The organism is Rhizobium sp. SL86 (assembly GCF_026672545.1).
In the GTDB taxonomy this organism is placed as follows: domain Bacteria; phylum Pseudomonadota; class Alphaproteobacteria; order Rhizobiales; family Rhizobiaceae; genus Neorhizobium.
The window spans coordinates 1,075,304-1,190,646 of sequence record NZ_JAPPRJ010000002.1; the positions used below are offsets into that span (position 1 = coordinate 1,075,304).

The window sequence follows — 115,343 nt, forward strand, 5'->3', positions numbered from 1 at the left end:
TCGATGACAAAGCCACGTAACGCACGCCGGGCAGTTGCAGGCAGCGAAGGGACTGCGGCACGATTGCCACGCCGATGCCAAGGGCCACCATGCTGACGATCGTGGTGAAGTCACGACCGACCGCACTGATCAGCGGCTGGAAACCGGCTTCCTCGCAGGCGCTGATCGTATTGTTGTGGAAACCGACCTCGGGCGGTTGCCGCGGCGTGATGAAGGTCATGTCCGAGAGATCGGCGAGGTGGATCCGCGGATGATGGGCCTGCGGATGGTTGGCGGAGAGCGCGATCACCAACGGCTCTCGCAGGATAGGGCGCAAGGCGATGCCGCCCGGCAACGGCGCCGGCGGGCGGATATAGCCCACATCAAGGCGCCCTTCCTCCAGCGCCAGCAACTGCTGACGCATCTCCATTTCCAACAATTGCAGTTCCACCTCGGGATAACCGTCGCGAAACGACGAAAGCGTCTGGATCAGAGCCCCCGCATAGGCGGCCGACGCCACGTAGCCGATCGAGATGCGTCCGCTTTCGCCCCGCCCAACCCGGGTGAGAGCCGATACGGTCGAATCCATCTGCGCGAGGATCTTGCAGGCTTCCTCGTAGAGCAGTTGTCCAGGCACCGTGAGTTTGACCGCCCGGCGGCTTCGGTCGAGCAGGCTGACGCCAAGGATCGACTCCAGGTTCATGATCTGCTGGCTGAGGCCGGGCTGGGCGATGCCGAGCCTTGCCGCAGCGCGTGCGAAGTTCCGCTCTTCGACCAGAACGGTGAAATAACGCAAGTGCCGGATCTCCAGGCTGCCCGCTCGCATTGGACGCCTCCCCCATAACTGCAATCGATGACCAACATCATATTTCATAACTGAAACTTCTGAAAAATGCGCCTGCAACCTATTGGATTTCCAAAATGCATCCCACTATTGATGAGTTAATTAGTCTAGTATAAGCGGTCGGGAACGGTCGCTCTGAACCGGAGACGTCTACCGTGTCACTTCTTCGCTTCCACACCATGATGCTTGCAGCCGGGGTCGCGCCCCTTATGATCATGACCCCAACAGCAAAAGCTCAGGAGCCGGCAACGGTTTTGCCAAGGATTACGATCCAGGGCCAGGGCACCGCTGATGCGAAGGGACCGACGAAAGGGTTCGTTGCCGAGACCAGCGCCTCGGCCACCAAAACCGGCCGCGCCATTCTCGAGACGCCGCAATCCATATCCGTCATTACCAACGACCAGATTCGCCAGCGCGACGCCCAGACACTGGGCGAGGCCCTCAACTATACGCCCGGTGTGGTGGGACAGCCTTTCGGCCCGGATCCGCGCTTCGATTCACCGAACATCCGCGGCTTCGACGGACGCCAGGCGCAGTTCCTGAACGGCTTGCGCATGATGCGCACGGCCGGTGCACCTGCAGTCGACGTCTACGGCCTGGAAAGGGTTGATGTCATCCTGGGGCCGAGTTCGGTCATGTACGGCCAGGGAAATCCGGGCGGCATCATCAACATGATCAGCAAACGCCCGCGCTTCGAGACCTTCGGCGAGGTGGGTATCGCGGCCGGCAGCTACGACAATTACCAGACATTCTTCGATTTCGGCGGCTCCGTTGCTGAGGGAAGCGATGTCGCCTACCGCCTCACCGGATTGGCGCGCAATGCACACACGCAGACCGATGGTCTGGACGACGACCGTTACCTCATCGCACCCTCGCTCACCTGGCAGCCGGACGAAGACACGAAGCTGACGATCCTGACCAGCGTTCAGCACGACAATCCAAGTTCGCCCTCTGGGCTTCCTTATCAGCTGACCCTGAATGCGGGCGCCTACACCCTGCCACGCCATTTCACCGTGGGCGACAACAGCATTGACCGTTCAGACCGGACGCTCACCAATATCGGTTATGAGTTCGAGCATCACCTGAACGACGACTGGGTGCTGCGCCAGAACCTGCGCTACACCAAGTTCGACTGGGATTACACCGCGCTTGGCATGAGTTCGCTCGGCCTCGCCAGTGACGGACGCACCATCCGCCGGATCGTCACGATCCAGAACGAGCATCTGCAAACCTTCAACATCGACAACAACCTGCAGGGCGAGGTCTCTGCCGGCGGCATCGATCATACCCTGCTGTTTGGCCTCGATTACCGGCATTTTGCCAACGATGTGACGACGCAGTTCTGGAACGCGACATCGCTCGATGCCTATGCTCCGCGTTACGGCGGGCCGATCGCGCTGACCTCGCGGTCCGTCTATACAAAGGTGGATTCGACGCTCAACCAGCTTGGGCTTTACGCGCAGGACGAGATGGCCTTCGACAACTGGCGCGCCACGCTGGGCCTGAGGCAGGATTGGGCGAGCACCACCGGGACCTCCGGCAACCCCGCGACGGGCGCGTCCCGATCACTGAACAAGGATGACCAGAAGCTGACCGGTCGCGCCGGCCTCAGTTACCTCTTCGATGCAGGCATTGCACCCTATATCAGCTACGCAACCTCCTTCGAACCAGTGCCCGTTCCGGCGAGCGGCAACCTGCTGGAACCGACCACCGGGGAACAGGTCGAGATTGGCATCAAATATCGCCCGGAGGGCTGGAACGCGCTCTTTACGGTCGCCGCCTACGACCTCAGGCAGAAGAACGTCCTGACGACCACCGTCGTCAACGGCGTGTCGCAGACCAGCCAGATCGGCGAGGTGCGCGTCAAGGGGCTGGAGCTTCAGGCACTTGCAAGTCTTGCAGACGGTCTCGATCTTTCCGCGGCCTATACCCACGCGGAGGCGGAAATCGTGGGCGGGACCGACAACGGCAAGCGTCCCGACAACCTTCCCGAGGATGCCGCAAGCCTGTGGCTGAACTATACGTTCCAGGAGGGCAGCATGCTCCAGGGACTGGGCATCGGCGGTGGTGTCCGCTACATCGGCCAGCGGTATGGCAATACGGCAAACACCTTCGACCTGGCGCAGGTGACGCTGTTCGATGCCGGCCTTTCCTATGAGAAAAACGGATATCGGGCTTCGCTCAACGTGCAGAACATCGGCGATGAAAAGTACCTCGCAAGTTGCGGCACCTTTGGTTGCTATTACGGCGACGGACGCACTGTCATGGGGAGACTGACCTATTCCTGGTAAGATCGGCATATTGCAAACGAGGCGGCAGATACTGTCAGCGGCTGCCGGCCTTCTGGTGACGGCACGTTGGGCACCAGCCCTGGCGGCGAAGGGCGCCGGTTTGCGCATCGCCGCCATCGACTGGGCGATGCTGGAAACCGCAGTCGCGCTCGGCATCATGCCGGTTGCCGCAACCGAACTCATCCAGTTTCGCAAGAATGCCGTCGAGCCGGCAATCCCGGACGGTGTGATGGATCTAGGCCTGCGTGGCTCGCCGAATTTCGAACTGCTGAGGCTGGCCAAACCCGACCTTATTCTGAGTTCGCCCTTCTACACCCGTTATGATCCCGTACTGGAGCGGATCGCACCGGTCTTTTCGCTCCCCTTCTATACCCGTGGCGAACCTCCCTTCGACAAGGCGCGGGCGGCGGTTCTTGCGCTCGGCGACCGGCTTGGCGTTTCGGAGCGGGCAAAGGCGCGTCTGGCGGCAACAGATGCCGAGCTCGATCAGTTTAAGGACCGGCTCACTGCCCTCGCTCGACGTCCAACCTACCTGATCAACATCGGCGACGACCGCCACTTCCGAGCGTTCGGGGCCGACAGCATGTTCGGCAACGTGCTCGACCGGCTGGGACTTGCCAATGCCTGGCAGCAGAACTCACGCTTCAGTTTTGCCGCACCCGTGCCGCTGGAACAGCTTGCCGCCGTGCCTGAGGCCCGCATCGTCATCATCTCGGACGTGCCCGTGGAAGCACGCAACGGGCTCTCTTCCAGCATGATCTGGAACCGGCTGGAGCCCGTGCGGCAGAACCGGGTGCTTCAGCTCGCCAACGTCAACCCCTATGGCGGCATCATCGCCGCCATGCGCTTCGCCCGGCTTCTGGCGGAGGCACTCGAGAAGGCACCGTCCGATGTCTGAAGTTCATGTCGGTCCCGTCGGCCGTTCGCTCTGGAGTGTCTGTGCCCTTGCGGCGACCCTGCTGTTTCTTCTGTCGCTCAATGCCGCGCTTCCATGGGCCGCCTGGATGCAACTGAGCTTCGACCCGCAGCGGATGTCGATGGACGAGATCATCTTCGCTTACGCGCTGTTGCCGCGGGCAGCGGTTGCGCTGCTTGCCGGAGCATCCCTCGGCCTGTCCGGTTTCCTGTTGCAGCAGATCCTGCGCAACCCGATCGCCGATCCTTCGACACTTGGCATTTCGGCCGGCGCACAGCTTGCGATCGTCACGGCGACGCTGTTTTTCCCTGCCTTTCTGGATGGTCACAGGGCAATCGTGGCGCTGGCCGGCGCGGCCCTTGCGGCCGCAATCGTGTTCCTGCTCGGCTGGCGGCAGCGTTTCGAGCCCGTCACCATGGTGATTGCCGGCATGCTGGTTGGTATCGTTGCCGCCTCTCTGTCCGCCGCTTTCACCCTCTCGCAGGGTGAGTACCTCATGTCTCTCGTTACCTGGAATGGCGGGTCGCTTGCCCAGGCGGACTGGTCACCCGCGCGCAATCTCTTTGTGCAACTGATCCTGTTCGGCGCGATTGCCCTCCTTTTCCTGCGTCCGCTGACCGCGATGAGCCTTGGTGATGGCGCGGCCACCTCGCTTGGCGTTCCCCTGGGGCTGATCCGTTTTGTCGTCATCCTGATTGCGGTTGCCCTGTCCGCAGCGGTGGCGGCAGCCGTCGGACTGGTCGGTTTCATCGGCCTTGCCGCACCGGCGCTTGCGCGCGCAACCGGGGTGCGCCGTCCGCTTGCCCTTTTCTTCGCTTCGCCGCTGATCGGTGCGCTTCTGCTCTGGCTCTGTGACGGGGCAATCCAGGCGCTCGCCCGCGAGACGGCGGAGACCTTTCCGACGGGCTCGGTGACGGCACTGATCGGCGGACCAATGATGTTGTGGCTGCTGCCGCGGTTGCGCTCTGGCGCCATGCCATCCGCCGCCTCCCCTTCCTTTGCGGAAGCGCGGCGCGGCCTGGGGGCTGCGCTTTTGCCGCTTCTGTTCGTCCTGTCGATCTCCGCTCTTTCGCTGCTCGTGGTCGCCCTGCCAAATGGCTGGCGGCTTCTGTCTCCATCCGAAGTGCTCGAACTTCTGCCTCTGCGCTGGCCGCGGCTGATGGGTAGCGCGGCAGCAGGCGGGCTCCTGGCCTTGGCCGGCGCCATCCTGCAGCGCCTGACCGGCAACCCGCTGGCGAGCGCAGAAGTGCTGGGGGTGAGCGGCGGCGCCGGCATCGGATTGGCAGCATCCCTGACGTTTTTCCCGGCTGCAACCGCCCTTAGCCTGCTGGGCGGCGCGACCGTCGGCTCTCTCGTCGTGTTGCTGCTCGTCCTTCTGTTTTCGCTGCCCCAACGTCTGGCGCGCGAACATCTGCTGCTCGCCGGCATTGCCATCGGCTCCTTCAGTTCGGCTCTGCTCGCGGCCCTGATGGCGCTCGGGGATCAGCGAGCCTGGCAGATCCTCGCCTGGCTTGGCGGCACCGCATCGGCCGTAACCCCGCTGAGCGCCATTATCCTGAGCGCGCTGCTGGCGTTTTGCCTGATGCTCGCCTTGCTCGGCGCCCGCTGGCTGACGCTTCTGCCGCTCGGCGACGCTGTCTCCCGCTCGCTCGGTGTTCCCGTCCGTGTGAGCCAACTGGTGCTGATCACCACGGCCGCAGTGGCCACAGGTGCTGCCTCCATCCTGGTCGGTCCGCTGAGTTTTGTCGGCCTTGTGGCACCGCATCTCGCGATGCGGGCGGGTTTTCTGACGACGCGCCATCATCTTTTTGCCTCGGCGCTGATTGGCGGCGGGTTGATGATGCTGGCGGATTTCGGCGCCCGCTCGGCAACTGCGCCCTACGAACTGCCGCTCGGCCTTTTCGCCGCCCTGATCGGCGGCCCTTATCTGATCTGGCACCTCAGCCGCAAAACGTGAGGCCCAGGGTTTTAACTTGACAAAATATATCATAAATTGAGATGCACGGGGCATGGACAAGATCACCGCGGACACACCGGCATCGCTGCAGACACGGGGCCATATCGCGACAGAAGGCCAGCGTGCAATCGACGCGCTCAAGCAGCGCGCGGCCGAATGGGATGTGCCATGCGACATCAGCGAGAATGTCGCAATCTTCTGTGTCTGGAACTGCGAGGCGCGCCTGACACGCCAGGACGAGACGGTCGATATCGCGCTGACCGCTCCTGACCGCCGGCTGCTTCTGACATTGCAGGGTTCGCTTGCGGACCTGTTCGAGGAACAGAAGCTCACGGTGTCATGGGACGACGTGGCGGAAGGCGCACTTGCCCCCGGCCTGTCGCTCATGCGGGTGCGCTCCGTTTGCCGGCGCTCGCCGGGTTTCCTGCGAGTGAGTGTCGAGGCGGATGACGCGGCGCGCTTTTCCAGGGGCGGGCTTCATTTTCGCCTTCTGCTTCCGCCGAAAAACCGCAAGCCGGTCTGGCCCCGCATCAACGCGTCCGGCCGAACCATCTGGCCAGACGGGGACGACACCCTGCACAAACCCGTCTACACCACGGTGAAACAGGCCGGCACCGTGCTGGATTTCGACATTTTCCGCCACGCGGGCAGCCCGACCTCGGACTGGGCCGAAAGTGAGCCCATAGGCCAGACCGTCGGCATCATGGGACCGGGCGGCGGCTCTTGCCCGCCCGGTCAGCCGCTTTATCTCTTCGGAGACGAAACGGCACTTCCTGCCATCAGCCGCATGCTGTCGCTCGCCGAAGGGCCTGTTCACGCCTTCGTTCGATCCGCGCCGGAGGATCTTTGCGAGCTTCTGGATGATCCGCGCGTGTCCCGTGTCGATGACCTGCTGGCGGCGCTGGAGGCGACCCCGAGCGACCATGGCGGCTTCACCTGGTTTGCCGCTCACGCAGAGGCCGCCCGCAAGGCGCGTCTCCTGCTGTCTGGCCGCGGACTGACGAAACGCGATTTTACGGCGGCGGCCTATTGGAGCTGACGCCAATTGTTCGCGTCGAAGGGAGGAAAATCCATCTCCCTCATGTCATGAATGCGGAACATCCGTTTCTTTCGTAGCCCTTGTCTTGCTGCTAGCAACTTCGCATAAAGATGCTGGAGGAGACATCTATGACATTGCCTTGTGAAGTGGCGTGGTTTTCCGCGCTGTGCGACGACGACTACGAATTCCTCGGCGTGCCCGATCCAAAGCTGCTGTCGAGCTTCGATCATTGCCGGGATATCGTGCTGCAGGCGGAAAGCGGCGGCTTCGACAATATCCTGCTTCCCTCCGGATACGCACTTGGCATCGACACAACGGCCTTTGCTTCGGCCATTGCGGCGATGACGAAGCGGATCCGGCTGCTGATGGCGGTGCGGATGGGCGAGGCATGGCCGCCGCAGTTGGCGCGGCAGATCGCCACCATCGACCAGATCGCCGGCGGACGTCTTGCCGTCAACATCATCTCCAGCGACCTGCCGGGAGAAACCCTGGAGAGCAAACCGCGCTATCAGCGTACCATAGAGGCGATGGCAACCCTGCGCGCGCTTCTGAACGGCGAGAGTGTCGATCACGACGGCGACTTCTGGAGGTTCAAAGTGGATTCGCCACGGATCCGCACCGTCAGCGGCCGCTGTCCGCCGTTTTACTTCGGCGGCCTTTCCGAGGATGCACGGGAAGCGGCCGCCGAGGGCGCGGACGTCTATCTGATGTGGCCGGATACGCTGCCCGCAGTGCGCGAGATCATCGCGGACCTGAAGGCGCGCGCAGCAAAACGCGGCCGGTCGCTGCGCTTTGGCTATCGCGTACATGTCGTCGTGCGGGAAACGGAGCAGGAGGCGCGCGATGCTGCCGGCCGGCTGCTCTCCAAGCTCGACGATGCGATGGGGGCGGCAATCCGCGCCAAATCGCTCGACAGCCAATCGGTCGGCGTTCGTCGGCAGGCGGAACTGCGCGAGGCGTCGGGCCATGAAGGCTACATCGAGGACAATCTCTGGACCGGGATCGGCCGTGCCCGCTCCGGCTGCGGGGCGGCAATCGTCGGCGATCCGGACCAGGTTCTCGCCAAACTGAATGCCTATCGGGCGGAAGGCATCGAGGCGTTTATCCTGTCCGGATACCCGCATCAGCGCGAGGCCGACCTCTTTTCGCGCTACGTGTTGCCCCGCCTCGACCACGGGCTGCTCGGCGGGTTTTAACCGGACCCGCCATCTGATTTTCGGGCATAGATCCTTGCCCCTCGCCGCATCGCGAGGACAAGATGTGCCTTGCACGACACCACAAGGAGGTCATGAACCTGGCCAAGCAGGAAATCGTTTCCGCCAAACGCGAAGCCACGCGCATCCGCAACCGCGACGCCATCAAGAAGGCAGCCTGGGAGGTCTTCTGCAGCCGCGGGCTCGACGGTGCAACGGTGCGCGACATCGTGGGCGCCAGCGGCGTCTCCATCGGGACCTTCTACAATTATTACGGCACCCGGGAAGCCGTGTTCCAGGAGCTTCTCGCCGATTTGGCCGACCAGGCTCGCACGATCAGCGCGAAGGCTCGCGCCGGTCAGGACAATCTCCACCCGATGCTGGCGGAAAGTTACCGCCATTTCCTGTCCTTCATCCTCGGCGTCGACGGCGCGCTGGATTTCTGCGCCCGCAACCAGCATCACATCCGCTCCTATCTCTTCACGCTCGACGCCACGAGCGGGCTTCTGTCGGATATCCGCGCCGACATCGTGCGGGTGATGCCGCAGGCAACATTCACGCAGAGCGAACTTCGGCAGGTGGCGATGCTGATCGTTGCCAACGCGCTCGAGATCCTGCTGCAAGCGCGCGAGGAACAGCAGGCTCTGGATGTGGACACCGCGAGCGCCTTCATCACGCGGCTGATCGTCAGCGGCATTGGCGGCTGGGAACGCCGGCAAGATCCGGCGACGCCGGCGGCCTCTTGAAGGAAGCCTCTGTAGTCAAGGAATCCAGTCACGACTGTACCTAACCCTCAAGGAATGTGAATAAATTTGACGGATGCGTCAAATTTGGTAGCTTGCCCTTGCGTGGGAGGACGCAAGGGCAATGGAAGAGGCAGATTATATCATCGCGGGGGCAGGCCCCGCGGGCTGCGCGCTGGCAGCCCGATTGATTGCAGCACCAGACAAACCAAAGGTGATCCTGGTCGAGGCCGGCAGGCCGAAACCATCGCTCTTGTCCGTCGTGCCGATCGGCATGGCAGCGCGCGTTCCCTGGAAAAGCGCCGAGAACTATGCGCTGCAAACCATCCCTCAAACGGCGCTAAATGGCCGGCGCGGTTATGTGCCGCGTGGACGCGGATTGGGCGGGTCGAGCCTCATCAATGCGATGATCTATGTGCGCGGCCAGCCTCAGGACTATGACGGCTGGGCAGACCAGGGCTGCACCGGTTGGGGGTGGGATGAGGTTCTGCCGTTCTTCAAGCGGTCCGTGGCCAACCAACGCGGCGAGGACCTGTGGCACGGCGCAAACGGTCCCCTGTGTGTGAGCGATCTTGCCACGCAAAGCCCGCTCTCTCGCGCCTTCCTGGAGGCCGCACAAAGCTGCGGGGTGCCGTACAACTCCGATTTCAACGGCGCCTCGCAGGAAGGCGTCGGCTTCTACCAGGTCTTCCAGCGGGATGGTCGCAGGCTCGATGCCGCACGGGCTTATCTTGGAGAGGCACCTTATCCGGAAAACCTTGTCGTTCTGAGCCGTACACAAGCCCTCTCCGTCGCCTTCGAGGGCCGAAAAGCCATCGGCCTTCACGTGCGTGGAGCAGGCGGCAAGCGGCTGATCCGGGCAAGACGCGAGGTCATCCTGTCTGCCGGCGCCATCGCCTCGCCCAAGCTGCTGATGCTGTCGGGCGTTGGTCCTGCCAAACATCTTACCTCGCTGGGCATCCCGGTGATCCTTGACCTGCCGGGCGTCGGCCGGAACCTGCAGGATCATCTGGACTACACCGTCAACGTGAAGATCCGGTCCCGTGGCCTGTTGGGTTATACGCCATCGGCCATCGCCGAGGTCCTGACGAGCCTGCCGGCATTCCGCAGGGGCCAGGGCATCATGACGAGCAATGTCGCCGAGACCGGCGGTTTCGTGCGCAGCAGTCCTGACATCGACCGGCCGGACCTTCAGCTGCACTGCTGTATCGGGCTGGTGGACGATCACGCCCGCCACTTCCACGTCTCGACGGGCATTGCGCTGCATGTCTGCGTGCTGAGACCAGAAAGCCGTGGTCGGATTACGCTCACATCCGGCAACCCGGACGACCCTGCGCTGATCGACCCCAACTTCCTCTCAGAACCGCAGGATCTGGCGCTACTGATGCGAGGAGCGCGGCTTGCCCACGCCATCCTGCGGGCACCGGCGCTCGCCCGTTACAGTGGCCGTCCGCTTTACCCCGTCGATGACACGGATCAGACGGCCCTCGAAGCGGCGATCCGCGAGCGAGCCGATTCGATCTACCATCCCGTCGGAACCTGCCGCATGGGAATTGACGATGGTGCCGTGGTCGATCCCACTCTCAAGGTCCGCGGCATTGACCGGCTGAGGATCGTTGACGCTTCGATCATGCCGACGCTGATCAGCGGCAACACACAGGCGCCAACCGCCATGATCGGCGAGAAGGCGGCGGACCTGATTTGCAGGAGAGACGCGAGCGGCTGAGCCGTCTGGCCTGCGGCTCCTCGGTGGCATCCGCTGAGGCCGCGGCAGGACAAGCGCGACTTGAACCCGGCGCATGCCGCTGCATATTGCTCTACAGCCAGGACAGGAGATGATCGCCCCGATGACAAATGACATGACAACCGCTGCAGAAGCTTTGCCACGCCGCATCGTCCTGATGGGCGTAGCGGGTTCCGGCAAATCGACGGTTGGTGAAGCGTTCGCCCGGCAGACCGGCACGGCCTACAAGGATGGCGACGATCTGCATCCTGCTGCCAATATCGCCAAGATGAGCCGCGGCGAACCTTTGACCGATGAGGACCGCTGGCCGTGGCTGACGCTGGTCGGTGAAGCACTGGCACAAGCGGAAACAACGCTTACAATCGGTTGCTCGGCGTTGAAGCGCCGCTACCGGGAACACATTCGCTCAAAGGCCGGAGGGCCGGTTCTTTTCGTGCATCTTGCAGGGTCGCGTGCGGTGATCGAAAGCCGTATGGGCGCCCGTACCGGCCATTTCATGCCGACCTCGCTGCTTGACAGCCAGTTCGCCGCCCTGGAACCGCCTGAGGCGGATGAGCATGCGGTGACGGTCGATATTGATCAGCCGCTCGACACCCTGGTCGCGGAGATCATCGAGAAGCTCGCCGCCCCTGCCCTAAGAGACGCCATCACTGCGACGCGTTAAGGATCTGGTGGATGAGGTCGGCGGCACCTCTGGTTTTCAGGACACCGTCCCAGACCGGACGTACCGCCTTCTGGAAGGCGGTCGTATCGACATCGCGGTTGATAATCATGCCCTTCTGTGCCAGCAGCGAGAGGATTTCCTCCTCCTGGGCACGGCTTAGCCGGCGCTGCTGGTCGATCGCCGCCTTGACCACATCCAGCAGCATCTGCTGAGCCTCGGGCTTGAAGCCGTCAAAACTCTTTCGGCTCATCATGATGGCGAGCGGCGAATAGGCGTGCTGGGTCAGTGACAGGTATTTCTGCACCTCATGAAAACGGTAGGACAGCACAATACCGAGCGGATGATCCTGCGCATCGACAAGCCCCGCCTCCAGCGCCGCATAAAGCTCGGTCACCGGGATCTGCTGCGTTTTGGCGCCGAACAGCGTGAACATCTGGTTCAGCGGCGCCGCATTGTTGACCCGCATCTGCAAACCCGTCAGATCCTCGGGCTTGCGGATCGGGTCGCGATTGTTGGTGATGTTACGGTAGCCATTCTCTGGATAACCGAGCAGCTTCAGACCATGCGGAGTGAACTTCTCCGCTACGCTGGAACCGATCGGCCCATCCAGTACCTTGTAGGCTGCCTGCCTGTCCGGGAAGATGAAGGGCAGCTCGAAGACAGCGGCCTCCGGCACGAGCCCGGTGAAGTTGTTGAGGCCGGAGATCACGATATCGATGACGCCGGCCTGCGCGCCTTCGATCATCTGCGCGTCATTGCCCAGTTGGCCCTGGGGGAAGACGTAGACCGCCATTTCCCCTTGTGACCTGGCGCTCACCTCCTGCTGGATGAAAAGCGCAAGGATCTGCTGCAGATCACTCTCCGGCGCCGCATGCGCCAACTTCAGCTGGACCTGTGCCTCCGCCGGCACGAGGCCGACCGCCAGCGACAGCGCCAGAAGCGCAACCACCTTCCACAGCCTTATCACGGACACCCCCTCCCGGTCGGACAGACACGAGAGGAAGACTACCACAAAAGAGGAAACAATCCTGCTTCACAGTCGAGACAAGTTTTCGTATTGCCGCACCCTCAGGCCGCTTGCGGAAAGAAGATCGCCCGCGACGGATCGACACCGTACTGGCACACATGCGCGGGCGCATCCATGGCGAGCTGGCTGACGCTTTCCAGGATAAACGCCACTTTCTCCGGAGACAGAAGAACGGACAGGTTGAGGCGGGTGAAACCGGGCTTTTCCATCTCCTCGCCCGCCAGGATCGCAGCGCGCAGCCGGGCGGATTCCTCGTCTGAAATGTTCAGGAGCCGATGCACATAAGGTCCTGCGCAGGCGCAGCCGCCGCGGGCCTGGATGCCGAAGCGATCCGACAGCATACGGGTGACGAGCTGCTGGTGGATATAACCGCCTTGACCATCCCGCACGCGGAAGGAAAAGATCGGCAGGCGCGCTGCGGTGAGCGAGCCCAGCAGTTCGAGGCGCGGATGGTGGCGCCAGGCCTCGAGCGCCTGCTGTGTCAGTTGCCGGTTACGGGCCGCCATGATGTCGTCGCCGATCACCTCCTTCACCAAAAAAGCAAGGGCTGCGCGTATATCGCCGACGACATTCGGCGTGCCGGCCTCTTCGCGCGCCTCCAGCTTTTCGGCATAATCATGTCCCTGCGAGGAAACGAAGCGCACCGTGCCGCCGCCGCTCCAGGTGGGGGTCTGCCGCGACACCGCATCGCGCCGCAGGATCAGCACGCCGGAGGCGCCCGGGCCGCCGATGAACTTGTGCGGCGAGACCACGATCGCATCGATTTCGGCATGCTCCTCCGGCACCATGACGATCGGCAGGTAGGGCCCGCCGCCGGCATAGTCCCAGATCATTGTGGCGCCCGCCTGTTTGACGATCCGGGTCAGGGCTGTGACGTCGGAGACGATCCCCGTGACATTGGAGGCGGCGGAGAAGGTGCAGATGACGCGCTGAAAACCCTTTGATTGAGCCAGAACCTCGGCCAGATGCGCCTGGTCCGGACCACCCTCGGCATCTTCGCGCAGTTCGACGATATCCGCGCCGCTCTCGCGCCAGGGCAGAATGTTGGAATGGTGCTCGTAGGGTCCGATGATGACGCGGGTTCCAGCTCGGTTGGCCTCGAACAGGCTGACCAATCGGTTGATGCCGGCGGTGGCGCCGGAGCCACAGAAGATCACCGCATGCCGCGCATCTGCGCCGCAGCAGCGAGCAATGGCGGCGCGGGCCTCGCGGCGCAGGCGGGTCACCATGCCACCGCAGAAGGAGGCTTCCGTATGGCTGTTGGCGTAGAAGGGCAGAACCTTCTGCAGGATGAAGCTTTCCACCGGCATCAGTGCACGGCCGGAAGCGACATAATCCGCATAGACCAGCGGCTTTTCGCCAAACGGACCGTCGATCAATGCGTCCTTGCCGATCAGCCCATCGGCAAGGCTCTCCAGCACGTTGGCATTTTTGAGGTTCGCGGCGAACTCCGCCAGAAGCTGTGTTGTGGAACCGGTTGCTGTGCTTGCCATGCTGCTCGACCCTTGTTTTTGGCGTTGCAGCAAGCATAGACATTGCCGTGCGGTGATTTCATCGCCTATCTTTGCGAAAAATGACCACAGGATGTGTCATATGAACGATGAACTGATCCAAATCGACGCGATTGATCGACGCATTCTGACCTTCCTCCAACAGGACGGTTCGCTGTCGCAGCGCGAACTGGCCGACAAGGTGGGGCTTTCCCAGAATGCCTGCTGGCGCAGACTTCAGCGGTTGCAGGAGACGGGTGTCCTTCGACATCTGCAGGCGAATGTCGATCTGGCGGCGCTAGGGCTGGATCTCACCGTCTTCGTGATGATCCGTACCCGACATCACTCCAAGGAATGGGCGGAAAGCTTTCGCGCCCACGTGGACAAGATCCCGGAAGTGGTGGATTTCTACCGGATCGGCGGTGACTGGGATTATCTTCTGAAGGTGGTGACGCGTGGCATGCGCGGCTACGATGCCTTCTACCAGAAACTCATCACCGGCTTTGATTTTTCCACCGTCACCGGCTTCTTTTCCATGGAAGCCATGCTCTCGAACCGGCCGACCGACCTGACCCGGTTATGAGCCGGCGCAATGCCGCCATGCAGGAATGTCGCTTGCCGGACGGCCGATCCGGCGACATTTCATTGTGCAACGCACAGTGAAAAGGAACCGTTGCCATGAGCGAACAACTGGACGAACCGCAGGGCGATCTGACCCTGCGCACGCTGGCCATGCCGGCCGATGCCAATCCGGCGGGCGATATCTTTGGCGGCTGGGTGATGGCGCAGATGGACATTGCCGCCGGCATCGCCTCGTCCGAGCGCGCCCGCGGGCGCACCGTGACCGCCGCGATGAAGGAAATGATCTTCCGTCAGCCGGTGAAGGTGGGCGATACGCTGTGCATCTATACGACGGTCACGCAGGTCGGACGCACCTCGATGACGCTTTCGGTCGAATGTTGGGTCCGCAGGCAGTTTTCCGAAACCCGGCAGAAGGTAACGCAAGCCATCTTCGTGATGGTGGCGCTCGATGCTGCCGGCAAGCCGCGTCCGGTGGACAGCTGAGGCTGGTGACGGCGCCAGCCTCAGCTTCGTTCATTTGCGCGAGGCAATATAGGCGCGCCAGCCGCCGAGTTCGGTGATCTCCTGTGCCCCTTGCAGCGCGTAAGGTTCGCAGAGAAAGCCGGAGACCTGGGTGCCATCGTCCAGCGTCACCTTGCCGATGCCGAGCGGCGCCGGGATGTTCTGGACGAAACGGCCGAAGGCGGCGGGCGTCACCTTCCACACCTCGACCTCCAGTCCTTTGCCGACAAAGCCAGGCTCTCGGATCAGGCCTGGCTTCGGCGGCGTGGTGTTGGGCAAAACGTAAAGCCGGTAGTCGCCCGCCGTACGGCAGGTCTTCACCAATTTCCCGCCGGGGCCGGTCAGTTCGTGGTTCAACGGCATGCCGGTCAGATGCGCGCCGACGACCATGATCGTCACGAGGCCGTCATCGGGCATCCCAACTTTGGAGGCGTCCGGCTGCGTAGCGGATCTGTCCTTGCCCATGCCGGACTTTGCGGCGCGATGCATTGCGTCCGCAAACGGCGCGAGTGCATCGTCTGAAAAGGAGGGGCCGAAGAAGGTTACGCCGTTCGGCAGGCCATCGGAACCGAAGCCGCCGGGCACCGCGATCGCCGCATAACCGAAGAGGTTGGCGAAGTTCGTGTAACGCCCGAAATGGCTGTTCTTGACGATCGGGTCCGAGAGCATCGCCTCGACGGTGTAGGTGGTCGGCGAGGTCGGCAGCATCAGCACGTCGAGCTTTTCCCACTCAGCGATTGCCTTCTGACGCAGATGACCGAGTTTGTATTGCCCCTCGAAGGCGGCCACCGCATCATAGGCCTTGGCGCCTTCGATGATGGTGCGCACGGTCGGATCGAAATCATCGGCATTGGTTGCGATGAAATCCCTGACCGCCGCCAGACGCTCGGCCACCCAGGGACCGTTATAGAGCAGTTCCGCCGCCTGCCGGAAAGGCGCGTAGTCGAAGGGGACGATGGTGGCCCCGAGCGATTTGGCCCGTTCGATGGCGGCGTCATAGAGCGCTTCCACCTCGGTATTGCCGAAAAATTCGCGCTCGGCTCCATCCAGCACACCGATGCGCAGGCCCGATCCGGGCAGGCTGGCTGGCACCGCTTTGCGGGAATAGGGATCGGCTGCGTCGTAGCCGTCCATGACCTTGCGGATCGCGACGCCATCACCGACGGTGGCTGCAAACACCGTCACCACATCAACGCTGCGGCAGGCGGGCACGACGCCGACATTCGGCACAAGTCCCGGCGTCGGCTTGATGCCAACAAGGTTGTTGAAGGCCGCCGGTACACGACCCGAACCGGCGGTATCGGTGCCCAGCGCGAAGCCTGCAAGGCCGGCACCCACCGCGACGGCAGAACCGGAGGAAGAACCGCCCGAGACATAGTCCCTGTTGAATACGGACCGTGGCGCGCCATAGGGCGAGCGCGTGCCGTTCAGACCGGTGGCGAACTGGTCGAGGTTCGTCTTGCCGATGACAATAGCGCCCGCCGCCTTCAGCCGCGCGACGACCGTTGCGTCCTTCTCCGGCTGATAGGCGAAGGCCGGGCAGGCAGCGGTGGTCGGCAGGCCTGTCACATCGATGTTGTCCTTGACGGCGAAGGGCACGCCCCAGAGCGGCAGACTGTTCGGCTCCGGCGCGCGTTGCATCAACGCCTTTGCGGCCGACCGCAGATCCTCGTCGGGTGTCTCTGTGATGAATATCGCCGGATCGTCGGAGGCCTTGCGGCGCGCAATCACCTCTTCCACCAGATCGAGCGGGGTGAGGCCGGAGGCATAGGCCGCCTTCAGCGCGGCAAGATCAAGCATGAGTGGCAGCATTCAAACATCCTCCAGAACGACCAGAACATCGCCGGCCTTGACATTGCGACCCGGCCCGGCCCGCACGTCCCGGACGCGGCCGGGCGCATGCGCCGTGACGGTGATTTCCATCTTCATCGATTCGATAATGGCCAGCGTTTCGCCAGCGTCCACGCGCTGACCGTGTTCCACCAGCAGTTTCCAGACATTGCCGGGCACCGCACTTTCCACGCCGAAACAACCTTCCGGAATATCCCCGCCGAGGCCGGGACCGGTGCCCTCATCCACCTGGAAACTGTCGAGACCCTGGTCTTTCCAGCGCTGTCTCTCGGCCTCGAAGGCGGCCTGCTGTCCTCGCTTGAAGGCGCCAATACTCTCTGCATTGCGGGCCATCTCCGCCTCGTAATCGGCATAGGAGAAGGTGCCTTCCTCGATGCGGATCGGATAACCGCCATGCGGGAAGGCAGCACGCGCCTCCTTCAGTTCCTCATGGGAGACCGGGAAGAAACGGATCTGGTCGAAGAAATCGAGCAGCCACGGCTTGTCCTTGGTAAACACGGACGTCTGGCGCCAGGTGTTCCAGACTTGGATCGTGCGGCCGAAGAGCTGATACCCGCCCGGACCTTCCATGCCGTAGATGCACATGTAAGCGCCGCCGATACCGACCGCGTTTTCCGGGGTCCAGGTGCGGGCAGGATTGTATTTCGTCGTCACCAGCCGGTGGCGCGGATCGAGCGGGGTGGCCACAGGCGCGCCGAGATAGACATCCCCCAATCCCATGACAAGATAGGAGGCATCGAAGATCGTGTCCTTCACCGCCTGCTCATCCGCCAATCCATTGATGCGGCGGATGAACTCGATGTTCGACGGGCACCAGGGGGCGTTCGGTCGTACCAGTTCCTGGTACTTGCGCATGGCAAGTTCGGCTTGCGGGTCATTCCACGACAGCGGGAGCCACACGGTGCGGCTCGGCACCTTGACGGCAGAGACCGGCGGCAGGCCCTTTTCGATCTCGCCCAGCAGCCCCAGCAGCGTGGTGCGTGACAGCATCGAGCTGTCATAATGGATCTGCAGCGAGCGGATGCCGGGCGTCAGGTCGATCAGTCCCGTAAGCTTCGCCGCCCGAACCGCCTGCATCAAAAGGTGCACCCGCATGCGAATGCCGATATCGAGCTGCATCGGTCCGTATTCGACGAGCAAATTGTCATCCCCCTGGCGACGGTAGACAACGGGGATGGGGCCGGTGTCGTTGGCGGCGAGGATAGGGGAACCGAAGGCGGAGTGCCGAGCTATACCCCCCTCTGCCCTGCCGGGCATCTCCCCCTCAAGGGGGGAGATTGGCAGAGAAGCACCCTCAGCAAGCCCACGAGAGGTCTGCGCGGATGCATCATGCTCAACAGACGATTGAGGCGAGACGGCCGCATCCCTGATCTCCCCCCTTGTGGGGGAGATGTCCGGCAGGACAGAGGGGGGTACGGAGCGTGCCACACGTTCACTTGAGGGTGCCAAGGGCACCAAGCCCACCGCCAGCACCTCATCCGCCTCCCGCGCCATGGCATGAAACCGGATCTTATCCCCCGGCTTGAACTGGCCCATCTTCCACTGCTCATCGCGTGCGATGACGGCAGGGCAGACGAAGCCGCCGAGGCTTGGGCCATCGGGTCCGAGGATGATCGGCATGTCGCCGGTGAAATCGATGGCACCGATCGCATAGGCATTGTCATGCAGGTTGGAAGGGTGCAGCCCCGCCTCGCCGCCATCGGTGCGCGCCCATTTAGGTGCAGGACCGATCAACCGCACGCCGGTGCGCGCCGAATTGAAATGCACCTCGTATTCGGTCGAAAACAGTATTTCGATATCCTTCGCCTGGAAGAAATCGGGCGCGCCATGCGGACCGTAGAGCACACCGACCGACCATTCGCGCGAAAGCTCTGCCGGCTCCGTTGCCGGGAGGACATCGGGCTGGTTCTTTCGAGCCAGCCGCAACACATGACCGGCCCGCAACGTGCCGGTGGCGTTGCCGCCGAACTGGCCCAGCCCGAAGGTGGCGCGAGAACCCATCACGACGGGGGCATCGAAGCCGCCGGAGACCGCGAGATAGGCCCGCTGGCCAGAACCGGTGATGCTGCCGATGGCCAGCGTCTGGCCGGCTGCCACGGAAATGGCTTCGCCATTGGGCACCGGAACGCCGTCTAGCTTCATAGGCATCTCGGCACCGGCAAGCGCCACGACCGCATCGGAGAAGAATTTCAGCACGGGGCCGGAGACGGTGAGTTCCAGGGCCGCCGTATGATCGTGGTTGCCGACAAGCCGGTTGGCGTGGCGGAAGGAGCGTTCGTCCATCGGTCCCGAGGGCGGTACGCCGACATGCCAGAGACCGAGCCGGCCCGGCAGTTCCTGCAGGCTGGATTGTGCGCCGGGGGCGATCACCTCGACCACGTCCGGAACGAACTCGAAATCCTTCAGCGCCGTGGTCGCCACGTCGCCACTCTGGAAAAGATCAGAGGCGGCGATGGCCTTCAGGTAGTCGAGATTGGTCTCGATTCCGGCAAGCGAGGTTTCTTCCAGCGCGGAGGAGAGCGCTGCAATGGCCGTTTCCCGATCCGCACCGGATACAATCACCTTGGCGAGCATCGGATCGTAAAAGGGTGTGACCTCCGTTCCCGTTTCCACCCAGCCATCGACGCGGACCTCCTCGGGAAACACCACTTCGGTGAGCAAACCGGCACTCGGGCGGAAGCCGGCATGCGGCATTTCGGCATAAACGCGCGCTTCGATCGCGGCACCCTTCGGGACCAGGTTTTCCTTGCCGGTCAGCACATCTTCGCCGGCGGCCTGACGGATCATCCATTCGACCAGATCCACACCGAAGACAGCTTCCGTGACCGGGTGCTCGACCTGCAGTCGGGTATTGACCTCGAGGAAATAGAACTCTTCGCGCTGGGGATCGTAGATGAATTCGACGGTTCCGGCGGAGGCGTAGGAGACCTGTTGCCCAAGCGACACGGCCGCCGCATGCAGGCGCTGGCGCACCGTATCGGACAGACCGGGCGCCGGCGTTTCCTCGATCACCTTCTGGTTCCGGCGCTGCAGCGAGCAGTCGCGCTCGCCAAGCGCGATGACCCGGCCCTTGCCATCGCCGAAGATCTGCACTTCCACATGGCGTGCCTTGGAAACGAAACGCTCCAGGTAGACGCGGGCATCGCCGAAGCTCGATTTTGCCGTGCGTTGCACGCTGTCGAAGGCGGCGGCAAGCGCGTCCGGTGTGTCGCAGAGTTGCATGCCGATGCCGCCGCCGCCGGCTGTCGACTTCAGCATCACGGGATAGCCGATTTCTTCGGCTGCAGTGAGCGCCTCCTCACGACTGTCGAGCAGGCCGGAGCCGGGCAGCAGCGGGACGCCGCTCGCCTTCGCCAGTTCGCGCGCGGTATGCTTCAGACCGAAGGCGGAGATGTTGTCGGGCGTCGGGCCGATGAAGGTGATGCCTTCTGCCTTCAGCCGTTCGGCAAAACCGATGTTTTCCGAGAGAAAACCGTAGCCCGGATGAACGGCTTGCGCACCGGTCTGACGGCAGGCGGCAATCACTGCGTCGACGTTGAGATAGCTTTCGCTGGCGGGTGCGGGGCCGAGACGCACCGCCTCGTCCGCCATCAGCACGGCCTTCGAAAACCGGTCGGCATCGGAATAGACCGCAACAGCCGCGATCCCCATCTTTCGCAGCGTCTTGATGACGCGCACGGCGATTTCGCCGCGATTTGCAATCAGGACTTTCTTGAACATCAGGCGGCCTCGCCATCCCAGACCATCACCCGGATGGGCGTCGGGTCGAAGCCGTTGCAGGGATTGTTGATCTGCGGGCAGTTGGAGATGACCAGCAGCACATCCATTTCCGCCGTCAGTTCCACATAATCGCCGGGCGCGGAAATACCGTCGACAATTGTCATTTCGCCGGAAGGTTCGATCGGCACGTTCATGAAGAAGTTGATGTTCGGCACCACGTCGCGCTTGCTCATGCCATGTTTGGAGACCTCGATGACAAAATTGTCGCGGCAAGCATGCAGATACTTCGTGTAATGGCCGAAACGCACCGTATTGCTCTCGCAGGAGCAGGCGCCGGCAGAGGTATCGTGCCGGCCGCAACTGTCGGCCGTCACCGTCAGCATGACCCGGCCTTCGTTAGAAATCACCTTGGTGCCGGTGGAGATGTAGGCCGCACCCTGCTCGCGCATCGTATCCTGGCTGGAATACCGTTCAGAGAAATCATGGGCGTTATAGAACAGCGTATCGACCGCCTGCTGACCATAGCTGTCCTCGATGCGCACCACCTGTCCCTTCTTGATGACGGTCGAGAAAGGCGCTTCGGCAGCGATGTAGTGGTCCTGCACGATATTGGAGAGCGAACGGGCGGGCGAGGTCTGGATGAAACCGGTCATGATCGTCTCCCCTCTCAAAGCGTTGCGAATGCGTTGTTTTCGAAGCCGCGGACGGCTTCGGCAGTCGCGGTTCGGCACAAATCATCGGCCACCGGTTCCGTTGCGACGATCCGAGTGATGGTCACGGGGTTCGGCGCATAAACGGGATTGGGGTCGAGCGGATGCGGGCAGTTGGAAAAGCCGACGATCATGTCCATCTCGGCACGCAGGTCGACATAATCGCCATCGGATACGAGATCCGGTTTCCACTCGAATTTGCCGTCGGCATCGACGCGGACGGGTGCAAACAGGGCGAGAGCCGCCGGAATGTCGCGCTTGTCGAGGCCGGCCTTGGTGGCGACCAGAACGAAATTCTCGCGCGTATTGCGCAAGGCGGCACCGTTGGCGCCGGCATATTTTTTCGCATTGGAGGAGGCCGTCGAGCCGCCCATCAGCACGTCATGCGCGCCGCAGCTGTCCTCGGTGATCGAGAACATGACCTTGCCCATGTCGGAGAAAATCACGCGGCCTTTGCCGAGACCCGTCGTCCACTGCACCTTCACCGTATCCGGCAGGTTCATGCGTTCGCTCGCATCCGCCCCGCTCCAGGCCACGACCGACACGGTGGAAAACCCCTCATCGAGAGCAATCCGCAGCACCTCGTTGGCCTTCACACGCGTCCACCAGTACCAACCGCCCGGCAGTTTTTCCTGATGCAGGATGGCGTCGGCAGCAATGGTTGGCGCAGGCTTGGCGCTTTTGCCCGGCAGCGCCTTCGGCGCAAATTCCAGCCCCTTCTTCTGATGTTCCTCGTAACGCGCACGGTTGGCGGCGATTTCTTCCGGTGAACGTCGAATATGCATGGTGATCTCCAGTGGTTCCGTATGCCGGGCCGTCCCGGCTATTGACCCTTTGAAGAGACCGGGCCGTCCCGGTCGGGGCGAAAGATGGAGGGCACGCCCGCCTGCCGCGGCGGCCAGATGGCGATGTCCCGGGTGATGGTCGCGCCGTAGCGCAGTTTCTCTTCGGGCCGGTCGCGCGGCCGCTCGAAGGCGACGACGCGGGTGCCAAGCGTGAAGGCCTCGCGCATGTCATGGGTGACCATCACCACGGTCATCGGCGCCTCGTGCCAGAGCTTTTTCATTAGCACATGGATTTCGGCGCGGATGCCGGGGTCGAGAGCCCCAAAGGGTTCGTCGAGCAGCAACACCTTCGGACGCATGATCAGCGCCTGGGCCAGAGCCAGCCGCTGTTGCATGCCGCCCGACAACTGGGCCGGATATTTGTTTTCCGAGCCCATCAGGCCGACGGCGGCGATCATCGCGCGGGCCTCTTCCTCGACCACACGACGGGCGGAGCCGAACAGGCGGGCGGCAAACCGCGAGGCCTGCAACTCCTTGCCGAACATCACATTGCCGAGCACCGTCAGATGCGGAAAGACGGAATAACGCTGGAAGACGACCCCGCGATCCGGCCCCGGTTCCTTCGGCAAAGGCTCACCATCCAGCAGGATCTCGCCCTTGGTCTGGATCTCCTGACCAAGAAGCATGCGCAGAAAGGTGGATTTGCCACAGCCGGACGGGCCGACGAGAGCGACGAAGGCGCGAGACTCGATTTCGATCGAGACGTTTTCCAGCACGATCTGGTCGCCATATTCCTTCCAGAGGTTCTTGATCGACAGCGCGCTCATTTGCCCTTCTCCAGTTCGGACCAGGGGAAGACGGCGATGCGCAGGCGATCGAGCAGGATGTCGGTTGCGACGGCCAGAAGCGTGATCCACAGCACGTAAGGAAAGATGACGTCCATCGACAGATAGCGGCGCACGAGAAAGATGCGGTAGCCGAGCCCGCTGTCGGAGGAGATCGCTTCGGCGGCGATCAGGAACAGCCAGGCCGGTCCGAGCTGCAGGCGCAGCGTGGTGATGAGACGCGGCAGAATCTGCGGCAGCACCACCCGCAGCGCAATCTGCCAGGAAGAGGCCGACAGGGTTTCGGCCTTGACGATCATTTCACGCGGCAGTTCCAGCGCCTTCAGCGCCAGATCGCGGATCATGATCGGCGCGACACCGATGACGATCAACGCGATCTTCGAGGCCTCGCCCAAACCCATGACGATGAACAGGATCGGCAACAGCGCCAGCGGCGGGACCATGGCAATCGCCGCCACGAAAGGCGACAGCAGCGCACGGGCAAACGGCAGGATGCCGATAACCAGCCCGAGCAGAAGTGCAATCGCCGTTGCGATACCGAGGCCGGCCGAAAGCCTCTGCAGACTGGCGATCGTATCCGACCACAGTAGATAATCGCCGGTGCGGACATCCGCGACGAAGGCCATGCGGCTGATGGCCTCGCCGAGCGCTGCGAACCCAGGCAGAAGCTTGTCGTTCGGATTATCCGCAAGCCGTTCGGCCGAGCCGATCATATAAGCGACGACCAGGAGAATGAACGGCAGCAGGGCCAGAGCCAGCCGCGAGCCGTTTCCCGGATGTAAGTTGATCCAGCGCATGGGCCTCTTCCTGATCCTGAGGGGTGAAGGGGGCGAGCAGTGCCCGCCCCGGACAGGTGATCAGAGAGCGCCGTCTGCGGCCGCCTTCATAAAGGTCGGCGAGAAACGCAGCTTGATGTTGCCCTTGTCACCCAGCACCGTGCCGTCCGGCATTTCGATGCCGATCACATCGGCGGAGGCTGCACCACTGCCGAGCAGACCCTTGGCGAAGAGGAAGTTGCGGACGCTGTCCATGGTCTTCGAAAGGTTTGGCGAGGTGGTGAAGGCCAGAGCATCCGCCGGCTTGTCGAACAGCTTGGTCGCCGCCATCTGCGCCTCGAAACCGGAAAGATCCGTGCCGGAGGCCGCGCCCATGGCGGTCCGGGCCGCCTTGCCTTCGGCGCTGTCAGCGGTCATCACCTTCATCGTGTCGTACCAGATGCCGGCAAGCGCCTTGCCGAAATCCGGATTGTCCTTCAGCACGTCGGTATTGGCGACCATCAGGTCGATTATCTCGCCGGGGATCTTCGAGCTGTCGAACACGTTCTTCGCCGTCTTGTCTTCCAGGATCGAGGAGACGAGCGGGTTCCAGGTCACGACGGCGGTCACATCCGGCGTCTTGTAGGCGGCGACCATGTCCGCGTCGGAGGTATTGACCACCTTCACGTCACGTTCGGAAGAGCCGATGCTTTCGAGCGCGCGGGCAAGCAGGTAATGTGAGACGGAGAATTCCACGAGGTTGACGTTCTGGCCCTTGATGTCGGCGAGCTTGTCCTTGTCCTTCAGGATCACCGCATCATTGCCGTTGGAGAAATCGCCGACGATGACGGCCGTGGTATCAACGCCACCGGCAGCGGGGATCGACAGTCCATCCATGTTGGTCAGCGTCACCGCATCAAAGGCGCCGGCCGTGTACTGGTTCATCGATTCCACATAATCGTTGAACTGGGTCACCTCGATCTTGAGGCCGTATTTGTCCGCCCACTTCTTCACGATGCCGGTATCGTTGGCATAACCCCACGGCATCCAGCCGACATAGATGGACCAGGCCACCTTGAACTCCTTCTTCGGCGCAGCGTGAGCGGCCATCGGAGCCGACAAGGTCAGCGCCGCGACGGAGAGGGTGGCGAACAATTTCGATATGGTCTGCATTGGAACTTCCCCTTCTTGAGCGTCTTCAGAAAGGGATCGGCATGGACCATCGTGCCGCCAATCCCTTGGCTTACGAGGTCTCCCGGGCTTTTATCCCGCCGTGCACCCGGCAGGATGTCTCCCTGCCGGTAGCCGCTCTCGGACCAGTCACGCGTCGCCGCGCCGGAACCCTAGCTGCTAACTCTGTAGAGAGTGATGCAAGGCCTGTGCCAAGCCTGAAACCGGGGAATCGCGGGATTTCAGCAAGTGACCAGCATCGAGTTGCACACAATAGGCGAAAATATGCCCATTAAATAGGCTTCGCACGCAAGGCTCATTTTTGCGCCCATTCATCCATGCGCGAATGTCTTAGCAAGCCTTCATCAGACATCACTAAAACGTGAAGCCCGCCCCATAACAAGCAATCGCTCTGCCCCTAAGCTGTGTTACAGTTTTCTGACGAAGACTGCTTGTGACGGGAATGCCATGCTTGCCACACTTGCAATGCTCGCAGGGTTCGCCACCGGATCGGTGATCGCAGCCTTGCCCGACAATCAGGTTGACGTCGAACTCGTCCTCGCCGTCGATACATCCCGCTCCATGGATTATGAGGAAGTGCGCATTCAGCGCGAAGGGTATGTGCAGGCACTGCAACATGCCGATTTCCTCAATGCTGTTCGTGGCGGGCTGATCGGGAAGATCGCCATCACCTATTTCGAATGGGCCGGAGAGGTGGATCCAACCTCCGTGCTCGACTGGCAGATCATCGAAACTGCAGAGGATGCCCGCGCCTTCGCCGAAAAGCTGGCAGCGCGGCCGATCATGACACAGCGGCGCACCTCGATTTCCGCCGCTATCGCCTACGGCACCGAAACCATCGTCGCCAACCGCTTTGATGGCATGCGGCGGGTGATCGACGTGTCCGGTGATGGGCCGAACAACATCGGGCAGCCGGTCGAACCGGTCCGCGATGCCGCGCTATCGGCGGGAATCATCATCAATGGGCTGGCCCTGATGCTGCGCCCGTCGGGCACCACAACAGGGCTCGACCGCTATTATGGCGATTGTGTCATCGGCGGCCCGGGCAGCTTTGTCCTGCCGGTTCACAATATTGAGGACTTTGCGACAGCGATCCGCCGCAAGCTGGTGCTGGAGGTGAGCGGGATCGAACCCGATGCCAAAGTGCGCCGCATCGCCAGCGGGCCGAAGGTGGATTGCATGATGGGCGAAATGCAGTGGCGAGAGTTTCTCGACCGCTGACGCCTACCGCAACAGACCCTGCCCACCGTCAATATAAACGGGCGTGCCCGTAATATGCCGGGCGCGATCCGACGCCAGAAACAGCACCAGATCCGCCACCTCCGCAGACTTGCCGGGTTTTCCGTCCCTGACCGGGATCTGCCCCTCCGGAAACTCGACGGGGATCTTCGTCTCCTCGACATTGCGGCGGTTGGTATTGTCGTCGATCTGCGTCTCGATCTGCCCTGGGCAGACCGCATTGACCCGCACATGGTACCGCCCCAGTTCCAGCGCCAGTTGCTGGGTGATCGCAACCTGCGCCGCCTTGGTGGCGGAATAGGCGGTGGCGCCCGGCGAAGTGAACGTGCGGTTGCCGTTGATGGACGAAACGATGACGATCGCGCCGCCCTGTTTCTTCAGGTGCGGTACGGTGAAATGAAGCGTCAGATAGGTGCCGCGCAGGTTGACGGCGATCGTTTTGTCGAACTCCTCCGGCTTCAGGTCGTCGATCGGCGCCCAGACGCCATTGATCCCGGCATTGGCGACGACGATGTCAAGTTGCCCGAACTGGTTGACAAGCTGCGTCACGGCCTGCCGCATCGCGGCCTGATCGGAGACATCCGCCGTCAGCGCGATCGCCTGGCCGCCGGCCGCACGGATTTCTTCGGCGGCATCCTCGATTTCGCCTGCCGTATGACTGAGCAGTGCGACAGATGCGCCGGCCCGTGCAAGCGCCACCGCAGAGGCGCGACCGATGCCGGACCCCGCTCCCGTGATCAATGCCACCTTGCCTTCAAGCTCCATGATCCTCACTCCCGTTTCAGCGGACTGCCTGCGACGAACGGCAGAGCGAGTTTAATGTTCCGAGCCTCCCGTCTCCTGCGCGTGAAGGATGCGCAGCCCCTGCTCGTATTTGCCGGTATCGCCGCCCATGCGCCGCACCTGGGCAATATTGTCGAGCAGATCGGCCCGTTTGACCGGGCGGGCGAGCGGATTGGCAACGGCACGACGGCAGAAGTCGAGATAATCCTCGCCGGCGCGTTTTGTCATCGCGTCGACGGCATCAATGACGTCATCGGAAAAGCCCGCCTGCCGCAGCCGGGCGAAGCTCCAGCCAGGCGCCTTTTCCACCACATCATGCAGCCAGGCCACGATCGCCTGATCGTCGCCCTCGACGCCGTCAGCCACCCGTTCCACATGGGCAATGAAGGGTTCGCCCGTCTTGTCCGCCTGCCCCTGATGGGCCTCCATGGCAATGGCACGCGCCTGCTGGATCTTTGCTTGCGGGGACATGCTGGACATCAGCAACACTCCTCTCCTGCTACGACGATCGATCCCGATCGACACAATGAAGGACATAGCGGCTCATCCAGGCTTTGGCAGGGCCGCGCTCGCGAGACGGCATCAGGTCCAGGAGGCGGCATTGCGTGGCAGGCGCCCTTCCGGATCGCTGACGGTGAGGCTGGGCCCCTCCTCCCCATTCCAGGCCCATAGCGCCACGCAGGAGCCGCCGTGTGACATGAAGGACGGATAGATCAGTCCGTGATATCCCGCAGCCTGCAGCGAGGCCTGAAGCCGATGGGTCTCCGGCACGCGACCGGCCTCCATCTCGGCGCGCCATGCGCAATCATGAAGGCCGGTATCGACACCGAGCGTTGCAAGGAAAGCGGCATCCGTCAGATCGGCAAGATGTGCATTGCTGAGATGCAATTGCGCAATCAGCGCAGGATGCTGAACGAAACCCTGGTTGTATTCCGCCCAGGCCGTCGAAAGCTCGCGCGCGGCATAGAGAGTGGGCAAACCGACGGGATTCCAACGCCCTCCGAAGCGGGCAGCCCCTTTTCCCGATAACGGCCGATGTGACCAGCGCGGGACATAGGCCCGCCAGAGTATCAGGTCAGGCATAGACGCCCGACCGGACAGCCTCGAGATAGGACAGAACCTGATCCGCCTTCCCTTCGCCCACCAGATCATAAGCCGTCTTGCCTGCCCAGCCGGGGATCGGCTGATGCTTGAACCAGAGCGCGGCGCGCTGCTCGTCTCCCGCCATGTCGGTGACCATGGCCAGGATGCGCACCACCGGCCCCAGCGCCTGGTCCACCTTGCGAAGGCTGGCCGGCGCATTCAACGTGTTACGCGCGACACCGATAAGCCGCGCAAGCTCCGTCTGCGTGAGGCCCAACAGGTCAGAAACCAGGCGCGGCGACAGATGCGCCGTCTGCGGCTCACGGAAGGCCATCACGCTCATATCCAGCCCGGTCGACACCATCGGACATCTCCTGCGCAGTATTTGACACGTTGCCGCTGAATATACGCGCAAAACCCGAAAAAACAAAGCGGACGCGGCGCTATTCTGAACGCCGCGTCCTGCACAGTGTCTCGTAGCACAAATCAATGCGCCGGGTGCGACCCGCCACCCTTGCGAGACGGGTCGTGATCATGGTGGCGGTCCTGCTCCCCACCTCCACCGGAGACCTGGGAACGGGTGCGGTTGTCGGGGCTCGCCTTGCCCTTGCGCAGATCGAGCGGTGCCTTGGCATTCTGCTCGGACGAACCCGGCCCGCCCTGCCGGATGCTGGCCGGCGTCTTCTGTGAAGTCGACATCAGTTTCTCCTCATCGGTCCTGCTGGTAGCCTTGGTTGGTCGTATTGACCTTGATGTTTCCCTGGCGACCTTGCTGATCGAAATTCTTCTGGGACGGGTCGATGCCGCGCCCCTCTTCCGGCGCGGCATGGGTCTTTTCGCCGGTGCCCTTGTGGCTCAGGTTTTCGTCGGGAACGGGTGGAAGTCGGCTGTTCATGACAAGCCTCCCTTGGTCTTGATTGAACACACCTTTCCAACCGCAGACAGGGAGTGATGTTCCCCACAGGCACCCTATGTCTTCACCAGACAATCCCGAAACCGAGGAGGATCGATGTCAACGCCCACCCATCTCAATCCCGCCGTTGCCACGAAACGCCAATGGTGGCATTCCTCCACCGTCTACCAGATTTATCCGCGCAGTTTTGCCGACAGCAATGGCGATGGCATCGGCGACATTCCCGGCATCATCTCCAAGCTCGATTATCTGGAAAACCTCGGCATCGACGTGATCTGGCTCTCGCCGATCTACGCCTCGCCGATGGACGACAATGGTTATGACATCTCCAACTATCAGGACATCGCACCCGAATTCGGCACGCTCGACGAATTCCGGGAACTGCTGGCCAAGGCGAAGGAGCGCGGGATCGGCATCGTGCTCGATCTCGTCGTCAACCATACCTCCGACGATCACGACTGGTTCAAGCAGGCAAAGTGCGGGCGCGATAACCCGTTCCGGGATTTCTACATCTGGCGCGATCCCGGGTCGGACGGCGGGCCGCCGAACGATCTGCAATCCTATTTCGGCGGCTCGGCCTGGGAATTCGATCCGCCGAGCGGGCAATATTACCTGCATCTCTTCTCCAGGCGCCAGCCGGACCTGAACTGGGAGAACCCGCGCGTCCGCCGCGCGATCTGCGACATGATGAACTGGTGGCTGGATCGCGGCATTGCCGGTTTCCGCATGGACGTGATCGACCTGATCGGCAAACAACCGGACAGGATGATTACCGCCGACGGGCCGCATCTGCACGATTACATCCAGGAGATGCACCGGGAGACACTTGCCCGACGCGACGTGCTGACAGTCGGCGAAACCTGGAGCGTCACGCCGGATTCCGCCCTTCTCTATTCGGGCCGCGAGCGCCAGGAACTGTCGATGGTCTTCCAGTTTGAACACGTGACGCAACGCTGGGACGAAGTTTTCGGCAAATGGCGCTCGAAACCCTTCGACCTTGTGGCACTGAAGTCCGTCTTTTCCAAATGGCAGCAGGCGCTTTCCGAGGACGGCTGGAACTCGCTCTTCTGGGGCAATCACGACCTGCCGCGCGCCGTCTCCCGCTATGGTAACGACGGAGAGTTTCGCGTGCCATCGGCCAAGACGCTGGCGACCGTGCTGCACATGATGCGGGGCACGCCGTATGTCTATCAGGGCGAAGAAATCGGCATGACCAACGCGCCCTTCACCGCGATCGACCAGTACAAGGACATCGAGACGCTGAACATGCACCGCCTGCACCTGGAGGCCGGCCTCTCGCCGGAGGACTTCATTACCGGCGCCAATATGAACAGCCGCGACAATGCCCGCACGCCGATGCAATGGACCGACGGTTCGCATGGCGGCTTTACCACCGGTACGCCATGGATCGAAGCGAACGGCAATGCTGGCCATATCAATGCCGCGGCAGCTGTCCGCGACGAAACCTCCGTCTTTCACCACTATCGAAAGCTCATCACGTTGCGAAAGACACATGACGTTATCGTTTACGGCCGGTTCCAGTCCTATCTCGATCAGCACCCGGAGATTTTTCTCTACACCCGCACGCTGGGCGGCGAGCGCGTGACCGTGATCGCGAGCTTTTCCGACACTCCCGTTGCCATCGACCTGCCGGCAGAAGTGCAGACAGAAGGAGAGGCTCTGGTGTGGACCCACGAGCCCGTTTCTCAGCTGGGAAAGGAGATCACGCTGCGCCCTTGGGAGTCGATTTCCCTTCTCACGCGGAACTGACAACCAGATGCGGCGGCTCGCGTATTGGCGACCTTCCGTTGTATGCAATCGGAATTCTAATGCACATAATTTGCACATCGTGATGCAAACGCACAATCCATAGGCGCTCATCTTGAACTCGAACGGCGCCTTCCCCCTAAATATGGGGGCTTAGCCTTCGTTTGGCCGTTGCATCAGCGTGGCACGCCCTTTGCATTCCCTTTTGGGAAAGACCCATGAGGGGTCGAGAAAGAGGGGAGTGCCAATGTCCAAATTCGATCTGTCCCGTCGCTCGCTGCTGAAAACCGGCCTTGCCGGTGTGGCCGCCAGCGCCCTGCCCTACCATATTGCCCGCGCGCAAGGCGCTGTCACCGTCGGCATCGTTTATGTTGGCCCGCGCGATGATTTCGGCTGGAACCAGGCTCACGCGGTTGCTGCCAAGGCGCTGAAGGAAGTGCCGGGCGTTACCGTAATCGAGGAAGAGAACGTGCCGGAAACGGATGCCGTCGCGAAATCGATGGAATCCATGATCAACCTTGATGGCGCAAACCTCATCCTCGCCACCTCGTTCGGTTACTACAATCCCTTCGTCGTTGATCTGGCCAAGAAATACAGCAAGGTCGAGTTCCGTCATGCGGCGCCGCTGTGGAGCAAGGACAAGGACCCGAAGAATGCCGGCTCCTACTTCCCGTATCTCAACCAGGCGCATTACGTGAACGGTGTCGCCGCCGGCCTGTCTTCCGCCTCGGGCAAGATTGGCTTCGTCGCGGCAAAACCCATTCCCTCGGTGCTCTCCAACATCAACTCCGTGCTGCTCGGCGCCCGTTCGGTGAAGCCGGATGCGACGGTTCGCGTCATCTTCACGGGCGAGTGGTCGCTTCCGGTTCGCGAAGCCGAAGCCACCAATGCGCTCGTTGACGCCGGCTGTGACGTCATCACCTGCCATGTCGACAGCCCGAAGGTGGTGATCGAAACGGCGGAAGCACGCGGCGTGAAAAGCCTCGGCCACAATGCCTCCCAGGCGCCGCTGGCACCGAAGGGCTTCATCACCGGCGCGGAATACAAGTGGGAGACGATCTACAAGTCGTTTGCCGCCGATATCGCTGGCTCCAAGACGCTGCCGAACTTCCTCGTCGGCGGTTTCGACAAGGACATGCTGCGCTCCACCCCTTACGGCGCCGGAGCAACGGATGCGGCCAAGAAGGCGGCGGATGCCGCGCGGGCAGCCCTCGTCAAGGGCGAGTCGATCTACAAGGGCACGCTGAAGGACAACCAGGGCAAGGTCGTGGTCGACAAGACCTATGACAATTACGACCCCTATCTCGACGGCATGAACTGGCTGCTGGAGGGCGTCCAGGGCTCGATCACCTGAGACGCTGCCTGCCAACAGGTGGAAGGATAATGCGTTAAAGACCCCCTCTGGCCTGCCGGCCATCTCCCCCACAAGGGGGAAAAGACAGGCGGCACCGCCCTCCCCGACCCGGGTTCCCAGAGATTTTGGGCACGACGGAGCGGCAGGTTAGCCCCTCCCCCCTTGTGGGGAGGGGTTGGGGAGGGGTCTTAAGACGATCCGCCACCTATGCCAGCGCAGATGGGACACCAGACGTCCCTCTGCCCCATAAGCAGCGAAAGCACGGTCACCAGCGGCTAGGGCCGGTTCCGGCAGGCCGGGTCATCAAGAGGCAGGTTCGCCCGTCGTCCGGGCAGATCTCCGGTGAGAGGAGAGCACACGTGGCAGACATGACGGTTCAATCTCTTTCGGCAACGTCGTTGAGGCGTAGACCCAGCATCGGCACGCTCAAATTCGCCGAATCCATCTTTATCCCGGTGGCCGCGCTGCTGGCCTCTGCGGCGTTGTTTTCCGTCTTCCTTCTGTTTCTCGGCAAGTCGCCGCTGATGTTCTTCCAACTGCTCTGGGTCGGCGGCTTCGGCTCCGGCTTTTCGCTGCAGAACACGCTGCAGCGTGCAGCCCCCCTGATCCTGACGGGACTTGCCTTTGCGGTTCCCGCCCGCATCGGGCTCACCATGATCGGTGGCGAGGGAGCGCTGGTACTGGGCGGACTGTCGGCCGCGGCGATGGCCATTCCCCTCGTCACGGCCGGTGTACCGGCGTTCCTCACACTTCCCATCATGGCGATGACCGCAATGCTCGCCGGCGGCATGTGGATCGGTTTTGCCGGATGGCTGCGTTATTATCGCGGCGTCAACGAGACGATCTCCTCGCTGCTTTTATCCTATATCGCAATCGCCACCATGAACTTCTTCGTGGAGGGGGCGCTGCGTGATCCGGCCTCGGCCAACAAGCCCTCCACCATGCCGATCGGCGATGCCTACCGGATCGGCTCCATTCCAGGCACGGAGGTGCATTGGGGATTGGCGGCTGGCCTTGTTCTGGCGATTGGCCTGCATATCCTGATGACCAGAACCACCTTCGGTTTTGCGGCCCGCGTCACCGGCGGCAATGCGCGTGCAGCGCTCGCCCAGGGCTTACCCGTCGGCAGGCTCATCGTCGCCTGCACCATGATTGCCGGCGCCTGTGCCGGTCTGGCCGGTTTCTACGAGGTTGCCGCCGTGCATGGTCAGGCGAACGCCTCGCTCGTGGCGGGTTACGGCTTCACCGGCATTCTGGTGGCGTTTCTCGCCCGCCAGGTGCCGCTTGCCATCATTCCGGTGGCCGTGCTCTTCGGCGCGCTCAGCGCTGCCGGCGGCATCATCCAGCGACGCATGGGCATGCCGGATGCCACCGTTCTGGTGCTGCAAGGTCTGATCTTTGTCGTGCTGTTGACCAGCGAAACCTTTTACGGCCGCATTGCCTTCCTGCAGCCGAAACGCGCGGAGGACCGCACATGAACGAGACCCTGCAGGATAGCGCGCTCATCACCGCTCTGATTGCTATGCTGGGCGGCGCGATCCGCGTCTCCACGCCCTTCATGTTCGTGGCGCTGGGCGAATGCCTGACCGAAAAATCCGGCCGCATCAATCTCGGCCTCGAAGGCAGTCTGGTGCTGGGCGCCATGGTGGCCTATGCCGGCTCCTTCCTGACCGGCAATCCGTGGGCCGGTGTCTTTTTTGCCGGTTGCGCCGGTCTCGTGCTCGGCGCGCTGCACGGTTTCATCTGCAAGCTGCCGAGGGTCAACGATATCGCGATCGGCATCGCCTTCATGAGCTTTGGCACCGGTCTCGCCTTCTTTTTCGGCAAACCCTATATCCAGCCGCAGGCACCGCGGCTTGAGGCGATCCATCTCGGCGACTGGACCGGTGATCCGCGTCTTGCCCAGGCGCTTGAGGTCAACCCGCTCTTCTTCGTCGGGGTGGCGCTTGCCGTCTTTATGTGGTGGGCCTTCCGCAACACGCGCTGGGGCCTGATCGTGCGTATGACCGGCGACAGCGCGCCGGCGGCCAAGGCCATGGGTGTCTCCGTCGATCTCGTGCGTTTCATCGCCACCGCCATCGGCGGCTTCATGGCCGGTATCGGTGGCGCTTTCCTCTCGCTCTATTATCCCGGCTCCTGGAACCAGGGGCTCTCCTCCGGCCAGGGCCTGATGGCGGTTGCGCTCGTGATTTTCGCCCGCTGGGGGCCGCTGCGCTGCATTCTCGCGGCCCTGCTCTTTGGTGCCGCCGGCGCGCTTGGTCCCTCGCTGCAATCGGTCGGTATTTCCCAGGGCTATTATTTCTTCAACGCCGCCCCCTACATCCTGACGCTGCTGATCATGATCGCCTCGGCGCGGTCCAAGGTCGCGGCGCGCGAGGCGCCGGGCGAGCTTTCCATCACCAAGTGAGGTCATGACATGAAGTCTCTCGACGAACGGATCGAACAGGCGCTCATTCCCGGCGGCACGACGCTTTCCGCCGACCCCTATCCCTGGCCCTTCGACGGCAATTGGGGACCGCACAACACGGCGCTCGTCGTCATCGACATGCAGACGGATTTCTGCGCGCCGGGCGGTTATGTCGACAGCATGGGTTATGACATCTCACTAACCCGCAAGCCGATCGAACCCATCCAGACCGTGCTCGCTGCCATGCGCGCCAAGGGTTATCCGATCATCCACACCCGCGAGGGCCACAAGCCGGATCTATCCGACCTTCCCGCCAACAAGCGCTGGCGCTCGCAACGCATCGGCGCCGGCATTGGCGACCAGGGGCCGTGTGGACGCATTCTCGTGCGGGGCGAACCGGGCTGGGAGATCATTCCGGAACTGCAGCCGGAACCGGGCGAGGCCATCATTGACAAACCCGGCAAGGGCACGTTTCTCGCCACCGATTTCGAACTCGTGCTGCAGATGAAGCACATCCGCAACATCGTCTTCACCGGTGTCACCACAGATGTCTGCGTGCACACCACCATGCGCGACGCCAATGACCGCGGCTACGAATGCCTGCTGCTGGAGGATTGCTGCGCGGCAACGAAGGTGGAGAACCACCTGGCCGCTGTCGACATGATCAAGATGCAGGGCGGCGTGTTCGGCGCCGTCTCCAACTCGGTCGATTTCATCAAGGCGCTGCCGGGAGGCCCATCATGAGCGCGCTGGCGGTTGAGACCGCCTCTCTGAAAAAGGCTCCCTCGCTGTCGGCCATCGGCATGACCAAGACCTTTGGCAGTTTCACGGCACTTGGCGATGTGTCGATCAATGTCGCCGCCGGCTCCTTCCACGCGCTGCTCGGCGAAAACGGTGCGGGCAAATCCACCCTCGTCAAATGCATCATGGGCTTCTATTCCGCCGACAAGGGCCAGGTGATGCTGGATGGCCGCGAGGTGATCATCCGGTCGCCGCGTGATGCGCGCGCCCATGGCATCGGCATGGTCTACCAGCATTTCACCCTGGTGCCCTGCCTGACGGCGGCGGAAAACCTGGTCATCTCGCGGGCCGACACCCCCTCGGTCATCAACTGGCCGAAGGAGCGCAGGCTGCTCGACAGCTTCATGGAAACCATGCCCTTCCGCGTGCCACTCGACACGCAGGTGGCGAGCCTTTCCGCCGGCGAAAAACAAAAGCTGGAAATCCTGAAGCTTCTCTACCTCGACCAGCGCTTCATGATCCTCGATGAGCCGACCTCGGTGCTGACGCCGGGCGAGGCGGACGAGATGCTCGGCCTGCTGCATGGCATGTGCGACCGGGGCGAGATCACCGTGCTGATGATTTCGCACAAGTTCCGCGAGGTGAAAACCTTCTGCGACCGCTTCTCCGTCCTGCGGCGTGGTCGGCTGACCGGCGAGGGTGACGCCAAATCCGCGCCTGTCGAGGACATGAGCCGGATGATGATCGGCGACACGGAAGTGCGTGAACGGGCGGCACGAACCGAACAGATCGACCGGAAGGATGTACTGGAACTGGCCGGCCTCTGCGCCGAGGACGATGCGGGGCTTCCCGCCATCCAGGGCGTCAACCTGAAAATCAAGGGCGGCGAGATCGTCGGCATTGCCGGCGTCTCCGGCAACGGGCAGAGCGCGCTCGTCGAGGTGCTGGCCGGTCAGCGCCCGCTGACGGATGGTGAGATCACCATTCATGGCGAGATCTTCACCCCCAAGCGCGGCAATTTCGATCGCTTCAAGGTCTATGGTCTGCCGGAGGAGCCGCTGAAGAATGCCACCGTGCCGCGCATGAGTGTGGCCGAAAACATTGCCTTCCGCACCTTCGACAAGCCTCCGATCACCAGTCTCGGCTGGTGGATGTCGAAAGGCCCGATGCGCAGCCAGGCGGAGGAACTGATCGCCCGCTACAGGGTGAAGACCACCTCTCCCGACGCACCGATCGAAACTCTGTCCGGCGGCAATGTGCAGCGCGCGGTTCTGGCGCGCGAACTCTCCGGCGACGTGGACGTGCTGATCGTCGCAAACCCATGCTTCGGGCTCGATTTCGCCTCGGTCGCGGATATCCGCAGCCAGATCATGGAGGCCCGCAACCGCGGTGCCGCCGTGCTGCTGGTCTCGGAAGACCTGGACGAAATCCTCGAACTGGCGGACCGCGTGGCGGTGATGTCCGGCGGCACGATTTCCTATGTCGCGCCGATCGAAGAGACCGACCGCAACACCATCGGCCAGCACATGGCCGGCCATTGAGGTGGATGAGCATCATGACCTTTCCCGTTCCCGCCCGCCCCTATCCCTTCCCGTTTGTGCCCGGCCGCACGGCACTCGTTGTCATCGACATGCAGCGCGATTTCATCGAGAAGGGCGGTTTCGGCGACAGTCTCGGCAATGACGTGACGCGGCTGGAGGCGATCATTCCGACGACGGCAAAACTCATCGATCTGTTCCGCCGCAAGAAATGGCCCGTCGTCCATACCCGCGAGGCGCATCTGCCGGATCTTTCCGACTGCCCGCCCTCGAAGATCAGCCGCGGCAACGCGCCGCTGAAGATCGGCGAGGAAGGTGCGATGGGAAGGCTTCTGGTGCGCGGCGAACCCGGTAACCAGATCGTTGATGCGTTGAAGCCGATCATGGGCGAGGTCGTCATCGACAAGCCCGGCAAGGGGATGTTCTGGAATACCGACATCCAGTCGATCCTCGACAACAAGGGCGTGACGCATCTGGTGTTTGCCGGGGTGACGACAGAGGTCTGCGTGCAGACCTCCATGCGCGAGGCCAATGACCGGGGTTACGAATGCCTGCTGGTGGAAGATGCCACTGAAAGCTATTTTGCCGAATTCAAGCGGATGGCGATCGAGATGATCGTCGCGCAAGGCGGCATCGTCGGCTGGGCGACGCCGTTTGCCGAACTGGAGGCCGCCGTGGCGCGGGATCTGGCCAATGCCTGAGTTCGAGGAGGGGCAGAGAGGCCGCTGGGCAGGCCGCAATGCAGGCAAGGATGTTGTGCGCAACCGGATCTGGGCCGCACTTGAGGAGACCGGCGTTGCCATAGGCCCCGCCTGGAGCATGATCCCGAACTTTGTCGGCGCCGATGTTGCCGCCTGGCGATTGGCTAGGACCGACGCCTGGAAAAAGGCACGCACGGTCAAGACGAACCCGGACGCACCGCAGATCCCGATCCGGCTGCGTGCGCTCTACGAGGGCAAGACGGTCTATGCGCCGGTTCCCTACCTGACAAAGGATTTTCCCTATCTCAGGCTTGATCCCAAGAAGCTGGTCGAGAAAGGCATTTCCTTCGAACTCGCCGCCGTCGCCCAGGGGTTTGTCGAACACGGCGAGCGCATCGGTTTCGAGGATGTCGAGCCGCTGGACTTCTGTGTCGTCGGTTCGGTCGCGGTCTCGCGCGCTGGCGGCCGTACCGGCAAAGGTGCCGGTTTTGCCGATCTGGAAACGGCGATCTTCCGCGAACTCGGCACCATCAACGACGAGACTCCCTTGGTCACGACGGTGCATTCCGTGCAGTTGGTCGATGACCACGAGGTGGTGATCGAGCCGCATGACAGCCCGCTCGACATGGTGGCGACCGAGAGCGAGTTGATCATCACTGGCAATCGCCAGCCAAGGCCCGCGGGTGTCGATTGGGACCGGGTTCGACCGGACCAGTTCGAGACCATACCTTTCCTCACCGAGCTGAAGACCCGCATGCTCAACCGCAGAAAGACCGGCTGATGGAGATCGATCATCCCGAAACCAGGGCCGAGGTCGAGGCGATCTTTGCCGCCTACGAGGCAGCGCTGCTCGCCAATGACAACGCCACATTGCTCTCCATGTTTCTCGACAACGCCGCCACCGTCCGTTACGGGGTAAGCGAAGTGCAACACGGCTATGGCGAGATCACCGCCTTTCGCAAAAGCCAGGCGCCATTCACGCGTCGGCTGGAGAAAACGGTGATCACCACCTATGGCCGCGATTTCGCCACTGCCTCGACGCTCTTTCTGCGGCCGGACCTGCCGGGCGAGATCGGCCGGCAGATGCAGACATGGGTCAGGACACCCGATGGCTGGAAGGTTGCGGCAGCCCATGTCAGCATGATGCCGGAATAGGGCCGCACACAAAGGAAGACAGGTTTCGCGTGCTGAAGAAAACTCCTCGGACCTCGACGGAAGACATCCGCCGCCAACTGGCCGAGCGGATCATCAGCAGCGAGCTTGCACCGGGCACCGTGCTGGACGAAACACAGCTGGCGGCCGAGTTCACCGTCTCCCGAACGCCGATCCGTGAAGCACTGAAACAACTGGCGGCAAGCGGACTCGTTGACCAGAAACCGCATGCCCGCACGGTGGTCGCCAAACCTGACGAGGACAAGCTCGCCGGCATGTTCGAACTGATGGGCCATCTGGAAGCGCTCTGCGCTGGGATGAGTGCCCTGCGCATGACCGCACCGGAACGGGACCAGCTCGACACGCTGCACGGTGAAATGGCCGCGATCGTTTCTGCCGGCGATCGGCAGACCTACATCCAGGCGAATGAACGGTTCCACGGCGCCATCTACCGCGGCAGCCACAACCCGTATCTGGAGGAGATCACGCTCTCGACGCGCCAGCGCCTGCAACCTTTCCGCCGGGCGCAGTTTTCCACGCTCGGTCGCCTTGCACGCTCGCATGCTGAACACGGGCTGATCCTCGAAGCGATCCTGCGCGGCAACCAGATGGAAGCGGAGAGGACGATGCACGCACACATCACACTTGTCGAGGACGCCTATCACCGTCTGGTGGGCAGCTAACGGGCGGGACGCTTTTCCACCCGCAACGCCAGCGCCGCCAGCAGCCCGTCGTTTCCCGCCGGACCGATGAAGGTGATGCTGGAGGGCAGGCCATCGCTGCGCAGCCCGACCGGCAGCGTGATGGCGGCAAGGTCAAGCAGGTTGACGAAATTCGTATAGGTGCCGAGATTGGCGTTATGGGAGAGCGGCTCCTCGGCGATTTCCGAAATGCGGTAGAAACGCGGGATAGTGGGGACCGCAAGGCAGTCCAGCGCCTGCAGCACAGGTTCGACCTGGCGTTTCAGCGCCTGCAGCCGGTACATCGCCTCGAAGGTTTCGACCGCCGTAATGGTTTTTGCCGGGCTGATTATGCTGAAGGTGACGGGCAGAAGAGCCGACGGGTTGCTTTCGATGAAAGAGCGGATGGCCGCATAACGCTCTGCCACCCAAGGCCCTTCGTAGAGCAGGCGAGCCACCGCATGGAAGGGCTCGAAATCGAGTTCGACAACCTCGAAGCCCAGCGATTGCAGCATGTCCAGATCGGCTGCAAAGGCGGCTTCTGACACCTGGTCGCCAAAAAACAGCCGCTGCGCGGCGGCCGGCACGCCGACCTTCGGCCGTGGTCTCGGCTCTTGCAGAACCGGTGGCGGCGCATGCCGGGAAAACGGATCATCCGCATCGTAACCCGCAATCACCTGCAGCACCCGGAAGGCGATGTCGACATCACGCGAGAAGATCGAGACCGTGTCCAGCGTCCGGCAGGCCGGCACGACACCGGTGGATGAGACCAGCCCGAGAGAGGGTTTGAGCCCGACGATGCCATTCATGCCGGCCGGGATACGGCCGGACCCGGCGGTATCCGTTCCCAGCGAAAAATCGACAAAACCCCTAGCCACCGCCACAGCGGAGCCAGAACTTGATCCCCCCGGGATCAGGTCGGAACGCAGGGCATTCGGCGCGATGCCGAAAGGAGAGCGCACGCCCACCAGTCCGGTTGCGAACTGATCCATGTTGGTCTTGCCGACAAGGATCGCCCCGGCCTGTTCCAGGCGCTCCACGACGTTTGCGGAACGTTCGGGCATGTAGGCAAATGTCGGGCAGCCGGCAGTTGTCGGAATTCCCTCAACGTCGATATTGTCCTTCACGGCAAAGAGCAGCCCGTAGAGTGGTTTGCTCTCTCCCGCTCCGGCCTCCATCCGCTCGGCCTCGGCCAAAGCAAGATCACGCCGTTTCAGGGCGGTGAAGATCGATCGGCTCCTGAGGTTCTCCAACTGGCCAATGGTATCGGTTGGCAACGCTTGACGAACATAATTCTCTGATCGAACGGCCGATGGCATGAAGGGAACCTGCGCGCACAAGAGAAGATCGATTTCCAGCTTGCTAAAATAGAGAACTCCGCGAGAAGGGACAGACCCACGCCGACAAAAGTTTGAGGTCTTTACGAACCGAAGCGGGCCAGCGCATCGGCAAAGAGGACCGGATCGACATTGCCGCCAGAACAGACCGCCACCACGGCATCCCCCTTGATCTCGTCACGCCGGAACAGCGCCGCAGCGAGCGCGACCGCACCGCCGGGTTCCACCACGATCTTCAGCCGCGTGAAGGCAAGAACCATGGCGCGCAGGGCTTCCTCATCCGTCACCACAAGGCCCGGGCCACAGAGCCTTTTGTTGATCGGAAAGGTGATCCTACCGGGCTCTGTCGTCACGATGGCATCACAGATCGAACCGCCCTTGGCCGTGTTACGCTCGATGGTGCCGCTCGCCAGCGAGCGCGCCGTGTCGTCAAAATCTGCCGGTTCGGCCGGGCGCACCCGTAGGCCCGGCGCCTTCGCCTCGAGCGCCAGCGCAACGCCCGCCGTCAAGCCGCCTCCACCGCAGCAGACAAGCACATCGGCCTGATCGATACCTTCCGCCCTTGCCTGTTCGGCAATTTCGAGCCCCACCGTTCCCTGCCCGGCAATCACCTGCGGTTCATCAAAGGGCTTGATCAGCGTCAGACCGCGCGCGGCGGCAAGTTCGGCACCCAAAGCATCCCGGTCTTCCGTCAGCCGATCATAAAGGACGACCTCCGCTCCATAGGCCCGGGTGTTGTCGATCTTCACCTGCGGCGCATCGGACGGCATGACGATGACCGATGAAATGCCGTGCAGCTTCGCGGCAAGCGCCACGCCTTGCGCATGGTTGCCGGAGGAGAAGGCGATGACGCCACGGGCTCTAACCTCCGCTTCCAGCGCCGAAACGGCGGACCAGCCGCCACGGAACTTGAAGGAGCCGGTCTTCTGCAGGCATTCCGGCTTCACGAACAGGCGTCGGCCGGCAAGCTCATCGAGAAACGCAGAGGACAACAGGGGCGTATAGACCGCCCGCGTGCCAAGCCGCTGGCGTGCTGCTTCAATCATCGAAATGTCAGTCATGGGAATCACTCGCGGAGGAAAATTGGGGCGGTGATCCAGCCTAGAGGCTGCCACGCGGGCTGCAAGCCACAATCGACATGCCGGAAAATGGGAGGCAACGCCGCTGACATTGCCCCCCGGCCGCATCTCCCGGGAAAGGGAAATGATTCGTGTTCGATTTTTGATATCGCTGCTGCTGAAGAGAAATGTGACAAAACGCAAAAAAGACAAGGCGCGGTGGATCGCATTTTGCCGTTCGCGCCACGCGTGCCTACAGGGAAGGTGCCCCGAACACGGACCAGCCGGTCCTGTTGGCGAGCATTTCCAGAGCCAGGGACCCGACCAGCGAATTGCCGTTCTTGTTCAGGCCCGGCGACCAGACAGCGACCGAAGCACGGCCGGGCGCGACCGCAAGAATGCCGCCTCCGACGCCGCTTTTGCCGGGAAGGCCGACATGATAGGCGAAATCACCGGATCCATCGTAATGACCGCAGGTCAGCATCAGCGCATTGATGCGCCGTGCCCGCTGGCTCGAGACAACCGTGTGACCGGTCAGCGGCGTACGGCCATTGCCGGCCAGAAACAGGCCGGCTCTGGCCAGCTGCGTGCAACTCATCGCCAGCGCGCATTGATGGAAATAGACGCCGAGCACGTGGTCCACCGGATGGTGCAGCTTGCCGTAGGACTTCATGAAGTTCGCCAGGGCGAAATTGCGGAAACCCGTTGCGGTTTCGGACTTGGCGACCTCCGGGTCGATGCCGATCGCCGGATCATCGGCCAGATACTGCACGAAACGCACGATTTCGCCGATCGCTTCGCGCGGCGTGTGGCCCGCCAGAACCAGGTCACTAATGACAATGGCGCCCGCATTGATGAAGGGATTGCGCGGCTTGCCGTGCTCATGCTCCAGCTGAACAATGGAATTGAAGGCCGATCCGGACGGTTCGCGTCCGACGCGGTTCCATGTGGTTTCGCCATGTTTGCCGAGTGCCAGCGTCAGGGTGAAGACCTTGGAAATGCTCTGGATCGAGAAGGGCTCGTCACAATCGCCCGCCTTGAACGCATTGCCTTCCAGATCGACGATGGAGATGCCGAACTTGCCGGGATCAACCCCAGCCAGCTGGGGAATGTAGTCGGCAACCTTTCCCTCCCCGATCCGGGGAAGCAGCGCCTCGTGAATCTCCTCAACGATCGCCTGAAGGTCCATCATGATGTGTCGTCGTCCCGCCATGTTCATCAACCGTATCGACCCTTCTCTCGCATTGCGAAAGACTTCGCAAGATCGACTGTGCACTGCACCGGCAACCGGGGTTCACTCCCCCTCGATGCCACTCAGATGGTTGGCCGTGGATCGCTTGACGTGACCGATCTCTTCCCAGAGGGACACGATCCGGTCCGTCCCGACATCGGCCATCAGTTCGCGAAGCCAGGTCTCGTGGGCCTCCGCCATGGCCGAGAACACACGTGTCCCCTCCTCTGTCAGACGGGCAACCGTCACGCGCCGATCCGCCGTCGGCGTTTCACGCACGACGAGGCCTTCCGCCTCCAGCCGTTCCACAAGCCCGGTCACATTGCCATTCGTCACCATCGTGCGTTTCGACAATTCGCCCAGGCGCAGACCTCCCCGCTCCCGGTAGAGCTGCGCCATCAGGTCGAATTGCGGCAGCGTGGCACCGAACTCGGCCCTCAACCGCTTGCGGATTTCCGTCGAGATCAGCTTGGTAGTGGACAGCATCCTCAGCCAGAGACGGGTTTCCGGCTTGGCGCGCGCCTCCGGGCCATGCGTGATCATCTCAAGATCGACAGATGCGACGTCCGTATCCATTATCGGTGCTGCCCCTCATTCTGATTGGTTTTTTCCAAGCTTTAAGAACCGGTATTTGAAATGTCAAAGGTCGCTGGAGTGTGCCTGAGACGGAGCGAATATGCGAATGGTTTAAACCTGCTGCGAGGACAACCGGTCGACCAAACAGATTTTCCGGAAGTCCCGCACTTTGCGAAAACCTCTGTCTGGCCATGGCGTTTTGCGGGATTATGGTGGGCGCCATCGGAAGAACCCATGGAGGAAAAGACACGTGTCCCTGCGCATCAATGACATCGCCCCGGACTTCACCGCCGAAACCACGGCCGGTCCGCTGAGTTTTCATGAATGGATCGGCGACGGATGGGCGGTCCTTTTTTCGCATCCGAAGAACTTCACGCCGGTCTGCACGACCGAACTTGGCGCGATGGCCGGCCTCGAAGGTGAATTTCGCAAGCGTGGCGTCAAGATCATCGGCATTTCCGTCGATCCGGTGGAAAGCCATGCCAAGTGGAAGGCCGATATCCGAACCGCCACCGGTTTCGAGGTCGATTATCCGCTGATTGGCGACAAGGACCTGAAGGTGGCAAAACTTTACGACATGCTGCCGGCCGGCGCGGGCGACAGTTCCGAGGGCCGCACGCCCGCCGACAATGCGACCGTGCGTTCGGTCTACGTGATCGGTCCCGACAAGAAGATCAAGCTGATCCTCACCTATCCGATGACGACGGGGCGCAACTTCAACGAAATCCTGCGCGCCATCGATTCGATCCAACTGACCGCACGCCACCAGGTCGCGACGCCCGCGAACTGGCAGCAGGGTGATGACGTGATCATCACCGCAGCCGTTTCCAACGAGGATGCAATCGCCCGCTTCGGCTCCTTCGACACGGTTCTGCCGTATCTGCGCAAGACGAAGCAGCCGCAGTCATGACACCAGACGGGGTGTGGCGCGTTCTGCCGCCGCACCTCGACCGTCCGGCCGGAAGCGGATTGCGCATCCTTCGGCAAGCTGTTCGACATCGGCCCGGACATTAAAGACGTCGCGGATCAGGTCTTCGGTCAACACGGTTTCCGGTCGGCCCACCGCCACGATGCACCCGGACTTCATCACCGCGATGCGGTCACAGAACATCGCCGCGTGATTGAGGTCGTGCAGAGCGGCGACCACCGTCAGGTCGAGCCGGCGAACGAGATCGAGAAGGCCGATCTGGTGGCCGATATCCAGATGGTTGGTCGGCTCATCCAGAATGAGAAGCTTCGGCTGCTGTGCAAGGGCGCGGGCAATATGCAGCCTCTGACGTTCCCCGCCCGATAGCGTATGCCAGATCCGATGCGCAAGATGCGTCATGCCGACGGAGGCGAGCGCATGGTCCACCACCCGATCGTCCTCACGCGACCACGGTGATGCAAGCCCAAGATAGGGCGTGCGGCCAAGCTCCACCGCCTGACGGGCAGTCATTCGTTCGGACGTGTCCGCCTGCTGTTCGACAAGGGCAAGGCGTTGCGCCAATTCGCGGCGTGGGAGGGCCGAAACGGCCACCTCGCCCAGCCTCACCGTGCCGACCCTAGGGCGACGAAGACCCGCCAGCATGGAGATCAGACTGGACTTGCCGGAACCGTTCGGCCCGACGATGCCGAAAAACTCGCCAGACTCGACACAAAAAGATACCGAATCGACAATCGTCTGACCTCCCATGGACCAGGAGAGATCCTTGGCTTCGAGTTTCACAGGCTCGCCCTCCTCTGGCTCATGATCAGTGCGAATGCGGGTGCTCCGAAAAGCGCGGTCACGACGCCGATCGGCAGAACCTGGCCGGCAATCAGGATCCGCGACAGAATATCGGCGAAAACCATGAAGATCGCGCCGATCACCGCGGCGGCCGGCAGAAGCGTGCCGTGACGCACACCGACCAGCATGCGGGTCGCATGGGGAATGACGAGACCGACAAAACCGATGGAGCCGACGAGCGACACCATCACCGCCGTCATCATCGCGGTGGCGGCAATCAGCACCGCGTAGACGCGCCGTACCGGAATGCCGAGCGAGGCGGCCGATTCCTTGCCGAAGGCGAAGGCGTCGAGCGACCGCGCCTGCGCCAGGCAGATCACAAGTCCGGCGAGCGCCGCCGGCAGGGCCAGGCCGACATCCGGCCAACGCACACCGGACAGATTGCCGAGCAGCCAGAACATGATGCCGCGTGCCTGTTCGGCATTGGCCGCCTTGGTGACGATGAAGGAGGTGAGTGCGTGGAACAGCTGCGAGCCGGCAACGCCGGCCAGAATGATGGCGGCGGAACCTCGCCCGGCCCGGAGCGCAAGCAGGCTCACCGCCAGAAAAGCAATCAGGGCACCTGCGAAGGCTCCCAGCGGCAGGCCGATGAGACCACCGCCGAAACCGAGGATCGCCACCGAGACCGCCCCCGTGGAGGCGCCCGCCGAAATGCCGAGCACATAAGGATCGGCCAGCGGATTGCGCAGCAGCGATTGCAGCACGACACCCGACAGCGCAAGCGCCGATCCGCAGCAGGCGGCCACCACGACGCGGCTCAACCGATAGCTCCAGATGATGCCCTCGTCGATCGGGTCGATCGGATATCCCGCCTGCCAGACGCGATTGGCAAAGGCCTTCGCGACGATGTCCAGCGGGATCGACGTCTCACCAATCGCGGCGCCCATCCAGAGGGACACTGTGAGCAGGAAGAGGGCTGCCAAAGCAGCCCCCAATTTGAGCGGAAGGGCGATCGCGGTCACCGGGCAAGGCCCAGCTCGGCGATGGAATCCGCGAGCGCTTCGATGCCGTCAATCGTGCGGATCGTCGGGTTCATCGTCTGCGCATCGAGATCCACGATACGGTTCTGCTTGACGGCCGTCATCAGGCTCGTCACCGGATCGTTTTTCAGGAATTGGTGCTTGACCGCGATATCATCGGCCGGAAACCGCCGCCGCTCCATGCGTGCGGCCACGATGATGGAGGGATCGGCCTTGGCAATGGTTTCCCAGCCGATCGTCGGCCATTCCTCGTCGCTTTCGATGATGTTGCGGATACCGAGCGCCTTCATCACATAACCGGGCGCGCCGTTCTTGCCGGCGACGTAAGGATCTGCTGCCGGATTGGCGCTGGAGAACCAGAAGACTGCCGAAAGCTTTCCACCGGAGGAGGCGATCTTCTGGCGGGCAGCCTCTTCACGCGCCTTCAAATCGGCGACGACCTGCTCTCCCCTGTCCTGCACATCGAAGATCTGCGCCAGATCACGGATCTCCTGGTAGATCAGATCCATCGAAAAGGCTTCCGCGCGCACACCGTCGCCGCCGGAGGAATTGTCTTTGCCGATGCAATCGGCGGGAGACGTATAGATCGGAATCTTGAGGTCGGCGAACTGCTCGATCGTCCCGACCGTACCCTTCGGGCCGATATGCCATTGGAACTGCACGGTGACGATATCGGGCTTGCGGGCAATCACGCTTTCAAAGCTCGGATCGTTATCGGCAAGCCGCGGCACCTTGGCGTTCGCCTCCTCAAAACCCTTCAGCACCGGGCCCAGCCACACGGCGGTGCCGACGGTCTTGTCCGCAAGCCCTAAAAGATAGAGGATCTCGGTCGTGCTCTGTCCGAGCGAGACCGCGCGCTGCGGCGGCTTGGCAAAGGTGAGGTCACGCCCGCAATTGCGGATGGTCAGCGGATAGCTTGTCTGCTCTGCATGCGCCGGAACAGACGTCAAGCCGACCGCAAGAACGATTGCACTCGCGACGGCACGCAGGAAGCGTGTCGGTAGAATTGTCATGGTAGTATCCCCAGAAAGAGGGCCTGATCGGCCACATCGGTGAAAGGCCAAGAGCGGTCAGACCGCTCGTCGGCAGTGAAGGCCCTGGCGTCCGGGGAAAAAACTGGTCAGCAATTGCTGTTGCCGCAAAAGCAGCGTCATCATTGGTGGCTCCTGTTCCGGGCATCCCCGCCCGTGACGTTGGACATCGTTGTGATGGCAGGTCTCCTGGCTCGCGGTTTTCGCCTTTCGCCTGCCTTCCCGCGCCAAGGGGCGCAGTGACATGACGCTTTTGAAAGCGTCACAAGGACGATTGGCATCCGCTTACAGTTGCGGGGGCAGCCACGGACTGAACGACCGGATGGTCGTCGCACCGTGTTCCCTATTAATCCTCCTCTCCTTTCGGAAATGAGGAACCATCGAATCCAGATAACCGTGTGGGACGGATCGGGTCAAGGGTCTTGAAGACATCAGATAACGAACGCACCCCATTGGTTGTGTAATAACATTACATAACGACATCCAATAGATCTGTCCAGCCTCCATAGGCGCAATCGTCCGGTTCAGGCAGCCGTGGAAATATTGTGAGGCGCGATCGGCCCATTCCCTCCGACGACGACCCGCACGCAGTTTCTGCCGTCGGATTTCGCCCGATAAAGGGCGGCATCGGCCTGACGAACCTGTTCCGTCCAGCTGCCGGCAAAGGTGCTGGGAGCGACGCCGAGGCTGAGACTGACGGTCAGGCTGGTCGTCTCTGTCAGCGGAAAATCCTGTTTGGCGACCGAAAGGCGGATCTCTTCCGCCAGACGCGTTGCCTCTTCCAGGCCAAGGCCCGGACAGAGCACGGCAAATTCTTCGCCACCGATCCGGCCGATCCGGCAAGAGGCGCCGGCCGTCTGGCGCAGAATGGCTGCCACCCCCACCAGCACACGGTCACCGGCCGGATGCCCATGACGGTCGTTGACCTCCTTGAAGTGATCGATATCCGCGATGATGAGACAGGCCGGGCCTTCCTCGGCAATGGCATGGGCTTCGATTTCGAAACCGCGCCGATTGAGAAGTCCGGTCAGACTATCGGTCTGTGACAGCTTTTCGAATTCCCGTGTCAGGCGGGCACGCTCCTTCAACCCGTCTTCGAGAATACGGATTGCCGCAAACAGGGCCGCAATCTCGGCAATCGGATGATCCTTCGCACGGGTTCCCGGCTTGCGCCCTTCGGCCAGCGCAATCACATCCGCGACGCCGCGCAGAAGCGGCCGCAGGATTCGGATACGGATAATCGCCAGAAACACCGGCACAAGGGCAAGCAACACCACCGCAAGGGCACCGTCGACAAAAAGATCGATGGTTGATGTCCGGATCTGATTTTTGTGTTTGGCGCGCAAGTATTGCAGGTAACCGTTGCGCAATTCGGTGAGCGGCTGCATCAACTGCACGTATTCGCGGGTAAATGTGGCGGCATCCCGCGCAAACTCGCCCTTCCGCCGGCCGTTTTCGATCTCCTCATCGATGAGTTGCAGACCGGATGTCAGGTAGATCCGCTGCACATCGAGCGCTCTGTCGTGAAACTGCATTCCGGGCTTGTGGGCAAGACGCGCCGGTGCGAGCAGTTGCCATGTCTGTTCGATCTGGTTGCGCAGACTGTTGATGGCTTGAAGATTGCGGTCGGGGATCGCTACCCGCGCGGTCATCGGTCCGATGAGGTAGGAGCCGATCCGGCCGGCATATTCGCGCAGGTCGCTGAAGGCCGATCCCTTCAGCACCACATCCGCCAGAAGCGGTTCGTGTTCGATCGCCGCCGCACCCCAGCGCGTCATGACGCCAGAGCGATAACGATCCCAGGCCTTGAACATGGTTTCGATCGCCTGTTGAACCTCTTCCGGCGTCCGCCGCTCTAGGGGCTTCATGGCGTTCAACTCGACCAGAACCCGCCCGGCCATCAGTTGATGGCGCACCTCCTCGATGGCCCGTGCTGTAACACCAAGGCTTTCGACGGCTGTCATCGCAACATCGGTCTGCGCCTTGGCGCGTTCCCACGCCTCTCTCGCTGCGGCCGCCTGCGCAGCGCCGGCAGCCATATAGCTGTTGGCCGGGCCTCGTTCCGCGGAGATCCATGTCGCGGCATCAAAGACGATCCCGAATTTTTCGATCCATTGCGCGGTGTCGCGAGCGGCCTGCACACGGGCGAAACTGTTGGAAATGGCAGACAAAGCCAGCAACAGCGTGCAGACGACGGCAAGGGCCGCAAGGGCCAGAATGCTCGGATTGATGCCGCGCTGACGACGCTGCACGCCCTGTAGTGCCGATTTCAAGTTAGCCCCATCGCCCCCGACTAGCCCGTTGACCGGTGTCAGGGAGAAGGCCGCTCAGTTCCATCTCTCCAATCGCCGGCATCCGATACCATCGGCCGGACGACTGGGCGTCCGATCCCACGGACCGGTCTGACCATTTGGCGCGCCGCAACTGAAGAAACCACTAATAAAGCGAGAAATTTTCGCTCTCAGAATTCGCAATACCGTCGGGGCACCTGCAAAAGGCCGATTGCAGCGGTTGTCTCGGGATGGAAGGGCAGGACAAGATCACTCCGCCGCGGCACGGACCTCCTTCGTTTCCCGCATCGAGCCGCTCTCGCGGCTGCGCTGATGCCAGGACAGCGCCTCCTCCAGGAGATGGGGCGTATGTCCGCCACGGGCGACCGCCCGCTGGAAGTAGTCGAGGAGTTCCTCACGATAGGTCGGATGCGCGCAATGGCGGATGATCCGTTCGGCCCGCTCGCGCGGCGCAAGTTCGCGCAGGTCCGCCAAGCCGTTTTCGGTCACGATGATATCGACATCGTGTTCGGTATGATCCACATGCGGCACCATCGGCACGATGGAGGAAATGCGCCCGCCCTTGGCAAGCGATTTCGTGACGAAGATGGACAGATAGGCATTGCGGGCAAAATCACCGGAACCGCCAATCCCGTTCATCATGTGTGTGCCGTTCACATGCGTCGAGTTGACATTGCCATAGATGTCGACTTCGAGCGCGGTGTTGATGCCGATCACACCGAGGCGGCGGATGACTTCCGGATGGTTGCTGATCTCCTGCGGCCGCAAAACAAGCCGGTCCTTGTAGCGGCGGAAATCGGCATAGACGCGGGCAGCGCAGGCGGAAGACAGGGTGATCGACGATCCGGACGCAAAGCTAAGCTTTCCGGCATCGAAGAGATCGAACGTGCTGTCCTGCAGCACCTCGCTATACATGCGCAGATGATGGAAAGGCCCATCGGCCAGGCCCGACAGCACGGAGTTGGCGATCGTTCCGATGCCGGCCTGCAGAGGATTGAGTGTCAGATCAAGCCTGCCGAGGCGAACCTCGTCCTCGAAGAAACGGATCAGGTGGCCGGCGATCGCCTGGGTCTCGGCATCAGCCGGTTCGACAGTCGAAAAGCTGTCCTGTTCCTGCGTGATCACGATGGCGGCGATCTTGTTCGGATCGACGGGGATATAGGGCAGGCCGGCGCGCGTGTCGCAGGCAACAACCGGGATCGCCTCGCGCGTTGGGCGCTTGGTCGGAATATAGATATCGTGCAGCCCTTCCAGATCGAGCGTCTGGGACAGGTTGATCTCGATGATGATCTTCTTTGCGAGGATCGCAAAGCTTGCCGAATTGCCGATAGATGTCGAGGGAATGATGCCGCCATCCAGCCGGATGGCGGCGGCCTCGATGATGGCGTAGTCGATGGGACCGAGCTGGTTCGAACGCAGGTGCTCGACAGTCTCAGACAGGTGCTGGTCGACGAACATCACTTCGCCGCGATTGATGGCAGCACGCAGGGTTGCGTCCGTCTGGAACGGCATGCGACGGGCCAGCACATGCGCCTCCGTCAGCATCCGGTCAATGTCGTGGCCAAGGGAAGCGCCAGTCAGGAGCGTGATCTGGAACGGATCGGTTTTGGCGCGCTCGGCCATGGCAACCGGGACGGCCTTTGCATCGCCCGCGCGGGTAAAGCCGCTCATACCGATCACCATGCCATCCGCAATCAGGGCTGCGGCCTCCTTGGGGGTGACAATCTTGTCGATCAGGGATGGGCGGCGGATGCGATCTTCGAGCATGGTCCTGTCCTGGCGGTTCATTGGCACGTCCTCCCGGATGTCGACAATAGATCGGTTTGATGGCCGTACCTTGACCGAAATCAAGGGCAACATCCGAAACGGCGGGGATTGGCGGCTCCACGACGCTTGCGGAACGGCTCCGTTACGGCACGCCGGTCATCCTGCGGCAACTGCGCGACAACAAGGCCGGTGCGCGAGAGACTTGAACTCTCGTCAATCTCGGTTATTGCGATGTCACCCCACCACCGGCGCCTCGCCGGAAACTGCCACCATCACCCCGGGGCCAGTGCCCCACGGAGACGAATGACGATGAAGAGCTATGTGCTGACCGTGACCTGCCCGACCGCCCGCGGCATCGTGGCCGCCTTGTCCGGTTATCTGGCGGACAAGGGGGGCAACATCGTCGATTCCTCGCAGTTCGATGATTTTGACACGCAGAAATTCTTCATGCGGATCTCGTTCATTTCCGAAGAGGGCGTCGATCGTGCCACGCTCATCGACGGCCTTGCGCCAATCGCCACCAAGTTCTCGATGCAGGCCGATATATTCGATGCTGCCGAGCGCATGAAGGTTCTGCTGATGGTGTCGCGGTTTGGCCACTGCCTGAACGACCTGCTCTACCGCTGGAAGATCGGCGCACTGCCGATCGATATCGTCGGTGTCGTCTCCAACCACTTCGATTACCAGAAGGTGGTGGTCAATCACGACATCCCCTTCCACCACATCAAGGTGACCAAGGACAACAAACCGCAGGCCGAAGCGCAGCTGCTGGATCTCGTCGAGCAGACGGGAACGGAACTGGTGGTGCTGGCCCGCTACATGCAGGTGCTATCCGATGAGCTCTGCCAGAAAATGTCGGGTCGGATCATCAACATCCACCACTCCTTCCTGCCGAGCTTCAAGGGGGCCAATCCCTACAAGCAGGCCTATCAGCGCGGCGTGAAACTGATCGGCGCCACCGCCCATTACGTGACGGCAGACCTCGACGAGGGCCCGATCATCGAACAGGACACGGTGCGTGTGACCCATGCCCAGTCGCCGGACGATTATGTCTCGCTTGGCCGTGACGTCGAAGCCCAGGTGCTGGCACGCGCCATCCACGCCCATATCCACCACCGTACCTTCATCAACGGCAACCGGACGATCGTATTCCCGCCAAGCCCGGGTTCCTATGCCTCCGAACGGATGGGCTGAAAGCGCGACCGGCTGATGCCGGTCCTGTTCCTGCAAAGACTATGATGGACACATGAAAAGGCCGCCGACCCATCTGGATCGGCGGCCTTTTTCAGGCCGGAACGCTTGGGAGGATGCTCAACGACGCTGGTTGTAGACGTCCACGCACACCGCGCCAAGGAGCACCAGGCCCTTGATGACCTGCTGGTAGTCGATACCGATGCCGAGGATGGACATGCCGTTGTTCATCACACCCATCAGGAAGGCGCCGATGACGGCACCCGTCACCTTGCCGACGCCGCCATAGGCGGAGGCGCCACCGATAAAGCAGGCGGCGATGACGTCGAGCTCGAAGCCGGAACCGGCCTTCGGCGTGGCGCTGTTGAGGCGGGCCGCAACCACAAGGCCGCCAAGCGCCGCGAGAACGCCCATGTTGGCAAACGTCCAGAAGACGAGGCGGTTCGTCTTGATGCCGGACAGTTCTGCGGCACGCGCATTGCCACCGACCGCATAGATCTGGCGACCGATGATCGTGCGGTTGGTGAAGAAGCCGTAGGCGGCGATCAGGAGCGCCATGACGATCAACACGTTCGGCATGCCGCGATGCGAGGCAATCAGATAGGCGACGTAACTGACGGCAGCCAGAACGATGATGTTCTTGGCAACGAAGAAGCCGAACGGCTCGGTCTCAACGCCATGCGACAGGCGGCGCCCGCGGCTCTTGACGTTCTGCCAGACGAGAAAGGCTGCAACAGCAACGCCGAGGATGAGCGAGGTCAGGTAGAGCCCGCCTTCCGACGAGATGAATTCCGGAATGAAGCCGGACGACAGCCTTTGGAAAGTCACGTCAAACGGGCCGATCGAACGACCGCTGAGGACCGCAATCATCAGGCCGCGAAAAACGAGCATGCCGGCGAGCGTCACGATGAAGGACGGGATCTTCAGGTAGGCAACAAAATAACCCTGAACCGCGCCGATCAGGCCGCCAAGGAACAGGCAGATGATACAGGCCGTGACGAAGTCGAAATTGTACTGCACCATCATCATGGCGGCGACGGCGCCGATGAAGCCGGCAACCGAACCGACCGACAGGTCGATGTGGCCGGTCACGATGATCATCAGCATGCCCAGCGCCATGATGACGATGTAGCTGTTCTGCAGGATGATGTTCGTCAGGTTGAGCGGCTTCAGCAGGATGCCGCCCGTGGCGAACTGGAAGAAGATGACGATGACGACAAGCGACATCAGCATCCCGTATTCGCGCAGGTTGTCCTTAAGGAAGCCGGCAGCGCTCTGTAGCGGCGGTGCGGTGGTTTCTGGCGTGGTCATTCGTCTCTCCCCTTGCGGCGCATGATGGCGCGCATGATGTTCTCCTGTGTGGCGTCCTCGCCGGCCACTTCGCCGACGAATTCACCCTCATGCATGACCAGGATGCGATCGCAGATCCCGATCAGCTCCGGCATTTCCGAGGAGATCACCACGACTGCCTTTCCGGCATCCGCGAGTTCGTTGATGATGGAATAAATTTCGTATTTCGCGCCGACATCGATACCACGGGTCGGTTCGTCGAGGATCAGCAGGTCCGGATCGGTGAACAGCCACTTGGACAGCACCACCTTCTGCTGGTTGCCGCCGGACAGTTTGCCGGTTTCCTGATAGACATTGTGGCTGCGGATACGCATGCGCGCGCGAAAATCCTGCGCGACCTTCATTTCGGAAATGTCGTCGATCACGCTGCGGCGCGAGACACCCGGAAGGTTTGCCAGCGAGATGTTCTTGCGGATATCTTCCGCCAGGATCAGCCCGAGGTGTTTGCGGTCTTCCGTCACATAGGCAAGGCCTGCATCGATGGCCTTGTTGACGGTGGAGACATCCACGGGCTTGCCATGCATGCGCACGGCGCCGGTAATGTTGCGGCCCCAGGATCGTCCGAACACGCTCATGGCGAATTCGGTCCGGCCGGCACCCATCAGGCCCGAAATGCCGACGACCTCGCCAGCGCGCACCGTCAGTCCGACATTCTTCACGACCTGCCGGTGGGTATGCTGGGGATGGTAGACGGACCAGTTTTCGACCTCGAAAATCACCTCGCCGATCTTCGGCGTGCGCTTCGGGTAACGGCTTTCCATGTCGCGGTCGACCATCCGGCGGATGATCTCGTCTTCGGAGATGACATCGGCATGGCAGTCCAGCGTGCCGACGGAACGTCCGTCGCGAAGGACCGTGATCTGGTCTGCAACTTCGGAAATCTCGTTCAGCTTGTGGCTGATGAGGATCGACGTGATGCCCTGGTTGCGGAATTCCTTGAGGAGTTCCAGCAGCGCTGCGCTGTCCTTTTCGTTCAGCGAGGCGGTGGGCTCATCGAGGATCAGCAGGCGCACGTCCTTCGACAACGCCTTGGCGATTTCGACCAACTGCTGCTTGCCGACACCGAGATTGGTGATGAGCGTGTCCGGCTGCTCGCTGAGGCCGACCTTGGCCAAAAGCGCCTTGGTGCGCTCGTGCACGGCGGAACGGTCGATCACGCCGAAACGGGACGGTGCATTGGCGAGAAAGATGTTCTCGGCAATCGACATCAGCGGAATAAGCGCGAGTTCCTGGTGAATAATGATGATGCCGAGGGCTTCGGTATCGTTGATGTCGCGGAATTGCCGCTCTTCACCGGCAAAAAGGATCGAGCCTTCATAGCTGCCGTGCGGATAGACGCCGGACAGCACCTTCATGAGTGTGGATTTGCCGGCGCCGTTTTCACCCACGAGCGCGTGGATTTCGCCTTCGCGCACGGTGAAGCTGACGTCGGAGAGGGCTTTCACGGCACCAAAGGACTTGGAAATGCCGCGCATTTCCAAAATCGGCGGGCGTTCGGCCGCAATCACGGGAGCAAGCATGCCATCATCTCCGATGGGGAAAAATACGAACGTGGCGGCGCTGCGACGCGCCGCCACGTCCTTCAGATATTACTTCAGCTGAGCTTCGGTGTAATAACCGGAACCGACGAGGACTTCCTTCCAGTTGCTTTTGTCCACAGCAACCGGCTTCAGCAGGTAGGACGGAACGACCTTCTTGCCGTTGTCGTAGGTCTTGGTGTCGTTGACGGTCGGCTCCTTGCCGCTCATGGCAGCGTCAACCATGTCTACGGTCACCTTGGCGAGTTCGCGGGTGTCCTTGAAGATGGTGGAGTACTGTTCGCCAGCGATGATCGACTTGACGGACGGAACTTCAGCGTCCTGGCCGGAAACGAACGGCATCGGAACGCCGCCGGAACCATAACCAACGCCCTTCAGCGAGGACAGGATGCCGATGGAGATACCATCATAGGGCGACAGAACGGCATTCACCTTCTTGTCGGCATAGAATGCGGACAGGATGGCGTCCATACGAGCCTGGGCGGTTGCACCGTCCCAACGCAGCGTGGAAACCTTGTCCATGCCAACCTGGCCAGAGCCGACCTTCAGCACGCCCTTGTCGATCAGCGGCTGGAGAACGCTCATCGCGCCGTTGTAGAAGAAGAAGGCGTTGTTATCGTCCGGCGAACCGCCGAAGAGTTCGATGTAGAACGGGCCCTTTTCGGTGTCGGCCTTGAGAGCCTTCACGAGGGTCGTTGCCTGCAGAACGCCAACCTGGAAGTTGTCGAACGTGGCGTAGTAGTCAACATTCGGCGTGTCACGGATCAGGCGGTCATAAGCGATGACCTTGATCTTCTGGTCGGCAGCCTGCTGCAGGACGTCCGACAGCGTGGTGCCGTCGATCGAGGCGATCACGAGCACCTTGGCGCCCTTGGTGACCATGTTTTCGATCTGCGAAAGCTGGTTCGGAATGTCGTCTTCCGCATACTGCAGGTCAACGTCGTAACCGCGCTCCTTGAGCACCTTGACCATGTTGTCGCCGTCCGCGATCCAGCGGGCAGACGACTTGGTCGGCATGGCAACGCCAACGAGACCCTTGTCGGCAGCGCCGGCCGGGGCAGCGATGGACATTGCTGCGAAGACGGCAGCCGTGGTGAGATACTTGAAAAGTTTCATTGGTACTCCTCCTGATTGTCGGACTCCCTTCGAGCCCGACCGAAAATTCATCCCCCGTGGGCGGCGAGACCGTCGCCCACAATTGTCAAAGCCGGTACACCTCTCCGAACACCGCAGAACGAACTGCGCGCCGTGAAGGCCTCCGTCAGTGGTTGTCGCGCGGAATGCCTTCCGTCTGCGCGATCCGCTGATATTTCACGGCCGGTTCGAGAACCGCGCCGGTCTCCATCTGCCCGACGATGCCGCGCTGGATTTCCTGCCACGGCGTCTGGTGCTTCGGATACTGGTAACCGCCCTTTGCTTCAAGCTCTGCATAACGAGCGGCAATTTCCTCGGCGGAAATCAGGATGTCTGCCTTGCCGCGACCAACATCGATGCGGACGCGATCACCGGTCTTCAGGATCGCAAGTCCGCCGCCGGCCGCCGCTTCCGGCGAGGCATTGAGAATCGACGGGCTTCCGGACGTGCCGGACTGACGGCCGTCACCGATGCACGGAAGCGAGGTGACGCCCTGCTTCAGCAGGTAATCCGGCGCGCGCATGTTGACGACTTCGGCGGCACCCGGATAACCGATCGGGCCGGCGCCACGCATGAAAAGAACCGTGTTGGCGTCGATGCCGAGCGACGGATCATCGATACGGTGATGGTAGTCCTCCGGCCCGTCGAATACGACAGCCTTGCCTTCGAAGGCTTCCGGATCGTTCGGGTTCGACAGGTAACGATCGCGGAATTCCTTGGAGATCACGCTCGTCTTCATGATGGCGGACGAGAAGAGATTGCCGCGCAGCACGCGGAACCCTGCGCGCTCCTTGAGCGGCTGGTCATAGGGGCGGATGACCTTTTCGTCTTCGATCACCGCACCACGGCAGTTTTCGCCAATGGTCTTGCCGTTGGCGGTCATTGCGTCTTCCATGATGAGGCCCTGGCTCATCAGCTGGTTGACGACGGCCGGAACACCGCCGGCATGGTAATAATCCTCGCCGAGATATTCGCCGGCCGGCTGCAGGTTGACGAGCAGCGGGATCTCTTCGCCATAGGTCTGCCAGTCGTCGACCGTCAGCTCGACGCCGAGGTGGCGGGCAAGACCGTTCAGGTGGATCGGCGCATTGGTGGAACCGCCGATGGCCGAGTTCACCCGGATCGCGTTGATGAAGGCGTCCTTCGTCATGATGTCGGACGGCTTCAGATCTTCCTTGACCATCTCGACGATGCGAAGACCGGTGAGGTAAGCCATTTCCTGCCGGTCACGATAAGGCGCCGGGATAGCGGCCGAACCCGGCAGCTGCATACCGAGCGCTTCGGCCAGCGAGTTCATCGTGGTCGCCGTGCCCATGGTGTTGCAATAGCCGGTGGACGGCGCCGAGGACGCCACGAGCTTGACGAAACCGGCGTAGTCGATCTCGCCCTTCGCCAGAAGTTCGCGGGCCTTCCAGACGATCGTGCCGGAGCCGGTGCGTTCGCCGCGGAACCAGCCGTTCAGCATTGGGCCGACCGAAAAGGCGATCGACGGAATGTTGACGGTGGCCGCGGCCATCAGACAGGCTGGGGTCGTCTTGTCGCAACCGATGGTCAGGATCACGCCGTCGAGCGGGTAACCATAGAGGACTTCCACGAGACCGAGGTAAGCAAGGTTACGGTCGAGGCCCGCGGTCGGGCGCTTGCCGGTTTCCTGGATCGGATGGACCGGGAATTCGATGGCAATCCCGCCGGCTTCGCGGATGCCTTCGCGCAGGCGATTGGCCAGCTCCAGGTGGTGACGGTTGCACGGCGACAGATCGGAACCGGTCTGGGCAATGCCGATGATCGGACGATCCGACTGCAGCTCTGCCTGGCTGAGGCCGAAGTTCATGTAGCGCTCGAGATAAAGCGCGGTCATGTCGGCATTGGCCGGATTGTCGAACCAGGCGCGCGAACGCAGCTTGCCGTTCGGTCCTGTGGTCGTGGTGGGCAGTGTGTCTTTGCTCATGAGCTTGTCTTCTTCTGCGCTGTGCGTGAACGGCGGCGCCGCTTTCGCGTCAATCCTCGAACGCCTCGACTTCATGACGGCGACCGAGCATGAAAGCATCGGCGACGTGCACCAGAGGCGAGAAATCCGTATCCGACTGGCCGGACGTCACCAGAGAAACGAAGTGCCGGTAAAGATTGCGGTATTCGCGATCTTCCTCGACGATCTGCGCCTCGCCATCAACGAACAGGCGACTACCGCCATGGGTCAGAACCACCGATCCACGGTCCGTCTCGATGCGGATATCCCAGGTCTGCGGACCCGTCTGGCGCCAGTCGAAGGCGGCCGTCAGCTTGAGGCCGCTTGCCGTCCTGAATTCAAGATCGGCGGCGATCGGCGCTGCCCGATTGGCCGGGAAGGACAGGTCGGATCCCACGAGGTGGAAGCTTTCCGGCATGATGCGGGTGACGATCGAAAGCGCGTTGATGCCCGGATCGAAGACGCCGAGGCCACCCGGCTCCCAGATCCAGTCCTGGCCGGGATGCCAGTGACGAACGTCTTCCTTCCATTCCACATGCAGGGAGCGGATCGTGCGATCGGCCAGCAGCTGGCGGGCCGGCTCGACGGCAGCAGCCTCACGCGAATGCCAGGTTGCAAACAACGATACGCCCTGCTGTCTGGCCAGCTGATCGAGCGCAAACACTTCCGCGATCGTGGCGCCCGGCGGCTTTTCGAGCATCACGTGTTTGCCGGCAAGCAGAGCGGCCCGCGCCTGCTCGAAGCGCCCCTGCGGCGGCGTGCACAATGACACCGCATCCACCTCGACATCGGAGGCGAGCAGCGCATCAATGTCGGGAAAACAGTGCACACCTTCGAGCTTGGCGTTGCGGCTGGCAACGGCAACAAGATCGATGCCGTCGGTGGCTTCGATGGCCTGAAGGTGCTGGTCGCGGGCGATCTTGCCGAGACCGACGATGGCGAGACGGATGGCGGACATCAGCGCCTCCCCTTACAGCGAACGGATCGTGACCGGCGCCTCTTCGGCGATGGCCAGACGGTTGACCAGCGTCAACTTGAAGGGTGCCGCTGAAATCTCGAACTGGTCGCCCGGCTCCGTCTTGACGCCTTCCGAAAAGGAAAGGGTCGCCGTGCCGAAAAAATGCACGTGCAGGTCGCCCGGGCGACGGAAGAGATCGTACTTGAAGTTATGATGCTCGAGGTTGGCAATGGTGTGCGACATATTCGCTTCGCCGGACAGGAACGGCTTTTCGAAGATCACCTCTTCGCCGCGGCGGATCAGCGAGGTGCCTTCCACATGCTGCGGCAGTTCGCCGACCAGAAGTTCCGCCCCAAGCGATGCCTGGCGCAGCTTGGAATGCGCAAGCCAGAGATAGTTGCCCTTCTCCGTCACGTGGTCGGAAAATTCGTTGGCAAGACAGAAACCGAGGCGATACGGCATCTTGTCCGGGCCGATCATGTAGATGGCCGCGAGTTCCGGTTCTTCGCCGCCGTCGAGCGCGAAAGCGGGCGAGACGAGATCCTCGCCGGTCGCCTTCAACTGCGAACCGTCACCTTTGTAGAACCATTCCGGCTGCACACCGGTTTCGCCAGCCTTCGGCTTGCCGCCTTCGACACCCATCAGGAACATGCGCATCGAATCGGTCGGCTTTTCGGTGGACTGTGCAGCCTTGTGCATCTTGTCGCGACCATCAGCCGAACCGAGATGAGTAAGGCCAGTGCCGGCAACGATGAAATGGGCCGGATCCGGATGAGCAACCGGGAGGCCGAGACGGCCTTCACGCTCGGCAGCAGCAAGATCAACGGCCGGGCCTTTACCGAGCGTTGCGATATAATCGGCAAAACCCTTGTTCTCGGCAATCGCCTTCATCGCGAGGTCATAGGTCGAGGACACACCCTCGACGATATAGGCGTCACTCTCGCCATCCCAAGCAACAACGCGCACCTGCCCGTCGACGGCCACCTGCAGAAGTCTCAACATTTTTTAAAGCCTGCCCTTGAATCTCATTCCTGCGGCGTCACCGCAGACTCCTCCAGGCGCCGAGCACCTTTATTAATATGACTATTTAACCTGGGGGTTCGTTGTCAAGCTGCCAATTTCATATTCGACCTCTGCCGAATTTGTTCCACAGCGTGGAATGCCTGCCTAAACAATGAGCATTCAATCGTTTGAATAACGAAATCTATTTCCGGTCGTACAAATCCTGAGAAGGGCTTTGATGGGGGATTAATATTATTATATGTCTAGCGCGGGAGAGACAATCTGTGCAGTTTGCGGCGATCGGTGGATACGTCCCCCGACAGCGGCCGTGTGGATTGGCGCTGATGGCGCACGAGGAAATACGGGAGAGACACTGGTGGGGCTTCTTGAGACGGCAATAACGGGTAAAAAGCGGGGCAGCAGCCACGCGCATGTGGTGGCGGAGCTTGGCAATGCGATTGTGTCCGGCAAGATACCGGAGGGTTCGATCCTGCCCGGGGATGCCGAACTGTCGCAGCGATTCGCCGTCTCGCGGACGGTGCTGCGCGAAGCGATGAAGACGCTCGCCGCCAAGCGCCTGATCGAACCGAAGGCAAAGGTCGGAACCCGCGTTCTTCCTCGCGCGAACTGGAACTTCTTCGATCCCGATGTTCTCGAATGGCGTTGCGAAACGGGAATCGACCTGACCTTCATCGAACATCTGGCGGAAATGCGCACCGCACTCGAACCGGCCGCAGCAGCAGCAGCAGCCCGCAGAGCGACCGCCGATGACATCGTGGCGCTCTATGCCATTGCCGCAAGGTTCGACGATCTGGCGCATACGCCGGAAAGCATTGCCAAGGTCGATCTGGAATTTCATCTGGCGATCGCACGCATGTCTGGCAACCCCTTCATGCATTCGGCAAGCGCGCTGATCGAGGCGGCGCTCTCCATCGCCTTCCAGCTGTCTTCACCGGCCTCCTCGCCCGACATGATCGAGGACATTGCCGGCAATCACCTGCGCATTGCCCATGCGATTGCCTCACGCGATCCGGAAAAAGCAATCGCTGCCATGCGGCATGTGATCGATGTCGGCCGCAGCCGCATCCAGAAGTCGCTTGCCCCCGCCGACAAGGACCAGGCCGGCACCGGCACCTGAACAGAGGTTTTCGGAACATTCCCTACGACCGCCTGTTCGCTTCTTGAGACAAACAAGGAGCACGGATATGGAACCACTGAATCACATGTCGAAGATGGAACAGGCCGAGGGCGACCGCGGCACGGTGGAACGCGAACTCAAGCGCCAGGACAAGAAGCTGGCGGAAGAGAACCGCGAGACGATGGAGAACGCGCAATCCGAGAAGCGCTCCGAGCCCGGCGCGTAAACGCGAAACCCACGCCAAAAACCAAAGGATATTTCCATGACGATGGATCTGGCCGGTCGCGTCGTTGTCATCACCGGCGCGTCCAGCGGCATCGGCGAGGCGACGGCATATGCCTTTGCCCGCCGCAAAGCGCGGCTGGTGCTGGCTGCCCGCAACAAGAATGCGCTCGATCTTGTGGCGGAGGTGTGCCGGGAGATGGGCGCGGACGCGCATGTGGTGACCACGGACGTCACCGATATCGACGCGGTGAGGCAGGTGGCGTCCAAGGCCTTTGCACTCGGCAGCATCGACGTCTGGGTTTCCAATGTCGGCGTGGGTGCGGTCGGGAGTTTTGCAGAGACACCAATGAGCGCGCATGAACAGGTGGTGCGAACGAACCTGATCGGCCACATGAACGATGCCCATGCCGTTCTGCCGATTTTCCTGCGCCAGAAACGCGGCACATTCATCAACATGATTTCGCTCGGCGGCTTTGCAGCCGCACCCTTTGCCGCTGCCTATAGTGCGAGCAAATTTGGGCTGAAAGGTTTTACCGAGGCCCTGCGCGCCGAATTGTCCGACCAGCCGCACATCCACATCTGCGATATCTACCCGGCCTTCATCGATACGCCCGGCCTGCGCCACGGCGCGAACTTCACCGGCCGCAGGATCAGCGCTCCGCCGCCCGTCTACGACGCCCGAAGAGTGGCCGACGCGATCGTTGCCACGGCGGAACGACCGCGCGCTACCGTCACGGTCGGCGCCGTCACCAATCTCCTGCGCCTCAGCCACCTGGCAGCGCCCAACCTGACCGCCAGCCTGATGGCGATGGTGATGCGCAGCTACTTCCGCAGGGCGGATCCTGTGGCGATCAGCAACGGCAATCTCTTTGCGCCCTCATCGGACGCCGGCGGGATCGACGGCGGACTTCGCTCTCCCCGCCAAAGGGCTGTTGCCGCAACCTTTCTTACGGCACTTGCCGTAGGCGCGCTTGCCGCGGTTACAGTCGCGCGGCGCCGCTAGCGGCATCACCGACCGGCCAGCACCTTGAGCAAATCTTCTCGCACCGTTGTTATATGATCGCGGAGCAGAGCGACGGCTTGCTCGATCTCGCCTTCCCGCAGCAGGCGGATCAGGGCCGCATGCTCGGCCATCGCCTTCTCCATCGCCGCATCGCTTGAGAGCTGCAGACGCGTATAACGATCGCTGGTCTGAAGCAGGGAGGCCACGATCTGCTGGCTGCGCGGCATGTCGGCGCGGTGATACATCGCCATGTGCAGGTCGGCATTCAGGCGGCCATAGGCATGGACCTCGCCCCGAGCAATGGCCTGCACGTAATCAGCCTGCCTTTCGTCGAGAACCGCAAAATCGGCCTGATCCAGAAGCGGCGCCGACGCCAGGAGCAGGCGCGGTTCGAGCAGGATGCGAAGCGCGAAGACATCGTCGATCTCCGCCCGCGACAGTTCTGAGACGACCGCGCCCTTCTGCGGCAGGATTTTCACAAGCCCTTCCGCCTCCAGCTGGAAAAGAACTTCGCGCACGGGAATGCGGCTGACGCCATAGGCCTCAGCCAGCGCATCCTGCCGCAATTGCGTGCCGGCCGCATAGCGCCCCGACAGGATCGCCTGCCGGATCTCGTCGATCAGGGCGCCTGAGAGCGTCTTGTGTTTCAGTTTCACACTCATGTCTTCCAGCTACACGAATTCCGCCAAAAATCCAGTTGACTTGAATTATGTATAAAATCTACATTATACGCAAGCTCCCCAACTCGATCAGGCCGGGGCGGGTAAGAGGCCTCCCCCGACCCAAGGAAAGAAGATGAAAGCGACAATCTTTTCCGGCGTTGTGCCGGCTCTCATGACCCCCTGCACAAGCGACCGGACACCGGATTTCGACGCACTCGTCGCCAAGGCCCATCAGCTGATCGAGGCAGGCATGTCCGCCGTCGTCTATTGCGGTTCGATGGGCGACTGGCCGCTTCTGACGGACGCACAGCGGATGGAGGGTGTGGAACGGTTGGCGGCGGCCGGCATTCCGGTGATTGTCGGCACCGGCGCGATCAATTCCGCCTCCGCCGTCACCCTGGCCGCCCATGCACAGAAGGTTGGCGCCAAGGGGCTGATGGTCATTCCACGCGTGCTGTCGCGCGGGTCGGTCATTGCCGCCCAGAAAGCGCATTTCAAGGCGATCCTGGCAGCCGCACCCGATCTTCCGGCCGTCATCTACAACAGCCCCTATTACGGGTTTGCCACGCGGGCCGACCTCTTCTTTGCCTTGCGCGCGGAGCATCCGAACCTCGTCGGGTTCAAGGAATTCGGCGGGCCGGCAGATATGCGTTATGCCGCAGAAAACATCACCAGCCGCGACGATGATGTGTCTCTGATGATCGGCGTCGACACCGCCGTCTTCCATGGCTACGTCAATTGTGGTGCAACCGGTGCCATCACCGGCATCGGCAACGTGCTGCCCAAGGAAGTCCTGCATCTGTGCAACCTGGCCCAGGCTGCGGCAGGCGGGGATGCCGACGCCCGTCTGCGGGCCAAGGAGCTTGAAGAGGCACTTTCGGTCCTTTCCTCCTTCGACGAGGGCCCGGATCTGGTGCTGTATTTCAAGCACATGATGGTGCTGAAGGGCGACACGGAATATGCGCTCAACTTCATCGAAACCGATGTCCTGAGCGACAGCCAGCGCGGTTATGTCGAGGCCCAGTTCGCTCTCTTCAACACCTGGTACGCCGAGTGGAGCAAGCTCCCCGGGGCTGTTCAGACCTATCGGGCCTGAGACAGCGGGCGGCGATGCCCGGCGTCAGGCGAGACATTCCTCGTCGACGACGATTATGACCTCCGGGATCGATGGCGGGAAACCGCCACTGATCTAATCTCAAGTCATATGATCAATTCCGAACAATTCAGGCGAAAGGTTGAACAGAAGCGGAATTCGTCCTACTAATATCGGGTGCGCCGCCGTAGCGGCCGTCGGAAAGGCAGTGGGCGAACGTGGCAGGTCAGTCGAAAACGAATGCAAAAGGGAGCGTCTCCCTTGTGGCGCAAGTTCGAGAGCGCCTCCGGAGCGATATTCTCGGCGGACAATATGCGCCGGGCGATCGGCTGCCGAGCGAGATCGAACTGACCGAAGCCCACGGCGTCAGCCGTACGGTCATTCGCGAAGCGGTGACCGGGCTGCGTTACGACGGGCTGGTGGAGGTGCGCCAAGGCGCGGGTATCTTCGTGCTCAAACCGAAACTTGCGCCGAGTTCAGCACAAAAGCTCGACAGTGCTCGCATCTCCTCGGATCTGGAAGTGCTGGAAGTGCGCACGCCGCTGGAGATCGAGGCGGCCGGGCTTGCGGCGCTGCGCCGTTCCCCGGCCCAGGAGGAAGCGATCTTCGAATGTCATGCGCGGGTCCTGAAATGCATCGAGGCGGATCAATCGATCCGCGAGGCCGATCTGGCGCTGCATATGGCGATTGCCGCCGCAACGAACAATCCGCTGTTCACGCAGTTTCTCGAAACCCATAGCGCCTCGGCCATTCCGCAGTCGAAGATCGTCGCGGAGAACCGGACGGCAGAACAGACGGCCTATCGCCGCCTGATCCACAAGGAACACCAGGCGGTGGTGGTGGCGATTTCGGATGGCGACGAGAAAAGTGCGCGTGCCGCCATGCAGGATCACCTGCGCGGCAGCCAGATCCGCTATCGTGACCTCCTGCGCGACCTGCGCGGGCTGAACGCGGACGCCTGAGAAACGAGATGTTTCAGAGATCCCGCCCCCAGACTTCGATCTGGGTCAGGGCCGGATAGGGCGACGGATCATCCGCCTTTACCAGCGTGTGCAGCCGAAGCCATTCGATCTTTCGTTCGGCGAAAGCGAAGCGCTGTGCCGCACCGGATTTTTCGAGAGGAACACAGATCGTCTCGCCGTCCGAAAACGTCACGCTCGCCTTTTCCCACCAGGCGTCATGGGGAAAATCGGCCCTCAGATAAAGCGCCAGTTCGTCCACCAGCACCGGGCGCCCGAACTCCACCATCAACGCGGCGTCGGGATCGCGATTGATGCCCCAGCTGGTGAACGGCCAGGAACCGTGATCGAAACTCGCCTTCTCGCCGTCGATGGCATTTCGGGCAGCAAACTGGGCTTCGCCGCGGGTTTCCACATTCGCCACCGCACGCGGAAAAAGCGTCTGGTTTCCGTGCTGATCCAGCGGGTTGAGGGCGATGTTGCGTCGGGCCGCAATCTCGCAGGGCCGGGCACAACGGACATGCAGGCGGTGCAGCGGCCCGGTGAAGGCCTGCGGCGGATAGGGCATCCGTTTATCCGAAAACGGCACGACAAAACTGAACGTGGGACCGCTCAGATAGACAAGCGCAGGCATGACCGACGCATCGAGCGACAGGCTGACATGGCCGGGCGCGGACGCCGCAACGACAAGCCGATCCCCGTCCTCGTAGGAAAGTCGATGCACGAGGAACAGCTCGTGTTCGCCGTGGGCCTCAGCCTTCGTCTTGCCGGCTGCGTCCAATACCGTCAGGGACAGTTGCATGCTTTTCTCTTCCTAGGTGATCGTCAGTGTCAGGGCGGAGCCGGAAAACGGCAGAAGCAGGCGATAAATCCGCTCCGGCCAGCTTTGCCGCAATCGCGGATCAGCGATATCGAGGGGTTCCACGGTGATGGCGCCAGTACCATCCACCTGAATCGCCACCCCCTCGCCGAGCCGGATGAGACCCGCTTCGATATGCGGTTCGAAGAGTGTCATCAGCGAAAGCGTGGCGGGGCGGTCGCCATCATACTCGTCATGGATTTCGACCTGGCGGCCCCGCAACAGGCGAACCCTTCGCCGATAGCACCGGAGTTCCGCCTCTGCCGGATAGGCACCGGCGATATCGAGGGTGACCTCTGCGGCATCCGTGCCAAAATGCACGCGCATGGCGTCAGCCGCAAAACCTTCGCCATCCTGCTGCATCACGCCGTCGAAACTCGGCAGGTTGTGATAGGCGGACTGCATCGTCCAGATCTCGTAGCGGCGCGGAGAAAAGGTTTTTGCCGTGTAGGTTTCCACGCCGACATCAATGAGGATCGGCTGACCGTCCTTGTAAAGCGTCAGACTGCCGACATCATTGTGGTTGTGGCTTTCGCCGTTGTGACCACCCTTGACCGCCAGCGCAAATCGCTCGTCCCGCGCAATCGCAAGGCCAATCCCGGGAAAATGGTGGTCGGTGGCGACCGGCGGCTCGGCCTGCCGTTCCAGGATCTCCGAAACCGCGAGGATGGCCTGGACCCTGTACCAGAGGTTCCATTCGCCGGGCATCAGCCGGTTGTCGTCGCGCCGAACATCGGAAGTCGCCAGATCCATCAGCCTTTGCGAGCCGACGGGACGGCCGAACAGATATTCGCGGACGCCGCAAGGCGGAACGACCGCCGAGGAATCGGCAAAATTGAAGTAATAGTCGCCATCGACATGCATGTGGCAGATGAATTCCGCAACGTTGCGGATTTTCGGCTCGCTCCAGAGCGGCCTCACGAGCTCCGGCGCGACCTGATCGAGAACCGCCATCGCGCCGAACAGGCAAAGACCTGCATGGCGATAATAGACAACGCCCTCTTCGCAGGCTCCGTCTTCGGCATAATCCTTCAAAAAGGCGTCCAGGCTCTTCAGGGCCTTTGGCAGAACCGCCCGGCGCAGCGGCAAGGAGGTGGGCAGCGTGAACGCGCTCAACAGGACATTCTGGGTGATCCAGGCCGTCCAGTTGTTCATCCGCTCGTCACCATGGCCCATCCACCAGAAATGACGCACGAGATAGGGTTTGAAGATCCGCCGGTCGATCTCGCGCGCCACCCTTTGCGCCACGGCAGGGTCGATCGCATCAAGCCGGCTGCGCATCAGGTAAAGCGCAGTCGAGAGAATGGCCGCCGTCTCCGCCGCGAAGAGATCGATGACCGGGTCGTCCGGATCCGGCAGCGACTGCCGCTTGCCGCCGCGTTCATAGGCATTGTGGGCCGGCAGTTGCCAACCGCTTTCCTCGCAGATCAGCATGAGGCCGTCGATGATCGCATCAAGGAAGCGGCCCTGGCCTTCCACCCATTCGGCAAGCACAAGATCATTCAGCATCAGCCGGCGACGAAAATAGAGCGCCTCGAAACGCGAACGGTTGCCATTGATGCCGTATTCCCGATAATCAAAGGCCCGGATCTGCGGCCAGGCGGAAGAGGCTGCCGCTTCGCCCGCAGCAACCAGCTGTTCGGTGATCCAGCCCGCCTGCGGGAGTGAAACACCCATGGCGCCGGACAGTCGATCCGGCCTGAAATCTCCCAGAGGGCCTCGAAATTCGGCAATGCGCTCGGTAAACACGTCCTCTCCTCCGGCGTGACGATTGCGGTCCTATCATACCTATTTTCTCCAATCCAGCAAATTTGTCGGACTGCAGTATAAGTTGTTTGACCAATGACGCGGATATGCTATGCAGTCATCGGGAGACAGGGCGGCCGCCACGGCGGAGCGCTCTGCATTATGCAGCCATGCGAGGACTTCGGAACACCACCGAAGCCGGGAGGAAAGCTGGTGACGCTTGCCAATCCAGCTCTGTCAGACAACCGGACAGACGCCAAGACAAGACGGAAGGTGCGAGTCGTTACGCGACGCAGGCGGCGGATCGAGAACGCGCTGATCGCCTATTCCTTCATTGCGCCGAATTTTCTCGGATTCGCCGTCTTCACGCTCGGCCCGATCCTGTTCGCCTTTGCTCTGGCCTTCATGCATTGGGACGGCTCGAACCCGATCGAGTTTGCCGGCCTCGACAATTTCTGGCGGCTGTTCGAAGACCGCGCCTTCATCGACGCCTTCTGGAACACGATCGTCTATACGGCGGTGTCCGTTCCGCTGACGCTCGCCTGCGCGCTCGGTCTCGCCATCCTGCTGAACCAGAAGATTTTCGGCCGCGACTTTTTCCGCACGGCCATGTTCTTCCCGTATGTCGCCTCGCTGGTGGCCGTCGCAGTGGTCTGGAACATGGTGTTCAACCCCGAGATGGGGCCGGTCAACATGCTGCTCTACACGATCGGCATTCCGCCGGAAGATCTGCCCGGCTGGGCGGCCGACCGGCACTGGGCGATGGTCACCGTGATCCTGTTCGGCATCTGGAAGAGCATGGGTTACTACATGGTGATCTACCTCGCCGGCCTGCAGGGCATCAATTCGGAGCTTTACGAGGCGGCGGGCCTCGATGGTGCCAATGCCTGGCAAAAGTTCATCCACGTAACGCTGCCGCAGTTGGCACCCACCACCTTTTTCGTCACCGTGATGCTGACCATCCAGTCGTTCAAGGTGTTCGATCAGGTCTACATGATCACCCAGGGCGGGCCCGGAACGTCGACGCTCGTGCTTGTCTACCACATCTATAACGAGGCCTTCATTTCCTGGGATCTCGGTTACTCCAGCATGATCGCGCTCGTCCTTTTCCTTCTGGTCCTGGTCGTGACTGTCGTCCAGTTCCGCCGCCAGCGGGAGGATTGAGCCGATGAGAATTGCCGGAAAGAAGATCAAACCCGCGACGATTGCCGTTTATCTGACCGTCATCGTCGTCACCGTCATCATGCTGCTGCCGTTCGCCTGGATGCTGTCGGCCTCGCTGAAGCTCGACCGCGACGTCTTCGCCTTCCCGATCGAGTGGATCCCCGCGCAGCCGCGCTGGCAGAACTACGTGGACATCTGGACGAAGATCCCGCTGGCGCTGTTCATCTACAACACGTCGAAGCTCACGATCATCGTCACCCTGCTGCAGCTGCTGACCTCGAGTTTTGCGGCCTACGCCTTCGCCAAGCTGCACTTTCCCTACAAGAACACGCTGTTCCTCGGCTATATCGCGACGATCGCCATGCCCTGGCAGGTCTACATGGTCCCGCAGTTCCTGCTGATGCGCGAGTTCGGGCTGAACAACACGCACCTGGCGCTGATCTGCCTGCAGGCCTTCACCGCCTTCGGCGTGTTCCTGATGCGGCAGTTCTACATGTCGATCCCGACCGAACTCTGCGAAGCGGCGCGCATCGATGGCATGAACGAATACCAGATCTGGGCAAAGATCATGCTGCCCTTGTCGAAACCGGCGCTCTCGACCCTCACCATCTTTACCTTCGTCACCACCTGGAACGATTTCCTCGGGCCGATGATCTATCTGACGAAGACGGAGCTGAAGACCATCCAGATCGGGCTTCGCATGTTCATTTCGCAATATTCCGCCGAATACGGGCTGATCATGGCGGCTTCCGTCGTGGCGCTCATTCCCGTCCTCGTCGTCTTCCTGGCGCTGCAACGCTTCTTTGTCGAAGGTGTCGCTTCGTCGGGCCTGAAGGGTTGATGCCATGAATGCCGTGTCGAAACTCGCCCCGCAGCCGATCACCGATGATGAGGTGCAAGCGGCCCTCGACGTCGCCGTCGCGCAGGTGCGTCGAAACTTGCCGACCTTCACCTATTCGGCGCAGAACCATTCGAGCGTCGGCAATCTTTATCCGGCGGTTCCCAACGACCAGTGGACGGCGGGCTTCTGGCCGGGCGAGATCTGGCTGGCTTTCGAGCATACCGGCGAGAAGCTGTTCCGCTATGCGGCGCAGATCCAGGTGCAGAGTTTCCTGCATCGGATCGAACATCGCATCGAGACCGACCATCACGATATGGGCTTTCTCTATTCGCCCTCCTGCATCGCCGCCTGGAAACTGGTGGGCGATGAGGACGGGCGCAAGGCGGCACTGCTGGCGGCCGATCAATTGATCGAGCGTTACCAGCCGGTCGGCGGTTTCATTCAGGCCTGGGGCCGCAAGGGCAATCCGAACGAATACCGCTACATCATCGACTGCCTGCTGAACCTGCCGCTCCTCTACTGGGCGACGCGCGAAACCGGCGACGAAAAATACCGCGAGATCGCCCTCACCCATGCGCGAACCACGCTCGCCCATTCAGTTCGGCCCGACGACTCGACCTATCATACCTTCTATATGGACCCGGAAACGGGCGCGCCGGTGCGCGGTGCCACCAAGCAGGGTTACAGCGACGACAGTTTCTGGGCGCGCGGCCAGGCCTGGGGCATTGCCGGCATGGCATTGTCCTATCGTTACGAACGCCTGCCCGCCTATCGCGAGGCCTTCGAACGGCTGCTCGGCTTCTACCTGAACCGACTGCCTTCAGACCTCGTGCCCTATTGGGACCTCATCTTCACCGAAGGCTCCGACGAACCGCGCGACAGTTCGTCGGCCTCCATCGTCGCCTGTGGGCTCTTGGAAATGGCCGAACTGGTGGAGACGGACGACGCCGCGCGCTACCGCGACCTTGCCCGGCGGATGATGAAGAGCCTGACGGACCGCTACGCCGTGAAAGACCCGACCGTTTCCAACGGACTTGTGCTGCACGGCACCTATTCGAAGAAGACCCCGCACAACACCTGCCGCGGCGAAGGCGTCGATGAGTGCGTGTCCTGGGGGGATTATTATTACATGGAAGCCCTGACGCGCCTCTCGCGCAACTGGTCTTCCTACTGGTGATTGCGTGAGGACTTTATGGCCAGCATCTCGCTGAAAAAACTGAACAAGACCTTCGGCGCGCTGACCGTGGTGCACGATATCGACCTGGAGATCGCCGACAAGGAATTCATCATCCTGGTTGGGCCCTCCGGCTGCGGCAAATCCACGACGCTGCGCATGATCGCCGGCCTGGAAGAGATCTCCGGCGGCGAACTGATCATCGGTAACGACCTGATGAACGACGTGCCGTCCAAGGACCGCGACATTGCCATGGTCTTCCAGAACTATGCGCTCTATCCACATATGACGGTCTACAAGAACATGGCCTTCGGCCTGCAACTGCGCAAAGCCTCGCGCGAGATCATCGACGCCAAGGTGCAGGAAGCAGCCAAGATCCTCGACATCACGCATCTTTTGAACCGCAAGCCGAAGGCCTTGTCCGGCGGGCAACGCCAGCGCGTGGCGCTCGGCCGCGCCATGGTCCGCAATCCGGCCGTCTTCCTGCTCGACGAACCGCTCTCCAACCTGGATGCCAAGCTGCGCGGCACGATGCGCGCGGAAATCACCAAGCTGCACAAGCGCCTCGACGCCACCTTCATCTACGTAACACACGACCAGGTGGAGGCCATGACCATGGCCGACCGTATCGTCGTGATGAAGGACGGCCATATCCAGCAGGTGGATACGCCGCAGAACCTCTATGACCGGCCGGTCAATATGTTCGTCGCCGGTTTCATCGGTGCGCCGCAGATGAACCTTTTGCCGGCGACGATCCGCCGTGAGGACGGCCGCTTCCTCGCCGTTGTCGACGGCCAGGTTCTGCCACTGCCGCAGAGCTTCGACCAGAGCCGGATTGTGCCTTACGAGGGGCGTCCCGTCATGCTCGGCATCCGCCCGGAAAACTTCCATGAACTGACACCCGGCGACATCGACCCAGCCAATACCGGCGCCTTCAACGCTGTAGTGGAACTCGCCGAACCGATGGGCTCGGAAATCCACCTCAACCTGATTGCCGGCGAACGCTCGCTCATCGCCCGCGTCTCGCCGCGCTTCAGACCGCGGATCGGCGACGCAGTGACGCTGACCGCCGACATGACCAATGCGCAACTGTTCGACCCGACGACAGAACGGTCGATCCTCTATTAACCGGCTTGCGGAGACGCGCCATGCAGTGGCTGGAGGCATTCTGGACGAAGGAAGGAAAGGGCATCCCCAAGGATGCGCCGAAGAAGACCGGTCTTGCGCTGATCGCAGACATTCTCCGCCGCGAAGGGTGGGAACTGGTCAAGCTGAACCTTCTTTTTCTGCTGGCGAGCCTGCCTCTGGTGACGCTGCCGGCAGCTCTCTTCGGCATGGCACATGTCTGCCGGCTGATCGTCGCGGACCGTAATGTCTATCTGCTGCGGGATTTTCTGGAGGCGATGCGCGCCCATGCGTTGCGAGCAAGCCTCTGGGCGATCATCACCGCCGGTACCATCTCGGCCGGCGCCTATGCGATCATCACCTACGGTACCTATACACGGGATGCCCTGATCTACACCCTGCCGCTGACCGTCTGCCTGGTTGCCACCGTCTTCGTGGCCATTGCGAGCAGCTATTTCGTGATGGTGAGCGTCACGGGCCGCGGCTCCATCCGCACCGCGCTCCGGCAGGCAGCGCTCGCCGCGCTGATGCATCCTTTGCCTGCGCTGGCCTCGCTTGCCGTCGTCGCTTTGCTTTGGCTGGCGCATGTCCTCTTCTACCCCGTCTCCGTCTTCATGCCGGCGATGGTCAATTTTTCATTCGGAATGTTCGCCGTGGCGTTCGGCGCACAGGGGGCGGTGGTGCAGGTTCTCGCGCCGTCCGGGGAGGCTTTGCAGGACCGGGAAATTTGAAAGGGCAGCGCGACTTTTCGCGCATGCCATCAGAAACGTTCAAGGGAAGGAGAACGGATATGACACTGAACTACATGTCGAAGACCATTTTGGCCACAGCGGCCGGATTGACGATCACCGCTTCGCTGGGAGGCGCGGCCTTTGCACAATCGTCCGAGCCGGTGACGCTGAAATGGGCGCTCTGGGACTGGGACAAGGTGGCCTATTACAAGCCGCTGATTGAGGCCTATCAGGCCAAACATCCGAATGTAAAGTTCGAGCATGTGGACCTCGGTTCGCAGGACTACACGCAGATGATCGCTACCCAGCTGACGGGCGGCTCGAAGGATATCGACATCGTCACCATCAAGGACGTGCCGGGTTATGCGACGCTGGTAAAGGCCGGCAACATCACCGAACTCAACGGTTTCATCAAGGACGAGAAGATCGACGCGTCGGCCTATGGCGGCCTCATCGAGGCGATGACCATCGACAACAAGGTCTATGCGCTGCCGTTCCGTTCGGATTTCTGGGTCGTCTATTACAACAAGGATATTTTCGACAAGGCCGGCGTGCCCTACCCGACCAATGACATGACCTGGAAACAGTTCGATGCCATTGCCGAAAAGCTGAAGGGCGGTTTCGGCTCGAACAAGATCTATGGCGCCCTGCTGCACACCTGGCGCTCCACCGTTCAGCTTCCCGGCATTCAGGATGGCAAACAGACGCTGGTCGATGGCCAGTATGATTTCCTGAAACCGTGGTACGAGCGCGCACTGGCGCTGCAGAAGAGCGGGGCAATTCCCTCCTATGCTTCGCTGAAAACCTCCAACACGCATTATTCGGCGCTGTTCTTCAACGGCACGATCGGCATGCTGCCGATGGGCACCTGGTTCATCGGCACCCAGATCGCCAAGGTGAAGAGCGGTGAATCGAAGAGCGCCAACTGGGGCATCGTCAGCTTCCCGCATCCTGAGGGCGTTGCAGCCGGCACGACGGCGGCACAGCTCGCCGGTCTTTCGGTCAACGCTAATTCCGGCCACAAACAGGCAGCGCTCGACTTCATCAAGTTCGCCGCCGGTCCGGAAGGCGCCAAGATCATTGCCGCGACCGGAACCATCCCGGCCATCCGTTCCGACGATGTGGCCGCCAAGATCGCGGCGCTGCCCGGGTTCCCGCAGGATGAGGCAAGCCGGAAGGCGCTGAAGGCCGGCAAGTCCTACCTCGAAATGGCCGTGAACCCGAACGCAGCCAAGATCGAAGTGGTTCTGAACCGCGCCCATGATGCGATCATGACGGACAATGTCCCGATCGAGCAGGGTTTGAAGGACATGAACGACGGCGTGAAAGCCATCCGCTGACATTAGCCTATCTGGCCGCGCGGTTTCTCCGCGCGGCCGGTCTCATTTCATGACATTCACGAGTTCCAGCCATGTATGATCCCGCCCGCGCCAACCCGCTGAACGGTAACCCCCTGTTGACAAGGTCCGATCTGCAGAAGGCGCTGCTCGATCTGTTCCAGCCGCTGCTGCCCTATTTTTCCGAAGGCGGTGCGCGCGTGCGGCTGAGTGCTGCCGGTGCCATCTTCGACCATGCGGCGTCCGATCTCGAAGGGTTTGCCCGGCCGCTCTGGGGCATCGTTCCCTTTGCTGCCGGCGGCGGCGATTTTCCACACTGGGATCTCTACCGCAGGGGTCTCGCCAACGGGACCGATCCTGACCATCCGGAATACTGGGGCGATGTGACGGACCGCAACCAGCGCCTCGTGGAACTCGCCGCGATCGGTTTCGCGCTCGCGATGGTGCCCGAACATTTGTGGGATCCGCTGGATGCCGGGGCCAAGGAGCGCGTGGCGCGCTACCTGCTGGCAGCCCGGGAGCGGGACTACGTCGACAACAACTGGAAATTCTTCCGCGTGCTGGTCGATCTCGGCCTGGAGCGGATCGGCATCGCGTTCGACCGGGCGAAGACAGTTGCCTATCTCGACGAGTTGGAAGCTTTCGATATCGGCGACGGCTGGTATCGCGATGGACCGGTCAAGCGGGTCGATCACTACATTCCCTTCGCCATGCATTTTTATGGCCTCATCTATGCGGTTCTCGCCAAGGGCGATGAGGCGCGTTGCGAGCGCATCCGTGACAGAGCGAAACGCTTTGCCCCCGATATCCGCCACTGGTACGGGCCGGATGGGGCCTCGCTCGCCTTCGGCCGCAGCCAGACCTACCGGTTTGCCGCCGGCGGCTTCTGGGCAGCCCTTGCCTTTGCCGATCTCGACGCGCTGTCCTGGAGCGAGATCAAGGGCTATTACCTGCGCCATATTCGCTACTGGTCGCAACTTCCGATCGCCGATCGCGACGGCGTGCTTTCGGTCGGTTACGGTTATCCCAATCTGCTGATGAGCGAGAGCTACAATTCCGCCGGTTCGCCCTACTGGGCGCTGAAGTTCTTCCTGGCGCTGGCTCTGCCGGAGGATCACCCCTTCTGGCAGGCAGAGGAAATGCCTGCGCCCACCTTTGCGGAGGCCGTCTCGCTCGAAAAGCCCGGCATGGTGGCCATGCACACGTCCGGCAATATCGTCGTGCTGGCCTCCGGCCAGGAGCACGACAAGATGCGCGGTTCGCACGAAAAATACTCGAAATTCGCTTATTCGACCCGTTACGGTTTCAACATCGAAGCCAATGACCGGCATTTCGAGGCGGCAAGCTTCGACAACATGCTCGGCCTCTCTGACGACGGCGTGCATTTTCGCATGCGGGAGACGCTGGAGGAGGCGCTGATTGCCGATGACAGCCTCTATTCCCGTTGGAAGCCCTGGGCCGACGTGACGGTCGAAACCTGGCTGATCCCGGCCAATCCCTGGCATCTGCGTGTGCATCGCATCTCGACGCCCCGCCCGCTCCAGACCATGGAGGGTGGCTTCGCCATCGCGCGTGCGGATTTCAACAAGGACCGCGCCGAGGTGGCGCCGGACCGTGCCATCTGGTTTGGCCAGTCCGACACGAGCGCGATCGTGGATCTATCGGCTCAGCCGATCCGAAAGGGCCATGCGCAACTCGCGATCGCCAACACCAATCTCGTGCATGCGAAGACACTGGTTCCGCAACTGCGCGGCACAATCCCGATTGGTGTGACAACCCTCACCTCCGCCATCTGCGCCTTGCAGATGGAAGCGGGGGTGGCCTTTCTCGATACTGTTCCCACAGCGCCGGATCTCGCCGCGCTCGAAACCCTCTTCCGGCAGTCGGGGCGACGTGTTGCTGCCTTCGATCTTTAGGTGATCCATGCAGGATACAGACGACGGGGCCGCCATTGCCGAGCTTTTTCGCAGGCGGCTGAACATCCTCACCTGGGAACGAACGGCGGCAGATATCGAGGATCCCGCACATCAGGCGCGTCTACGGCGTTTGGAGACCTATGCCGGTGCAAGCTTCGGCCCGGACGTTTTTATTGCCGAAGAGGCCGAAATCCATACGAGCCGGCTGTCCGTCGGCCGCTCGTCCTGGATCGCCGGCCATTCCATCCTGCGGGGTGAAATCGAGCTTGGGGAGAACGTCTCGGTCAATCCCTACACCTGCATCTCGGGCCGGGTGCAGACGGGCAATGGCGTTCGCATCGCCTCGCATGTCAGCATTGTCGGCTTCAATCACGGCTTCGACGTCCTCGATACGCCGATCTTCCGCCAGCCTTTGACCTCCAAAGGCATCACCATCGAGGACGATGTCTGGATCGGCGCGAATGCTGTGGTGCTGGATGGTGTCCGGATTGGTCGCGGCGCGATCATTGCGGCGGGTGCCGTCGTCTCACAGGATATTCCCGCCTATGCCATTGCTGGCGGGGTGCCGGCACGGGTGTTGAAGTCGCGTCTGCCGGCCGCCTCGTCGCAGCGCGCCCTGGCGGAAAAGGCACTGACGGACCTGGATGCCATGGCAAGGCACGAGTGGCTGGATGTGATCGCCTCGTATCGATCGGGTGAAAGCTTCACCTCGCCCGACGCCAGCGGCCAACCCGTCACGACGCTCCGGCATCTCTGTGACGTGATCGAACTCTCCGCGGCATTCGGCGACCCCGATGCGGCGGGCGACAGGGAAAGACTGATCGCCAATCTCCAGTCCCTGCAGGATGAGGAAACCGGGCTCTTTCCCGAGCCCGGAACTGCTCCCCGATCGCCGTTGCGGGCCGATCCCACGGCGCTCTACAATCTGCTGGCCGTCACCTACGCGCTGGAATGCCTCGGCGCGGCACCGGTTCACCCCGTCCGGGCTGTCGAGGACCTCAACACCGGTGAACTTGTAACCTGGCTCGATGACCTGCCATGGCAAAGCCGTGCCTGGCACTGCGGCGCGACGGTCGATGCTATCGCGACCGGTCTCTACGTCAACCGCCGTTACTTCGCCGGCGGCGAAAACCGGCACGCCCTGTTCGGATGGCTGATCGCACGCTGCGACAGCCAGAGCGGCCTCTGGGGAGGCGCGACCGACGCGGAGGGCCTGCTGCAGCCGGTCAACGGTTTTTATCGCCTGACACGGGGTTCGTTTGCCCAGTTCGGGCTGTCGTTGCCCCATCCGCAGCAGGTGATTGACTCGGTGATCCGGAATTACCGCGAACATGGCGGTTTTTCCGGCAACACACTCACCGCCTGCAATCTGCTGGACACCGTGCATCCCCTCCTGCTCTGCCGGAAACAAACCTCGCACCGACAACGGGAAGCGGAAGAGATCGCGCAGGAAATCATCCTGAAATTCAGTCCGCTGTGGCAGACGGGGCGCGGATTTCCTTTCGCGCTCGGACACGCCCCCGGTCTACAGGGCGCGGAAATGGGGCTCTCGCTCCTCTGGTTGGCAGCCCGGCTGACCGGGTTGGAGGGCGCGCTCTCCTTCCAACCGCAAGGCATCCACCGGTTTGAACCAGCGCTTCCGGCTCTATCGCTTTGATCCGGCGATCTTGCGAGTGGAACAGCCAGTCCGGCATTGAGCCGGAGATAAAACCGCATTTCCGCGCTGGCATGTGGACGACGAGGTCGAAACCGATACCCGCACACTCTTTGTCATTGACCACGCAGCAGATCCTGCGCATTCCGCTGAGGCATGTCGCAACAGCGTTCAAGCCGCGCGGCACCGCCATCATCGCCGCTTGATCGAGCCTGCCGAAAAGGAACATGCACATGACTGCGAATGATACCGCGCTTGCTGCGCGCTTTGCACTTGCAAAAACCCTCGCCGCGGAAGCCGGGGCCATGGCGCTCGACTATTTCAATCGCCGCGACACACTGGTGATCGAGACAAAGCGAGACCTGCAGGACGTGGTGTCGATCGCCGACCGCAATGTCGAGATCTTTCTCAAGGAGCGTGTTGCTGAACTTTATGCCTCGGACGGTTTTCTGGGGGAGGAGTTCGGCCATCAGGAAGGTTCTTCCGGCTTCACCTGGGTGGTGGACCCGATCGATGGCACCGCACCCTTTGTCAACGGAATGCCGACCTGGTGCGTTTCCGTCGCGATCGTCAGGGACGGCGAGCCTGTCGTTGGTGTCATCCATGTGCCCTGCTCGAACGAGTTGTTCGCCGCAGCCAAGGGGTTCGGAGCAACGTTAAACGACAGGACACTTCGGCTGGATCCCTCCCGCACCCTCAAGAACGCGATGACGGGCATCGGCAGCAATTCCTATGTGACACCGGACCGGATCGGCAAGATCATTGCCAGCCTCATGAACAAGGGCGGCAATTTCATTCGCAACGGGTCGGGTGCCTTGATGCTCGCCTATGTCTCTGCCGGCCGCCTGGTAGGCTATTACGAGCCGTACATGCGCGCCTGGGATTGCATGGCGGGCTTCTGCCTCGTCACGGAAGCCGGCGGCGTGACCATGCCGTTTCCCGGCAGCGGCCCGGAATTTCTCGAGGGCCATCCTGTGCTGGCATCGAACGCCTCGTGTTACGAGGAACTGCTCGATATCCACGTCCAGAACGCGTGACCTGTGGGCAGAAACGAACAATCCTGCACGGCACGTCGATTGCAGCGCGCTTTCGGCTGAGCGTCAGTGACTGAGGCCATCCGGCACAGATTGGGCGACCTGCACCTAACTCGGGGCGACCAGCAGCAGTTCGGCGGTCACGCAGACGGGATTAAGCCCGCGTTTGAGGAGTCCCTGGCTGTGGCGCCCGGTCAGATCGACCATGGCGATATCGATGGCGGCCTCGTGTTGGCTGTTCTTCTGCAGGACCTTGCCGTCCTGGATGTAAAGTTCGCTCGCATGCGCCGTCAGTGTGGTGCCATCCTGATATTCCGCCCCAACGAGGCTGCCGATGCCGTGCACGCTCGCCTCGTGCAGGGAAAAGCTCCGGCAGATCTCCTCTGCCGCATGGCAGAGATCGGTATTGGGTCTGACGGTGGCCAGCATCGCGCGGGTGCCGCCGCCGTGCTGTGCCGCAGGTCGGGCCTCCGGATTAAACAGGGGGAAATTCGTCTCCGCATCCGGCCGGGTGACCAGAAGTGCACCGACGAGGGCGAGCGCTTCGACTGTCATCTCGTCGCGCAGTTCCGCCTCGAACGGCAGAAGGTGGCCCATGCCGATCCGGCCGTCCGCGTCCCGCCAGGTGCCATGGCAATGCAGGAAGGGCTTTCCGTCCCGCTCGCCGGCATGCAGGCCGGCATCCAGGATCACCGCATCATGCATGACATGGGTTTCGCTGTACCAGGCCGCATGACTGTCATCCGGTGCCGCGGCCGGCATGACATAATGCAGCCTGCGCATCGGCACATTTTTCAACCGCACATAACCGCCCTCAAAACCCTGGTCAGAGAAGGCGCGGGCGATCGCCCCATTGATGTCGCATCCGGAGGACAGCGTGAGGCTGACCGGCTGGACGTGGCAGGCGACGGCCCGAATGCGTTCCGGCGTCACGGGGCCGGGATGAACGATGTGGCGCGGCAGAGGCTGGGACATGACCGACATCATACGGCAAGACCTGCGGTGACGAAGCCGCCATCGACGGCCAGGATCTGTCCGTTGACGTAACTGGCATCCTCGGAGATCAAAAAGGCGATCGCACGCGCCACTTCCTCCGACGTGCCGTAGCGCTCCATCGGCACCCGGTGGAACCACTGGTTCCGGACGTTTTCGGTGTGCACCACACGCGTCAGTGGCGTGTCGATCGGGCCAGGTGCGACGGCATTGACGCGAATGCCGGCATGGCCGAGTTCATTGGCCATCACCAGCGTCATCAGGTTGACCCCGCCCTTGGAGGCGCCATAGGCGGTTCGGCCGCGATTGCCGCAGAGGCCTGAGACCGATGAGATGTTGACGATCGCACCCTTTGCTCCCGTCTCCAGCCAGTGCCGGGCGGCGGCGCGGGCCACGGCAAAACTGCCGATCAGATTGATGTCGAGAATCCGCCGGAACTCGGCCACGCTGGTTTCGACCGCAAGCTTGTCGGCACCGGTGCCAGCGCTGTTGACGATGGCGGCGAGCCTCGGTTCCGCCTTGAGGATCTGGCTCATCGCCTGTTCGACCGAAGCCTCGTCGGAGACATCACAGACGAGACCACAAGAGGAGGGAAGCGCAAGCGTGCGGCAGGCGTCCTCCAGCGCGTCGGCCTTCAGATCGAGAAGCCAGACATGCCAGCCGCGCTCTAGCAATACGTTTGCGGTAGCAAAACCGATGCCGGATGCGCCGCCGGTAATCGCCACGGCCCGTTTCGTGTCCATCGTGGTCTCTCCCTTCGCCTCGCCGCGACCATCAGGCCGGCTGCGTCTCGCCGAACACCGGCATCTCGCCACGCCGCTCCAGTTCCTCCCGGATCATCTTCTTGGTGATCTTGCCGTAGGCCGATTTCGGCATGGCATCCCAGAAGATGACGGCTTTTGGCAGTTTGTAGCGGGCGATCTTGTCATCCAGGAACGTTCTGAGATCGATGCTGTCGACCGCCACACCTGCACGCGCCACGCAGACGGCGATGCCGACTTCGCCCCAGACCGGATCCGGCACGCCGAGCACCGCCGTTTCGCTGATGTCTGGATGGCTGAGGATCTTCTCCTCGATCTCGCGCGGATAGATGTTCGAGCCGCCGGAGATGTACATGTCGGAGGCCCGCCCCGTGATGTAGATGAAGCCGTTTTCATCGCGGTGGCCTAGGTCACCCGTGCGAAACCAGCCGTCGCGAAACGCTTTCGCATTGGCCTCCGGGTTGTTGTAATAGCCGGCAAAAACGGCCGGACCGATGACGCAGATCTCGCCGGTGACGCCCGCATCCACCTCGCGCCCCGCCTCGTCCTGAATCTGCACCTCCATGCCGGTGCGGTCATACCCGCAGGTTCCGAGACGCGTCTGCGGGCCGTCCTCGTCGCTGTGCAGATCCGGCGGCAGAACGGTGATGTTGCCGGTCACTTCGCCGAGGCCGAAATATTGCACCAGAACCGGTCCCAGTTTTGCCAGCGCCCGTTTCTGGTCGGCGCGATACATCGGCGCGCCTGCGTAGATTACATAGCGCAGCGAGGAATGATCGAACCGGTCGACGGCCGGGTCCTCCACCAGCATCTTCAGGATCGTCGGCACCGTGAAGAGATTGGATACCTTCCAGCGCTCGATCACTTGCCAGACGGCGGCGACATCCAGCTTCTCCGCCGCCGGCAGGATGGTTTTCACCCCATGCGCCACCTGCACCAGCTGGTGCACACCTGCCCCATGCGAGAGCGGCGCGACAACGATCGAAGCATCCGCCGGCCCGGTGCCCGGCATCAGGTCACAGAGATGATTGGTGATGACGAAGGCCATCTGGCCATGCGTCAGTACGGCCGCCTTGGGGCGCCCGGTCGTGCCGGAGGTGAAAAAGAACCAGCACGGATCATCCCGGAAGATCGGCGGGCTTGCCGCCTTTTTACCGAGGTGCGCCTCCACGATCGCGTCATAGTCGGGACCGAAATCGGCAGCCCCGATAGCGATCGTGAAATCAAGGTTGGCGGCGCGACGGCAGGCATCGGCATGGCCGGCAAAACCTTGGTGGCAGATCATGCCGCGCGCACCACTCGCCTCCGCCAGATACGCCACCTCATCCGGCGACTGGCGAAAATTCGTCGGCACCCACACGGCGCCCACACGGAAACAGGCGAACATGGATTCGAACATCTGATTGTTGTTCGAGGACTGGACGAGGATACGATCGCCCTTGCGGACGCCGAACCGGCTGACCAGCGCATCCGCCATGGCATCGACGCGCGTCTCCATCTCCGCCCACGTCCACTGCTTCTCGCCCCAAACGAACCCTATCTCGTGCGGCAGGCGCCGCGCGGCCTGTGTGAGGAAATGCGACAGGTTCATCACCCGCGTCGTTGCGGGCAGAACGCCGCCGGACGGCGCGGTCCGTTCGCTGGCGCTCATCGTATGCGCTCCATGATCGATACGTAATTGGCAACCGCCGTTCCGCCCATGTTGAAGACCCCGGCGATTTCGGCCTTCGGCACCTGCATGTCGCCAGCCTCCCCGGCCAGCTGCATCGCTGCCATCACATGCATCGAAACCCCCGTTGCACCGATGGGATGCCCTTTCGCCTTCAACCCGCCGGATGGGTTGACCGGAAGCGAGCCAGACTTCGTCGTCACGCCGTCGCGGATGACATGCCGACCCTCGCCGGGTTTTGCCAGCCCCATGGCCTCGTATTCGATGAGCTCGGCGATGGTGAAGCAGTCATGCGTCTCGACGAAGGAGAGGTCACTCAGCGTGACACCCGCGAGATCGAGCGCGCCGGCCCAGGCGCGCCGTGCCCCTTCGAAGGCGAGAGGGTCACGCCGGCTGAGCGCCAGAATGTCGTTGACGTGTTTGCGTCCCCGAAAGCCGATCGCGCGTGAGAGTGTGGCCGCCATCTCTTCATCCGCCAGCACCAGGGCCGCCGCGCCGTCGGAGATCAGCGAACAATCGGTACGGCGAAGCGGCGCGGCGACGTAAGGGTTCTTGTCGGAGACAGTGTTGCAGAAATCAAAACCGAAATCCTTGCGCATATGGGCAAAGGGATTGGCGACGCCGTTTTCGTGGTTTTTTGCTGCGATCATCGCCAGCTCTTCCGAGCAATCGCCATACCGCTGGAAATAGGCCTGCGCGATGCGACCGAACTGTCCGGCAAAACCGCCGGGAATATCGCCTTCCTCTGCGCGGTAGCAGGCCGACAGCAGGATATCGCCCACCTCGGCGGTCGGAAGCGCCGTCATCTTCTCGGCGCCAACGACCAGCGCGATCCGGCCCCGCCCCGCCTCAATGAAGTCCATCGCGCTGTAGAGGGCTGCCGAGCCGGTTGCGCAGGCGTTCTCAAAACGCACGGCCGGCGTATAGGTCAGCCGCTCATCGCCCATGGCCACCAGCGCCGCCTGGAAATCCTGTTTCGAAAAGCCGTTGTTCATCACGCCGACGAAGATGCCGTCGATCTCCGTCGCGCCGATGCCGGCATGCTCCAGGGCGGGAGCGACGACGGAGGCCATCAGTTGCTCGGTATTTTCCAGGGCGGATTTGCCGAAGGGCGAATGAGCCCATCCCACGATCTGTGCCTTGCTCATCGGCTTGCTCTCCTCAATGATTTGCGTTGGTCGGGTTCGGCGCGCGACGGCGAGCGGCTCGCCATCATTTCACCGATACGCGCCTCGATACGATCCACCTCTTCGCGCAAGACGCCTGCGAGTTCCGGCTGGCGTTCAGGCCGCACGCGACTGTCGATCGCGGCGATGCTGAGCGCCCCGGCGATGCTTCCGTCCGGATTGCGGATGGCAACCCCAACGCCCCAGGAATTGGCAAGGATGAGGCCCGGATTGAGCGAAAAACCCTTGGCTCTCGTCTCCTCAACGCCGCGCCGCAGATCCTCTTCGTTGATCATCGGATATTTTGAAGCGATGACATCGGCATTGGCCGCCAGTACCTGGTCGATCTCCGGATCCGGCAGGGCGGAAAGCATGGCAAGAGAGCCTGCCCCGATGCCGAGCGGATGTTCGAAGCCGGCCTGCAGCGCATGGGTGCGCACCGGCCAGGTGCCCTCCTCGCGGTAAAGGCAGAGCGAAAACGTATCGCGGCGCACGGAGAGAAAACTTGAATCCTCGGTGCGGCGGGAGATCCGCCGCAAGCCGTCCTGCGCCATCTGCAAGAGGCCGAAACGGCGGGATGACAGCGTGCCCAGCACATAGGCCTCTTCGCCAAGGTAATAACGCCGTGTCCGTTCATCCTGGTCGACAAGGCCGGCCCGCATCAGGGCGAGCAAAAGCCGCCGCACCGTCGGTTTGTTAGAGCCACTCTGGACGACCAGATCGGTCAGGCCCGCGCCGCGCTCGGCATGTCGGCCAACCATGGATAACAGGGAGAGCGCCCGATCCACCGCACGGGCACCCTTCAGCTCTGCATCGTCCTTGCTGGGGGAGGTCATCTTAAGCGAACCCTCCCATCGCGCAGCTCTGGCCGCCATCGACCGGCAGGCAGACACCGGTGATGAATTTTGCCTCGTCCGAGGCGAGAAAGACGGCGGCGCGGGCGATATCGAAGGCATCGCCCATGTGACCGACCGGAACGGAGCGGCTCCGCGCTGCCACCATCTCTTCGGCGGACGCATATTGCGCGCTGATTTGTTTATAGATCAGCGGCGTGTCGATCAAACCCGGCAGGATGCAGTTGGCGCGGATGCCGCGCCTCGCATATTGCATGGCAATCGCGACCGTCGACTGGTTCACCGCAGCTTTCATCGCGTAATAGGCAAAATACGGGTAACCGGTCCAACGGATGGCGGCGAGCGAGGAAATGTTGATGATGGCGCCTGCCTGTTGCTGTTCCATCAAAGGAAGGACCGCTTTGGTCGTGCGGTAGACGGAGCCGATGTTGAGATCGACGGAAGCCTGAAAGCTTTCCTCGGAGAGTTCCACCGGGCCGCCCATATGGGTCACGCCGACATTGTTGTGCAGGATGTCGATGCCACCGAAGGTCTGCGCCACCTGCCGAACGGCTTCATCAACCGAGGCCTGGCGGGTGACATCGGCGGCGATCGCGATGGATGACAATCCTTCGTCCGCAATCAGTTGATGCGTTTCCTCGGCCGCGGCAGGCGAGAGGTCGACACAGGCAACGTGAGCGCCCTCGCGGGCATATTCCATCGCGGCAGCCTTGCCGTTCCCGTAGCCGGGACCGGACGAGCCGGCGCCAAAGACGATCGCGCGTTTTCCTGCAAGCCTGCCAACCACGTTCGGGCTCCACCAGTGTTAAAAGGATGTTGGAGCAGGGTCAGGCCCTGCCCCCATTGGAAACCTCAGCCGAGGCTGGAGCCAACGGCCTTTTCGAGAATGGCCCAGGCTTCATCACCATACTTGCCCTTCCATTCGGCGTAGAAACCCGCCTCCTTCAGGGCGGCGCGGAAGAGGCTGGCATCGGTATCGTTGAAGGTCATGCCCTTGGCGATCAGATCGTCCTTCACTGTGGCGTTGAGCTTGGCGACGTCCTCGCGTTCCTTCTTACCGGCCTCGTTCAGATGTTTGGCGACGATGACGCGCAGATCCTCCGGCAGGCGTTCCCAGGCGCGTTTATTCGCCAGGAACCAGAAGCCGTCCCACATGTGGTTGGTGACCGAGCAAAACTTCTGCACCTCGAAGAGCTTGGCGGTCGAGATGATGGCCAGCGGGTTTTCCTGGCCGTCCACCACACCGGTCTGCAGGGCGGTATAGACTTCGGCGAAGTTGATGCTGGCAGGCGCCGACTTGAAGGCCTTGAACATCGAGGTCCAGAGCGGGCTCACGGGCACGCGGATCTTGAAGTTCTGCAGGTCGGCCGGCGTCTTGATCGGCTTGGTGGCGCTGGTGATCTGGCGGAAACCGTTGTCCCAGATCGTGTCCATGGCAACGAGGTTCTGCTTGGCGATTTCGCCGCGCACATATTTGCCAAGCTCGCCATCCATCGCCTTCCACACGGCATCGTAATTCGGGAAGGCAAAACCGATCCCGCTGATCGAGGCATTCGGCACAAGCGTCGACAGGATGAGCGGCGAAAGCGTGAAGAATTCAACGCCGCCGGAACGCACCTGGTTCAGCATGTCGGTATCGGCACCCAGCTGGCTGCTCGGGAAAATGTTGATCGCCACCCGACCATTGGTCTCCTTGGCGATCAGATCGGCCGCTTCCTTGGCCCGCAGGTTCATCGGGTGTGCGGCCGGCAGGTTGTTGGCGTATTTATAGTTGAATTCCGCGGCCTTAGCCCGCGAAATAAAGGCGGTGGTGAGCACGGCCGATCCGGCACCGGCCAGAACATGACGTCTTGTGATTGGCATTGTCGTTTCTCCTCCCAAAGAAAACATGATTACGATTGGACCCGGTCGGGGTGTTTTCACCCTTTCAGAGCAGGATGGTGGACAGTCCGGGCACGAAGGCGATGATCAGCAGGCCGACCAGCATGGCCGCCAGATAAGGCCAGATGGCGCCCATGGCTTCGTCCGGCGAAACATTGCCGATCTTGCAGGCGATGTAGAAACCGACGCCGATCGGCGGCGCCATCAGGCCGATGTTCATCGCCACGACGACGACCATCGCATAATGCACGTCGTTGATGCCGACCGCCTTGGCGATCGGGAACATGATCGGCGCCAGAAGCACGATTGCCGGCAGGCCTTCGAGCACGCAGCCGAGCAGCATGAAGATCAGGATCGACACGACCATATAGGTCATCCAGCCGCCGGGCAGATCGGCGATCATGCTGCTGAGCTGGAAAGCAAAACCGGTCTGGGTCAGGCTCCAGGCCATGGCGGATGCGGTGCCGAGGATGATCAAGATCGAGCCCGAAAGCGCCGCCGTTTCCACCAGCATGCTGTAGAGTTTTTTCAGCGATATGCCGCCATAAAGCACGGCGCCGATCACCATGGCGTAGAGCACCGCAATGGTCGAGACTTCTGTGGCCGTGGCCACCCCGCCGCCGACGAGGCTGCGGATGAGGAAGGGAAGCACCAGCGCAGGAGCGGCAACAAGCGCCGCCTTGCCGGCCATCGACCAGGAAGCCTTCAGCGCGCCGTCCATGCTTTCGTGCCGCGCCTTGATCCAGGCCAGAACCGCCAGCACGATCAAAAGCACCATGGCGATGAGAAAGCCGGAGGTGAACAGAGCGGCAATGGAGACGCCAGCCGCCGAACCCAGAACGATCAGCACGATCGAGGGCGGGACGGTATCGGCCATGGCGGCACCGGTGGCCAACAGCGCGATCATCTCCTTCGGCTTGTGGCCGCGCCGTTTCATTTCCGGGAAAAGCGCCGGCGCGACCGTTGCCATGTCCGACACCTTGGAACCGGAAATGCCGGAAACGAGAAACAGCGAGCCCAGGAGCACCCACGACATGCCGGCACGGACATGGCCGAACATGGTGGACAGGAGATCGACGATCGCCTTGCCCATGCCGGTCGCATCCAGCACGCAACCGAGGAGAACAAAGATCGGCACGGACAGAAGGATGATGCCCGACATCCCCTCGTCGACCCGTCCGACCATGACGATCAGCGGGACCCAGGTGGTGAAGACAAGGAAGGACAGGGCCGCCAAGCCGAAACAGAAGGCGATCGGCACACCGAGAGCGAGAAACAGCGCGGCAAAACCACACAGAAAGATCGCGATGTTGATATTGCCGAGCTGCTCGAGCACCGGAGAGAGAAACCAGAGTGCACCGCCGGCCACCGCAACCGTCAGCACCGCGAGCCCGACATGACGAAGGTTCGACGTACGAAAGAGGTTGGCGACAACGAGCAGCAGCATCAGCACGATGCCGAAGGGCAAGGCGGACGCCCTGAAACTCATCGGCAGATTCAGGGCTGCCGATGAGACCGCCCATTCCTCCATGACATATTCGACCGAGGGGGCGAGCAAGGCGCCAAGGAAGGTGGCGACCAAGACGAGCGCCAGCGCATTCACGTAACCCATCAGGCGGTCCGGCATCATGTGCAGGAACAGCGTCAGGCGCAGGTGCTCGTTGCGGTCGATCGCAATCGCCGAGCCCAGCATGGCGAACCACAGGAAGCTGAAGGATGCCGCTTCATCAATCCAGACGATCGGAAGGTGTAGCGCGTAGCGCGACGTGACCCCCAGCAGCAGCAGACCGATCATCACCACAAGCAGGATCGCGGCAACGAATTCGATCGGCTTCATAAAAGGGGAACCGGAGGGTGCATCTGCATGCAGAAGCTCACCGTCCAGAACAAGGACCTCGTTGGTGGTCGTCATTGTCGACGGGCCTCCCCTCCCATTCGCAACGATGGCTGCTATCCGTTTCCGATCCTGGGATTGTTCCGATGCCAATGCTCCTCAACATCGCCATCAGATCCGCTATATGGATCTTCGTTTTCAGCCTGAGATTTCATATCAACTGAATTCGTCTGAAACAACACAAAACCGCTGAATTGGAAAGAAAAAGCGGGCTAAATATGAGTTCCACGATATGGATCTCATATTTGATCTGAAGTGATCTGATTGGTTACAGATGACCGTCGGCGGCTTTGTTTGGTTTATTGCACGGCACGCAAGTCATTGAGGAAGATGTGTGTGCTCAGGGTCGCTGGGCACCGGTGGTCGCCAGGTAGACGGCATAAAGCGATGTTGTCGCCGTGATGAACAGGCGATTTCGCCGCGGACCGCCGAAGGTAAGGTTGGCAACGGTCTGCGGCACCAGAATCTTGCCGAGCAGCATACCATCGGGCGCAAAGCAGTGAACCCCGTCGCCGGCGCTCGTCCAGACATTGCCGGCAAGATCAACGCGAAAGCCATCGGGCAGGCCTTTGTCGATCACGGCAAACACCCGGCCATTGGCCAGGCGTGTGCCGTCCTCCACATCAAAAACGCGGATATGGCTAGGCCAGGTCTCGTCATGGCTGGAGGCGGAATCCGCAACGTAGAGCAGGTTTTCATCGGGAGAGAAGGCAAGGCCATTCGGCTGGCCGAAATCATCGACCATCACGGTCAACTCGCCGCTCCCGGGGTCGACGCGGAACACGTTCTTCGTCGGCAGTTCCGGCTCGGACCTGTAACCTTCATAATCCGACAGGATGCCGTAGGTCGGATCGGTGAACCAGATGCTGCCATCGGATTTCACCACGACGTCATTGGGGGAATTAAGCCGCTTGCCCTCGAACCGGTCGGCGAGAACCGTGATCTGTCCGTCGACTTCCGTGCGCGTCACCCGCCGCGTTCCATGCTCGCAGGTGATCAGCCGGCCTTGGCGATCGCGTGTATTGCCGTTGGCGAAGTTCGAGGGGGCCCGAAAGGTGGACACACCGCCGCCAGGCACGTAGCGCAGCAGACGCTCGTTCGGAATGTCGCTGAACACCAGGCAATCGAGGTCGGCAAACCAAACCGGCCCCTCGGCCCAGCGGCACTCGCTGTAGAGTTCGTCCAGCCCGGCGCTGGCGATGATCAGATGGCGAAAGCGGGGATCGTGGATTTCGTAGATCCCGGTGCGGGCAGGCGTCATGGCAGTATCCGATTGGCTTGAAAAGTCTTCGTCCGGTTCAGCGCGTCGATCCTGTCGGGCGGCTCGCCGCCACGATGACCGAGATGATGATGAGGCCGGTCATGATGAGCCGCACGCCCGCGCCAAATCCATAGGTGTTCAACATAGAGACCACCAGGAACATGAACAGCGACGCGCCCCATATGCCCGGCACGTTGGAATTGCCGCCGGCGACCGCTGAACCGCCGATCACGACGACCGCAATCGACATCAGCAAATATTCCGCACCCATATTGAGGGCGGCGCCGCCGGAAAAGCTTGCGAGCAGATAACCGCAGATCGCGGCCAGCACGGCGCAGAGCACATAGGTTGCGAGCCGGCAGCCATCCACCGCGATGCCGGCCATGCGCGCGGCAAAAGCGTTCTGGCCGATGGCGGAAATCCACCGCCCGAAGAGGGAGCGATCGAGCAGCCACCAGACACCGAGCGACAAGAAGAGGGCAATGATCGCCGTGTTGGGCAGACCGAAGGTCGACGACGTGCTGAAGCTCGCCAGTGCTTCCGGCGGCTTCACGCGCAGACCGCGATTGTACCAGATGGCACACGATTGGACGAGGAAGCTCATCGAGAGCGTGGCGATGATCGGCGGGATGCGCAGGAACTTGATGAGCGCGTAATTCAGAATGCCGATGACGAGACCGATCGCGATCGACACCAGCAGGCCGACGAGGATCATGCCGTCCTGCCCGTCCATCAGTTTGAGCGCAACAGTACCGGAAAGCGTGATGGTGGCCGGCACAGAGAGATCGACATTGCCAGGCCCCAGCGTGATGACCAGCATCTGGCCGAGCCCAACGATGATGGAAAAGGCGGCAAAGGTCAGCGTCGCCTGCGACAGGCTCGCAGTGCTCGAGCCGCCGGTAAACAGGATCGTCACCAGCCAGATCGCGGCAGCCGCCACGAAGGACCAGATCCAGGGTTTGCGCGAGAGCATGGTCAACCGGTTCACGATGCCTTCTCCTGCTGGCTGCTGCGGTTGATGACAAGCCGGAGGGCCAGAACGATGATCAGGATGGCGCCCTGCGCGCCAATCTGCCAGTCCGGCGAGATGCGCAGGAAGGAGAGGAAGGAGCCGGCCAACGTCAGTGTCAACGCACCGATCACCGCCCCGATCGGCGAAACGCGGCCGCCGACGAATTCGCCGCCCCCGAGGATGACGCCGGCAATCGACAGCAGCGTGTAGCGCAGCGCGATATTGGCATCGGCCGAGGTGGTGAGACCAACGAGCGCCATGCCGGCGAGAACAGCGAAGGCAGCGGCCAGCGCGTAGGCCGCCCCCTTGAGGGCCAGCACCGACCAGCCGGCCCGCGCCACCGAGCGGCTGTTGCCGCCAAGTCCACGCACCAGCACACCGAAGGTACTGCGCATGATGATGAGATGGGCGAGAAACGCGATCACCACGCTGGCGACGATCGCCATCGGCACGAACGGCGGTTTGGCGATCATCAGGGCACGCAGCCAGACTGGCGCTTGCCCGCCCGGCGCCGGCAGGATCAACACCGCAAGTCCGCCCCAGACGAAACTCATGCCGAGCGTCACAACGATGGAAGGCAGGTCGCGCAACGTGATGATGATGCCGAGCACCGCGTAGACGCCAATCGCTGCAAGCAGGATCATACAGGCCACCAGCGGCTGCTGCGGCATGTAGACGGCGGTCACGCAGGCGGCAAAACTGACGAAGGTTCCCATCGACAGGTCGAGATCGTTCACCGCCATGATGATCATCTGGGCGATGGTGGCAAGCGCAATCGGAACCGCCAGGTTAAAAAGCAGGTTGAGGCCGGTATAACTCATGGCCCGTGGCTGCATATAGAAGACGGCCGCCAGTAGAACGACGAGCGAGAGTGCCGGAATGAGGATCGGCAAAAAGCCGGAGATGGTCTTTCTCATGCGGCTTCTCCGGAGAAGGAGGTGGCCAGGATATTGTCCTCGGTGATCGCATCACCCTCCAGTTCGGCGACGATGATCCCGTCGCGGAAGACGTAGACGCGGTCGCACAACCGGACTTCGTCAATTTCCGTCGAATACCAGATGAAGGTTCGGCCCTGCTCGGCCTCGCGCCGCAGTGTTGCGTAGACCTCCTGTTTGGTGCCGATATCGACGCCGCGCATCGGGTCATCCATCAGCACGATGCGCGCCTCGCCCGCCAGCGCCCGTGCAAACAGCACCTTCTGCTGGTTGCCGCCGGAGAGCGACAGGATGGGATTGTTCATATCGGGCGTGCGGATGCCCATTTTCGCCTTCCAGTCCTCGCCATGCGCGGCCTCACGGTCTCGGTCGATGGAGGCACGGCGGGCGAAGGCGGCAAGGTTGCCGATCGACAGATTGCGCAGGATGCTCCACAGCGGAAACGTGCCGTTCAGGGCCCGGTCGCCGGCGACGAAGGCCATCTGCTTGTCCGTGGACGGCAGCCAGCGGCTGCTGCTTTCGGCGAACAGGTGCAGCAGGGTCGTCGTCTGGCCGTGGCCGCCAAGGCCGGCGAGCCCGACGATCTCTCCCTTGCGGGCATAAAAGGGAATGCCGGCGCCTTTGACCGCAGGAAGGTCGATAACCTTTTCAGCCGTCAGCGCCGTGGCACGCACCGCGCGGGTGGTCTCCTTCACCACACTTCCCATCGCCTCCACGAGGCTCCGGACGGAAAATTCGGCGGCCGGTCGCGAAGTGACCACGCGCCCGTCCTTCATCACCACAATGCGGCTGGAGGTGGAGAGGATTTCACCGAGAATATGCGAAATCAACAAAACGCTGCCGCCACCGGCCACGAAACGGCGCACATGCGCCATCAACTGTTCGGCAAGCCCGGCATCCAGCGACGATGTCGGCTCATCGAGAATGACAAGTTTGGGCGGTTCGCTGACGCCCAGAAAGTTGATGGCGATCTCCACCATCTGGCGTTCGGCAATCGACAGCGATCCGACCACGGCGAAACAGTCGATGCCGTGACCGGGAAAAATCGTATCGAGGCTGTCACGGATAAGCTTAGCGGCGCGACGGCGCCAGCCGAGGCCAGAGAGGCCGGAATGCATCAGCCTCGTATTCTCCACCACCGTCAGGTTGGGGCAGAGCGACAGTTCCTGGAACACACAGCGCACGCCATGCGCGCGGGCCGTTGCAATGCCGCTGCCGGTGCGGCCCTCGTAGAGGATCTCGCCCTGATGCGGCGAAAGCCCGCCATTGATGACATTGACGATCGTGGACTTGCCGGCACCGTTATGACCGACGAGACCCACGGCCTCACCTCGACCGATCGCGAAATCGACGCCATCCAGCGCCTTGACCGCGCCGAACTCGACACGCACCTGGCGGATGGATACCACCGCTTCGGTCTGCGACACTTCACTCATTCCACGCTTGCCGTTTTCTGTTCGGGATGATCGGTGGGAGGCTGCCCCACCCGGCCAACCAGAGGCCGGATGGGACTGCGGGAGGAGCGCTTGGTTCGCGCCATCACCCTGTTGCGGACGGGAAGGCCAGCTCATTTCGCCGAGGCGATGACCTTCTTTGCGTCGTCCAGCGAATATTCGACGTTGGCCACGCCGCCCTTCTGCGTCGTCTGCAGGTTCTTTTCGAGATTGTCCTGGTCGATACGCAGGAACGGGACGGTCAGGTCCTTCTTCACCTGCTGGCCGTCGAGGATCTGCTGGGCAACCCAGAAGGCAAGCGTCGAGACACCGGGGGCGATGGAGACCGACATGGTCTCATAACCGTTGGCATCCTTCTGCTTCTTCCACCACTGCAGTTCATCCTCACGGTTGCCCATGATGATGGTCGGCGTCGGGCGTTTGGCTGCCTCGAAGGCCTGTGCCGCGCCGTAACCGTCGCCACCCTGCGTCACGACAGCCGCGATTTCGGGAAGACTCGGCAGAAGGCCGGCAACGGCACGCTGGGCGACATCCTGTGCCCAGTCACCATGCACGGAACCGACGATCTTGAACTGCGGGAACTGCTTCACACCCTCGTGGATGCCCGCGGAAATCTCGTCGTCGACGAAGACGCCGGCAAGGCCGCGGATTTCCAGAAGATTGCCTCCCTTCGGCATCTTCTTCGACAGGTATTCGACCTGGCTGCGGCCCATTTCCTTGAAGTTGACGGCGATGCGCCAGGCGCAGGGCTCGGTCACGATGCCATCGAACGAGACGACGGTGATGCCGGCATCGCAGGCTTCCTTCACCGCACCGTTGAGCGCGGTCGGCGATGCGGCATTGATGACGATCGCATCATAACCCTGCAGGATCATGTTCTGGATCTGGGCGGCCTGTTCGGTCGCCTGGTTTTCGGCCGTGGTGAACGGATCGGCCGCGGCGACGATGCCGGATTTCACCGCTTCCTTCGTCACCTTGTCCCAGCTTGTCAGCATCGCCTGCCGCCAGGAATTGCCGGCATAGTTGTTCGACAGTGCGATCTTCTTGGATGACGTTTCGGCATGTGCCGAGAACGCGACAGTGCTCAGCATCGCGGCAGTGGCTGCCGCAAGGATCAATTTCATGGTCATGTCTCTCTCCCTCGGTGCCGGTCCTGCCGGCCGCCTCCGGCACCGCTCCTCAACGGTGTGCTCCGGACGCTTTCTCCCCTGGAGTAAGTCTCCAGTGGGTTCAATGATGATGGAATTCTGAAATAGTGTACAGGCACATTGGCGCAATGTGAGTGCGGGTTTCCGCAGATCGATTGCGGTTTCCCGCAGGACACAGGCCTGCCATACACCTTTAATGGAAAGGATGAGGCGCGTCATCCGGGAGGGAAAACGACGTGCCGGGAGGATAGCATGCTGGAGGACGCCTCGGGCTCCCTCTTCCGTCAGTATCTGACGATTGCCAGACTGCTTGCCGGCCAGCTGGATTTCCGGTCGGCCATCCGCGCTGTCGCCAAGGAGATCGCGCTGATCATTCCGCACGATCACATGGATGTCTGCATCATTACGCCCGGAAGTACGTTTCATACCGCTTACGAAAGTGGGCTGGAAACCGACTGGAGCAAGCGGCCTCCGGCTCTCATCGAGCACAGTCCCATCCGAGGGCTGCTGATCGGCGAGACCGATTATTATCTGACGCCAAATGCCCTGCTGGATCCGCGTTTCCACTTCCAGGGGGCGTTTTCCGACCCCATCCGCGAACACGGACTGAAAAGCCGCCTGCATGTGGCACTCAAGGTGCACGGAGAAACGATTGGTGCCCTCTCCTTCTCCAGCCTCACTATCGACGACTATCAGGATCGGGACCTCGAACATGCCCGTTCGATCGCCGACCTTCTTGCCCCCTATTTCTTCGCGATCCGGGCGGCCGAACAGGCCAAACAATCCGCCATCGTCGAAGCGGCCGCGCGCGTGCGCGAGGAAGCGCTGCGACAAGGTGCGGCACGACTTACTGAAGTGCTGGAAGTGGAGCGCCAACGTATCGGCATGGATCTGCACGACCAGACACTGGGTGACCTGACACGGTTTGCCAAACGGCTCGAGCGGCTGAGCATGATGGAGCATGTGCCGGGCGAGGAACTGGAGCCGCTGTTTCGCAGCCTGCAACAATCGATGCAGGACCTGCGCCAGATCATCGAGCAGGCCCGGCCTTCAGTGCTGCAGCTCTTCGGCCTGGTGGATGCGATCGAAAACCATCTCGACCGGTCGATCCGCGACAGTGGACTGGCGCTGACCTGGACGCTGAGCGACAAGACGGGCGGTGAAAGCGGCAATCTCTCCCCGAACGTCGCCATCACGCTGTTCCGTATCGCTCAGGAGGCGATCAACAATGCCGTGCGCCATTCGCAGGCTTCCCAGATCGCCATCTCCTTTGGCCGCGATCGCGACGCCCTCACGCTGGAGATTGCCGACAACGGCGTCGGAATGGGCAAGGCCGCACGACATGGCGGGAGCGGGCTCGACAATATGCGCGTACGCGCCCGGCTGGTCGGCGCCCGCTTTTCCTGTGGCAGCCGCGCCGGCAAGACGTTCGTTCGGGTAAAACTGCCGCTCAGTCTGCAGGAGACAAGCCGATGAAGGTTCTCATCGTTGAAGACGACCCCTTGCATCGCTCCTATCTGACGGAAGCGGTGCGGACTGCACTGCCGGAATGTGACCTCGTGGCGGAGGCGGAGGACGGCAGCATGGGAGAGCGGCTTGCCCGCGAGCACCGGTTCGAGCGGATCGTGATGGATCTGCAAATGAGCCCGCGCAATGGTATCGAGGCCGCACGGACGATCTGGCGCGAGCGGCCGGAAACCCGCATTCTCTTTTGGTCGAACTATGCGGATGAGGCGAATGTGCGGGGTATCTCCCGCATCGTGCCCGACGGCGCCGCCTATGGTTATGTGCTGAAATCGGCCTCCGATGAACGGCTTCGCCTGGCGCTGCGCTCGATCTTCATCGAGGCGCAATGCGTGATCGACCGCGAGGTGCGCGGCATGCAGCAGAAAAGCATCGGCCGCCTGCAGGGTTTTACCGAAAGCGAATACGAGGTGCTGGTCGATATTGCGCTCGGTCTGACGGACCGGGTGATCGCCAGCCGGCGTAATCTCTCGCTGCGCAGCGTGCAGAACCGCCTGCAGCAGATCTACGAGAAGCTTGGCGTCTACGACCGAACAGAGACGGGTGCGGAGGCGAAATACAATTTCCGGTCTCGCGCGGTGACCGAGGCACTGCTGCGCAAGTTGTTGAACCAGGCAACGCTGGAGCGCGCCGAGCAGGACCTGCAGGACTGGCTGCGTCGCCATGCCCGCCTGCTCGGCACCGCTCCGGGCAGAGACGGGCATTAGCCGTGTCCGTCACCGCATCCGGCTGCTAGACCCGCGGCATGCCTGTCGGCTTCGAAAGCCGCCGCTGGGCAGCTATGCGGAAGATCGCGTTGGCGGCGCCATACCCGTTGTAGCCATTGCGGCGCTCGATGATCTCGAAGAAGAATCCTTCGCCGAAGGTGCGACTGTAAAGCTGGAAATATTCGCCGTCATTGTCGCGATCATAGAGAATGCTCAGCTCCCGCAGGCGATCGACGAACTCCGGCATCAGACCGAAACGGGCTTCCAGATCGTCGTAATAGTTGCGGGAAATCGGCAGAGGCTCGAGACCACACGCCTTGAGGGCTGTTGCCGTCGCAAAGATGTCGTTTGTCTGGAAGGCGATATGCTGCACGCCGGCGCCAAAACCTTCCGTCAGGAAATGGCCGGCAAAGGTCTTGCGGCTTTCCGCCCCGTTGATCGTCACGCGGAACCGACCATCGGCGGAATGAATTGCCTGGCTGCGCACCAGACCACCAGGATCGGCGACATCCACCATGCCGGACCGGCTGACATCGAAGATCGCCGTATAGAACAGAAGAAGGCTCAGCATCTCATCGTAACGGGTCGTCTGGGCCAGATGATCGATGCGCGTGAGGCCGGCGCCAGCCGTGCCTGTGGGAGTAAGGTCGAATTCCTTAGACCAGATCTGGTCGAGCGCGTCGCTTCCGTCGATGAAGTAGATGATTTCGCCACCGCTCGCGGTCACCGCAGGCACAGCCGCCTCACCCGGGCGGCGCGGCTCCGCAAAGGCTTCCGCTCCCATCGCAATGGCCCGTTCGACCGCGCGCCCGGCATCCGCCACCCGCAAGCCGAAGGCATAGACGTTGACGCCGTGGACGGAATAGGAGGAACTCGCGATGCTGTCCGGATCGGTGTTGATGACGATGCGGATCTCCCCCTGCTGGTAAAGATCGACCTTGCGGTTCTTGTGTTGTCCGGCCTTAACGAAACCGAGCGTCGTCAGGAGTGCCACCAGGTCTTCGGCGTCCTCCGGCGAGGCTGCAAATTCGACGAATTCAACCGTCTCGACCGCAACTCGCGGGGCAGCAGCCTCTAGCGTGAGGCGGATATCGGGCTCGACCCGTTTGACGTCGTCCATCAGGTTGAGGAGCGAACGATGGCCGTCCTCGGCAATCAGGCGGGCCGATCCGCTGCGGAACTGGTCGTTGAAGATCTCCAGCGACAGCGTCCCGTCATAACCGGTGGCCGCGATTGCCGACATGAACCGGACGAGCGGCAGATCGCCTTCGCCCGGCATGTTGCGGAAGTGCCGGCTCCAGTAGAGCAGGTCCATGTCGATCTGCGGCGCATCGGCCAGCTGGACGAAAAAAATCTTGTCACCGGGAACCGACCGGATGCTCTCGGGATCGATCTTGCGCGACAGTGTGTGGAAACTGTCGAGGATGAGGCCGATGTTCGGATGATCGGCGCGGCGCACGATCTCCCAGGCGTCGCGATGGTCATTGATGTGACGCCCCCAGGCGAGCGCCTCGTAACCGATGCGCAGGCCGCGCTTTGCAGCCCGTTCTCCCAGCTCCCGGAAATCGGCTGCCGCCCGGTCGATGCCGCCGAGCGATACCGGGGATACGTTGGAGCAGACCAGCATGAGGTCCGTTCCCAACTGCTCCATGATGTCGAACTTGCGCTCCGCCCGGTCGAAACAACGGCTGCGGTGTGGCTCCGGCATGCCCTCGAAATCGCGGAACGGCTGGAACAGCGAGATCTCAAGGCCGTGGTCATGGACCATGCGCCTTACGTCGGCCGGCGACGCGTCGTGGATCAGGAGGTCGTTTTCAAAGATCTCCACCCCGCTGAAGCCCGCCTTGGCAATGGCATTCAGCTTTTCCGGAAGATCGCCGCTGATCGAGACGGTCGCGATCGACGTTTTCATCACACGTTCACTCCCTCACCCTGTTTCAGTGCCTGCCGCAGGGCCGCCTGATCCACATCCCGCCCGGTGAATAGATGGAAGGCATCGACGCCCTGGAAGAAAAACAGCTCGTAGCCGCTCATGACCGAAACACCCGCCGCCTTGGCGGCGATCAGGAACTCGGTATCGACCGGTGTGTAGACCGCATCGAACGCCCAGCGCGCCTGGCCGAGACCGCTGAGCGGCACGGCAGATCCCGGATAACCGACCATGCCGAGCGGCGTGCAATTGATCAGTCCGTCGACACCAATGACCGCCTCTTCCGCGGACGGTGCCACCTGGACCGTGAGATCGGGAACGGCCTGGCGTACGGCCGAGGCCAGACCTTCTGCCCGCGCCTGATCGCGATCGAAAAGCTGGAGATGGCGGCAACCAAGCTCGGCAAGCCCGAAGGCAACGGCCTTGCCCACGCCGCCGGCGCCGATCATGGCAACGCGTCCCGGAGACGCATCGCGACCGAAGGCGGTGCGGAAACCATGCACGAAGCCGGTGAAATCCGTATTGAACCCGCGCGGCGTGCCGGCCCCGAAAAGAACCGTATTGCAGGCCGCGATCTTGCGGATCGCGGGGTCCGCCACATCCAGCATGCCGACGACCCGTTCCTTGTAGGGATAGGTCACGTTGATGCCGGCAAAACCTTCCTCGCCGCAGAAGGCGAAAACCTCTTCGAAGGTCTGGTTCCGCTGCGGCGGAACCAGACGCTCGTAAGTCACAGTCAGGCCGCAGAGACGACCCGCAATCTCATGCAGGCGGGGCGACTGAGACGCGGCGATGTTGTCGCCGATGAGGCCCAGACGGATTGTCGTTCCACTCATCCTTAAGATCCCTGTCTCAGTTGGACTTGACAGCATCGAGGGACGTCGGCGCCGCACCGAAGCGGCGCTTCCACCAGCGTGTCTGCGTGAACAGCACGAAGACGATGATGCCGAGAAGCGTCGCCGACAGCGGGCTTGTGAGGATGCCGAGCACAAAATCCGGCAGGCTCTCGCGCTCGGAGATAATGGCGCGGCGCCAGTTGTCGTCCATCAGGCGGCTCAGGATGATGCCGAGGATGACCGGCGCCACCTGATACCCGTAGAGCTTCATGAAGTAACCGAACACACCGAAGCCAAGCATCCACCAGACATCGGCAACGGAGTTGTTGATCGAATAGGCGCCGACGACGCTGAGCAGCAGGATCAGCGGGAACAGCACGGCCTTCGGGCATTCGATGATCTTCGTGAAGATGCGGATGCCGGTGAGGCCGAAGATCAGCATGAAGATATCGGCCAACACCAGGTTGCCGACGGTGAACCAGAACATGTCCGGCTTTTCCAGGAGCAGCAGCGGTCCCGGGTTGAGGCCGTGGATGAACAGTGCGCCGATGATGACGGCAGTGACCGCATCACCCGGAATGCCGAGTGTCAGCATCGGGATATAGGCGCCGCCGACAGCGGCATTGTTGGCGCTTTCCGGAGCGATCAGGCCTTCCTTGGCACCTTCACCGAAGGGCACGTCCGGGTTCTTGGTGATGCGCTTGGCGTGGTCATAGGCCATCAGCGCGGCAATATCTCCACCCGTCCCCGGAAGGGCGCCGATGATGACGCCAATGCCGGAAGACTGCAGCGTCAACGACAGGTGACGTTTGATATCACCCCACAGCGGCACGATGCGGTCGATCTTCTGCTTCACCGCCTGGGCGTTCAGGTGATGGAGCTGGAGCAGCGCCTCGGAGACACCGAACATTCCGATCATCAGCGCGATGGAGGAGATGCCGTTCATCAGCGAGACGGAGCCGAAGGTGAAACGCTGTTCGGCCGTCATCGGGTCAAGGCCGACGGTGCCAAGCAGAATGCCGAAGGCACCGGCGAACACACCTTTTGCCAGGCTTTCGCCGGAGAGCGCGCCAACGAGAAGGATGCCCATCACGGCGATCAGCATGTAATCGCGTGGCTGGAACTTGATGGCGAATTCGCTGATAGCCGGGGCAGCCAGGGCAAGGACAACGATGCCGACCAGGCCACCAATGAAGGACATGACCGTGGAGAGGCCGATCGCCTGTCCGGCTTCACCCTTCTTCGCCATCGGATAACCGTCGAGGCTGGTCGCGATTGCCGCCGGGGCGCCCGGAATGTTGAGCAGGATCGCGGTTCTGGAGCCGCCATAAACGCCGCCCATGAAGATGCCGTTCATCAGGGCAAGCGCAGGGTTCACCTCCCAGCTGAAGGTAAACGAAATCAGGATCGACACGGCCATGGTGACCGAGAGGCCGGGGATGGCGCCGATATAGATGCCGGCAAAGGCACCGAGAGCCGTCAGGAACAGCAGATCCGGCTGGATCCACGACGAGAAAAGATAGGTCAAGGCTTCCACGAGATCAGTTCCCCGCCGCAAAGAAAGATTGGATCCAGGCGATGATGGCGCGCTCCGGGATCAGGCCCTCGGGCAGCACCACCTGGAACACCAGACGAAACACCACGTACACGCAGATGATGGACAGCAGCGACAGACCAAGCGCGCGCTTGAACCGCCCGCCCTGCAGGAACGTGATCGACGCGAGCAGGAACAGGAAGGAGGAGGGAATGAAACCCAGCCAGTCCAGCGCCAGGGAATAAACGAGGATCAGCCCGCAGAACACCACAACCGTCGCCGGCAGAATGTCCTTGCGAAGGCGTTCCAGAACCGCTGCCGGGGCAGGTCTGCGCAACACGGTGGCCAGGATCACGACGAGCGAGACGGCCATGATCGCAGACATTGCCATCGGGAAGGCACCGGCGGAGCTCAGCCCTGCGAAACCTGAAATGCCATAGGCTTGCCAGAGAAGGAAAAGACTGCCCACAAGAAGAATGAGCGTAAAGACGAGTTCGCCGGGTCGGCGTGCAGTTGGCTGTTCTTGCATGAGATGCTCCCGCGGTTACGGGGCAGAAATCCATCTTGCCCGGAACCGTCGATCAACGGGTTGATGCGCAATGAGAGATGGCAACGGCCGGGCGTTTTGTCCGGCCGTTGCGTCCAAACCCCATCAGGGCTTCGGAATACCGAATTCTTCCGGCGACTTCTTGCCCATGCCCGCGTCGTAAACGATCCACGACGTGGTGGACTGCCACTTCTTCAGGAAGCTGTTAGCCTCATCGCCGGACATGTTCATCGAGACGTAGCCACGATCGGAGAGCAGCTTCTGGAAGGCTTCGTTGTTGGCGCCCTTCTTGAAAGCGGCAACCAGCTTGGCCTTCACGTCATCCGGCGTTTCCGACTTGACGAAGACGCCGAAGAACGGGCCCCAGGGCAGCAGGCTTTCGAACTGCGGATAATCGGCCGTGATCGGACGGGCATCCGGCAACACCGGGCTTGCCTGCTTGTCGAAGATGGCGAGAACCTTGATGCGCCCAGCCTTTACGTGCTCGACGGCAGCGCCGAGAACGGCTGGCATGAACTCCACAGCGCCGCCCTGCATGGCGGTGAGCGCCGGGCCGTCACCATCAAAGGGAACGGCAGTGACTTTGAAGTCGAGCTTGCTGGAGAGCATCGCACCAACGACGGACGGCAGACCGCCGGGGCCGGTGGACCCCATGCGCACCTTGCCCGGGTTCTTCTGGACGTAGTCAACCAGTTCCTTGAACGTGTTGAACGGGGCGTCCTTGTTTGCCACGATGATCGGTACGCCGCGGGCCAGAACGTTGACCGGATAGAAGTTCGAATAATCGAGGTTGGACAGTCCCATGACCTTGTAGAGCTGCGGGTTTTCCGCGCTCATCAGCAGCGTGTAACCGTCGGCCGGCTGCGTCGAGACGAACTGCGTCGCAATCACGCCGACGCCGCCCGTCTTGTTGGTCATCACGATCGAGCGGCCGAGTTCCTTTTCGACGTGCGGCGCAACCGAACGCATCACCAGATCGGTGCTGCCGCCCGCGCCCCACTGGATCACGCCCTGCAGATCCTGCTTGGGGAAATCATTTGCCATAGCGAAAGATGCAGCCATGCTGAGGGCGAAAGCCCCCACGAGTGTCTTCAGCATATTGTTCTCCTCCCGTACCCCCGGGCTTTGATGTTTGAGGTGACTGCGGATCCTCCTCCGCATGCCACAGATCCTGCTGTGCAGGTGTTGCTATCGTTTTCGATTCCTTGACATAACGCAAATACCAATTTGAACATGGATCATGCCAAAATGTTATGGTTCATCTGCCTGTTCATATGGTCCTCCATCAGGCTTCTCAGCAGCTTCACAAAACGCTCCGCATAGCTCGAAAGCGCCGCATCCGCGCGGTAGGCGACATAGGTCTGGAAGGTCGTTTCCTCTTCGATGGGGATGATTGCAAGGCTGCCGGAACTGATTTCCGCCACCGTGAAGGCATCGAGCACCGCAATCCCCAGATTATGCTCGACAAGACGGCAGACCGTGGTGCCGAAACGGGCGCGGATCGCGATGTCGTATCGAAGGTTCTGACGGGCAAAGATGTCGGCCATGATCGCGCCGTACGGGTCCTTCGGATCAATGCCGATCAGGGGATAGTTGATGATCTCACGGGCAGAGACGCTTTTCAGCGCCGCGATGGGATGGTTCGGCGACGCAATACAGACGAGCCGCCCGCGCGCCAGCGGTTCGAACACGATGGAGGGATGATCGAGGCGATAGCTCATCACCACCACCTCGCCCTTGTTGAGCAGCAGGTAATCGATGGCCTCCTCGATCTTCAGGATCTCGAAGTTGAGCTTGATCTGCGGGTAGTGCTGGAAGAGCTTCGCGACTGCCCGCGGCACCATGACATTGGCGATGCTGGGCACAGAGCCGAGCGACAGCTCCACGTCACGACCCCGTTCCAGTTGCGCGATCGAGAATTGCAACTGATCGATCTTGCGGTGGACCTCCTCGATCTGGACAAACACATCGCGGGCTTCCGCCGTCGGAACGTAACGTCCGCCCTTTTTCACGAAGAGCTTGATCCCGAGCGATCCCTCGATGTGCTTGACGGTCCGGCTGACACCCGGCTGTGCGACATTCATCAGTCTCGCCGCCCCGGCGATTGTACCGGCCACCATGATCGCCCGGATCACCTCGATCTGTCGCAAAGTCAGTGACAACGCTCTCTCCTCCCCAAACGACGCGCCTCCTCGCAACGTCATGACCTGGTGACTTACAGGAGAGTATGCCGATTGAACAGGAAGCGCCCTATCTGGCGACGCCCTCTTCGACGAATCAGGCCGTCAAAACATCGACATCGAGAGTTTCAGCGTCGCGGAAAGCGTCTCCTGCGGGGCAAGCACATGCATGGCTGCGGAGGCCGCCAGAGACGGACGGTTCACGGCGTCCGGCAGGTGGCTGACCGGCTCGATACAGAAGACCTCACGCGCTTCGGGCGCAAAAAGATGCAGATGACGAAAGGCTCCTTCCGCCGCAAGGTCGAGCCTTGCCCGTTCGGTCGGCCAGTCGATCCGAGCCCAAGCAGGCGCCCAGTCCACAAAACAGGCGTCGAGCCCCAGATGGGTTTCCACCAGAAGCGGTTCTCCGGACAGGATGCCGGTCTCCGCGTCCAGCTGCGGCAAAGGCAGCCCCCATTGGTCCTTGCGGTAGGTGCCCTGCGAGGAAAAGGTGACCGTCGTTTGCGGTCGTCGTGGAAAATAGGGATGCAGTCCGACACCGAAAGGAAACGCCTCGTCCGCGAGGTTCTGCATGTCGAGCGACAGTTCCAGACCATGATCGGCAATGGCGATCCGAAAGCGCAGGCTGAACTGCCAGGGATAGTCATCCGCGGAATGAACACATTGCAGTACGGCATGCGTGCCGCTCGTTTCACTAATGCTCCAGCACAGATCACGCGCAACACCGTGGCACGCCATGCCGGCATCCGGCCGGTTCATCGCAAACACGATTTCCCGGTTCTGGAACGGAAAGCGGCCAGACCGGATGCGGTTGGCGAAGGGCGCCATGATGAAGCAGCCCGCGGACAAGCCTTTGCTCGGCTCGTCCAGAGGCGCAAGAAGGGGCATCCACGCACCATCCGGCTTGCGCCAGTCGGCCGTAAGAATGGTCGCGCCATGATCGGGATCGATCGTCAGCCGATAGGCGTGCGCCTCAAGCACGATGACCATTTTGCTCTCTCTCCAGGGCTCAATCCGGCTTGATGCCGAAGGAGGTGAAAGGCCCGCCCTGATAGATGGCATCCGCCGAATTGGGATCGGGCGTCGTGGTGCTGCTCTCCATCGCCAGACGGTAGTCTTCGGCATTATCTTTCGGCCGCCAACCGAGGAAATTCGCTTCCGAATTATCCCACCACCGCGCATCATTGTTCGACACGCCCCAGATGGTCGTGCAGCCGACGCGCGGCGCCTTGAAGATCGTCTCCACCAGCGAGGTGAAGTCAGCGTAGGACAGCCAGGATGCCATCATCCGGTGGCTCCGCGGCATTTCGAAACAGGAGCCGATCCGGACGATGGCGGTCTCCAGCCCGAACTTGTGATAATACATCTTGGCGAGCGCCTCGCCGTAACACTTCGAGACGCCATAAAGCGTGTCCGGCAGAGCGGGAGCGCGGGTGTCGATAAACTGATCCTGCCGATAAAATCCCACCACATGGTTGGAACTGGCAAAAATGATGCGCGGCATTCCATGGGCGCGGGCTGCCTCATACAGATTGTAGAGCCCGAGAATGTTGGCCTGCATGATCCGCGAAAAGCTGTCTTCCCGGGAAATGCCGCCGAGATGAACAATGCCGTCACAGCCTTCCACCAGCCGCATCATGCCGTCGCGATCTGCGAGGTCGCAATAGACCACCTCCTCACGTGGGCCAGCCGCCTCCATGGGGGCGACATCGGAAAGACGCAATGTCTCGGCAAGCGTCGCAAGACGCTCGCGCATGACGCGGCCCATGCCTCCGCCAGCACCCGTGATCAACAGACGTTTCATGCCAGTCTCCGCTGTGAATCGCGATCAAGATTGTCCGGGCCACGGCCCTCTTCGATCGGTCGGGCTACATGTCACGCATATGTATGACAGGTCAAGACGGGTGCTGTACTGGCTTGTGCAGCCGAGGCATGTTTAGCTTATCCTAATGTTATCACAGGTGGAGCGCCATCAAATCCAATGCCATGATGACGCGAAGTTCTAACAAAACTTCGACAAACCATCTATCACGATCAAACACGCTCCTTGCATTGTCATATAAGTTGGACTAACTCTTCAGATGAGTTTGAACGAAAGGGCTCCTGTGGGGCTCTCGTTGAGGGAGGAATTCATCTTGAAGAAGACCAGATCACTTCTCATGCTTGGCTGCGCGATGTTTTGTGCAACCACGCTGACCGCCAAGGCCGAATCGATCAGCGTCTGGTCGCGCCAGACGGACGAATCGATCAGTGTTTTGAAGGCACTGACCGATGCGTTCACGGCCGACACCGGCATCACCGTCGAAACCTTCAACACGGGCATCGATTTCGAGCAGCGGCTTGCGCGTGCGGCGGCTGGCCGAACCCTGCCGGATATCGTTTTGAATGACACCGCTGCCATGGGCCAAATGCGCCAGATGGGTATCCTCCAGTCCATTGATCCGGCCTCGATCACTGGCAACCAGGATGTCGTCGCTTCGGCATGGGATGGCGCGAAGGCCAATGACGGCAAATTTTACGCCGTGCCGATGTCAGCGCAATCATTCGCGATGTTCGTTCGTAAGGATTGGCGCGAAAAGCTCGGCATGCCCGAGCCGAAGACATGGGAAGATGTCCGCAAGCTCGCCGAGGCGTTCACCACAAAAGACCCCGATGGTAATGGCAAGGACGACACGTTCGGCATGGCCATTCCGGGTTCGACCACGCGTGGTTACACCAGCTGGTTCATGAGCAGCCTGATCTGGCAGGCGGGTGGCGACTTCGTGAAGCAGGAAGCGGACGGCTTCGTGCCGACGGTCAACACGCCTCAGGTGGCCGCTGCCCTCACCTATGTCCGAGGCATGATCTGCGACAAGCTGAGCCAGCCGGGCGCTATCAACGCCACGACCGGCGACACCCTACCCACCTTCCGTTCCGGCCAAACGGGCATCTTCATGTCCGGTCCGTACCACATTCCGCAACTCGATGCGGAGCCGGGCAAGGACAAGGTCGAAGTGTTGATGATGCCGGCGGGTCCAGGCGGCATTGCCTCGCTTGCGGAAGGCACGAGCGCCTATCTTCTGAAGGGCGCCAAGGATGAAGCAGCCGCGAAAAAGTTCCTCGCCTTCGTGATCTCGCCCAAGGGGCAGGAGATCGCCATGGCGGAAGGCAGTGGCAAGACGCCGCTCGTGCGCTTGCCTGTCAACGCCAAGGTCGATGTCAACGCCGTTCGCAACGACCCGCGCTGGATGATCTTCAAGGAAACCTTCGACAAGTACAGCCACTACATGCCCGCCGTTCCGAACTGGACCGCGATCCGCATGATCACGGCGGAAGGCTTCAACCGCGTTCTGGCCAAGTGTGATGCGGATATCCCCGCGGAACTGGAAACGCTGAACAAGCAGGTCGCCAAAGAGCTGAGCAACCAGAAGGCTCTGTCGGCTTCCGCGAAGTAAGGCACCTCACCCGCGCGGCACGTCCTGCGCCGCGCGGACTTCCATCGGTTCACGAGGTTGGAAATGACCACGACACCACAGGCGGCTCCAAATGGCGCCGCAGGGGGCAAGCGCCTGCCCAAACGCCGTCCCAGGAAAACACCGCTCAGCACGGCCATAATTCCCTGGCTGTTCCTCGCTCCGGCGCTTGTCATTTTCACATGGTTCAAGTTCTACCCGATGGTTTCGGGCTTCTCCATGTCGTTCTACAATGTGCAGTTTTATGCGGACAGCGAGTGGGTCGGCCTCGATAATTTCTACAAGGCTTTCGACGATCCCGATCTGCGGCTGGCCGTGTTCCACACGACCATCTACGTGATCGTGGCGACGTTGGGAGCCTCCGTCACGGCCCTTTGCCTGGCGCTGTTTCTCGAGGGGCCGGCACGGCACCTGCGCATCATCCGCACGGCGATCTTCCTTCCCGCCATCACCAGCGTGGCGATCATCGCGGAAATCTGGCGGATCCTTTTCAACTCCGCCGATTACGGCATCATCAACGCCACACTCGGTTTTCTCGGCGTGGCGCCGCAGGGTTTCCTCAGCGATCCCGATCAGGCGCTCTGGGTGCTGATCCTGATGAGCATCTGGAAAAGCGCACCCTACGACATGGTGATTTTTGTCGCCGGACTGGTGGGCATCAACCGTGAACTTTACGACGCGGCAAGCGTGGACGGGGCAAGCCCCTGGCGCAAGTTCTGGCACGTCACGATCCCCGGCATCATTCCTTCCATCTCCGTGGTGGTGATGCTGTCCTTCATCCGCGGGTTCCGTATCTTCGCGGAAGTCTACGCCACCACCGGCGGCGGTCCCGCAGGATCGACGGCCACCATCATGACGCACGTCTACAAGGTTGGCTTCGAGGAACTGAATTACGGTTATGCATCCGCCGTATCGCTGCTGCTTCTGCTCTTCACGGTGGCGCTGACCTTGGTGCACATGAAGATCAAATCCCGGTTCACGGTCTGAGGGAAAACGCCATGACATCGTCTTTCTCTTCCCGCGTCGCCAAGATCATTCTTTATGCCGTCATCGTCGTCACATTCGTCGGCCCCTTCTGGGCGACGCTTGTCACCGCCTTCAGTGGCGTCAGTCTGAAACCGGGCCAGCTGACACTGATCCCGCAAAGCCCGACGCTCGAGAACTTCCGCATCGCCATCTTCCAGATGAAGGTGTGGCAGTACCTGCTCAACTCGACCATTGTCGTGATTTTCGGTACGATCTTGCAGGTCTCTGTCAGCGCGCTGGCAGCTTATGCCCTGGCCCGCAAGAAGTTCCGTGGCGCGGCCGTCGTCAGCCTCTTCATTCTATGCACGCTGATGCTGCCGGAAGAAGTGATCGCCATTCCGCTCTATCTCGTCATGCAGAAGGAAATCCCGATCCTCGGGATGTCCATCTACAACACCTATCTGGCGATGATCCTGCCCGTGGTGGGCTGGGCCTTCTCGATCTTCATGCTGACGGAATTCATGCGGGCGGTACCGATGGAACTCGAAGAAGCCGCGCGCATCGACGGCGCAAACGAGTGGCAGGTCTTCGTCAACGTCATTCTGCCGCTGGTGCGCCCGGCGCTCGGAACCGTGACGATCTTCGGCTTCATCATGATCTGGGACCAGTATCTTCTGCCGCTCATCGCGGTCAACGACAAGGACCTGATGACGCTGCCCGTGGCACTCGGCTCACTGCGCGTCGATGACACCATCACACCGAACATTCTGACGGCAGCCACGCTGGTGGCAATGGCGCCCAGCGTCATCGTCTATCTGGCGCTTCAGCGGCAGTTCAACCGCGGCATCATGGCCGGCGCCGTCAAGGGATAATTGCGCCGCGCGCGCTCAGCAATTCAAGAGGAATGACATGGGAGCCGTTTCACTACAGGGCGTATCCAAGAGCTTCGGAGCCGTGGACGTTATCAAGGATGTCTCGATCGACATCAACGAAGGCGAGTTCTGCGTCCTGATCGGGCCAAGCGGCTCGGGCAAGTCGACCCTGCTTCGGATGATCGCAGGACTGGAAACAGCCACCGATGGCAGCATTCACATCGGCGGACGCGATGTCACCGAACTGCCTCCGAAGGACCGCGACATCGCAATGGTGTTCCAGAGCTACGCGCTCTATCCACAGATGACGGTTCGGGAAAACATGAGCTTTGCCCTGCGTCTCGCCGGTCGTCCGAAGGAGGAAATCCAGAAGAAGACGGACGAGGCCGCGCAGATGCTGGGTCTCGAGAAACTTCTCGACCGGCTGCCCAAAGAACTGTCCGGCGGTCAGCGGCAGCGTGTGGCCATGGGCCGCGCGATCGTGCGCAATCCCTCCGTGTTCCTGTTCGATGAACCCCTTTCCAACCTTGATGCGAAACTGCGCAGCCAGGTTCGCGGCGAAATCCGCGACCTCCATCACCGCTGGCGCACGACCTCGGTCTATGTGACGCACGACCAGGTGGAAGCCATGACCATGGGCGAAAAGATCGTCGTGTTGCGCGATGGCCGTGTCGAACAGGCCGGAACGCCCCTGTCTCTCTACGACTACCCGGACAGCGTGTTCGTTGCGACCTTCATCGGCTCGCCGGCCATCAACATGTTCGAGGCGAAGATCGACGAGACATCCGGCACCCTCATTCTTGCCGATGGATCGACGCGCATTCCCCTGCCCTCCGGTTATGCGGGCCACGATGGCAAGAATGTCCTGCTCGGCATTCGGCCGGAATATCTGGAAGTCGCACCCACCGCGCACATCGGTTTCCTGAATGCCCGCGTTCATGCCGTCGAGACGACCGGCTCGGACACGGTCGTCATCTGTGACAGCGCCGTCGGCCAGATCCTCGTTTCGTCGAAAAGCCGCAGCACGCATTCAAACGGCGAGCAGATCTCGCTGTCTCTCGCGTCTGAAAAGATCCTTCTGTTCGACAAGGCGACGGAGCGGCGCATGGTGCCGACGACACAAACGACGTGATGCGGGAGCCCCGATCCGTGACGAAGACGCCAGGCCCATTGCTGCATCAGGCCCACAGGATTGCCGAGCCGGACTGCACGATCGCGGAAACACCGGTCTGGGACGCAAAGACCGGCCAGGTTACCTGGGTCGACACGCCGGGCGGTGCGGTCTATCGCTACACGCTGTCCGACGGAAAGATGGAGCGTTTTGCACTGTCGCTGAAGGTCGGCTCGATGGCACTGGTGTCGAGCGGCCGGTTCATCGCCTCCACCGAGCGCGGCTTTGCCATCATGACCATCGGCGCCGACGGGCTGGAATTTGATGCCGGTTTCGGCCCGCAGCTGACAGGCGGGTGGCGCATGAACGACGGCGCCTGTGATCGGCAGGGCCGCTTCTGGTCCGGAACCATGGCGCCCGATACGAGTGCGCCGGACGCCTGGGGTTCGCTCCACAGCATTGACCGCCATGCCGTCGTCACCGACCGTGGCGGCCAGTTCCGTTCGCAGAACGGACTCGCCTGGAGCCCGGACAGCCGGACCATGTATGTGTCGGATTCGCACCCCTCCAATCCGCATATTCTTGCCTACGACTTTGATGCGGATACAGGGCGTATATTCAACGGCAGACTGTTTGCAGATCAGGCCGCCCTTGGCGGGCGCCCCGATGGCGCGGCCATCGATACCGATGGCTGCTACTGGATCGCCGCAAGCGATTCCGGGCGGATCGTGCGGATGACACCTGAGGGGCGGATCGATGCGGAAATCCACGTCGATGTCCCCAATCCGACCAATATCTGTTTTGTCGGGCCGGACCTTCGCAGCGCATTCATCACCACGCTGAAGGCCGGCGGCGTTGGCCCTGGCGGCGCGGTCTATCTTGTCGAGGATCTTCCGTACCAGGGCCTTGCGGAACCGACCTTCCGTTGCGCGGACGACTGGCCTGCCCCATCCGGCGGCACCGATCCGCGCTGATTAATTCGACCACAGCTGTCGCCTCAGGAGAATAGACATGTATCTCGGCACCCAACTCCCCGCCCGTCACGACGACGATTACCGCGTCATGAAGCAACTGGGCGTCAACAACGTCTCGGCAACGCCCTCCGGTGATTGGCGGAGCTGGGACCGCGCGACGCTTGAAGCCTTCCGTGAGAAGATCGAGAGCTTCGGCCTGACTCTCGACATGACCCAGTTGCCGATGCCCTCCACACGCGTCGACCGGGAAGACGTGCCCTGCAAGGACATCATGCTGGCGGGTCCGGAACGTGACCGGCAGATCGACGGCATCTGCCGGCTGATCGAAAACTGCGCAGCCGCCGGCATTCCTTCGGTCCGCTACAATTTCAACTATATCGGCATTCCGCGCACGCCGATGGAACCGGGCCGCGGCGGCTATCAGGCCGAGGCCTTCCGGCTTGATCTGGCCAATCCGGATGAAGCGGCTCCGATCGGCGTCGGAAAGCTGGATGAGGACACGATCTGGGAACGCGTGGATTATTTCCTCGCCCGTGTCGTGCCTGTTGCCGAATCCGTCAATGTTCGCCTGGCCTGCCATCCGCACGATCCGGCAACGCCCCCCGGCTACATGGGCGTGACCCGCGTTCTCGGCTCCGTCGAGGGTATGAAGCGCTTCGTGCAGATGCATGAAAGCCCTGTCCACGGGCTGAACTTCTGCATCGGAACGCTTGGCGAGATGGTGGACGACGTGTCGACCGTGCCGGAAATCACGCGCTGGTTCGGCGAGCGCGGCAAGATCATGAACATCCATTTCCGCAACATTGTCGGGAAGCGTTATTCCTTCCGCGAGAGCTTCCCCGACGACGGCGATATGGACATGCCGGCCGTAATCGATGCGCTGCGCGATACCGGCTACAAATACATGGTCATGCCCGATCACGCCCCGACCCTGTCCGGCGATAACCAGCAGCAGGTCGCCTTTGCCTTCTGCTACGGCTACATCGCCGCCCTTCTGCAGACCCGCACCTGAATTCGAACAGCCCTCTCCGAGCAAGTGACAATGACCCAGGCACACCCCATCCGCATCCCGGCAGGCGATGCACCCATTACGGACAAGTTACAGGCGCTGATCGACGCACAGCAGGGCCCCATCCACATTCGGCTCGAAGCCGGGACGCATCTTTGCACTGGCCTGACGCTTCGCTCGAACATGACGCTCGAGATCGCGAAGGACGCCGAACTGCGTTTCCTTCCGGGTTACGAGCTTTATGCGACAACGACCGTTGCCATCGTGGCGGAGGAAAGCGATCGCGCAATGATGGCGGCGCGTGGCGCGGAAAACATTGCCCTGATCGGCGAAGGCCGCATCTTCTGCGAGGGCTCGACCGCCTATTCCCACGGCAACGACGGCGACATGGGAACTTTGGTCGCCTCCCGCTACCGGCCGCGCATTCTGGTGCTGGACGACTGCAGGAATGTCCGCATCGAAGGCCTGCGCATCGACGATGCACCCATGTGGACCATGCATTTTGCCGGCTGCGAGACGATTTCCGTCCGCAATGTCCAGGTCGACAATAACCGCCGCATGCCCAATACAGACGGCATCGTGATCGACGGCTGCCGCGACGTCGACATTCGCAACAGCAGTTTCCGCACGGCCGACGACGGCATCGTGCTGAAGACCACCCGTCGCGAGGATGGCAGCCTCACCGGGCCTTGCGAAAACGTGCGCATCACGGACTGCATCATCGAAAGCCGGTCCTGTGCCCTCAAGCTCGGCACCGAAAGTTTCTCCGCCTTTCGCGACATCACCTTCGAGGATGTCCGGATCGAGAAATCGAACCGGGGCCTCGGCATCTTCTCGCGCGATGGCGGCGTAGTGGAAAACATCCGCTTCGCGCGCATTTCCGTCGATTGCAGCGAAACGCCGGCGGGCTTCTGGGGCTCCGGGGAAGCGGTAACGATCACGCTGCTCGACCGGCGACCGGAAGAATTTCCGGCAGGCGACGTCCGTAATGTCGTCATCGAGGACGTTACGGGCCGCATGGAAGGCGCGATTAATTTCTATTCCGAGCGCGAAGGCGCGATCCACGACGTGACGCTCCGCAACATCATGATCAGGCAGGAACCCGGCGCGCTGGGCACTGGTCGATGCTACGACATCCGCCCCACGATCGACGACCGGTTCGACCGTTTTCCGATCGGCGACAAGAGCGCCGGTCGCGTGAATGCCTGGCGCTACGGGCCGGATGGCAAGATCATCGGCCTGATCGATTATCCCGGCGGCATGCCGGCGATTTTCGCCAAGGGCGTAAGCGGCCTCACGATCGAAAATGCGCAGGTCGACCGGCCTTCCCCGTTGCCGGAGGGATGGAATACGGACGCCGTCCGGGTCTAAAGAAAGCACGTGTGAGGTGCGCGGCGCGGACCGGAGGCCGCGCTCCTCCATCTGAGACGCATGTTCGTCGTGCGTCTGACGATGAGCGGTCTCAAACTCCGGTCGCAACGGCTGCCGTCCGGCGCTGTGCCCGCAGCAGGCGAATGCCGATCAGGATCAGCCAGAGGGTCAAGCCCAGGAAACCGGCGATGGTGAAGAGCGAATAGAGATCGCTTTCTTGCCCGATTGCCAGCGCCAGCCCTTCGGTGGTGCCGATGGCAATCGCAACAGCGGTGACAAATCCCGTCACACCGGACAGTACGCGCCGCTGACGCCACTGGAGCGCAGACATCGCAAGGACAAAAAAGACCAGCAGCCATTGGCCGAGATGCTCGCCGATGGCAACACCGCCATAACTGTTCAGGATCGTGAAGGCGGCTTCGGCGCTTGCCCGTGCCGCAGCATCGCCCCGCGCATGGGCGTTCGCAAGGCCGGGTATCACGAAGACCCAGCGCCATAAGCCCATGGCCTGGGTGACACCGGACAGTGCCCCGGCAATCGCCGCCATAAGCGCCAGTCGCTCCGACGTTAGCCGGTTTTCGACCGTGAAGGCGAGCGCGACCGTCAGCGGCACCAACAACACCGCTGCCCAGGCAAACGCATGCCATGTCAGGATCAGGGACTGACCACCCTCGGTGAAACGGGCCAGAACCTCACCGGCCGGTCGCCGGAGGATGTCGGGATAATCGAAGATCGTCACAAGTTGGGCATAGGGAAGGTTAAAGCCGATCGCGATCGCGATGGTGGACAGGCCAAGAACTGGCATGGATTTCGGGGTCATGGGGACACTTCCGGTAAAGGAGATAAGGGCGATCAGGGAGGCACGAACGGGGCAATGATGCGCGATGCGGTCCATCGCACCGGCATGGAGCGATCAGCGATACGCATGTCGGCGTCCGGAGCTCCGTGCATTACGTCGCCACCATTGTCACCGATTGGTGATATCAATAATTCACCGACCGGTGACATGTCAAGTCACCGGTCGGTGAATTTTGTAGATCCCCGTCTTGCCGCGCCGCTTTTGCTGAAATATCACTGACTGGTGACGTGAAAGGGAAAGAGAGTGGCAGCACGCAATGCAGACGAGGAACCGGCGCGCATGCGCGACCGGCCGGCGACGGAGGCACGGATCCTGGAGGCCGCGCAGGCGATCCTGATTGCAGCCGGCCCCGGCGGTTTTGGCGTCAATGCGGTGGCGCGCGAAGCGGGTGTCGATAAGCAGCTGATCTATCGTTATTACGGCGGCCTGGACGGACTGCTCGAGGCGCTTGGCGTGCGGCTGGCGCAATGGTGGCAGGAAAAACTGATGGCGGGCCTGCCGCAGACGCCGGTCGAGAATTATGGCGAGCTCATCGAGTTGCTCGCCCTCCAGCTGCTTCATATCGTGAGGTCAGAACCGCTCGCGCTGCAATCCCTGCTCTGGGAGCTCACCGGCTCGGAAAGCTTCGTAAAGTCCCTTTCCGCATCGCGCGCACGCGCCTATGGCGCCTGGATGGCAGGCGTGCGCGGCGGTCTTGAGCCCCCCGAGGATGTGGATGCGCCCGCCATAAACGCGCTCCTCATTGCCGCCATCAGCCAAATCGCACTTGCCGGCAGACAGGCAGACACGATCATCGGATTGCCAACCAACGATCCCGCGACCTGGGATCGCCTGGAGAAATCCCTCCTTCGTCTTGTTCGGGGCGTCTACGCTCGTCCCTAGGCCGCCAAATCGCGCGGCCCTCAAAACAGGCTGCCCCGCCTCGAAGGAGGCGGATAGATCAGTCGCTCAGGCGATAGCGCGCGCTACAGTCTGCCAAAGCGCAGGCAGGGTGGCGTCGCCTTAACCGGGTTTGCGACGCGGCTGTATCATCGGCCTGAATCTCACCCGTCAATCTTCAAAGCGATTTCCCGCCAGATGCTGATTGCTTTGGCGCGAAGCTGGCGATGATCTGCAGTGGTCAGGTCCGGCGAAGAAGAAAGAGATTGGCGATCTGGCCGTGAGTTGAGACGAAACGCTGACATTGCCGTGCGGACGTGAAACGCATCATTCGTCGCTCTCACCGCCGGAGCATCAGATGCGACTTTTCGGCCAGGTTGTTCAAGCCCTTGTGCGAGCAATGCTCGACGCGCGGCACCAGCTCGGCTTTCTCGGCAGATAGGACCGAAGCTTGTCAATCACCATCACGCGCGGGGCAATAACCTTGCTTTTGGGCAGCTTGCGCAACGGTCAATCGGCGGACGACCCTTGCTTGCGCGG

The 115,343-nt window shown here is 61.7% G+C and carries 102 protein-coding genes, 2 pseudogenes and 2 riboswitches (1 of these 106 cut by a window edge); of the genes and pseudogenes, 47 read left to right on the top strand and 57 right to left on the bottom strand.

All coding sequences use genetic code 11. From position 1 onward, the window contains the following. On the bottom strand, nucleotides 1-805 hold the 5' portion of the coding sequence (locus OU993_RS17055) for a LysR family transcriptional regulator (protein WP_326493844.1). It extends 119 nt beyond the left edge of the window; the window shows 805 of its 924 coding nt (coding positions 1-805); its start codon is at nucleotides 803-805; the stop codon falls past the left edge of the window. Between the two features lie 227 nt (nucleotides 806-1,032). On the opposite strand from OU993_RS17055, the gene OU993_RS17060 reads away from it, so the two are divergent. The 8 genes from OU993_RS17060 to OU993_RS17095 all read left to right on the top strand — a co-directional run bounded on the left by OU993_RS17060 (nucleotide 1,033) and on the right by OU993_RS17095 (nucleotide 11,370). Next, nucleotides 1,033-3,114 carry a TonB-dependent siderophore receptor gene (locus OU993_RS17060; RefSeq protein WP_442792993.1) on the top strand — a complete coding sequence of 694 codons (2,082 nt, stop codon included), beginning with the start codon at nucleotides 1,033-1,035 and terminating at the stop codon, nucleotides 3,112-3,114. A gap of 55 nt (nucleotides 3,115-3,169) precedes the next feature. Then, complete coding sequence (locus tag OU993_RS17065) at nucleotides 3,170-4,012, top strand: ABC transporter substrate-binding protein (RefSeq protein ID WP_268159409.1); 843 nt, start codon at nucleotides 3,170-3,172, stop codon at nucleotides 4,010-4,012. Beyond that, entirely contained in the window at nucleotides 4,005-5,987 is a 1,983-nt protein-coding gene (fhuB, locus tag OU993_RS17070; RefSeq protein ID WP_268159410.1) for a Fe(3+)-hydroxamate ABC transporter permease FhuB, read from the top strand. Before OU993_RS17065 ends, fhuB begins: the two co-directional genes overlap by 8 nt. A gap of 52 nt (nucleotides 5,988-6,039) precedes the next feature. After that, nucleotides 6,040-7,026, top strand: coding sequence for a siderophore-interacting protein (locus tag OU993_RS17075; RefSeq protein WP_268159411.1), 987 nt, complete (start codon nucleotides 6,040-6,042; stop codon nucleotides 7,024-7,026). 128 nt (nucleotides 7,027-7,154) lie between these two features. After that, nucleotides 7,155-8,222 carry an LLM class flavin-dependent oxidoreductase gene (locus OU993_RS17080; protein WP_268159412.1) on the top strand — a complete coding sequence of 356 codons (1,068 nt, stop codon included), beginning with the start codon at nucleotides 7,155-7,157 and terminating at the stop codon, nucleotides 8,220-8,222. A gap of 92 nt (nucleotides 8,223-8,314) precedes the next feature. Further along, entirely contained in the window at nucleotides 8,315-8,965 is a 651-nt protein-coding gene (locus OU993_RS17085) for a TetR/AcrR family transcriptional regulator (RefSeq protein ID WP_268159413.1), read from the top strand. 121 nt (nucleotides 8,966-9,086) lie between these two features. Continuing rightward, a complete protein-coding gene (locus OU993_RS17090) occupies nucleotides 9,087-10,688 on the top strand; it encodes a GMC family oxidoreductase (protein WP_268159415.1) in 1,602 nt (533 codons plus the stop codon). Between the two features lie 133 nt (nucleotides 10,689-10,821). Then, a complete protein-coding gene (locus tag OU993_RS17095; protein ID WP_268159417.1) occupies nucleotides 10,822-11,370 on the top strand; it encodes a gluconokinase in 549 nt (182 codons plus the stop codon). Here the strand turns inward: OU993_RS17095 and OU993_RS17100 are convergent. Continuing rightward, complete coding sequence (locus tag OU993_RS17100) at nucleotides 11,354-12,337, bottom strand: DctP family TRAP transporter solute-binding subunit (RefSeq protein WP_268159419.1); 984 nt, start codon at nucleotides 12,335-12,337, stop codon at nucleotides 11,354-11,356. The genes OU993_RS17095 and OU993_RS17100 overlap by 17 nt on opposite strands. 101 nt (nucleotides 12,338-12,438) lie before the next feature. Further along, nucleotides 12,439-13,890, bottom strand: a complete 1,452-nt coding sequence (locus OU993_RS17105; protein WP_268159421.1) for an aminotransferase class V-fold PLP-dependent enzyme — start codon at nucleotides 13,888-13,890, stop codon at nucleotides 12,439-12,441. A gap of 100 nt (nucleotides 13,891-13,990) precedes the next feature. On the opposite strand from OU993_RS17105, the gene OU993_RS17110 reads away from it, so the two are divergent. Together OU993_RS17110 and OU993_RS17115 are read left to right on the top strand one after the other, a co-directional pair. Further along, the gene (locus OU993_RS17110) at nucleotides 13,991-14,470 is read left to right on the top strand and encodes an Lrp/AsnC family transcriptional regulator (RefSeq protein ID WP_268159422.1); all 480 of its coding nucleotides are present in this window, start codon (nucleotides 13,991-13,993) and stop codon (nucleotides 14,468-14,470) included. 95 nt (nucleotides 14,471-14,565) lie between these two features. After that, a complete protein-coding gene (locus tag OU993_RS17115; RefSeq protein WP_268159424.1) occupies nucleotides 14,566-14,952 on the top strand; it encodes an acyl-CoA thioesterase in 387 nt (128 codons plus the stop codon). A gap of 30 nt (nucleotides 14,953-14,982) precedes the next feature. Here OU993_RS17115 and atzF (OU993_RS17120) read toward each other — a convergent pair whose 3' ends face one another. The 7 genes and pseudogenes from atzF (OU993_RS17120) to OU993_RS17150 form a co-directional block, all read right to left on the bottom strand. Further along, nucleotides 14,983-16,782, bottom strand: coding sequence for an allophanate hydrolase (atzF, locus tag OU993_RS17120; RefSeq protein ID WP_268159426.1), 1,800 nt, complete (start codon nucleotides 16,780-16,782; stop codon nucleotides 14,983-14,985). After that, nucleotides 16,783-20,541, bottom strand: coding sequence for a 5-oxoprolinase/urea amidolyase family protein (locus OU993_RS17125; protein ID WP_268159428.1), 3,759 nt, complete (start codon nucleotides 20,539-20,541; stop codon nucleotides 16,783-16,785). Then, a complete protein-coding gene (locus OU993_RS17130; RefSeq protein WP_268159430.1) occupies nucleotides 20,541-21,194 on the bottom strand; it encodes an urea amidolyase associated protein UAAP2 in 654 nt (217 codons plus the stop codon). Before OU993_RS17130 ends, OU993_RS17125 begins: the two co-directional genes overlap by 1 nt. Before the next feature lie 14 nt (nucleotides 21,195-21,208). Beyond that, nucleotides 21,209-22,036: an urea amidolyase associated protein UAAP1 gene (locus OU993_RS17135; RefSeq protein ID WP_268159431.1), complete on the bottom strand. Its 828-nt coding sequence runs from the start codon at nucleotides 22,034-22,036 to the stop codon at nucleotides 21,209-21,211. Between the two features lie 4 nt (nucleotides 22,037-22,040). Continuing rightward, nucleotides 22,041-22,863, bottom strand: a pseudogene (locus OU993_RS17140) (ABC transporter ATP-binding protein); the annotation flags it as partial. Then, nucleotides 22,860-23,678 (bottom strand): ABC transporter permease, encoded by an 819-nt coding sequence (locus tag OU993_RS17145; protein WP_268159433.1) that lies wholly within the window; start codon nucleotides 23,676-23,678, stop codon nucleotides 22,860-22,862. The gene OU993_RS17145 and the pseudogene OU993_RS17140, both read right to left, overlap by 4 nt. A 60-nt stretch (nucleotides 23,679-23,738) precedes the next feature. Then, the gene (locus OU993_RS17150; protein WP_268159434.1) at nucleotides 23,739-24,809 is read right to left on the bottom strand and encodes a putative urea ABC transporter substrate-binding protein; all 1,071 of its coding nucleotides are present in this window, start codon (nucleotides 24,807-24,809) and stop codon (nucleotides 23,739-23,741) included. Nucleotides 24,810-24,886: 77 nt separating this feature from the next. After that, nucleotides 24,887-24,994: riboswitch (guanidine-I (ykkC/yxkD leader) on the bottom strand. A 280-nt stretch (nucleotides 24,995-25,274) separates the two neighbouring features. Between OU993_RS17150 and OU993_RS17155 the strand changes: the two genes are divergently transcribed. Then, on the top strand, nucleotides 25,275-26,048 hold the full coding sequence (locus OU993_RS17155; RefSeq protein ID WP_268159435.1) for a DUF1194 domain-containing protein: 774 nt from the start codon (nucleotides 25,275-25,277) through the stop codon (nucleotides 26,046-26,048). Between the two features lie 3 nt (nucleotides 26,049-26,051). Here the strand turns inward: OU993_RS17155 and OU993_RS17160 are convergent, their stop codons facing one another. From OU993_RS17160 to OU993_RS17185, 6 genes are all read right to left on the bottom strand, one after another. Beyond that, entirely contained in the window at nucleotides 26,052-26,831 is a 780-nt protein-coding gene (locus OU993_RS17160) for an SDR family oxidoreductase (RefSeq protein ID WP_268159450.1), read from the bottom strand. Between the two features lie 51 nt (nucleotides 26,832-26,882). Continuing rightward, nucleotides 26,883-27,329 (bottom strand): HD domain-containing protein, encoded by a 447-nt coding sequence (locus OU993_RS17165; protein ID WP_268159452.1) that lies wholly within the window; start codon nucleotides 27,327-27,329, stop codon nucleotides 26,883-26,885. A gap of 102 nt (nucleotides 27,330-27,431) precedes the next feature. Further along, nucleotides 27,432-27,932 carry an RES family NAD+ phosphorylase gene (locus OU993_RS17170; protein ID WP_268159454.1) on the bottom strand — a complete coding sequence of 167 codons (501 nt, stop codon included), beginning with the start codon at nucleotides 27,930-27,932 and terminating at the stop codon, nucleotides 27,432-27,434. Next, nucleotides 27,925-28,296 carry an antitoxin Xre/MbcA/ParS toxin-binding domain-containing protein gene (locus tag OU993_RS17175; protein ID WP_268159456.1) on the bottom strand — a complete coding sequence of 124 codons (372 nt, stop codon included), beginning with the start codon at nucleotides 28,294-28,296 and terminating at the stop codon, nucleotides 27,925-27,927. Before OU993_RS17175 ends, OU993_RS17170 begins: the two co-directional genes overlap by 8 nt. A 122-nt stretch (nucleotides 28,297-28,418) precedes the next feature. After that, nucleotides 28,419-28,631, bottom strand: a complete 213-nt coding sequence (locus OU993_RS17180) for a hypothetical protein (RefSeq protein WP_268159458.1) — start codon at nucleotides 28,629-28,631, stop codon at nucleotides 28,419-28,421. Nucleotides 28,632-28,641: 10 nt separating this feature from the next. Then, complete coding sequence (locus OU993_RS17185) at nucleotides 28,642-28,827, bottom strand: hypothetical protein (protein WP_268159460.1); 186 nt, start codon at nucleotides 28,825-28,827, stop codon at nucleotides 28,642-28,644. Nucleotides 28,828-28,941: 114 nt separating this feature from the next. Here OU993_RS17185 and OU993_RS17190 point away from each other — a divergent pair, with 114 nt between their 5' ends. The 10 genes from OU993_RS17190 to OU993_RS17235 all read left to right on the top strand — a co-directional run bounded on the left by OU993_RS17190 (nucleotide 28,942) and on the right by OU993_RS17235 (nucleotide 39,188). Further along, the gene (locus tag OU993_RS17190; RefSeq protein ID WP_268159462.1) at nucleotides 28,942-30,615 is read left to right on the top strand and encodes a glycoside hydrolase family 13 protein; all 1,674 of its coding nucleotides are present in this window, start codon (nucleotides 28,942-28,944) and stop codon (nucleotides 30,613-30,615) included. A 244-nt stretch (nucleotides 30,616-30,859) separates the two neighbouring features. Continuing rightward, nucleotides 30,860-31,966, top strand: coding sequence for a BMP family ABC transporter substrate-binding protein (locus tag OU993_RS17195; protein WP_268159464.1), 1,107 nt, complete (start codon nucleotides 30,860-30,862; stop codon nucleotides 31,964-31,966). A gap of 368 nt (nucleotides 31,967-32,334) precedes the next feature. After that, nucleotides 32,335-33,444, top strand: a complete 1,110-nt coding sequence (locus OU993_RS17200; RefSeq protein WP_268159714.1) for an ABC transporter permease — start codon at nucleotides 32,335-32,337, stop codon at nucleotides 33,442-33,444. Beyond that, entirely contained in the window at nucleotides 33,441-34,373 is a 933-nt protein-coding gene (locus OU993_RS17205) for an ABC transporter permease (protein WP_215570104.1), read from the top strand. The genes OU993_RS17200 and OU993_RS17205 overlap by 4 nt, the downstream gene beginning before the upstream one ends. 9 nt (nucleotides 34,374-34,382) lie before the next feature. Continuing rightward, complete coding sequence (biuH, locus tag OU993_RS17210; protein ID WP_268159469.1) at nucleotides 34,383-35,117, top strand: biuret amidohydrolase; 735 nt, start codon at nucleotides 34,383-34,385, stop codon at nucleotides 35,115-35,117. After that, the gene (locus tag OU993_RS17215; protein ID WP_268159470.1) at nucleotides 35,114-36,655 is read left to right on the top strand and encodes an ABC transporter ATP-binding protein; all 1,542 of its coding nucleotides are present in this window, start codon (nucleotides 35,114-35,116) and stop codon (nucleotides 36,653-36,655) included. Before biuH ends, OU993_RS17215 begins: the two co-directional genes overlap by 4 nt. A 14-nt stretch (nucleotides 36,656-36,669) precedes the next feature. Continuing rightward, nucleotides 36,670-37,353 (top strand): cysteine hydrolase family protein, encoded by a 684-nt coding sequence (locus tag OU993_RS17220; RefSeq protein WP_268159471.1) that lies wholly within the window; start codon nucleotides 36,670-36,672, stop codon nucleotides 37,351-37,353. Beyond that, nucleotides 37,346-38,134 carry a 5-formyltetrahydrofolate cyclo-ligase gene (locus OU993_RS17225; RefSeq protein WP_268159472.1) on the top strand — a complete coding sequence of 263 codons (789 nt, stop codon included), beginning with the start codon at nucleotides 37,346-37,348 and terminating at the stop codon, nucleotides 38,132-38,134. Before OU993_RS17220 ends, OU993_RS17225 begins: the two co-directional genes overlap by 8 nt. Next, a complete protein-coding gene (gene hpxZ, locus OU993_RS17230) occupies nucleotides 38,134-38,508 on the top strand; it encodes an oxalurate catabolism protein HpxZ (protein ID WP_268159474.1) in 375 nt (124 codons plus the stop codon). Before OU993_RS17225 ends, hpxZ begins: the two co-directional genes overlap by 1 nt. 29 nt (nucleotides 38,509-38,537) lie before the next feature. Beyond that, nucleotides 38,538-39,188, top strand: a complete 651-nt coding sequence (locus OU993_RS17235) for a GntR family transcriptional regulator (RefSeq protein ID WP_268159476.1) — start codon at nucleotides 38,538-38,540, stop codon at nucleotides 39,186-39,188. Here the strand turns inward: OU993_RS17235 and atzF (OU993_RS17240) are convergent. The 4 genes from atzF (OU993_RS17240) to OU993_RS17255 form a co-directional block, all read right to left on the bottom strand. Next, entirely contained in the window at nucleotides 39,185-40,504 is a 1,320-nt protein-coding gene (gene atzF, locus OU993_RS17240; protein ID WP_268159478.1) for an allophanate hydrolase, read from the bottom strand. The genes OU993_RS17235 and atzF (OU993_RS17240) overlap by 4 nt on opposite strands. Before the next feature lie 101 nt (nucleotides 40,505-40,605). Next, the gene (locus OU993_RS17245; protein ID WP_268159480.1) at nucleotides 40,606-41,583 is read right to left on the bottom strand and encodes a threonine ammonia-lyase; all 978 of its coding nucleotides are present in this window, start codon (nucleotides 41,581-41,583) and stop codon (nucleotides 40,606-40,608) included. A 250-nt stretch (nucleotides 41,584-41,833) separates the two neighbouring features. Beyond that, complete coding sequence (locus tag OU993_RS17250) at nucleotides 41,834-42,772, bottom strand: glutaminase (protein ID WP_268159482.1); 939 nt, start codon at nucleotides 42,770-42,772, stop codon at nucleotides 41,834-41,836. 102 nt (nucleotides 42,773-42,874) lie between these two features. Next, nucleotides 42,875-43,387, bottom strand: coding sequence for a MarR family winged helix-turn-helix transcriptional regulator (locus tag OU993_RS17255; RefSeq protein WP_442792976.1), 513 nt, complete (start codon nucleotides 43,385-43,387; stop codon nucleotides 42,875-42,877). A 250-nt stretch (nucleotides 43,388-43,637) separates the two neighbouring features. On the opposite strand from OU993_RS17255, the gene OU993_RS17260 reads away from it, so the two are divergent. Then, the gene (locus OU993_RS17260) at nucleotides 43,638-44,297 is read left to right on the top strand and encodes a peroxiredoxin (RefSeq protein ID WP_268159483.1); all 660 of its coding nucleotides are present in this window, start codon (nucleotides 43,638-43,640) and stop codon (nucleotides 44,295-44,297) included. Here OU993_RS17260 and OU993_RS17265 read toward each other — a convergent pair. The 5 genes from OU993_RS17265 to OU993_RS17285 form a co-directional block, all read right to left on the bottom strand. Further along, nucleotides 44,292-45,062 carry an ABC transporter ATP-binding protein gene (locus tag OU993_RS17265; protein WP_442792994.1) on the bottom strand — a complete coding sequence of 257 codons (771 nt, stop codon included), beginning with the start codon at nucleotides 45,060-45,062 and terminating at the stop codon, nucleotides 44,292-44,294. The genes OU993_RS17260 and OU993_RS17265 overlap by 6 nt on opposite strands. 29 nt (nucleotides 45,063-45,091) lie before the next feature. Next, nucleotides 45,092-46,090 carry a FecCD family ABC transporter permease gene (locus tag OU993_RS17270; protein WP_268159718.1) on the bottom strand — a complete coding sequence of 333 codons (999 nt, stop codon included), beginning with the start codon at nucleotides 46,088-46,090 and terminating at the stop codon, nucleotides 45,092-45,094. Nucleotides 46,091-46,113: 23 nt separating this feature from the next. Next, nucleotides 46,114-47,148 carry an ABC transporter substrate-binding protein gene (locus OU993_RS17275; protein ID WP_268159487.1) on the bottom strand — a complete coding sequence of 345 codons (1,035 nt, stop codon included), beginning with the start codon at nucleotides 47,146-47,148 and terminating at the stop codon, nucleotides 46,114-46,116. 180 nt (nucleotides 47,149-47,328) lie between these two features. Continuing rightward, nucleotides 47,329-47,563: riboswitch (cobalamin riboswitch) on the bottom strand. Between the two features lie 127 nt (nucleotides 47,564-47,690). After that, nucleotides 47,691-49,439, bottom strand: a complete 1,749-nt coding sequence (locus OU993_RS17280) for a GGDEF domain-containing protein (RefSeq protein WP_268159489.1) — start codon at nucleotides 49,437-49,439, stop codon at nucleotides 47,691-47,693. 267 nt (nucleotides 49,440-49,706) lie between these two features. After that, nucleotides 49,707-51,224 carry an acetyl-CoA hydrolase/transferase family protein gene (locus OU993_RS17285; RefSeq protein ID WP_268159491.1) on the bottom strand — a complete coding sequence of 506 codons (1,518 nt, stop codon included), beginning with the start codon at nucleotides 51,222-51,224 and terminating at the stop codon, nucleotides 49,707-49,709. Between the two features lie 309 nt (nucleotides 51,225-51,533). On the opposite strand from OU993_RS17285, the gene purU reads away from it, so the two are divergent. Then, nucleotides 51,534-52,418 carry a formyltetrahydrofolate deformylase gene (purU, locus tag OU993_RS17290; RefSeq protein ID WP_268159720.1) on the top strand — a complete coding sequence of 295 codons (885 nt, stop codon included), beginning with the start codon at nucleotides 51,534-51,536 and terminating at the stop codon, nucleotides 52,416-52,418. A 117-nt stretch (nucleotides 52,419-52,535) separates the two neighbouring features. On the opposite strand, the gene mmsB is transcribed toward purU, so the two are convergent. From mmsB to araD1, 6 genes are all read right to left on the bottom strand, one after another. Next, nucleotides 52,536-53,726: a multiple monosaccharide ABC transporter permease gene (gene mmsB / locus OU993_RS17295; protein WP_268159493.1), complete on the bottom strand. Its 1,191-nt coding sequence runs from the start codon at nucleotides 53,724-53,726 to the stop codon at nucleotides 52,536-52,538. Further along, on the bottom strand, nucleotides 53,723-55,285 hold the full coding sequence (gene mmsA, locus OU993_RS17300; RefSeq protein ID WP_268159495.1) for a multiple monosaccharide ABC transporter ATP-binding protein: 1,563 nt from the start codon (nucleotides 55,283-55,285) through the stop codon (nucleotides 53,723-53,725). The genes mmsB and mmsA overlap by 4 nt, the downstream gene beginning before the upstream one ends. Before the next feature lie 69 nt (nucleotides 55,286-55,354). Then, nucleotides 55,355-56,419 carry a multiple monosaccharide ABC transporter substrate-binding protein gene (gene chvE / locus OU993_RS17305; RefSeq protein WP_442792977.1) on the bottom strand — a complete coding sequence of 355 codons (1,065 nt, stop codon included), beginning with the start codon at nucleotides 56,417-56,419 and terminating at the stop codon, nucleotides 55,355-55,357. Nucleotides 56,420-56,564: 145 nt separating this feature from the next. After that, nucleotides 56,565-58,385: an IlvD/Edd family dehydratase gene (locus OU993_RS17310; protein ID WP_268159497.1), complete on the bottom strand. Its 1,821-nt coding sequence runs from the start codon at nucleotides 58,383-58,385 to the stop codon at nucleotides 56,565-56,567. Nucleotides 58,386-58,434: 49 nt separating this feature from the next. After that, a complete protein-coding gene (locus OU993_RS17315; RefSeq protein ID WP_268159499.1) occupies nucleotides 58,435-59,361 on the bottom strand; it encodes a Gfo/Idh/MocA family protein in 927 nt (308 codons plus the stop codon). Nucleotides 59,362-59,373: 12 nt separating this feature from the next. Then, nucleotides 59,374-60,363, bottom strand: a complete 990-nt coding sequence (gene araD1, locus OU993_RS17320) for an AraD1 family protein (RefSeq protein ID WP_268159501.1) — start codon at nucleotides 60,361-60,363, stop codon at nucleotides 59,374-59,376. Nucleotides 60,364-60,739: 376 nt separating this feature from the next. Here araD1 and OU993_RS17325 point away from each other — a divergent pair, with 376 nt between their 5' ends. From OU993_RS17325 to OU993_RS17335, 3 genes are all read left to right on the top strand, one after another. Continuing rightward, complete coding sequence (locus OU993_RS17325) at nucleotides 60,740-61,501, top strand: FadR/GntR family transcriptional regulator (protein WP_268159503.1); 762 nt, start codon at nucleotides 60,740-60,742, stop codon at nucleotides 61,499-61,501. Between the two features lie 67 nt (nucleotides 61,502-61,568). After that, entirely contained in the window at nucleotides 61,569-61,727 is a 159-nt protein-coding gene (locus OU993_RS17330; RefSeq protein WP_268159504.1) for a hypothetical protein, read from the top strand. Between the two features lie 36 nt (nucleotides 61,728-61,763). Further along, the gene (locus tag OU993_RS17335) at nucleotides 61,764-62,729 is read left to right on the top strand and encodes an SDR family oxidoreductase (RefSeq protein WP_268159506.1); all 966 of its coding nucleotides are present in this window, start codon (nucleotides 61,764-61,766) and stop codon (nucleotides 62,727-62,729) included. Between the two features lie 5 nt (nucleotides 62,730-62,734). Here the strand turns inward: OU993_RS17335 and OU993_RS17340 are convergent, their stop codons facing one another. Then, complete coding sequence (locus tag OU993_RS17340; protein WP_268159508.1) at nucleotides 62,735-63,391, bottom strand: GntR family transcriptional regulator; 657 nt, start codon at nucleotides 63,389-63,391, stop codon at nucleotides 62,735-62,737. 133 nt (nucleotides 63,392-63,524) lie between these two features. Between OU993_RS17340 and OU993_RS17345 the strand changes: the two genes are divergently transcribed. Further along, nucleotides 63,525-64,487 carry a dihydrodipicolinate synthase family protein gene (locus tag OU993_RS17345; RefSeq protein WP_268159510.1) on the top strand — a complete coding sequence of 321 codons (963 nt, stop codon included), beginning with the start codon at nucleotides 63,525-63,527 and terminating at the stop codon, nucleotides 64,485-64,487. 215 nt (nucleotides 64,488-64,702) lie between these two features. Then, the gene (locus OU993_RS17350; protein ID WP_268159512.1) at nucleotides 64,703-65,446 is read left to right on the top strand and encodes a FadR/GntR family transcriptional regulator; all 744 of its coding nucleotides are present in this window, start codon (nucleotides 64,703-64,705) and stop codon (nucleotides 65,444-65,446) included. A gap of 13 nt (nucleotides 65,447-65,459) precedes the next feature. On the opposite strand, the gene OU993_RS17355 is transcribed toward OU993_RS17350, so the two are convergent. Next, complete coding sequence (locus OU993_RS17355) at nucleotides 65,460-66,245, bottom strand: DUF7402 domain-containing protein (RefSeq protein ID WP_268159514.1); 786 nt, start codon at nucleotides 66,243-66,245, stop codon at nucleotides 65,460-65,462. A 12-nt stretch (nucleotides 66,246-66,257) separates the two neighbouring features. Further along, the gene (locus OU993_RS17360) at nucleotides 66,258-68,051 is read right to left on the bottom strand and encodes a heparinase II/III domain-containing protein (RefSeq protein WP_442792978.1); all 1,794 of its coding nucleotides are present in this window, start codon (nucleotides 68,049-68,051) and stop codon (nucleotides 66,258-66,260) included. A gap of 210 nt (nucleotides 68,052-68,261) precedes the next feature. On the opposite strand from OU993_RS17360, the gene OU993_RS17365 reads away from it, so the two are divergent. The 9 genes from OU993_RS17365 to OU993_RS17405 all read left to right on the top strand — a co-directional run bounded on the left by OU993_RS17365 (nucleotide 68,262) and on the right by OU993_RS17405 (nucleotide 79,027). Continuing rightward, the gene (locus tag OU993_RS17365) at nucleotides 68,262-69,212 is read left to right on the top strand and encodes a carbohydrate ABC transporter permease (RefSeq protein ID WP_442792979.1); all 951 of its coding nucleotides are present in this window, start codon (nucleotides 68,262-68,264) and stop codon (nucleotides 69,210-69,212) included. A gap of 4 nt (nucleotides 69,213-69,216) precedes the next feature. Next, nucleotides 69,217-70,053: a carbohydrate ABC transporter permease gene (locus OU993_RS17370; RefSeq protein ID WP_268159518.1), complete on the top strand. Its 837-nt coding sequence runs from the start codon at nucleotides 69,217-69,219 to the stop codon at nucleotides 70,051-70,053. A 4-nt stretch (nucleotides 70,054-70,057) separates the two neighbouring features. Continuing rightward, nucleotides 70,058-71,230: a glycoside hydrolase family 88 protein gene (locus OU993_RS17375; protein WP_268159520.1), complete on the top strand. Its 1,173-nt coding sequence runs from the start codon at nucleotides 70,058-70,060 to the stop codon at nucleotides 71,228-71,230. Nucleotides 71,231-71,245: 15 nt separating this feature from the next. Then, nucleotides 71,246-72,355: an ABC transporter ATP-binding protein gene (locus tag OU993_RS17380; protein WP_268159522.1), complete on the top strand. Its 1,110-nt coding sequence runs from the start codon at nucleotides 71,246-71,248 to the stop codon at nucleotides 72,353-72,355. A gap of 20 nt (nucleotides 72,356-72,375) precedes the next feature. Next, on the top strand, nucleotides 72,376-73,083 hold the full coding sequence (locus OU993_RS17385) for a DUF624 domain-containing protein (RefSeq protein ID WP_268159524.1): 708 nt from the start codon (nucleotides 72,376-72,378) through the stop codon (nucleotides 73,081-73,083). 59 nt (nucleotides 73,084-73,142) lie between these two features. After that, entirely contained in the window at nucleotides 73,143-74,423 is a 1,281-nt protein-coding gene (locus OU993_RS17390) for an ABC transporter substrate-binding protein (protein ID WP_442792980.1), read from the top strand. Nucleotides 74,424-74,494: 71 nt separating this feature from the next. Next, nucleotides 74,495-76,336 carry a DUF2264 domain-containing protein gene (locus OU993_RS17395; RefSeq protein WP_268159525.1) on the top strand — a complete coding sequence of 614 codons (1,842 nt, stop codon included), beginning with the start codon at nucleotides 74,495-74,497 and terminating at the stop codon, nucleotides 76,334-76,336. Between the two features lie 7 nt (nucleotides 76,337-76,343). Next, a complete protein-coding gene (locus OU993_RS17400; RefSeq protein ID WP_268159527.1) occupies nucleotides 76,344-77,993 on the top strand; it encodes an acyltransferase in 1,650 nt (549 codons plus the stop codon). Between the two features lie 230 nt (nucleotides 77,994-78,223). Next, entirely contained in the window at nucleotides 78,224-79,027 is an 804-nt protein-coding gene (locus OU993_RS17405) for an inositol monophosphatase family protein (RefSeq protein WP_268159528.1), read from the top strand. Between the two features lie 105 nt (nucleotides 79,028-79,132). Here OU993_RS17405 and OU993_RS17410 read toward each other — a convergent pair whose 3' ends face one another. From OU993_RS17410 to OU993_RS17470, 13 genes are all read right to left on the bottom strand, one after another. Next, nucleotides 79,133-79,999, bottom strand: coding sequence for a DUF296 domain-containing protein (locus OU993_RS17410; RefSeq protein ID WP_268159530.1), 867 nt, complete (start codon nucleotides 79,997-79,999; stop codon nucleotides 79,133-79,135). 8 nt (nucleotides 80,000-80,007) lie between these two features. Continuing rightward, the gene (locus tag OU993_RS17415; protein WP_268159531.1) at nucleotides 80,008-80,760 is read right to left on the bottom strand and encodes an SDR family NAD(P)-dependent oxidoreductase; all 753 of its coding nucleotides are present in this window, start codon (nucleotides 80,758-80,760) and stop codon (nucleotides 80,008-80,010) included. A gap of 31 nt (nucleotides 80,761-80,791) precedes the next feature. Beyond that, entirely contained in the window at nucleotides 80,792-82,429 is a 1,638-nt protein-coding gene (locus OU993_RS17420; RefSeq protein ID WP_268159532.1) for an acyl-CoA synthetase, read from the bottom strand. After that, nucleotides 82,426-83,595 carry an acetyl-CoA acetyltransferase gene (locus tag OU993_RS17425; protein ID WP_268159533.1) on the bottom strand — a complete coding sequence of 390 codons (1,170 nt, stop codon included), beginning with the start codon at nucleotides 83,593-83,595 and terminating at the stop codon, nucleotides 82,426-82,428. Before OU993_RS17425 ends, OU993_RS17420 begins: the two co-directional genes overlap by 4 nt. Then, a complete protein-coding gene (locus tag OU993_RS17430) occupies nucleotides 83,592-84,449 on the bottom strand; it encodes an IclR family transcriptional regulator (protein WP_268159535.1) in 858 nt (285 codons plus the stop codon). The genes OU993_RS17425 and OU993_RS17430 overlap by 4 nt, the downstream gene beginning before the upstream one ends. A 1-nt stretch (nucleotide 84,450) precedes the next feature. Further along, the gene (locus tag OU993_RS17435; RefSeq protein ID WP_268159537.1) at nucleotides 84,451-85,254 is read right to left on the bottom strand and encodes an SDR family NAD(P)-dependent oxidoreductase; all 804 of its coding nucleotides are present in this window, start codon (nucleotides 85,252-85,254) and stop codon (nucleotides 84,451-84,453) included. Between the two features lie 65 nt (nucleotides 85,255-85,319). Beyond that, entirely contained in the window at nucleotides 85,320-86,330 is a 1,011-nt protein-coding gene (locus tag OU993_RS17440) for a TRAP transporter substrate-binding protein (protein ID WP_268159539.1), read from the bottom strand. 64 nt (nucleotides 86,331-86,394) lie between these two features. After that, nucleotides 86,395-88,260, bottom strand: coding sequence for a TRAP transporter large permease (locus tag OU993_RS17445; RefSeq protein ID WP_268159541.1), 1,866 nt, complete (start codon nucleotides 88,258-88,260; stop codon nucleotides 86,395-86,397). A 322-nt stretch (nucleotides 88,261-88,582) separates the two neighbouring features. Next, nucleotides 88,583-89,503 carry an SMP-30/gluconolactonase/LRE family protein gene (locus OU993_RS17450; RefSeq protein ID WP_268159543.1) on the bottom strand — a complete coding sequence of 307 codons (921 nt, stop codon included), beginning with the start codon at nucleotides 89,501-89,503 and terminating at the stop codon, nucleotides 88,583-88,585. 37 nt (nucleotides 89,504-89,540) lie between these two features. Next, complete coding sequence (locus OU993_RS17455; protein WP_442792995.1) at nucleotides 89,541-90,476, bottom strand: ABC transporter permease; 936 nt, start codon at nucleotides 90,474-90,476, stop codon at nucleotides 89,541-89,543. An 11-nt stretch (nucleotides 90,477-90,487) separates the two neighbouring features. Further along, a complete protein-coding gene (locus OU993_RS17460) occupies nucleotides 90,488-91,432 on the bottom strand; it encodes an ABC transporter permease (RefSeq protein WP_268159547.1) in 945 nt (314 codons plus the stop codon). Then, nucleotides 91,429-92,886, bottom strand: a complete 1,458-nt coding sequence (locus OU993_RS17465; protein WP_268159548.1) for a sugar ABC transporter ATP-binding protein — start codon at nucleotides 92,884-92,886, stop codon at nucleotides 91,429-91,431. The genes OU993_RS17460 and OU993_RS17465 overlap by 4 nt, the downstream gene beginning before the upstream one ends. A 131-nt stretch (nucleotides 92,887-93,017) precedes the next feature. Continuing rightward, the gene (locus OU993_RS17470; RefSeq protein ID WP_442792996.1) at nucleotides 93,018-94,028 is read right to left on the bottom strand and encodes an ABC transporter substrate-binding protein; all 1,011 of its coding nucleotides are present in this window, start codon (nucleotides 94,026-94,028) and stop codon (nucleotides 93,018-93,020) included. A 276-nt stretch (nucleotides 94,029-94,304) separates the two neighbouring features. On the opposite strand from OU993_RS17470, the gene OU993_RS17475 reads away from it, so the two are divergent. Together OU993_RS17475 and OU993_RS17480 are read left to right on the top strand one after the other, a co-directional pair. Next, nucleotides 94,305-95,528, top strand: coding sequence for a GAF domain-containing sensor histidine kinase (locus OU993_RS17475; RefSeq protein ID WP_268159551.1), 1,224 nt, complete (start codon nucleotides 94,305-94,307; stop codon nucleotides 95,526-95,528). After that, entirely contained in the window at nucleotides 95,525-96,283 is a 759-nt protein-coding gene (locus tag OU993_RS17480) for a response regulator transcription factor (RefSeq protein ID WP_268159553.1), read from the top strand. Before OU993_RS17475 ends, OU993_RS17480 begins: the two co-directional genes overlap by 4 nt. A gap of 25 nt (nucleotides 96,284-96,308) precedes the next feature. On the opposite strand, the gene OU993_RS17485 is transcribed toward OU993_RS17480, so the two are convergent. The 8 genes from OU993_RS17485 to OU993_RS17520 form a co-directional block, all read right to left on the bottom strand. Then, nucleotides 96,309-98,195: a bifunctional sugar phosphate isomerase/epimerase/4-hydroxyphenylpyruvate dioxygenase family protein gene (locus tag OU993_RS17485; RefSeq protein ID WP_268159555.1), complete on the bottom strand. Its 1,887-nt coding sequence runs from the start codon at nucleotides 98,193-98,195 to the stop codon at nucleotides 96,309-96,311. Beyond that, nucleotides 98,195-99,049 carry a shikimate dehydrogenase family protein gene (locus OU993_RS17490; RefSeq protein ID WP_268159557.1) on the bottom strand — a complete coding sequence of 285 codons (855 nt, stop codon included), beginning with the start codon at nucleotides 99,047-99,049 and terminating at the stop codon, nucleotides 98,195-98,197. Before OU993_RS17490 ends, OU993_RS17485 begins: the two co-directional genes overlap by 1 nt. Before the next feature lie 16 nt (nucleotides 99,050-99,065). Then, nucleotides 99,066-100,586 (bottom strand): tripartite tricarboxylate transporter permease, encoded by a 1,521-nt coding sequence (locus OU993_RS17495; protein ID WP_268159559.1) that lies wholly within the window; start codon nucleotides 100,584-100,586, stop codon nucleotides 99,066-99,068. Between the two features lie 4 nt (nucleotides 100,587-100,590). Further along, nucleotides 100,591-101,112 carry a tripartite tricarboxylate transporter TctB family protein gene (locus OU993_RS17500; protein ID WP_268159561.1) on the bottom strand — a complete coding sequence of 174 codons (522 nt, stop codon included), beginning with the start codon at nucleotides 101,110-101,112 and terminating at the stop codon, nucleotides 100,591-100,593. A gap of 123 nt (nucleotides 101,113-101,235) precedes the next feature. Then, nucleotides 101,236-102,228, bottom strand: a complete 993-nt coding sequence (locus OU993_RS17505; protein WP_268159563.1) for a Bug family tripartite tricarboxylate transporter substrate binding protein — start codon at nucleotides 102,226-102,228, stop codon at nucleotides 101,236-101,238. 140 nt (nucleotides 102,229-102,368) lie between these two features. Then, on the bottom strand, nucleotides 102,369-103,292 hold the full coding sequence (locus tag OU993_RS17510) for a LysR family transcriptional regulator (protein ID WP_268159565.1): 924 nt from the start codon (nucleotides 103,290-103,292) through the stop codon (nucleotides 102,369-102,371). Nucleotides 103,293-103,415: 123 nt separating this feature from the next. Continuing rightward, nucleotides 103,416-104,300: an aldose epimerase family protein gene (locus OU993_RS17515; protein WP_268159567.1), complete on the bottom strand. Its 885-nt coding sequence runs from the start codon at nucleotides 104,298-104,300 to the stop codon at nucleotides 103,416-103,418. 19 nt (nucleotides 104,301-104,319) lie between these two features. Next, a complete protein-coding gene (locus OU993_RS17520) occupies nucleotides 104,320-105,114 on the bottom strand; it encodes an NAD-dependent epimerase/dehydratase family protein (protein ID WP_268159569.1) in 795 nt (264 codons plus the stop codon). A gap of 331 nt (nucleotides 105,115-105,445) precedes the next feature. Here OU993_RS17520 and OU993_RS17525 point away from each other — a divergent pair, with 331 nt between their 5' ends. From OU993_RS17525 to pglB, 7 genes are all read left to right on the top strand, one after another. Next, nucleotides 105,446-106,744: an ABC transporter substrate-binding protein gene (locus OU993_RS17525; RefSeq protein ID WP_268159571.1), complete on the top strand. Its 1,299-nt coding sequence runs from the start codon at nucleotides 105,446-105,448 to the stop codon at nucleotides 106,742-106,744. Between the two features lie 63 nt (nucleotides 106,745-106,807). Continuing rightward, nucleotides 106,808-107,749, top strand: coding sequence for a carbohydrate ABC transporter permease (locus OU993_RS17530; protein WP_268159573.1), 942 nt, complete (start codon nucleotides 106,808-106,810; stop codon nucleotides 107,747-107,749). An 11-nt stretch (nucleotides 107,750-107,760) separates the two neighbouring features. Further along, nucleotides 107,761-108,600, top strand: a complete 840-nt coding sequence (locus OU993_RS17535; RefSeq protein WP_268159575.1) for a carbohydrate ABC transporter permease — start codon at nucleotides 107,761-107,763, stop codon at nucleotides 108,598-108,600. 37 nt (nucleotides 108,601-108,637) lie between these two features. Then, nucleotides 108,638-109,732, top strand: coding sequence for an ABC transporter ATP-binding protein (locus OU993_RS17540; protein ID WP_268159577.1), 1,095 nt, complete (start codon nucleotides 108,638-108,640; stop codon nucleotides 109,730-109,732). Nucleotides 109,733-109,749: 17 nt separating this feature from the next. Next, nucleotides 109,750-110,685 carry an SMP-30/gluconolactonase/LRE family protein gene (locus OU993_RS17545; protein WP_268159579.1) on the top strand — a complete coding sequence of 312 codons (936 nt, stop codon included), beginning with the start codon at nucleotides 109,750-109,752 and terminating at the stop codon, nucleotides 110,683-110,685. A 37-nt stretch (nucleotides 110,686-110,722) separates the two neighbouring features. Further along, complete coding sequence (locus OU993_RS17550; RefSeq protein ID WP_268159581.1) at nucleotides 110,723-111,697, top strand: mannonate dehydratase; 975 nt, start codon at nucleotides 110,723-110,725, stop codon at nucleotides 111,695-111,697. Nucleotides 111,698-111,727: 30 nt separating this feature from the next. Then, nucleotides 111,728-113,065: a polygalacturonase PglB gene (gene pglB / locus OU993_RS17555; protein WP_268159583.1), complete on the top strand. Its 1,338-nt coding sequence runs from the start codon at nucleotides 111,728-111,730 to the stop codon at nucleotides 113,063-113,065. Between the two features lie 91 nt (nucleotides 113,066-113,156). Here the strand turns inward: pglB and OU993_RS17560 are convergent, their stop codons facing one another. Continuing rightward, nucleotides 113,157-113,885, bottom strand: a complete 729-nt coding sequence (locus OU993_RS17560; RefSeq protein ID WP_268159585.1) for a DUF4386 family protein — start codon at nucleotides 113,883-113,885, stop codon at nucleotides 113,157-113,159. A gap of 282 nt (nucleotides 113,886-114,167) precedes the next feature. Between OU993_RS17560 and OU993_RS17565 the strand changes: the two genes are divergently transcribed. Beyond that, on the top strand, nucleotides 114,168-114,806 hold the full coding sequence (locus OU993_RS17565; protein ID WP_268159587.1) for a TetR/AcrR family transcriptional regulator: 639 nt from the start codon (nucleotides 114,168-114,170) through the stop codon (nucleotides 114,804-114,806). Nucleotides 114,807-114,967: 161 nt separating this feature from the next. Here OU993_RS17565 and OU993_RS17570 read toward each other — a convergent pair. Next, a pseudogene (locus OU993_RS17570) lies at nucleotides 114,968-115,310 on the bottom strand (DDE-type integrase/transposase/recombinase); the annotation flags it as partial. Nucleotides 115,311-115,343 lie beyond the last annotated feature (33 nt).

Bases quoted from the DNA above. Each gene is read 5' to 3' on its own strand.
- OU993_RS17060 (WP_442792993.1), top strand. From the start codon at position 1,033: ATGATCATGACCCCAACAGCAAAAGCTCAGGAGCCGGCAACGGTTTTG.
- fhuB (WP_268159410.1), top strand. From the start codon at position 4,005: ATGTCTGAAGTTCATGTCGGTCCCGTCGGCCGTTCGCTCTGGAGTGTC.
- OU993_RS17075 (WP_268159411.1), top strand. From the start codon at position 6,040: ATGGACAAGATCACCGCGGACACACCGGCATCGCTGCAGACACGGGGC.
- OU993_RS17080 (WP_268159412.1), top strand. From the start codon at position 7,155: ATGACATTGCCTTGTGAAGTGGCGTGGTTTTCCGCGCTGTGCGACGAC.
- OU993_RS17085 (WP_268159413.1), top strand. From the start codon at position 8,315: ATGAACCTGGCCAAGCAGGAAATCGTTTCCGCCAAACGCGAAGCCACG.
- OU993_RS17090 (WP_268159415.1), top strand. From the start codon at position 9,087: ATGGAAGAGGCAGATTATATCATCGCGGGGGCAGGCCCCGCGGGCTGC.
- OU993_RS17095 (WP_268159417.1), top strand. From the start codon at position 10,822: ATGACAACCGCTGCAGAAGCTTTGCCACGCCGCATCGTCCTGATGGGC.
- OU993_RS17105 (WP_268159421.1), bottom strand. From the start codon at position 13,890: ATGGCAAGCACAGCAACCGGTTCCACAACACAGCTTCTGGCGGAGTTC.
- OU993_RS17110 (WP_268159422.1), top strand. From the start codon at position 13,991: ATGAACGATGAACTGATCCAAATCGACGCGATTGATCGACGCATTCTG.
- OU993_RS17115 (WP_268159424.1), top strand. From the start codon at position 14,566: ATGAGCGAACAACTGGACGAACCGCAGGGCGATCTGACCCTGCGCACG.
- atzF (WP_268159426.1), bottom strand. From the start codon at position 16,782: ATGCTGCCACTCATGCTTGATCTTGCCGCGCTGAAGGCGGCCTATGCC.
- OU993_RS17125 (WP_268159428.1), bottom strand. From the start codon at position 20,541: ATGTTCAAGAAAGTCCTGATTGCAAATCGCGGCGAAATCGCCGTGCGC.
- OU993_RS17130 (WP_268159430.1), bottom strand. From the start codon at position 21,194: ATGACCGGTTTCATCCAGACCTCGCCCGCCCGTTCGCTCTCCAATATC.
- OU993_RS17135 (WP_268159431.1), bottom strand. From the start codon at position 22,036: ATGCATATTCGACGTTCACCGGAAGAAATCGCCGCCAACCGTGCGCGT.
- OU993_RS17145 (WP_268159433.1), bottom strand. From the start codon at position 23,678: ATGCGCTGGATCAACTTACATCCGGGAAACGGCTCGCGGCTGGCTCTG.
- OU993_RS17150 (WP_268159434.1), bottom strand. From the start codon at position 24,809: ATGCAGACCATATCGAAATTGTTCGCCACCCTCTCCGTCGCGGCGCTG.
- OU993_RS17155 (WP_268159435.1), top strand. From the start codon at position 25,275: ATGCTTGCCACACTTGCAATGCTCGCAGGGTTCGCCACCGGATCGGTG.
- OU993_RS17160 (WP_268159450.1), bottom strand. From the start codon at position 26,831: ATGGAGCTTGAAGGCAAGGTGGCATTGATCACGGGAGCGGGGTCCGGC.
- OU993_RS17165 (WP_268159452.1), bottom strand. From the start codon at position 27,329: ATGTCCAGCATGTCCCCGCAAGCAAAGATCCAGCAGGCGCGTGCCATT.
- OU993_RS17170 (WP_268159454.1), bottom strand. From the start codon at position 27,932: ATGCCTGACCTGATACTCTGGCGGGCCTATGTCCCGCGCTGGTCACAT.
- OU993_RS17175 (WP_268159456.1), bottom strand. From the start codon at position 28,296: ATGGTGTCGACCGGGCTGGATATGAGCGTGATGGCCTTCCGTGAGCCG.
- OU993_RS17180 (WP_268159458.1), bottom strand. From the start codon at position 28,631: ATGTCGACTTCACAGAAGACGCCGGCCAGCATCCGGCAGGGCGGGCCG.
- OU993_RS17185 (WP_268159460.1), bottom strand. From the start codon at position 28,827: ATGAACAGCCGACTTCCACCCGTTCCCGACGAAAACCTGAGCCACAAG.
- OU993_RS17190 (WP_268159462.1), top strand. From the start codon at position 28,942: ATGTCAACGCCCACCCATCTCAATCCCGCCGTTGCCACGAAACGCCAA.
- OU993_RS17195 (WP_268159464.1), top strand. From the start codon at position 30,860: ATGTCCAAATTCGATCTGTCCCGTCGCTCGCTGCTGAAAACCGGCCTT.
- OU993_RS17200 (WP_268159714.1), top strand. From the start codon at position 32,335: ATGACGGTTCAATCTCTTTCGGCAACGTCGTTGAGGCGTAGACCCAGC.
- OU993_RS17205 (WP_215570104.1), top strand. From the start codon at position 33,441: ATGAACGAGACCCTGCAGGATAGCGCGCTCATCACCGCTCTGATTGCT.
- biuH (WP_268159469.1), top strand. From the start codon at position 34,383: ATGAAGTCTCTCGACGAACGGATCGAACAGGCGCTCATTCCCGGCGGC.
- OU993_RS17215 (WP_268159470.1), top strand. From the start codon at position 35,114: ATGAGCGCGCTGGCGGTTGAGACCGCCTCTCTGAAAAAGGCTCCCTCG.
- OU993_RS17220 (WP_268159471.1), top strand. From the start codon at position 36,670: ATGACCTTTCCCGTTCCCGCCCGCCCCTATCCCTTCCCGTTTGTGCCC.
- OU993_RS17225 (WP_268159472.1), top strand. From the start codon at position 37,346: ATGCCTGAGTTCGAGGAGGGGCAGAGAGGCCGCTGGGCAGGCCGCAAT.
- hpxZ (WP_268159474.1), top strand. From the start codon at position 38,134: ATGGAGATCGATCATCCCGAAACCAGGGCCGAGGTCGAGGCGATCTTT.
- atzF (WP_268159478.1), bottom strand. From the start codon at position 40,504: ATGCCATCGGCCGTTCGATCAGAGAATTATGTTCGTCAAGCGTTGCCA.
- OU993_RS17245 (WP_268159480.1), bottom strand. From the start codon at position 41,583: ATGACTGACATTTCGATGATTGAAGCAGCACGCCAGCGGCTTGGCACG.
- OU993_RS17250 (WP_268159482.1), bottom strand. From the start codon at position 42,772: ATGATGGACCTTCAGGCGATCGTTGAGGAGATTCACGAGGCGCTGCTT.
- OU993_RS17255 (WP_442792976.1), bottom strand. From the start codon at position 43,387: ATGGATACGGACGTCGCATCTGTCGATCTTGAGATGATCACGCATGGC.
- OU993_RS17265 (WP_442792994.1), bottom strand. From the start codon at position 45,062: ATGGGAGGTCAGACGATTGTCGATTCGGTATCTTTTTGTGTCGAGTCT.
- OU993_RS17275 (WP_268159487.1), bottom strand. From the start codon at position 47,148: ATGACAATTCTACCGACACGCTTCCTGCGTGCCGTCGCGAGTGCAATC.
- OU993_RS17285 (WP_268159491.1), bottom strand. From the start codon at position 51,224: ATGCTCGAAGATCGCATCCGCCGCCCATCCCTGATCGACAAGATTGTC.
- purU (WP_268159720.1), top strand. From the start codon at position 51,534: ATGAAGAGCTATGTGCTGACCGTGACCTGCCCGACCGCCCGCGGCATC.
- mmsB (WP_268159493.1), bottom strand. From the start codon at position 53,726: ATGACCACGCCAGAAACCACCGCACCGCCGCTACAGAGCGCTGCCGGC.
- mmsA (WP_268159495.1), bottom strand. From the start codon at position 55,285: ATGCTTGCTCCCGTGATTGCGGCCGAACGCCCGCCGATTTTGGAAATG.
- chvE (WP_442792977.1), bottom strand. From the start codon at position 56,419: ATGAAACTTTTCAAGTATCTCACCACGGCTGCCGTCTTCGCAGCAATG.
- OU993_RS17310 (WP_268159497.1), bottom strand. From the start codon at position 58,385: ATGAGCAAAGACACACTGCCCACCACGACCACAGGACCGAACGGCAAG.
- OU993_RS17315 (WP_268159499.1), bottom strand. From the start codon at position 59,361: ATGTCCGCCATCCGTCTCGCCATCGTCGGTCTCGGCAAGATCGCCCGC.
- araD1 (WP_268159501.1), bottom strand. From the start codon at position 60,363: ATGTTGAGACTTCTGCAGGTGGCCGTCGACGGGCAGGTGCGCGTTGTT.
- OU993_RS17330 (WP_268159504.1), top strand. From the start codon at position 61,569: ATGGAACCACTGAATCACATGTCGAAGATGGAACAGGCCGAGGGCGAC.
- OU993_RS17335 (WP_268159506.1), top strand. From the start codon at position 61,764: ATGACGATGGATCTGGCCGGTCGCGTCGTTGTCATCACCGGCGCGTCC.
- OU993_RS17340 (WP_268159508.1), bottom strand. From the start codon at position 63,391: ATGAGTGTGAAACTGAAACACAAGACGCTCTCAGGCGCCCTGATCGAC.
- OU993_RS17345 (WP_268159510.1), top strand. From the start codon at position 63,525: ATGAAAGCGACAATCTTTTCCGGCGTTGTGCCGGCTCTCATGACCCCC.
- OU993_RS17355 (WP_268159514.1), bottom strand. From the start codon at position 66,245: ATGCAACTGTCCCTGACGGTATTGGACGCAGCCGGCAAGACGAAGGCT.
- OU993_RS17370 (WP_268159518.1), top strand. From the start codon at position 69,217: ATGAGAATTGCCGGAAAGAAGATCAAACCCGCGACGATTGCCGTTTAT.
- OU993_RS17375 (WP_268159520.1), top strand. From the start codon at position 70,058: ATGAATGCCGTGTCGAAACTCGCCCCGCAGCCGATCACCGATGATGAG.
- OU993_RS17380 (WP_268159522.1), top strand. From the start codon at position 71,246: ATGGCCAGCATCTCGCTGAAAAAACTGAACAAGACCTTCGGCGCGCTG.
- OU993_RS17385 (WP_268159524.1), top strand. From the start codon at position 72,376: ATGCAGTGGCTGGAGGCATTCTGGACGAAGGAAGGAAAGGGCATCCCC.
- OU993_RS17390 (WP_442792980.1), top strand. From the start codon at position 73,143: ATGACACTGAACTACATGTCGAAGACCATTTTGGCCACAGCGGCCGGA.
- OU993_RS17395 (WP_268159525.1), top strand. From the start codon at position 74,495: ATGTATGATCCCGCCCGCGCCAACCCGCTGAACGGTAACCCCCTGTTG.
- OU993_RS17400 (WP_268159527.1), top strand. From the start codon at position 76,344: ATGCAGGATACAGACGACGGGGCCGCCATTGCCGAGCTTTTTCGCAGG.
- OU993_RS17405 (WP_268159528.1), top strand. From the start codon at position 78,224: ATGACTGCGAATGATACCGCGCTTGCTGCGCGCTTTGCACTTGCAAAA.
- OU993_RS17410 (WP_268159530.1), bottom strand. From the start codon at position 79,999: ATGTCCCAGCCTCTGCCGCGCCACATCGTTCATCCCGGCCCCGTGACG.
- OU993_RS17415 (WP_268159531.1), bottom strand. From the start codon at position 80,760: ATGGACACGAAACGGGCCGTGGCGATTACCGGCGGCGCATCCGGCATC.
- OU993_RS17420 (WP_268159532.1), bottom strand. From the start codon at position 82,429: ATGAGCGCCAGCGAACGGACCGCGCCGTCCGGCGGCGTTCTGCCCGCA.
- OU993_RS17425 (WP_268159533.1), bottom strand. From the start codon at position 83,595: ATGAGCAAGGCACAGATCGTGGGATGGGCTCATTCGCCCTTCGGCAAA.
- OU993_RS17430 (WP_268159535.1), bottom strand. From the start codon at position 84,449: ATGACCTCCCCCAGCAAGGACGATGCAGAGCTGAAGGGTGCCCGTGCG.
- OU993_RS17440 (WP_268159539.1), bottom strand. From the start codon at position 86,330: ATGCCAATCACAAGACGTCATGTTCTGGCCGGTGCCGGATCGGCCGTG.
- OU993_RS17445 (WP_268159541.1), bottom strand. From the start codon at position 88,260: ATGACGACCACCAACGAGGTCCTTGTTCTGGACGGTGAGCTTCTGCAT.
- OU993_RS17450 (WP_268159543.1), bottom strand. From the start codon at position 89,503: ATGACGCCTGCCCGCACCGGGATCTACGAAATCCACGATCCCCGCTTT.
- OU993_RS17455 (WP_442792995.1), bottom strand. From the start codon at position 90,476: ATGCTCTCGCGCAAACCCTGGATCTGGTCCTTCGTGGCGGCTGCCGCG.
- OU993_RS17460 (WP_268159547.1), bottom strand. From the start codon at position 91,432: ATGAGAAAGACCATCTCCGGCTTTTTGCCGATCCTCATTCCGGCACTC.
- OU993_RS17465 (WP_268159548.1), bottom strand. From the start codon at position 92,886: ATGAGTGAAGTGTCGCAGACCGAAGCGGTGGTATCCATCCGCCAGGTG.
- OU993_RS17470 (WP_442792996.1), bottom strand. From the start codon at position 94,028: ATGAAATTGATCCTTGCGGCAGCCACTGCCGCGATGCTGAGCACTGTC.
- OU993_RS17475 (WP_268159551.1), top strand. From the start codon at position 94,305: ATGCTGGAGGACGCCTCGGGCTCCCTCTTCCGTCAGTATCTGACGATT.
- OU993_RS17480 (WP_268159553.1), top strand. From the start codon at position 95,525: ATGAAGGTTCTCATCGTTGAAGACGACCCCTTGCATCGCTCCTATCTG.
- OU993_RS17485 (WP_268159555.1), bottom strand. From the start codon at position 98,195: ATGAAAACGTCGATCGCGACCGTCTCGATCAGCGGCGATCTTCCGGAA.
- OU993_RS17490 (WP_268159557.1), bottom strand. From the start codon at position 99,049: ATGAGTGGAACGACAATCCGTCTGGGCCTCATCGGCGACAACATCGCC.
- OU993_RS17500 (WP_268159561.1), bottom strand. From the start codon at position 101,112: ATGCAAGAACAGCCAACTGCACGCCGACCCGGCGAACTCGTCTTTACG.
- OU993_RS17505 (WP_268159563.1), bottom strand. From the start codon at position 102,228: ATGCTGAAGACACTCGTGGGGGCTTTCGCCCTCAGCATGGCTGCATCT.
- OU993_RS17515 (WP_268159567.1), bottom strand. From the start codon at position 104,300: ATGGTCATCGTGCTTGAGGCGCACGCCTATCGGCTGACGATCGATCCC.
- OU993_RS17520 (WP_268159569.1), bottom strand. From the start codon at position 105,114: ATGAAACGTCTGTTGATCACGGGTGCTGGCGGAGGCATGGGCCGCGTC.
- OU993_RS17530 (WP_268159573.1), top strand. From the start codon at position 106,808: ATGACCACGACACCACAGGCGGCTCCAAATGGCGCCGCAGGGGGCAAG.
- OU993_RS17535 (WP_268159575.1), top strand. From the start codon at position 107,761: ATGACATCGTCTTTCTCTTCCCGCGTCGCCAAGATCATTCTTTATGCC.
- OU993_RS17540 (WP_268159577.1), top strand. From the start codon at position 108,638: ATGGGAGCCGTTTCACTACAGGGCGTATCCAAGAGCTTCGGAGCCGTG.
- OU993_RS17550 (WP_268159581.1), top strand. From the start codon at position 110,723: ATGTATCTCGGCACCCAACTCCCCGCCCGTCACGACGACGATTACCGC.
- pglB (WP_268159583.1), top strand. From the start codon at position 111,728: ATGACCCAGGCACACCCCATCCGCATCCCGGCAGGCGATGCACCCATT.
- OU993_RS17560 (WP_268159585.1), bottom strand. From the start codon at position 113,885: ATGACCCCGAAATCCATGCCAGTTCTTGGCCTGTCCACCATCGCGATC.